Source organism: Opitutaceae bacterium TAV5 (genome assembly GCA_000242935.3).
Classification (GTDB): Bacteria; Verrucomicrobiota; Verrucomicrobiia; order Opitutales; family Opitutaceae; genus Geminisphaera.
In genome coordinates this window covers 1,946,863-2,062,205 of sequence record CP007053.1, presented here as the reverse complement: position 1 = coordinate 2,062,205, position 115,343 = coordinate 1,946,863, and the positions used below count along the sequence as shown (strand labels likewise).

The 115,343-nt window shown below is 65.1% G+C and carries 74 protein-coding genes and 1 tRNA gene (2 of these 75 only partly in view); 42 read left to right on the top strand and 33 right to left on the bottom strand.

The window, feature by feature from the left end; translation table 11 throughout:
• The 4 genes from OPIT5_09165 to OPIT5_09150 all read left to right on the top strand — a co-directional run.
• Positions 1-749: the 3' portion of a hypothetical protein gene (locus OPIT5_09165; GenBank protein ID AHF94243.1), read on the top strand. The gene continues 361 nt to the left of window position 1, outside the view; the window shows 749 of its 1,110 coding nt (coding positions 362-1,110); its start codon lies off the left edge, out of view; its stop codon occupies positions 747-749.
• Positions 750-835: 86 nt separating this feature from the next.
• Positions 836-2,296 (top strand): hypothetical protein, encoded by a 1,461-nt coding sequence (locus OPIT5_09160; GenBank protein AHF94242.1) that lies wholly within the window; start codon positions 836-838, stop codon positions 2,294-2,296.
• A gap of 100 nt (positions 2,297-2,396) precedes the next feature.
• Positions 2,397-3,152 (top strand): sugar ABC transporter permease, encoded by a 756-nt coding sequence (locus tag OPIT5_09155; GenBank protein ID AHF90348.1) that lies wholly within the window; start codon positions 2,397-2,399, stop codon positions 3,150-3,152.
• A gap of 9 nt (positions 3,153-3,161) precedes the next feature.
• Entirely contained in the window at positions 3,162-4,649 is a 1,488-nt protein-coding gene (locus OPIT5_09150; GenBank protein ID AHF94241.1) for a hypothetical protein, read from the top strand.
• A gap of 39 nt (positions 4,650-4,688) precedes the next feature.
• On the opposite strand, the gene OPIT5_09145 is transcribed toward OPIT5_09150, so the two are convergent.
• Positions 4,689-5,669, bottom strand: a complete 981-nt coding sequence (locus OPIT5_09145; GenBank protein ID AHF90347.1) for a nitrate transporter — start codon at positions 5,667-5,669, stop codon at positions 4,689-4,691.
• A 120-nt stretch (positions 5,670-5,789) separates the two neighbouring features.
• On the opposite strand from OPIT5_09145, the gene OPIT5_09140 reads away from it, so the two are divergent.
• Positions 5,790-6,731 (top strand): LysR family transcriptional regulator, encoded by a 942-nt coding sequence (locus OPIT5_09140; GenBank protein ID AHF90346.1) that lies wholly within the window; start codon positions 5,790-5,792, stop codon positions 6,729-6,731.
• Positions 6,732-6,835: 104 nt separating this feature from the next.
• On the opposite strand, the gene OPIT5_09135 is transcribed toward OPIT5_09140, so the two are convergent.
• The 3 genes from OPIT5_09135 to OPIT5_09125 form a co-directional block, all read right to left on the bottom strand.
• Entirely contained in the window at positions 6,836-7,363 is a 528-nt protein-coding gene (locus OPIT5_09135; protein AHF90345.1) for a hypothetical protein, read from the bottom strand.
• A 146-nt stretch (positions 7,364-7,509) separates the two neighbouring features.
• Entirely contained in the window at positions 7,510-8,166 is a 657-nt protein-coding gene (locus OPIT5_09130; GenBank protein ID AHF90344.1) for a LuxR family transcriptional regulator, read from the bottom strand.
• A 3-nt stretch (positions 8,167-8,169) separates the two neighbouring features.
• Positions 8,170-9,507: a histidine kinase gene (locus tag OPIT5_09125; protein ID AHF90343.1), complete on the bottom strand. Its 1,338-nt coding sequence runs from the start codon at positions 9,505-9,507 to the stop codon at positions 8,170-8,172.
• Positions 9,508-9,617: 110 nt separating this feature from the next.
• Between OPIT5_09125 and OPIT5_09120 the strand changes: the two genes are divergently transcribed.
• The 10 genes from OPIT5_09120 to OPIT5_09075 all read left to right on the top strand — a co-directional run bounded on the left by OPIT5_09120 (position 9,618) and on the right by OPIT5_09075 (position 19,414).
• A complete protein-coding gene (locus OPIT5_09120; protein AHF90342.1) occupies positions 9,618-10,796 on the top strand; it encodes an acetamidase in 1,179 nt (392 codons plus the stop codon).
• Between the two features lie 30 nt (positions 10,797-10,826).
• Entirely contained in the window at positions 10,827-11,984 is a 1,158-nt protein-coding gene (locus OPIT5_09115; GenBank protein AHF90341.1) for an acetamidase, read from the top strand.
• Positions 11,985-12,019: 35 nt separating this feature from the next.
• Positions 12,020-13,159 carry an acetamidase gene (locus tag OPIT5_09110; GenBank protein AHF90340.1) on the top strand — a complete coding sequence of 380 codons (1,140 nt, stop codon included), beginning with the start codon at positions 12,020-12,022 and terminating at the stop codon, positions 13,157-13,159.
• A gap of 32 nt (positions 13,160-13,191) precedes the next feature.
• Positions 13,192-14,346 (top strand): acetamidase, encoded by a 1,155-nt coding sequence (locus tag OPIT5_09105; GenBank protein ID AHF90339.1) that lies wholly within the window; start codon positions 13,192-13,194, stop codon positions 14,344-14,346.
• A 10-nt stretch (positions 14,347-14,356) separates the two neighbouring features.
• Positions 14,357-15,058: an ABC transporter ATP-binding protein gene (locus OPIT5_09100; protein AHF90338.1), complete on the top strand. Its 702-nt coding sequence runs from the start codon at positions 14,357-14,359 to the stop codon at positions 15,056-15,058.
• Positions 15,055-16,266, top strand: coding sequence for a hypothetical protein (locus OPIT5_09095; protein ID AHF90337.1), 1,212 nt, complete (start codon positions 15,055-15,057; stop codon positions 16,264-16,266). The genes OPIT5_09100 and OPIT5_09095 overlap by 4 nt, the downstream gene beginning before the upstream one ends.
• A gap of 194 nt (positions 16,267-16,460) precedes the next feature.
• Positions 16,461-17,012, top strand: a complete 552-nt coding sequence (locus tag OPIT5_09090; protein AHF90336.1) for a hypothetical protein — start codon at positions 16,461-16,463, stop codon at positions 17,010-17,012.
• A 457-nt stretch (positions 17,013-17,469) separates the two neighbouring features.
• Positions 17,470-17,682, top strand: a complete 213-nt coding sequence (locus OPIT5_09085; protein AHF94240.1) for a hypothetical protein — start codon at positions 17,470-17,472, stop codon at positions 17,680-17,682.
• Positions 17,683-17,975: 293 nt separating this feature from the next.
• A complete protein-coding gene (locus OPIT5_09080; protein ID AHF94239.1) occupies positions 17,976-18,404 on the top strand; it encodes a hypothetical protein in 429 nt (142 codons plus the stop codon).
• Positions 18,401-19,414 (top strand): hypothetical protein, encoded by a 1,014-nt coding sequence (locus OPIT5_09075; GenBank protein AHF94238.1) that lies wholly within the window; start codon positions 18,401-18,403, stop codon positions 19,412-19,414. Before OPIT5_09080 ends, OPIT5_09075 begins: the two co-directional genes overlap by 4 nt.
• Here OPIT5_09075 and OPIT5_09070 read toward each other — a convergent pair.
• The gene (locus OPIT5_09070; protein AHF90335.1) at positions 19,404-21,056 is read right to left on the bottom strand and encodes an amidase; all 1,653 of its coding nucleotides are present in this window, start codon (positions 21,054-21,056) and stop codon (positions 19,404-19,406) included. The genes OPIT5_09075 and OPIT5_09070 overlap by 11 nt on opposite strands.
• 197 nt (positions 21,057-21,253) lie before the next feature.
• On the opposite strand from OPIT5_09070, the gene OPIT5_09065 reads away from it, so the two are divergent.
• A complete protein-coding gene (locus OPIT5_09065) occupies positions 21,254-22,831 on the top strand; it encodes an amidase (protein ID AHF90334.1) in 1,578 nt (525 codons plus the stop codon).
• Positions 22,832-23,261: 430 nt separating this feature from the next.
• Here the strand turns inward: OPIT5_09065 and OPIT5_09060 are convergent, their stop codons facing one another.
• The 13 genes from OPIT5_09060 to OPIT5_09000 all read right to left on the bottom strand — a co-directional run bounded on the left by OPIT5_09060 (position 23,262) and on the right by OPIT5_09000 (position 39,923).
• Positions 23,262-25,262 (bottom strand): amidase, encoded by a 2,001-nt coding sequence (locus OPIT5_09060; GenBank protein ID AHF90333.1) that lies wholly within the window; start codon positions 25,260-25,262, stop codon positions 23,262-23,264.
• Positions 25,263-25,294: 32 nt separating this feature from the next.
• The gene (locus OPIT5_09055; GenBank protein AHF90332.1) at positions 25,295-27,277 is read right to left on the bottom strand and encodes an amidase; all 1,983 of its coding nucleotides are present in this window, start codon (positions 27,275-27,277) and stop codon (positions 25,295-25,297) included.
• A gap of 110 nt (positions 27,278-27,387) precedes the next feature.
• Positions 27,388-29,847 (bottom strand): TonB-denpendent receptor, encoded by a 2,460-nt coding sequence (locus OPIT5_09050; GenBank protein ID AHF90331.1) that lies wholly within the window; start codon positions 29,845-29,847, stop codon positions 27,388-27,390.
• A gap of 325 nt (positions 29,848-30,172) precedes the next feature.
• Complete coding sequence (locus OPIT5_09045; protein ID AHF90330.1) at positions 30,173-30,679, bottom strand: hypothetical protein; 507 nt, start codon at positions 30,677-30,679, stop codon at positions 30,173-30,175.
• Positions 30,680-30,752: 73 nt separating this feature from the next.
• Positions 30,753-31,268, bottom strand: a complete 516-nt coding sequence (locus OPIT5_09040; GenBank protein ID AHF90329.1) for a hypothetical protein — start codon at positions 31,266-31,268, stop codon at positions 30,753-30,755.
• Positions 31,269-31,332: 64 nt separating this feature from the next.
• The gene (locus OPIT5_09035; GenBank protein ID AHF90328.1) at positions 31,333-32,685 is read right to left on the bottom strand and encodes a hypothetical protein; all 1,353 of its coding nucleotides are present in this window, start codon (positions 32,683-32,685) and stop codon (positions 31,333-31,335) included.
• Positions 32,682-33,350: a biopolymer transporter TonB gene (locus tag OPIT5_09030; GenBank protein ID AHF90327.1), complete on the bottom strand. Its 669-nt coding sequence runs from the start codon at positions 33,348-33,350 to the stop codon at positions 32,682-32,684. Before OPIT5_09030 ends, OPIT5_09035 begins: the two co-directional genes overlap by 4 nt.
• Before the next feature lie 8 nt (positions 33,351-33,358).
• Positions 33,359-33,796, bottom strand: a complete 438-nt coding sequence (locus OPIT5_09025; GenBank protein AHF90326.1) for a biopolymer transportern ExbD — start codon at positions 33,794-33,796, stop codon at positions 33,359-33,361.
• Positions 33,797-33,863: 67 nt separating this feature from the next.
• Entirely contained in the window at positions 33,864-34,286 is a 423-nt protein-coding gene (locus OPIT5_09020; protein AHF90325.1) for a biopolymer transportern ExbD, read from the bottom strand.
• A gap of 40 nt (positions 34,287-34,326) precedes the next feature.
• A complete protein-coding gene (locus tag OPIT5_09015; GenBank protein ID AHF90324.1) occupies positions 34,327-35,022 on the bottom strand; it encodes a flagellar motor protein MotA in 696 nt (231 codons plus the stop codon).
• 539 nt (positions 35,023-35,561) lie between these two features.
• Positions 35,562-35,702, bottom strand: a complete 141-nt coding sequence (locus tag OPIT5_09010; protein ID AHF94237.1) for a hypothetical protein — start codon at positions 35,700-35,702, stop codon at positions 35,562-35,564.
• 112 nt (positions 35,703-35,814) lie between these two features.
• A complete protein-coding gene (locus OPIT5_09005) occupies positions 35,815-37,179 on the bottom strand; it encodes a histidine kinase (protein AHF90323.1) in 1,365 nt (454 codons plus the stop codon).
• The gene (locus tag OPIT5_09000; protein ID AHF90322.1) at positions 37,176-39,923 is read right to left on the bottom strand and encodes a chemotaxis protein B; all 2,748 of its coding nucleotides are present in this window, start codon (positions 39,921-39,923) and stop codon (positions 37,176-37,178) included. Before OPIT5_09000 ends, OPIT5_09005 begins: the two co-directional genes overlap by 4 nt.
• A gap of 364 nt (positions 39,924-40,287) precedes the next feature.
• Here OPIT5_09000 and OPIT5_08995 point away from each other — a divergent pair, with 364 nt between their 5' ends.
• Complete coding sequence (locus OPIT5_08995) at positions 40,288-40,722, top strand: hypothetical protein (protein AHF90321.1); 435 nt, start codon at positions 40,288-40,290, stop codon at positions 40,720-40,722.
• A 24-nt stretch (positions 40,723-40,746) separates the two neighbouring features.
• On the top strand, positions 40,747-41,763 hold the full coding sequence (locus tag OPIT5_08990) for a glycerophosphodiester phosphodiesterase (GenBank protein AHF90320.1): 1,017 nt from the start codon (positions 40,747-40,749) through the stop codon (positions 41,761-41,763).
• A gap of 33 nt (positions 41,764-41,796) precedes the next feature.
• Here OPIT5_08990 and OPIT5_08985 read toward each other — a convergent pair whose 3' ends face one another.
• The 3 genes from OPIT5_08985 to OPIT5_08975 form a co-directional block, all read right to left on the bottom strand.
• On the bottom strand, positions 41,797-42,999 hold the full coding sequence (locus tag OPIT5_08985) for an anti-FecI sigma factor FecR (protein AHF90319.1): 1,203 nt from the start codon (positions 42,997-42,999) through the stop codon (positions 41,797-41,799).
• Positions 43,000-43,090: 91 nt separating this feature from the next.
• Positions 43,091-43,681 carry an RNA polymerase subunit sigma-24 gene (locus OPIT5_08980; protein ID AHF90318.1) on the bottom strand — a complete coding sequence of 197 codons (591 nt, stop codon included), beginning with the start codon at positions 43,679-43,681 and terminating at the stop codon, positions 43,091-43,093.
• On the bottom strand, positions 43,678-44,136 hold the full coding sequence (locus OPIT5_08975) for a hypothetical protein (protein AHF90317.1): 459 nt from the start codon (positions 44,134-44,136) through the stop codon (positions 43,678-43,680). The genes OPIT5_08980 and OPIT5_08975 overlap by 4 nt, the downstream gene beginning before the upstream one ends.
• A 138-nt stretch (positions 44,137-44,274) precedes the next feature.
• Between OPIT5_08975 and OPIT5_08970 the strand changes: the two genes are divergently transcribed.
• Positions 44,275-44,391 (top strand): hypothetical protein, encoded by a 117-nt coding sequence (locus OPIT5_08970; GenBank protein AHF94236.1) that lies wholly within the window; start codon positions 44,275-44,277, stop codon positions 44,389-44,391.
• Positions 44,392-44,681: 290 nt separating this feature from the next.
• Positions 44,682-46,295, top strand: a complete 1,614-nt coding sequence (locus OPIT5_08965; GenBank protein ID AHF90316.1) for a hemin-binding protein — start codon at positions 44,682-44,684, stop codon at positions 46,293-46,295.
• Positions 46,296-46,342: 47 nt separating this feature from the next.
• Here OPIT5_08965 and OPIT5_08960 read toward each other — a convergent pair whose 3' ends face one another.
• Complete coding sequence (locus OPIT5_08960; protein AHF94235.1) at positions 46,343-46,510, bottom strand: hypothetical protein; 168 nt, start codon at positions 46,508-46,510, stop codon at positions 46,343-46,345.
• A gap of 12 nt (positions 46,511-46,522) precedes the next feature.
• Here OPIT5_08960 and OPIT5_08955 point away from each other — a divergent pair, with 12 nt between their 5' ends.
• From OPIT5_08955 to OPIT5_08915, 9 genes are all read left to right on the top strand, one after another.
• Positions 46,523-48,409: a biopolymer transporter ExbB gene (locus OPIT5_08955; GenBank protein AHF90315.1), complete on the top strand. Its 1,887-nt coding sequence runs from the start codon at positions 46,523-46,525 to the stop codon at positions 48,407-48,409.
• Between the two features lie 232 nt (positions 48,410-48,641).
• A complete protein-coding gene (locus tag OPIT5_08950; GenBank protein ID AHF90314.1) occupies positions 48,642-49,046 on the top strand; it encodes a transporter in 405 nt (134 codons plus the stop codon).
• Positions 49,047-49,070: 24 nt separating this feature from the next.
• Complete coding sequence (locus OPIT5_08945; protein ID AHF90313.1) at positions 49,071-49,817, top strand: hypothetical protein; 747 nt, start codon at positions 49,071-49,073, stop codon at positions 49,815-49,817.
• Positions 49,818-49,878: 61 nt separating this feature from the next.
• Positions 49,879-51,711 (top strand): hypothetical protein, encoded by a 1,833-nt coding sequence (locus OPIT5_08940; GenBank protein ID AHF90312.1) that lies wholly within the window; start codon positions 49,879-49,881, stop codon positions 51,709-51,711.
• 23 nt (positions 51,712-51,734) lie between these two features.
• Complete coding sequence (locus tag OPIT5_08935; protein ID AHF90311.1) at positions 51,735-52,409, top strand: hypothetical protein; 675 nt, start codon at positions 51,735-51,737, stop codon at positions 52,407-52,409.
• Between the two features lie 171 nt (positions 52,410-52,580).
• Complete coding sequence (locus tag OPIT5_08930) at positions 52,581-53,594, top strand: peptidyl-prolyl cis-trans isomerase (protein AHF90310.1); 1,014 nt, start codon at positions 52,581-52,583, stop codon at positions 53,592-53,594.
• Positions 53,595-53,758: 164 nt separating this feature from the next.
• Positions 53,759-67,336, top strand: a complete 13,578-nt coding sequence (locus tag OPIT5_08925) for a hemagglutinin (protein ID AHF90309.1) — start codon at positions 53,759-53,761, stop codon at positions 67,334-67,336.
• A gap of 78 nt (positions 67,337-67,414) precedes the next feature.
• The gene (locus OPIT5_08920) at positions 67,415-68,143 is read left to right on the top strand and encodes a hypothetical protein (protein AHF90308.1); all 729 of its coding nucleotides are present in this window, start codon (positions 67,415-67,417) and stop codon (positions 68,141-68,143) included.
• Positions 68,143-68,610, top strand: coding sequence for a response regulator receiver (locus OPIT5_08915; protein AHF90307.1), 468 nt, complete (start codon positions 68,143-68,145; stop codon positions 68,608-68,610). The genes OPIT5_08920 and OPIT5_08915 overlap by 1 nt, the downstream gene beginning before the upstream one ends.
• Positions 68,611-68,795: 185 nt before the next feature.
• Here the strand turns inward: OPIT5_08915 and OPIT5_08910 are convergent, their stop codons facing one another.
• From OPIT5_08910 to OPIT5_08900, 3 genes are all read right to left on the bottom strand, one after another.
• On the bottom strand, positions 68,796-69,974 hold the full coding sequence (locus tag OPIT5_08910; protein AHF90306.1) for an anti-FecI sigma factor FecR: 1,179 nt from the start codon (positions 69,972-69,974) through the stop codon (positions 68,796-68,798).
• An 82-nt stretch (positions 69,975-70,056) separates the two neighbouring features.
• A complete protein-coding gene (locus OPIT5_08905) occupies positions 70,057-70,653 on the bottom strand; it encodes an RNA polymerase subunit sigma-24 (GenBank protein AHF90305.1) in 597 nt (198 codons plus the stop codon).
• Positions 70,654-70,695: 42 nt separating this feature from the next.
• The gene (locus tag OPIT5_08900) at positions 70,696-71,136 is read right to left on the bottom strand and encodes a hypothetical protein (GenBank protein AHF90304.1); all 441 of its coding nucleotides are present in this window, start codon (positions 71,134-71,136) and stop codon (positions 70,696-70,698) included.
• Between the two features lie 431 nt (positions 71,137-71,567).
• Here OPIT5_08900 and OPIT5_08895 point away from each other — a divergent pair, with 431 nt between their 5' ends.
• The 12 genes from OPIT5_08895 to OPIT5_08840 all read left to right on the top strand — a co-directional run bounded on the left by OPIT5_08895 (position 71,568) and on the right by OPIT5_08840 (position 100,847).
• A complete protein-coding gene (locus OPIT5_08895; GenBank protein AHF90303.1) occupies positions 71,568-73,178 on the top strand; it encodes a hemin-binding protein in 1,611 nt (536 codons plus the stop codon).
• Between the two features lie 96 nt (positions 73,179-73,274).
• Entirely contained in the window at positions 73,275-75,179 is a 1,905-nt protein-coding gene (locus OPIT5_08890; protein ID AHF90302.1) for a biopolymer transporter ExbB, read from the top strand.
• Between the two features lie 57 nt (positions 75,180-75,236).
• Positions 75,237-75,638, top strand: a complete 402-nt coding sequence (locus OPIT5_08885; GenBank protein ID AHF90301.1) for a biopolymer transporter ExbD — start codon at positions 75,237-75,239, stop codon at positions 75,636-75,638.
• 19 nt (positions 75,639-75,657) lie between these two features.
• Positions 75,658-76,419 carry a hypothetical protein gene (locus OPIT5_08880; protein AHF90300.1) on the top strand — a complete coding sequence of 254 codons (762 nt, stop codon included), beginning with the start codon at positions 75,658-75,660 and terminating at the stop codon, positions 76,417-76,419.
• A 45-nt stretch (positions 76,420-76,464) separates the two neighbouring features.
• Positions 76,465-78,303: a hypothetical protein gene (locus tag OPIT5_08875; GenBank protein ID AHF90299.1), complete on the top strand. Its 1,839-nt coding sequence runs from the start codon at positions 76,465-76,467 to the stop codon at positions 78,301-78,303.
• A gap of 38 nt (positions 78,304-78,341) precedes the next feature.
• Complete coding sequence (locus OPIT5_08870; protein AHF90298.1) at positions 78,342-79,010, top strand: hypothetical protein; 669 nt, start codon at positions 78,342-78,344, stop codon at positions 79,008-79,010.
• Between the two features lie 207 nt (positions 79,011-79,217).
• Positions 79,218-80,054 carry a peptidyl-prolyl cis-trans isomerase gene (locus tag OPIT5_08865; protein AHF90297.1) on the top strand — a complete coding sequence of 279 codons (837 nt, stop codon included), beginning with the start codon at positions 79,218-79,220 and terminating at the stop codon, positions 80,052-80,054.
• Between the two features lie 285 nt (positions 80,055-80,339).
• Entirely contained in the window at positions 80,340-91,256 is a 10,917-nt protein-coding gene (locus OPIT5_08860) for a filamentous hemagglutinin (GenBank protein ID AHF90296.1), read from the top strand.
• Between the two features lie 242 nt (positions 91,257-91,498).
• On the top strand, positions 91,499-97,606 hold the full coding sequence (locus OPIT5_08855; protein AHF94234.1) for a hypothetical protein: 6,108 nt from the start codon (positions 91,499-91,501) through the stop codon (positions 97,604-97,606).
• Between the two features lie 174 nt (positions 97,607-97,780).
• The gene (locus OPIT5_08850) at positions 97,781-99,604 is read left to right on the top strand and encodes a peptidase S24 (GenBank protein ID AHF90295.1); all 1,824 of its coding nucleotides are present in this window, start codon (positions 97,781-97,783) and stop codon (positions 99,602-99,604) included.
• 98 nt (positions 99,605-99,702) lie between these two features.
• Positions 99,703-100,422, top strand: coding sequence for a hypothetical protein (locus OPIT5_08845; GenBank protein ID AHF90294.1), 720 nt, complete (start codon positions 99,703-99,705; stop codon positions 100,420-100,422).
• Entirely contained in the window at positions 100,422-100,847 is a 426-nt protein-coding gene (locus OPIT5_08840; protein AHF90293.1) for a response regulator receiver, read from the top strand. Before OPIT5_08845 ends, OPIT5_08840 begins: the two co-directional genes overlap by 1 nt.
• 548 nt (positions 100,848-101,395) lie before the next feature.
• Here the strand turns inward: OPIT5_08840 and OPIT5_08835 are convergent.
• The 8 genes from OPIT5_08835 to OPIT5_08800 form a co-directional block, all read right to left on the bottom strand.
• Positions 101,396-101,539, bottom strand: coding sequence for a hypothetical protein (locus tag OPIT5_08835; protein ID AHF94233.1), 144 nt, complete (start codon positions 101,537-101,539; stop codon positions 101,396-101,398).
• Positions 101,540-101,761: 222 nt separating this feature from the next.
• The gene (locus OPIT5_08830; GenBank protein AHF94232.1) at positions 101,762-110,236 is read right to left on the bottom strand and encodes a hypothetical protein; all 8,475 of its coding nucleotides are present in this window, start codon (positions 110,234-110,236) and stop codon (positions 101,762-101,764) included.
• A gap of 531 nt (positions 110,237-110,767) precedes the next feature.
• The gene (locus OPIT5_08825; GenBank protein AHF94231.1) at positions 110,768-110,917 is read right to left on the bottom strand and encodes a hypothetical protein; all 150 of its coding nucleotides are present in this window, start codon (positions 110,915-110,917) and stop codon (positions 110,768-110,770) included.
• A 244-nt stretch (positions 110,918-111,161) separates the two neighbouring features.
• Positions 111,162-111,437 (bottom strand): hypothetical protein, encoded by a 276-nt coding sequence (locus OPIT5_08820; protein AHF94230.1) that lies wholly within the window; start codon positions 111,435-111,437, stop codon positions 111,162-111,164.
• A gap of 69 nt (positions 111,438-111,506) precedes the next feature.
• A tRNA-Ser gene (locus tag OPIT5_08815) sits at positions 111,507-111,596 on the bottom strand.
• Between the two features lie 136 nt (positions 111,597-111,732).
• Positions 111,733-113,262 carry a nicotinamide mononucleotide adenylyltransferase gene (locus OPIT5_08810; protein AHF90292.1) on the bottom strand — a complete coding sequence of 510 codons (1,530 nt, stop codon included), beginning with the start codon at positions 113,260-113,262 and terminating at the stop codon, positions 111,733-111,735.
• Complete coding sequence (locus OPIT5_08805) at positions 113,259-113,474, bottom strand: hypothetical protein (protein AHF94229.1); 216 nt, start codon at positions 113,472-113,474, stop codon at positions 113,259-113,261. The genes OPIT5_08810 and OPIT5_08805 overlap by 4 nt, the downstream gene beginning before the upstream one ends.
• Complete coding sequence (locus OPIT5_08800) at positions 113,441-114,466, bottom strand: LacI family transcriptional regulator (protein ID AHF90291.1); 1,026 nt, start codon at positions 114,464-114,466, stop codon at positions 113,441-113,443. Before OPIT5_08800 ends, OPIT5_08805 begins: the two co-directional genes overlap by 34 nt.
• A gap of 158 nt (positions 114,467-114,624) precedes the next feature.
• Between OPIT5_08800 and OPIT5_08795 the strand changes: the two genes are divergently transcribed.
• On the top strand, positions 114,625-115,343 hold the 5' portion of the coding sequence (locus OPIT5_08795) for an anchor protein (GenBank protein AHF90290.1). 202 nt of this gene lie beyond the right edge of the window; 719 of the gene's 921 nt are visible here — the first part of the coding sequence; the start codon lies at positions 114,625-114,627; the stop codon falls past the right edge of the window.

The window sequence follows — 115,343 nt, the reverse complement described above, 5'->3', positions numbered from 1 at the left end:
GGGAGCATTTGCCGTGGGAGTTTCTGAAAAACCATGCGCAGACCATGCGCCTGAAGGTGGAGGTTTTCCCGGTCGAGAACAGCAAGGCATCCGTCGCGCAGGTGTTCCGCATCCTCCGGGCGCGGGGTATCCGGGCGGTTCTGGTGCTGCCCGGCCACGAGCCCCACGCCATGGAATCGTTCTGTTTCGATCCCTTCGTCGCCGTATCGCTCGGTTTCGGGAACATCGGCGAGGACCTGAATCGCGTGGGGACGGACATCATGACCGGATTTCGCCATCTGACCGCCTGCTACCTGGCGCGTGGCTGCCGCAGGATCGGCCTTGCGATCACCCACAAGGAAGACGTGAAGGTGAACCACGGCTTCAGCAGCGGACTGCTCCGCTTTCACAAGGAAATACCTGCCGGCGACCGTGTGCCCGCGCTCTGGCTCAAGGATGATCCCGGGCGCGCCGCTGACGTCGCCCGCTTCACGGAGTGGTTCAGGAGCACCCGTCCCGACCTGGTCATCGGAGACGAGAACCGCTTGCGTGCCTGGATGGATGCCGCCGCCATTCCGGAAAAGCAGCGCCCCTTGCTCGTTTCTCCGGACTGGGCGCCCGGACAGACCGTCGCCGGCCTCAACCATCGCCGCGATCTCGCTTGCCGTTTTGCGGTGGACATGCTGACCACCGGTCTCATTTCGAACCAGACCGGAGTGCCGGCCAACGCCATCAGCATGCTCGTCTCCGCCGAACTTGCCGGGATCTGACATCGTCCGCTTTCCGCCACGCTCCCTTTTTCCCTCATCCCCATTTCTCTCTGTTCATGAGAAAACCAACCCCCAGGAACTGGCACATGCTGAAGATCGGCATGGGGTTCCTCGCGCCCAACATCCTCGGCTTTCTGGCGTTCACGCTCTTCCCGCTGGTCTTCAGCCTCGTGATGGCGTTCAGCAACTGGGATCTGCGCTACCACAACATGTTCAAGGAAGGCCCGCTGCACTTTGGCATCGGGAATTTCCTGCAGCTCCTGCAAAATCCCGACTTCTGGAGATTTCTGGGCAACACGCTCTTTTTCATGCTCGGCATTCCTTTCTCCGTCGCCGGCAGCCTGGTGCTGGCGATTCTTCTCAGTCGCGATTTCGGCACGTCCGGTTATCGGACGAAACTCCGCCTGGCGGCCGGGGCGCTTCTCGTGACCTGCGCCGTCATTCTCGCTCTGGCCGGCGCGGGCGCCGCCGGCATGACACTGGTGCTCGTCGGCCTGGCAGGGCTGATCTTTGCGGGGGGCGCCCTCGGCGGCTCCACGATCTACCGGACGCTCTGCTACCTGCCGCACTTCACGGCCGGCATCGCCACCTTTATCCTCTGGAAAAAAATCTACAGCCCGCACACCGGTCCGCTCAATGCCCTGCTCTCGCCCGTGCTCTCGGCGGTCGCGCAATGCGTCGACGCGCTGCCCGCCTGGCTCGTGCAGTCCGGTTTCTGGGTCAGCCTGGCGATGATCGTGCTCGTTTTCGGATTCGGCCTGCGACGCTTTCGCGATCTCTGGCGGGATGGCGACATCGGCGCCGGCGGTCTGGCTTTCGGATGCGTGCTCATGGCATTGCCGCTCCTGTTTTTATTCCGGAGCGATGTGCCCCGCTCCGCGGTGCTCCTGTTGCCCGCACTGTTTGCCGGAGTAACCATTTTTTCACTACGAAGGATTCCGGACGGTCAGGATTTCCCCTGCGGTTTCGGCAAGGGCATCGGCACCGTCCTGGTATTCTCGTTCGGCCTTGTCGTCCTGCAATGCGCTCTCTTCGGCCTCGGTCTCGTTTTCCGGGGATTGCCTGAATGGTCGTCCGCCGCCGCGGGCGGCCTGACGCCGCCCAACTGGCTCACCGATTACCACTGGGCCAAGCCCGCCCTGATGCTCATGGCATTCTGGGGCGCCGTCGGCTCCAACAGCATGCTGCTCTACCTCGCCGGGCTTTCCAACATCCCGCAGGAGCTCTACGAGGCGGCGGATATCGACGGCGCAAGCCGTTTCCAGCGTTTCTGGCATGTCACCTGGCCACAGCTTGCTCCGGTCACGTTCTTTATCGCCGTCATGGCCGTCATCTCCGGTTTGCAGGGCGGATTCGAGATGGCCTACGCGATGACCCAGGGCGGCCCTGCGGGGGCGACGACCACATTGTCCTATTTCATCTATTCGGAGGGTTTCGAAACCGGGCGGCTCGGTTACGCCTCGGGCGTTGCCTGGACTCTCTTTGCCCTCGTTTTCCTCGTCACGATGTTCAACTGGAAATTCGGGAACCGCTATGTCAACGACTGACAAACCGTCGCCGGCCTCTCCGGACACCGCTCCCGCTCTCCGTCGGAAAACCGTCGGCAGGCTCGCGCTTCACGCCGTGATGACACTGCTGTGTTTCACGATGGTCCTTCCGTTTCTGTGGATGGTGCTGACCAGCCTGAAACCGCTCTCCGAGGTCGGTCTGGAAAACTGGTGGCCTTCCCGATTCCGGTGGGAAAATTACCGGGAAGTTTTCAGCGTGATCCCTTTCGGCCGGTTTTACTGGAACAGCCTTTTTGTCACGACCTCGGTCACGTTCCTGCAGGTGTTCACCAGTTCGCTGGCCGCGTTCAGTTTTTCGCGCGTGCAGTGGCCGGGGCGTGAAAAAGTATTTTTCCTGTATCTCGGCACCATGATGCTGCCGGGCCTGGTGATGATGGTGCCCAACTACCAGGTGATGATCTCGCTCGGCCTCGTGGACACGTTCGCGGGCCTGATCCTGCCGGCGTCGTTCAGCACATTCGGCACCTTTTTGCTTCGCCAGTTCATGCTCACCATCCCGTCCAGCCTGGATGAAGCGGCGGAGATCGACGGAGCCAGCAAATGGCGTGTATTCTGGGATGTGATACTTCCGCTCTCGCGTCCCGGCCTGATCACGCTCACGATCTTCACCTTCATCGGAAACTACAACAGCATGTTCTGGCCGTTGGTCATGATCCGGACGGTCGAGAAATACACGCTGCCGGTCGGTCTGCTGTTCTTCGACTCCGCCAACCGCCAGGCCACTCACCTGCTCATGGCCGGCGTCACGATGTCGGTTATCCCGATGATCGTGCTGTTCGTGTTCCTGCAAAAACACCTCGTCAAAGGCATCCAGATGGGGGGCGTGAAAGGCTGACGACGCATCATGAAGACGCTCTTCTTTTCCCTCCTTGCGCTGCTGGTCGCGGCCTCTGTCATCACCTGGAAGCTGCAACCCGGCCAGAGCAGCCCGCATCCCGTGCTCCACTGGATGACCGCGTCCAACCCCGAGCGCGTCAAACAGGTCGCGCTGTTCCACGCCTGGCTCGAGCGCAACGGATACCCGAAATTCGAACTGAAGATCGACACCTCCAACAACCGGCTGGAGAAGATCGTCATCCAGGGCGTTTCCGGGGTCGCCGGGGACATCATCGAAGTCCAGTCCGGAGGTCCGATGCGTTATCTGCAAAGCATCGGTTTGCTGGAGGACATTACCGGACCTGCGCGCGAAATGGGCTTCGCCCCGTCCGCGACCTACGACTCCATCCGCTCCGAAATCACGCTCGACGGGCGGCAATACATGTTTCCGTGCAGCATCTCCACGGAGCTCGTTCTGGTGAATCTCGACACCTTCGCCAGAGCTGGCATCGAGCCGCCGCCTCGTTCCTGGGACTGGGCCACGTTTGAGGAAACCGGCAGGCGTTTCGTCAAGGCGGCCAACCCTCCCGGACGCCGGCCGACACGGTTTTTTATCAACGCCGTCAACACCGCCCAGATGCAGCGCAGCCTCGGACTCGATGTTTTTAACGAAACCCTTTCCGCGTGCATCCTCGATGACGCGCGCAATGTCCGCGTGCTCGAAAAAATCCGCCAGTGGCGCGACGTGGACCATATCCTGCCGACGGCCGAAGACATCGCCTCGTTCTCAACCGAGTCCGGCTACGGCGGTGCCGCGTTCCAGCTCTTCAACTCCGGTAACTATGCAATGGTGACCACCGGCCGCTGGGCGCTGATCCAGATGCGCGAGTTCGGGAAACTCAACCTCGCCGTCAGCAACCCGCCTCACGCCGGCTACCCCAACACGCTTGTCACCACGCGCGCCGCCGCGATCTATGCGGGATCGAAGCACGCGGACCTGGCGCGGTATTTTCTGAAATTCCTGGCGAGCGAGGACTATGGCATGCACATCGTGGAGAGTGCCGATGCCCTGCCATCCGAGCCTTTGCTCAGCCGCACCGATGCCTACCTGAAGCCGCCGGCGCATCCGAACGAGTGGAGGGTGCATGAGGCCTTTGCCGATGCCGCTGTCTCGACCGCGATCGGCTACAGTTACAGTCCGTTTGTCGTTCCCTCCATCGTCACGCGACTCCTCACCAATATCGAATCCGGTTTTGCCGCCGGCATCTGGTCCGCCGAAGAAGCGGCCCGCCTGGCCGTCCGCCAGATCAACGGCGAGATCCGGCGTACCCTCCAGGAACAGCCCGAACTGCGCGAGGACCATGATCGCCGGGCGGAATTGCAAAAGAAAATCGACGACCTCCGTGCAGCCGGAAAACCCGTGCCGCTGTCCTGGATCGATAATCCTTTTTACCGAAAATATTATCAGGACAACCGGCTGGCTGATGACTCCACGGCCGGCACGGCAACGCGTTGAAGGTTTTGCGGCCCCGTTGCCCAGGTGCCGGCGCGGGGCTCAGGCTTCCGCGACCTGGCGGAGAGCGGGAAGATCGCCCGGCCACTGACGGCCGAACACCCGGGCGATTTCGGCTTTGATATCCATGCTGCGCGCGCTGGGCCCGATCGCGCTCCGGCAGGCCGCCTCGAGAAAGGTTTCGGCGGCTGCCGGGAGGCCGCCACCCCTGTCGGCAGGACTTTCGAAACGCATGCTGGTCCGGCCGGACGGGTCATCGTCCGGCGGGTCGGCCAACGCGGCCTTCAGTGCGGGCGAGAGATCGGTGTAAGGGCATTGCGCGAGCAGCAATTGCCAGAGTTCGTGCCGGTTTGCCGGATCGGCGCAGTCGGCACAGGCGCGAGTCAGGGCCCGGTCCAGGGCGGCGGCGGCTTGCGGCTGGCTTTCCGCCACGTCGGCACGCAGGGCGACGACGCTTCCGGGGTGCAGGGGGAAGAGCCCGGCGCTGTCGGCCACGATTTCCCCGCTGCCTTGAAGGCACGCCAGAGCCGGCAGCGGGTCCATGCCGCAAAAACCGTCGAGCATGCCCTCGAGCAGAAAATCGACGAGCTGTCCGGCGGCCATCGGCACGAGAACGGCTTCGGCGAGGGATCCATTGGCGGCCAGTTGCTGATGACGATGCCACAGGAGGCGGGCCGCGCTGCCCGGCGTGGTCACTCCGATGCGGAGAGGGGCAGTGCGGGCGGCCGGGCGGGAGCTTGCCATCACGATGCCCATGCCCTGGCAGGCACAGACCGACACCACCTGCATGCTGACGCGGGGCACGCCTTTCCCGAGTGAAAGAAGCAGGGGCAGCGGCGCGGGCAAGCAGGCGCCGTGGAGACGGTAATCGGCCAGCTTGCCGCAGAGGGTGGCCAGGCCGAGCTGGCAGGACAGGGTGACCTGCAGGCCTTCGCCGACGAAATAACCTCTCTCCTGCGCGACCAGCAGGGGAGCGGCATCGAGCAAGCCGATATGACCGATGTGTAGGTGAAATTGCGACATCCTTGGTGACCGGGGAATTTTATCAGGAGAACGGAGATGTATTTGTGATAGTGATACTGGGAAAAACCCAAGGAATGGTACTCAATATGCTAGCAATTCGCATACCAGACCGGCTTCTCCATGAACGATCCAATCGACAGTCGCAAATTGCAGATATTCCTTTGTCTGGCCCGAAAGGGCAGCCTGAAGGCGGCCGCGCCCGAGTTGTGCCTGACGATTTCCGCGGTGAGCCACGCCATTTCCAGCCTGGAGGCGAACCTGGGCGTCCAGCTGTTTCATCGCTCCGGCAAGGGCCTGGTGCTGACCGAAAAGGGCGAATACCTTTATCGCACCGCCATCCCGGTGGTGGCCCGGATGAACAACATCCGCTCCGCCCTCGCGGGCGAACAACATGCCGACCGCGCCTTCCTGCGCGTCGCCGCGGGGTTCAATTTCCTGAGCTACATCGTGCCCGACATCGTGCGGGAGTTCAACGAGTGCTTCCCGCGCGGCAACATCAGCATCCGCGCATCCGAACGCGATGTCAGCCTCCAGTTGCTGCGCGACCGCGAGGTGGATGCCGCCATCATGGTGGAGCCTCCCGAGGACGGCCCCGATTTTACCTATCACAAACTGTTCGACGACGAGTTGAAGCTGCTGATGCATGCCCGCAATGCACAGGCCGGTCTCGAGGTCGTGCCCTTGCGCAGCCTGGCGTCGAAGACGTTGATCGTCGCACGGGCTCACAGCCACACCAACAAGGCGTTGCAACTTCAGTTGAATCGCAAGGGCATCGAATTCCGGGAGTGTATCGAAGTCGGAAGTACTGCGGCCATCCTGGAAATGGTGAAGCTGGGCCAGGGCGTGGCCATGTTGCCGGACTGGGTGGTGCGCAACGTCCCGTCTTCCTCCGGCGTGGTGACACGTCCGGTCGAGGGTTTGCGTCTGAACCGCACCTGGGCCTTCGTCTGCGCAAAGTGGACGTTGCCCAATCTGGCGCTCCGGACCTTCCGGCGGCTCTGCCAGCAGGCGGTGACCGGACTGACGGAGGAGGCGCCTCCGTCGTTGGTCAACATGGGCTGAAGGCTGAATACCCGGGCCGGGCATTTTTATACCGCCTTCGCGGACCCCTGTGTCCGGCCGCATCCGGTTGCGAGCGCCCGGGCAAAAGGCCGCCCGTATCCGTATCAGTTCCCGGCCTGGCCCGGCTCCATGGTCCGGAAGTCGTTGCCGGCGAAGATGCGACCGAGCAACTCGGCCTCGGCGGAATCCGCCTTGTAACGCGTGACCTGCGCGAGCGCCTCGCGAAGTTCGCGCGAGACGGTCCACTCCTGGATTTCCCACATCTGGTGCAGGAACCTGTTTTCGAGTTTCAGCCGGTGGAAGGGGTGGGACGACAACCGGCGGACTTCGCAGGAGAGCGCGGGGGCGGGGTGCCAGCGGTCGCAGGCCTGGGAGGCGCGGGCGGCGAGATGATCGATGAAGAGGCGATGGGTGTCGCGGATGCCGCGAGCGGTGATCGTCGCCACGTCCTCATGGGAAAACGTGGGCCAGGTGATCTGGTGGAGGTACTTTTCTTCCCCGGGGAGGAAAACATGGTTCTCCTGGGTGACCTGCGCCCGGAGATCGTCGATCGCCAGGACGGTGATGAAGAAAGGGGAGGCGTGGCCGGGGAGCGCTTCGGCCTGTTCGTAGATGACCTCTTCGATGCGCATGGGATTAACGGTCCGCGGTGGTGAACGCTCGCGCGGCGGGCGCGAAGGAATGAGCAGGATGCCGACGATCTGGCATGCCCTCACTGTGCTCGCAAATGATGCCCCTGTCTGTCAGCGGGCGGCGGAATCGCGTGTAGGGCGTTGCCCTACACGGAGCGATTCTGGCGGTCCACCCACCGCACCGCATCGCGAACGAGTTCAAGGCCGTTTTCATAGCCGAGCTTGTCCTTGATGCGCGCGCAGTAGGCCTGGACGGTCTTGATGCTGACGTTCAGTTCGTCGGCGATGCGGCGGGTGCTGTGCCCGTTGCCCAGGCGGCTGAAGACATCGAGTTCGCGGTCGCTGAGGACCTCGACGGAGGCCGTGGGCGTGCGGCCCATCATGCGCTCGGCGAGGCGTCCGAGGATGGGGCGGCTCGCGTAGATGCGGCCCACGGCCACCTCCCGCACGGCTTCGACGATCTGTTCGGTGGACTCGCGTTTGGTGACGTAGCCCTTGGCGCCGGCGCGAAAGGCGCGTTCGACGTAAAACATTTCCTCGTGCATGGAGAGCACGATCACGCGGACCGCGGGAAGCTGTTCGCCGAGGTCCTTGATGAGATCGAGGCCGGAGGAGTTTTGCAGCGAGAGATCGACGATGGCGACGTCGGGGGGAGATTCCTTCATGGCCGCGAGGCCGCCGCGGCCGGTTTCGGCGTAGCCCGAGACAAGGAGGTTGTCGGACTGGTGCAGGAGATTGGACAGCCACTCGCGTACCAGCGGGTGGTCGTCGACGATGAAGATGCGGGTGGGCGGGCAGGCCATGGTTCAGGCGGTGGCGGGCAGGGGAACGTGACAATCCACCCGGGTGCCGACGCCCGGCGCGGTGTCGATGCGCAGTTTGCCGCCAATCAGCTCGGCACGTTCGGACATGATGCGCAGCCCCATGCCGCCATCGGCAGGAGCGGAGGGGGCCAGGCCGCGACCGTTGTCGGTCACGCTGAGGGCGACGAGGGCGCGGCCGACGCTGAAATGGATCGCGATCCGGGAAGCGCCGCCGTGGCGCAGGGCATTGCCGACGGCCTCGCGGGCGATGTAGAACAGGTGGGAGGCGATGTTGGCGTCGAGGTGATCGGTCGCGCCCTCGGCGGTGAACATGCAGGGGGTGCGGTGCTGGTGGGTGGCGTCGGCGGCGAGTTCCTCCAGTTCGGAGACGAGTTCGTCGGGTTTCACGTTTTCAAGCAGGAGGCCCCGGGCGATCTGGCGGGTCTGCTCGATCGCTGTCTTGATGAGCGCCTCGGCCTTGCGGGCATCATCGGCGAGCGGATCCCCCCGGGCGGCAAGCCGCTGGGTGAGAATGCTGGTCGCCATGGCCGTGGCGGTGAGGTGCTGGCCGAGTCCGTCGTGCAGGTCGCGGCCGATGGCCCCGCGCTCGCGAAGGCCGACCTCGAACAGGTTTTTTTGCAGACGCTCGCGGGCGACGACCGCCTGGCGGAGGGCGGTGGTGCGCGTCTGCACGCGTTGTTCCAGTTGGCGATTGAGCTTGAAAAGCTCATGAATGACGAGGGCCACGACCAGGTAGACGGACAGGCTGCTGACGCGCTGCGACGTCATCCGGAGGGTGTTGGTGGCGGTGAAGAAATCCGGGCCGACATGGAGAAGGTCGCCAAAGAGGCGAAGAAACGCGCTGAGAACGACAACCGCGATGCCCCAGCCCAGGCCAAGCCAGCTCAGGGCAAGGATCATGGGAACGAGGTAAAAAACCTGGAGCGAGACCGTGCCTTCGGCGAAATAATAGAGCCAGCCGATCAGAAGCGTGATGCCGACGGAGAGTGCCGCCGAAGCCGCGCGGCTGTGCTCGGGCGGCCAGACCAGAGCGGCGATGATGCGGGCGCGCCAGCTCGTGGCCGGGGGCGCCATACCGTCGTCGAAGAACTGGAACTGGTTCGTCACTGGAATGATGGTGGAAATCCGGAGATCGGGCCGCACCCCTGCGGCAGGGTGCGGAATCCACACCAGTGAGCAGCCACCATGCCGAAATGCGGCATAAATCAAGAGGCTCGCTGCATCAAAAAAAACGACCGCACGCCTGCCCTGTTGAATGCTTTTCAATCGCGAGAGGCGCCCGGCATGTTCGCGGCGGTTGATCCGGTGCCGGTGTCGCATAACTGAAACGAACCGGCGGGTGGTTGAATATAATTGGACCCCGCCATCTTCCGGCCCGCCGGGCGGGGGATGGCATATGAAAAGCTGGAGTGGCATTTCGAATACATGCTATGAAATTCTCATCGTCCTGCTGCCTGCATCCAACCAGCGTCCGGGGGGCCCTGGGGCCTGCTGCCCTGCTGCTCTGCACCCTCATCGCACAACCGACCGGTCATGCGAAAGAAATCCCCTATGACTACCACGTTCCCTGCACACCGGAGAACGCCATCTTCGGGTATTTCTCGGCCACCAAAAAACCGGTGCTGACGATCAAATCCGGCGCCGTGGTCAAAATCGACGGAGGCGGCGGAAACAAGTGGAGCGACGCCGAGGACCCCGATGTCTGGCTGAAGGAGAACGGCATCCCCATCACCGTCGCGACAAATCCCGTCCTCACCGAGATCGTCACCGCCATCAAGGAGTCGCCCAACCGCCTGCCGCCGCCCCCGGGCAGCCCTCCGGGCACGCGCACCGGCGGACATTTTCTCATCGGCCCCATCTATATCGAGGATGCCGAGCCGGGTGATTCGCTGGAGGTGCGCATTCTCGATGTGACTCCGCGCCTGCCTTATGGTGCGAACGGCGCCCGCCCCGGAGGAGGCGGCCTGCCGGACCTCGTCCCGCGCCCGTACGGGAAAGCCTACATGATCGATGTGAAGAGAAACGCGGCCGTCTTCAACGAGAACATCGAGATCCCGCTGGCACCTTTCAACGGTGTCAACGGGACGTGCCCGCCCGATTCGGAGGGGCCGGACCGGCGCTCCGGTCCTCCCGGACTTTTTGCCGGCAATCTCGACAGCAAGGACCTGGTCACCGGCAGCACGCTCTACATACCGATCTTCCAGAAAGGCGCTCTTTTTTATACGGGTGACTGCCATGCCGCCCAGGGCGACGGAGAGGTCGCCGGAGATGCGATCGGTACCGCCAATACGGTGACCTACCAGTTCATTCTGCACAAGGGGAAGACGCTGAAGGCGCCTCGCGCGGAGAACGCGACTCACTACATCACTTACGGTCTGGATCCCGATCTGGACAAGGCCATGCGCATGGCCCTGCTGGAAGCCCTCGATTTTCTCAAGGAAAAGGAAGATCTGGATTTCCTTCCGGCCTATTCACTGGCCAGCGTGGCGATCGATTTCCGCGTGACCCAGATCGTGGACAAGACGCTGGGCGTGCATGGCATGATTCCCAAGAAGATGTTCATAAAGGACAACGCTTCGAGCTACTGGTACCGCCCGCCGCATCTTTGATTTGCCCAACTCCTTCACTCGCCATCTGCCATGATTCCATTCTCATCTGTCGGGCCCCGCTTTTGCGGGGCGGCCTCTCCTCGCGTGCCGGTCATCCTCGCCCTTCTCTGGATCGGGCGGGTTGCCGCCGTCGAGGTTCCTTACGATTACTACGTGCCGTTTACGCCGGAAAACGCGATTCTCGGCCACTATTCCGTGACCAAGAAGCCCGTGGTCACGGTGGACTCGGGCGCGACCGTGCGCATCGATGTCGGCGGCGGCGCCCGCTGGGGTGATGGAGATCCGGATACCTGGCTCAAGGAGAACAACATCCCGCTGACGGTGGCAACCAGCCCCGCGCTGGCCGAATCGATTCGCGTGCTGGCCGAGACGCCCAACCGGCTGCCGCCGCCTCCCGGCAGCCCTCCGGGCGCGCGTGGCGGCGGGCACATGATCAACGGCCCCGTCTACATCAACGGCGCGGAGGAGGGCGACATGCTGGAAGTGCGCATCCTCAGTGTCACCCCGCGCATTCCCTACGGAACCGTGAGCGCCCGTCCGGGCAGCGGCGGTCTGCCCGATCTGGTGCCCCGGCCCTTCACCAAGGTCGTGCATCTGGACCTGAAGCGGAACGCCGGCATTTTTGATGACACGGTGGAGGTGCCGCTCGGGCCGTTCATGGGCGTCATGGGCACCTGCCCGCCGGATTCCGAAGGGCCCGACCGCCGCTCGGGTCCCCCGGGCCTGTTCGGCGGCAACCTCGACTGCAAGGAGCTGGTCGAGGGCAGCACGCTGTACCTGCCCGTTTTTCAGAAAGGCGCGCTCTTCTACACCGGCGATTCGCATGCTGCGCAGGGGGACGGTGAAATCACGGTCAACGCGATCGAGACCGCCAACACCTGCACGCTCCAGTTCATCCTGCACAAGGGCAAGAAGCTGAACGCCCCCCGCGCCGAGACGCCGACCCACTACATCACGTTCGGCCTCGATCCGGATCTGGGCAAGGCCATGCGCATGGCCATGATCGAGACTCTCGACTTCCTGAAAGAGAAGCAGGGTTACGACTTCTTTCACGCCTACACGCTGGCGAGCATCGCGGTCGATTTTCGCGTCACCCAGGTCGTCGACCAGACGCTCGGCATCCACGGCATGATCCCGAAGAAACTCTTCATCAAGGATCCCGACCCTTACTGGTATCGGGCCCGATGAGGTCAAACGGCCCGCCACCTCGCACTCCCGTCGTCATGAACCGGACACTACGCAGCATCGCCTTTCCTGATCGCTTCATCGTGAAGACCTGCATCCGGCTTGGCCTCGCCGTGCTCATGCCCCGCGTGACGGTGGCGGAGATTCCTTGTGACCATTACCTGCCGCTGACGCCGCAGAATGTACTGCTCTGGCATTACACCTCGACGAAAAAGCCGGTGCTGACCGTCAAGTCCGGCGAAACGGTGCGCATCGATGGCGGCGGCGGCGTGCGCTGGGACTGGACGCGGGGCGAGGATGGCAACGCCTGGCTTCGCCAGAACGGGATTCCCCTGACCATCGAGACCAGCCCCACCTTGCAGGAGACCTTGCGGGTATTGACCGAATCGGAGCGTCCGCCGGACCGTCCCAGCGGACGCCACATCCTCACGGGCCCCGTTTACGTCGAAGACGCCGAGCCCGGCGACTCGCTGGAGATTCGCATTCTCGACGTGACGCCGCGCATTCCATACGGCGCGACCAGCGGCCGGCCGGGAGGCGGCACCTTGCCGGACCTGGTGCCGCGGCCCTTCACCAAGGTCACGATGCTCGATCTGAAGCGCAACGTGGGCATTTTCGATGCGAAGGTGGAGGTTCCGCTCGGGCCGTTCATGGGCGTCATGGCGACCTGTCCGCCGGATTCCGAAGGGCCTTTTCGCAATTCGAGTCCTCCGGGCGTGTTTGGCGGCAATCTCGACTGCAAGGAGCTGGTCGCGGGCAGCACGCTTTATTTGCCCGTCTTTCACAAGGGAGCGCTGTTCTACACCGGCGATTCCCACGCGGGGCAGGGCGATGGCGAAGTGACCGGCAACGCGATCGAGACCGCCAACACCTGCACGCTGCAATTTATCCTGCACAAGGGGAAAAAGCTCACCGCCCCCCGCGCCGAGACGCCGACCCACTACATCACGTTCGGCCTCGATCCGGATCTGGACAAGGCGCTGCGCATGGCGCTCGTCGAGACGATCGGCTTTCTCGGGGAAAAGGAAGGTTACGACTTCATCCACGCGTATGCGCTGGCGAGCATCGCGGTCGATTTCCGCGTCACCCAGAGCGTGGACCGCACTCTCGGCGTCCACGGCATGATCCCCAGAAAACTCTTCGTCCAGGATACGAACACCTACTGGTATCGCCCGTGAAGAATCCGCCGCCTTTCCGCCTCCCTTTTTCCATGAGCATTTCTGCAAACCGGCTTTCCTCTCTCTGTTTTCGCCTGGCCTGGATCGCTCCGGGCCTGGCGGCTGCCCTTTCCGGGCGGGCGCTGGAGGTGCCCTCGGATCACTTCGTCCCGCTGACGCCCGAAAATGCCATCATCGGACATTTTTCGAAAACGAAGGCGCCGGTGCTGACGATCAGGTCGGGCGAGGTGGTGCGTTTCGACGGCGGCGGAGGCACGGGCTGGGGGCGCGAAGCCACCGAGGCCGACGCCGACGCGTGGCTCAAGGCGAACGGCATCGACGCGACCGTGGAGTCGTGCCCGCCGATTCGCGAAATGATGCGCGTGCTGAAAGAGACGCCGCGTGCGCCCGGCATCCCCGGCGGCCACTTCATCACCGGCCCGGTTTATATCGAGGACGCCGAGCCCGGCGACTCCCTGGAGGTTCGCGTGCTCAAGGTGACGCCGCGCATTCCGTGGGGGACGAACGGTGCCCGGCCGGGCGGCGGCGGCCTGCCGGACCTCGTGCCCCGGCCGTTCGAGAAGGTTTACAAGATCGATCTGAAGCGCAACGCGGCCATCTACGACGACAAGGTGGAGTTTCCCCTGCGCGCCTTCAACGGCGTGATGGCCACCTGCCCGCCCGATTCGGAACTGCCCGATCGCAAGTCCGGTCCGCCCGGCGTGTTTGGCGGCAATCTCGACTGGAAGGACATGGGCGAGGGAGCGACGCTTTACCTGCCGGTTTTCCAGAAAGGCGCGTTGTTCTACACCGGCGATTGCCACGCCTCCCAGGGCGACGGCGAAGTCGCGGGCAACGCCATCGGCACGGCGAACACGGCCATCTACCAGTTCATCCTGCACAAGGGGAAAATGCTGAAGGGTCCGCGCGCCGAGACGCCGACGCACTACATCCTGTTCGGTCTCGATCCGGACCTCGACCAGGCCATGCGCAACGCCCTGACCGAAGCGCTCGATTTCCTGAAGGAGACGCGCGGCTACGATTTTGTGCAGGCCTACACCATGGCCAGTGCCGGCGCGGTGGATCTGCATGTGACGCAGGTGGTCGACGGCATCCTCGGCGTGCATGCGCGGATACCGAAGCGCATTTTTGTCCAGGAGCCCGACTCCTACTGGTACCGTCCACGCCATGGTTCGTCCGCCTTCTGATCCGGTTCCGATGCAATCCCGAACCTCCACCAGCACGATTCTCGATGTGCGCGGCTTGCGCAAGGCCTGGCGCACGCCGGAAGGCGAACTCAAGTCGGTTGTTTCCGTCGAGGCGTTTTCGATCGTGACCGGCGCGCAGATCGGCCTGAAGGGCGAGAGCGGCAGCGGCAAGACGACCTTTCTCAACCTCATCGCCGGCATCGTCAAACCCGACGCCGGTTCGATCCGGCTCAACGACACGGAACTCACCACGCTCAGCGAAGCCCGGCGCGACAGCCTGCGCGCGACCACGCTGGGCTGCGTCTACCAGAGCTTCAACCTGCTCCAGGGCTACACCTGCCTGGAAAACGTGATGCTGGCCATGGCCTTCGGCGCGGGGCGGGATCGCGCGTTTGCGCTCTCCTTGCTCGACCGCGTGGGCCTTTCGCACCGGCTCGGTTATTACCCGCGGCAGCTTTCGGTGGGGCAGCAGCAGCGGGTGGCGGTGGCGCGCGCGCTGGCCAACCGGCCCCGGCTCGTGCTTGCGGACGAGCCCACCGGCAACCTCGACGCGGCGCACGCCGCCGAGACCCTCGCCTTGCTGCGCGAGACCTGTGCCGAACAGGGCGCTGCGCTTTTGCTGGTCAGCCATGATCGCGACATTCTCGCCCGCTTCGCCCACACCGAAGAATTCAAGTTTCTCAACCGGCCGTTCGGGCCCGCCGCACTGTGATCATCCCTCATATCGTCTACAAGAGCCTGCGTCAGCACCTCGTTTCCACCCTGGTCTCGGCCGTGGCCATCGCGCTCGCCGGCGGCCTCTTGATGGCCGTGTGGGTCATGCGGCAGGAGGCAAACCGCACGTTCACCAGCGTCAGCGGCGGATTCGATGCCGTGCTCGGCGCCCGCAGCTCGAAACTCCAGCTGGTGCTGAATGCGATTTTCCATCTCGAGGACAGCCCCGGCAACATCACCGCCGCCGACGTGGAGATGGTGAGGCGCGACCCCAACGTGGAACTCGCGCTGCCCATCGCCGTCGGTGACAACTACAAGGGCTACCGGCTGGTGGGCACCACGACGGACCTCTTCGAGCGGGTCGAATTCGCGCCCGGCCGGCATTACCGCATCGTCGCGCCCGGCCGGCCCTTCACGCTGGAGCAGAAGGAGGCGGTCGTCGGCAGCTTTGTGGCGCGGGAGCTCGGCCTGAAACCGGGCGACACCTTTCACCCGTTTCACGGACTCATCTATGACGAGTCCATGCAGCATGCGGAGACCTTTGTGGTGACGGGGATTTTCGAGCCGACGGGCACGCCGGCGGACCGCGTGATCTGGATTCCGCTCGAAGGCCTGCAGCGCATGAGCGGCCACGACGCGCGCGCGGCCACCGATGTGAGCGCGGTGCTGATCAAGCTGAGGCAGGCCAATCCGATGAGCGGCTTCCAGATGGACATGCTCTACAACAAACGCGGCAACAAATTCACCTTTGCCTGGCCCATCGGGGCGATCCTGGCCCGGCTTTTCGACAAGATCGCCTGGTTCGACCGCACCCTCGCCTTCATCTCCTACCTCGTGGTGGTCGTGGCGACGGCGTCGATTCTCGCGAGCATCTACAACTCCATGAACGAGCGCCGGCGCGAAATCGCCATCCTGCGCGCGCTCGGGGCCCGGCGCCTTACCGTTTTCGGCGCCATCGTGGCGGAGTCCGCGGCGATCGCGGCGATCGGCATGCTGTTCGCGTTTGTCTTTTACGGGGTCGTTGTCGTGGTCGCCTCGGGCATCATCCGGGCGCAGACGGGCGTCGTCATCAACCCCTTCGAGCTTCATCCCGTGATGCTGGCCGCGCCGGCCGGCATCATCGCGCTCGCGGCGCTGTGTGGAGTGTTTCCTGCTATCAGGGCTTATCGCACGGATGTCGCCAGCAGCATCTCGCCGACTTCCTGATTTATGGGAACCTCTAAAAATTGAACAGAAGGCAACAAGGAGAACGAAGAACAACCAAGGGCGTTTATCATTCTTTCCTGCACAAGTTATTTATAATAAACAAGTTTAAGGCCAAATCCTTCATTGTTTCATCTTTGTTCTCTTCGTTTCCTTCTGTTCAAAAAACGTATTTTCAGAACCGCCCTTATCTCTTTATGAACACACACCTCACCTTCCGGAAAATCGCACTCCTGCTGGCGCTTGGTTTTCAGGTCGCCGTGATGAACGGGCAAGCGCCGGCTCCCGTGGACCTGACGCCGAAAAAGATCGTCGTGGACGGCAAGGAAATGTTCCAGCTCGGCTTCGACAAGCTTTCGTCCTTCACCTACACGCTGGTCGATGCCGGCACTGGTGCCACGCCCGAGGAAATCGAGGCGCATCTGAAAAAGGACCCCGTGCCCGCCTGGGTGCATCTCTACGACAACCAGCGTGTCATGCTCACCGGATACATGATGCCGTTGCAGATCGAAAACGGGCGCTCGAAGAAGTTCGTGATGATGCGCGACGTGAACACCTGCTGCTACGGAGCCGTGCCCAACATGAACGATTATCTGGTAGTGACGATGGCGGGCGAGGGCATCGAAGTCGTGCAGGACGTGCCGGTGGACCTCGTGGGCGTCTTCCACATCGACCATCGTTATGAAGGCGGCTACGTCGTTTCGCTGTTCGCCATGACGGGAGAAAAGTTTCTCGGACCACGGAAATAGCCACGCAAATCTCGCGCGTTTTTCATCCGCAAACGGAACCGTATGCGAGGAGCCCCGCTTGCGCCGCCCGCGCGTCGGAGCGGGAACGCCGTTCTCTCGAACGGCACTCCTTAATGCTGGTCAGGAGACCGGCGTTCCCGTGCGGGCGGGATGTCCTCCCTCTGTAGTTGCGAACGCAAGTTCGGTACCTGTTTAGTGCAGGCTGAATAAAACGATAGCCATAGCCACACGCGTTCCTGTGTGTGGAGGCGAGCGTGGGCGACAAAAAATCCCGCAGAGGTGACGCGCCCACGTCTGCTTCCCGTCGCCATCCCGAAAAAAGTTGAACCGACAGACAGAAATGATGTTATGCTCCTTCATGCGTCCCTGAAAGCGAAATGACAACCGAATCAACCCCCTCTACCCGTAACCCGAAAGCCAAACCGGTTTGGCCGAATACCACTGTAAGGCAAAATTTATGGAAAAGCCGCCTGTAAAATTATACGGTCCCCTGCAAATCACCATAATGGCAATGGCTGTCCTTGTTGGAGTGGGCATATTTATGTGGCGTCGCTATCAGTTGACGGGCGATATCGGGGTGCTCGACATAGTCGTATCACTTATCACTATTACGGTTGCCGGCACAATTATGTTGAGAACTGTGAGAAAAGGGAATCAAAAGGAGGAGTAGATGAGTATCTATGATTACCTGGATGGAATTATCCCCATTGCAGGCGGCATATATTGCGGCCTTCTTGCATATGGCATTTGGCCGCCCAAGGAAAAAGATTCGGAAAAGATGCGGCTATGGAGGAAAAGATTTGGAAAAGAGATGCGATACATGTCTCCGGCATTGATTGTTGTTGGAATCATACTCCTTTCCTTGAATTTATTAAAAATAAAATAGATGGCAGACAAGACGCTGGAGCCAGCGCCCGAACCATCCATGCCCGGACAGAAATCATTAAAACCCCGATCAAGAGCATGAGCATGAAATACTGGACACTGAAATTGCTGAAAGGCGTGGCCGCTCTGGCGGCTGGCTGGCTGGCGTTTTATCTGGCGCTGCTCCTGCTCCAGTTGTTTGACCCTGTCAGAGCTTTTCGCCTCGCGATCCGCGCCATCCGCGCAGCCTCCTGGTTTGCCGTTGCGGCCAACGCGGGGTTTTTATTGCTTTACCTGCCGGGCAGCCCGACCAGGTGCCTCTGGCGGCGTCCGTGGAATATCATTACACCAGTCGTGGCGGCATTTGTCCTGGCGAGTGGCTATATGATTTATTGGCACAGGCATTTTGCGGAGCCCTGGTGGCAAATACCGCCGGTCGCGTTTTTCATCGCTATCCCGGGCTTGGCTACATTTCTCGTTGCCTCCCGCTTTAATCGGGCATCCGCCGGAAAAAAGCACCTGATATGAAACTTGAGAGACCTGGCGAGACGCCGGAGCTGGCTCCGGCAGTGGTCGCGCCCCGTATTGGCGCTCTGGCGGCATATGGAGCGCGGTTGCGCTCGCGGGTGTGGATTGCGGCGGGCGTGTTCCTGGCGACGTTCGCCGCCGTCGGCGCGTGGGCCTTTTGCCAGCCGAAGGTTTACCGCGCTACGGCGACCATGCAGATGTTGACCGTCACGACCGGAGACGGCCTTCTTCCGAAATCGCCTTTCGAAGCGCGGGTAGGGACGTTTGACCGGAAATCAATGCTCAAGGTGGTGGAGGACCATGCGCCTGCCAAGTGGATGCTGACGCGTATGCTCACCGATCCCGGCCCCGCCTCCACGCAGCAACACCGGAGGGAACTTTTCCGGCGCTTCATGCAGCCGTATCAGACAAAGCAAGATGGCCCTGCGCCCTTGCCGCTCGAGATTCTGGAACGCAACCGGAAGTTCGTCGTTTATCCGAAGAGTCTGTTGATCGCGGTCGAGTACCGGCATCCGGACAGGCATGTTGCCGCCTGGGTCGCCGACCTCCTGGCGGATGAAATCATGACGGAGGCGGCGCGGCGAAAAATGGACGACAGAATTGCCTTTTTCAAACGGCTCGAGGAGCTGGCCGAGACGCAAACAGAGACGATCGAGACCATCGAACGCGAGTTGCAGGAGTTCCGTATGAAACAGGCGGCAGGGGCGACGATTCGTGAAGAAGAGAGGCAATGGCTGGAAAAAAGCCTCCGGGAAACCCGAAAGAATCATGGCGATGTTATTTTCTGGATACAGAGGGAGAAGGAGCGCGCGGTACTCCGGATAACATCCCCCGTGCGGCGGATTTCCTCTGCTGTGCCTGCGCGCGAGGGCGACTATATCGCGCCGGATGTCTCGCTGATCCTGTGCGCTGGGGCGGCGCTGGGTCTTTGCCTGGCTCTGGCATGCGGGCTGTCAAGGGGAGAGCGGACGGCGGCGAGCGTGCAGCGTCGCTCCGTATTCAGTACGTGATGACGTCACCCGGAAGCGCGGGCGTGTGTTTCGGCAAGACCCGCGCGCGGGTGGCCTGTTCGAAGTCGTAACCGTAGCCCAGAAGCCTGGCTTCGCTGAAAGCGCGGCCGAGAAACGAGATTGTCACGGGCAATCCGTTGCCGGTCAGGCCGGCGGGGATGACCAGATCGGGGAAGCCGCTCAGGTTGGCCAGGTTCAGGGCGGAGCCTGCGCCGGCGCTGCCGGCTTCGCGCGGTCCGCTCCGCTCCACGGGCACAATCAGGCTGGCGGGGCGGGGAGAGGTCGGATAAAGGATGGCGTCGAGCTGATGGCGATCGAAGACGGCTTCGACCGTGGCCTTGATGAGCGCCACTCCCTGGTTCCTGGCCGCGAGGTAGACCGGATCGTCCAGGTCGAGAGCCGTGGTCGCCGAGTAGTTCAGGGCGTAGGCTTTTTCGGGGCTGCGGTAACCGCTTCCCGGATCATTGGCCCTGGCCGCGAGGTCATCCAGTGTCTTCGGATATCCGGGCCCCAGGGTTTTGAGATAATCGGCGATTTGCGCCTTGAACTCGGCGGTGCGCACCACGTTGAAAATGCCCTGCCGGGATTGCAGCGCAAAATCGGGAAACCTGACCGGGTCGACAATAACCGCGCCCCGTTTCTCAAGCGTGACGATCGCCTCTTCGACGATGCGATCGACCTCGGGATCTTGCCCCGTGAAATCGCGGGCGATGCCGATGCGCGCGCCTTTGAGCGAACCGGTCCGGAGAAACTGCGTGTAGTCGGTTTCGGCCTGGCCGATGCCTTTCCGGGTGGAGTCGTCGGCGGGGTCCACGCCGGTCATGGCCCCGAGGGCGACGGCTACGTCGTAGACGCTGCGCGCCATCGGACCGACGGTGTCGAACGTGAGGGCCAGCGGCACGACGCCGTCGCGGCTGAGGAGGCCGTGGGTCGTTTTCAGTCCGACGATCCCGTTGGCCGAGGACGGTCCGCGCACCGATGCGGCCGTGTCCGTGCCCAGCCCGAACTGGGCGAAGGCGGCGGCGATGGAGACGCCCGTGCCGCCGCTGGAGCCGGCGGGGCCGCGGGCGAGATCGTGCGGATTGAGGGTCTGGAGTCCCATCGAACTGAAACCGTTGGGGACCGTGCCGGCCTTGATGACCGCGGGATCGGTCGCGCCGCTGACGCTGCCGCCGCCCGACGCGAACTCGCCGAGGTTGACCTTGGCGAGGATGACAACGCCGGCGTCGCGCAGCTTTTTCACCACAAAGGCGTCATCCGGCGGGATCGAGCCTTCGAGCAACTGGGAGCCGGCGGTGGTGGGCAGATCGAAGGTGTCGTAATTGTCTTTCAGGACGATCGGGATGCCGTGAAGCGGTCCACGCACCTTGCCCTCCCGCCGTTCGGCGTCACGCGCCCGGGCCTCCTCGAGCGCCCTCGGGTTGAGGGTGATGACGGCGTTGATGGCCGGTCCCTGCTTGTCGTAGGCCGCGATGCGGGCGAGATAGATTTCAGTGAGTTTTTCGGCGGTAAGCGTGCCTTGCGAAAAGGCGGCGTTGAGCTCCGCGATGGTGGCGTCGGCGAGGGCGATTTCCGCGGCGCGCGCGCCGGCCGGCGCTGCCAGAGCAAGGAGGGCGAGGAGAAACCGGAGTGTGGATTTCATGATGACGTGGCAGTACCAAAACACTGCGTGGCTCCCCTCCCAGCGGAGCCTGTGCCAGAAATGCCGCCGGAGCCACGGAGCGCATGACTGGAGTAATTTTCCATGCGGCCGGCCCGCCGCTACAGATTTTTTCACGCGATGCGATGCGGCGGGGCGCTGGCACCCCCCGTGCTGGCCCGGTCTCCCGCCCCCTCTTTATGAACCGGTTTCGCTTCCTGCCGCTCTGTGCCACGACGTTGTGGCTTCTGGTCATTGCCTCGCCTGTTCGCGCGCTTTCGCTCGAGGAGGCGACCGTCGCGGATATCCGCGCCGCCTACCTTTCGGGCGAACTCACCGCGCACCAGGTCGTCGCCGGCTACCTCGCGCGGATCGAGGCCTACGACAAGCGCGGTCCTTACCTGAACTCGATCATCAACGTGAACCCGCACGCGCTCGACGAGGCCGACCGGCTCGACGCCGCGTTTGCGGCCAGCGGCCAGCTTTCGGGCTCCCTCCACGGCATTCCGGTGATCGTGAAGGATTGCATCGACGTGGCCGGCATGCCGATGACGGCGGGCTTCCAGGGCTGGAAAAATTATTACCCGCCGGCCGACGCGCCGCTCATCGCGCGGATCAAGGCCGCCGGCGGCATCATCCTCGCGAAGTCCTCGCTCTCGGAATTCACCAAGGGCGGGGCCGACAACATCAACTCCGTGCTCGGCGGTTTCGCGCGCAACCCCTACAACACTGCTTACGCCACGGCCGGATCCTCCGGCGGCACCGGCGCCTCCATCGCCGCGAACTTCGGCGTGCTCGGCATCGGCACCGATACCGGCGGCTCGATCCGCAACCCGTCCTCGGCCAACGCGCTCGCCGGCATCCGCACGACCGTGGGCCTCGTGCCGCGCGCGGGCATGACCCCCAACAGCAGCCTTCGCGACACGGTCGGCCCGATGACACGCACCGTCACCGATCTGGCGCTTTTGCTCGATGTGATGGCCGGCCCCGATGCGGGCGACCCGGCCAGCCTGAACGCCGCGGGCCACATCCCGGAAACCTGGACGGCCTTTCTCCGGAAAGACGGCCTCAAGGGCGCGCGCATCGGGGTGCTGCGCGAGGCGTTCGCCGCCCGGCCCGCCCATCCCGGCATCCGGGACGCCTTCGAAAAGGCCATCGACGAGCTCAAGGCGGCCGGGGCCGAAGTCATCGATCCTTTCACCGTGCCGGATTTCGCGGCGCTGCCGCCCTCCCACCAGACGGCCGCGCAGTTTCTGGAGGACATGACGCGCTTCCTCGCGACCCGGCCGGATATCCCGTATCCATCTGTCAAGGACATCGCGGACAGCCGTCTGGTGCATCCGCTGCACCAGGCGTTCTGGGAAGAGGCGGCCGCCTCGCTGCCCGCCGACGAGGACCCGGCCACCCTCGAGTGCAGGAAGGTCGAGCAGCGTTACCGCGACGCGTTCATCCGCGCGATGGAGGCCGCCGGTCTCGACGCTTTTGTCATGCCGGTCACCACACAGCTCCCGGTCATCAACGGAGACCGCAACACGCAGAAGGTGGACAACCCGCGCCCCGGCGCGGGCGGGGCCGGCGGCAGCCTGACCAGCATCGCCAGCACGCTGCGGTGGCCGGCGATTTCCGTGCCGGCGGGCTTTGCCGAAGGGATTCCTTTCGGCCTGCAGATCGTCGGCCGCGAGTGGAGCGAGGCGAAACTCATCCAGTATGCCTATGCTTACGAGCAGGCGACCCGGCACCGCCGCCCCCCGCCGACCGTGCCCCCGCTCGGCCCCTGAGGATGGAGGCGGCGTTCTCCTGAACGCCCGACAAGCCTGTTTTCAGGAATCACGGATTGCCCGGATTGGCCCGCCCCAAAACCCGAAAGTGAATCGCAAAGGCGCGGCCGCACCGCGACGGACGGGTGCGAGGAATGGCGAATGACAAATTGCGAATGACGAATGGACCTGCACATGCGGGAGGGGTTGGCCAATTTCCCGTTGGTCAGCCCTTCCGACCATCGCCACCGGCGATGCCATCTCCGCCCTTGGAGCTCCGTCGTCATTTGCCATTCTCCACCGGGAGCGGCGGCGTCCTTGCCGCCGGACGCATGCCGAAATGCCCCGCCACGCAACAAACCATAAAACCCGCGGGACACCCGGCTCGTCCGGCGGCAGGGACGCCGCCGCTCCTCTCCGCCATCGGTTTCAACAGGAGGGATATGCCTCCTCAGGGAACCGGTCCGAAATCAGGCGGCGGGCGACGGTGTTTCGTCGCGCTTTCGTAGGCCGCGGCGATTTTCAGGAGGAGAGGTTCGCTGAACGGCCGGCCGAGAAAATCGACGCCGACCGGCAGCTCCGCCTTGACCGGGCCGATGATTTTTACCGGGGCGTCGCCGCCCCCGGCCGGAGCCGGCGCGTCGGGATCAGGCACGCGATCGTAAACCTCGGTGGTGAAACCCGCCGGCACGGTGATGGCCGGGAAGCCCTGCGCGGGAATAAAGTTCCACAGGCCGTAGTTGCCGATGCCGTACGCGTTGGGATCGCGGGGCATGCCGATGACGCGGGGAGAGAGGTTGCTCGTGGGATAGACGATGGCGTCGAGTTTTTGTTCGGCCATGCAGGCGAGCACGATTTGCTGGACGGCGAACCGGCGCTGGAGTCGGTACGCGGTCTCGTACACGCGGGGCTTGTTGGTATTCCCCAGCGTGATACGCTTGTCGGCCTCGGCGGTGTCGGTGAAGAAGTTGGCCTTGCCGATCAGGTCTTCCATCGTGCGGATGTTGGCGTCGCCGCGTTCCTGCAGGTACCAGGTGAAGCCGTAGCGGCTTTCACCCGTGGCATCGGCGGTGGCGTCGACAAAGTCCCGCATGGTGAGGGAGCCGGGGACTTTGGACGGGTCGAGGGAAAGGGCCACCAGCGTGGAGAGATGATCCCCGACCGGCTTGCCGTCGGCATCGACGGGGAACAGTTCGGGGTGGAGCTTCGTCCAGGTGGCGTTGTTCACCTTGGGACCGTAGCGCCGGATGGTGTCGGTGAACAGCCCGTCGGGGCCGCCTTCGACAAGGGTGGCGCCGAGCTTGCGCAGGTCCTCGATGGCCTCGTTCACGCGGTCGATGCTCGGGTGGTAGATCGGCTCGGCGAAAACCTTTTTGTCCATGTATTCGCGCACGACGCCGATGCGCAGGCCCTGCAGGCTTTTTTCGTGCGTGAAGGTTTCGTAGGGCGCGTCGGGCGTGCGGCCGACGGCGAAGGCGGTCATTTCGTCCTTGGGATCGTAGCCGGCGATGACGCTGAGGACGCGGGCGGCGTCCTCGACGGTGCGGGCGATGGGGCCGGTGCGGGTGTTGAGGCCATTGTTGATCAAGCCGTCGCGGCTGACGAGTTCCTGGGTGGGGGAAATGCCGACGGCGTTGGAGTAGGTGGACGGGGCGCGGATCGAGGGGCCCGATTCCTCGCCGATGGAAACGGTGACGAAGCTCATCGCGGTGGCCACGCCAGCGCCGCCGCTCGAGCCGCCGGGCACGCGGGAGGTGTCGTAGGCATTCACGGTGGTGCCGCCGAAGGCGCTGCGGATGCCGGCGGCGTATTCGCCCATGTTGGTCTTCGCGAGGATGATCGCGCCGGCGGCCCGCAGGCGGGCGACGAAGGTGGCGTCGTCGGGCGGACGGTCGTTGGCGTAAAAGGCGTCGGCGCCGGAGGTGGTGCGCAGGTCGAAGGTGTCGTACTGGTCCTTCACGGCGATGACGACGCCGTGCAGCGGGCCGGCGAGCTGGCCGGTCTTCGCGAAGGCGGCGTCGAGGGCGGCGGCGGTTTCGAGGGCGTCGGGCATGCGCGGATCGTCATCGGCGGTGTCGGTGAGGCTGCGTGCCTTGTGATCGTCGAAACCGAGGGCCTGGCGGGTGGCGGGGCGCAGGTTCAGCGTGATCAGGGCATTCACGCCCTTGGCGTGCTGCACGGGTTTGACAGGCGCGAGCGGTCCATCGGGCATTTCCACGCCGGGGCCGTTGTACGCCTTGATGCGGGCGAGGTAGAGGTGCACGAGTTCGGTAGTCGTGAGTTTTTTGGCGAGGATGGCTTGCTGGATGTCGGCGATGGTCGCCTCCTCGACATGAAAGGCGGGCGGGGTCTCCGCGGCCGCGGCGAAACCGGCGCCGGGCGCGAGAGCGACGGCGAGCATGGCCAGGCTCAGGAGAGCGCGGCGTGGAGTGTAGTGGAAACGTGAACACATGGCGGAACGGTGATCGGGAAGTGGAAAGGGCGTCAGCGGGAGGAGGCGAGAGGGCCGAAGTCGGGCGGCGGCGAGCGGTGGCCGGTGGCCGCTTCGTAGGCGGCGGAGATCCGGAGGAGCACCGGTTCGCTGTAAGGGATGCCGAGAAAATCGACGCCGACGGGCAGCGTGGCGGGTACGGGGCCGACGAGGCGGGAGGCGACCGTGGCGAGGGGCGCGTCGGGCGGAGCGGCGGGGTCGCGTTCGCGATCGTAGACATGCGTGGTGAAACCGGCGGGGATGCAGATCGCGGGGAAGCCTTGTGTCCCGAGAAAGGTCCACAGTGCGGTGCGGCCGTTGACCGGGGGCTCGGGCGGAGAGCCGAGTTTCGTGGGCGGCAGCGTGCCGGTGGGGTAGACGACCGCATCGAGATCGAGGTCGGCAAAGGCATGGAGAATGATTTGCTGGACGGCGAAGCGGCGTTGCAGGCGCGTGGTGGTGTCGAGGATTTTTTCCGCGTCTGTCGCCAGCAGGGGCGGCTTGCGCTCGGGGAAGGCGGGATCGTGATAAAAATTGGCCTTCGCGGCGCGGTCGGCGATCGATCCGATGTTGGCGTCGCCGCGCAGCCGCCAGTAGAGGTTTTTTTCGAATTTGGCCTCGCCGGGAGTGCGGCCCACGCCGGTTCCGAGGTCCCGGAGCGTGAAGTTGCCGGGAGCCAGAGAGGGATCGACGGTCATGTCGAGCAGGGTGGCGATCTGGTCGGTGGCGGGATTGCCGTCGGCATCGAGCGGGAACTGTTCGGGATGCTGCCGGGCGAGGGTGATGTTGAACAGGGCCGGGGCCAGCGCGCGAATGTAGGGGGTGAAGAGTTCTCCGTGCTCGCCCGGGTCCACGATGGTGGCGCCGAGCTTGCGCAGGTCCTCGATGGCGCGGTTGACGATATCGATGCTCTCCTCGTCGGCCTTGGCGAAGGCGGCCTTGTCCATGTATTCGCGGACGACACCGATGCGCAGGCCCTTGAGGCTGCGTTCCCCGGTGAAGCTTTCGTAGGGTTTTTCCGGCATGCGGCCGCGGGTGAACGCGGTCATCGGGTCCTTGCGATCGTAGCCGGCGATGACGGTGAGGATGCGGGCCGTGTCGTCGACGGTGCGGGTGATCGTGCCGACGCGGGTGTTGAGTCCCATGCCCATCATGCCGTGGCGGCTGACGAGTTCCTGGGTCGGCGCGAGGCCGACGGCGCAATTCCAGTGCGCCGGGCTGCGAACGGAAGTCGTCGTTTCCTCGCCGATGGCGGCGGTGACGAGGTTGGCCGCCACCGACGAACCGGAGCCGGAACTCGATCCGCCCGGGCTGCGTTCGGTGTCGTAGGGGTTGAGAAAGGCGCCGCCGAACGCGCTGCGGGGGGCGCCGGAGGCATCCTCGGCGACGTTGGCCTTGGCGAGGATGATCGCCCCGGCGGCGCGGAGGCGGGCGACGAAGGTGGCGTCCTGCGGCGGGCGGTCGTTGGCGTAGAAGGCGTCGGTGCCGGAGGTGGTCCGCATGTCGAAGGTGTCGTACTGGTCCTTGATCGCCATGACGACGCCGTGGAGCGGCCCGGCCAGCTTGCCGGTGCGGGCGAATTCGGCGTCGAGGCGCGCCGCGACTTCGAGCGCATCCGGCATGGAGGGATCGGCGTCGGTCTTGTCTGTCATGCTGCGGGCATGATGGTCGTCGAAGCCCCATGCCTTGAGCGTGGCCGGGCGCAGGTTGAGGGTCGCGAGGGCGTTGATGCCCTTGGCGTGCGCGATGAATTTCGACGGACCGTACCACCCTTCGGGCGATTCCACGCCCTGGCCGTTGTAGGCCTTGATCCGGGCCAGGTAGAGCTTGACGAGTTCGGTGGCCGTGAGTTTCCGGGCGAGGATCGCTTCATGGATTCTGGCGATGGTCGTCTCCTCGACGACGAATCCGGATTCCGGTTCGGCGGTGGCGAGGTGCGTGAACGGAAGCGCGAGGCTCAGCACGAGGGCGCGGCGCAGGGTGGCAATGTGGAGCATGGTTTTGCAGGCAAGGGTGATTGAAAAAAAACGAGGGCACGCCCGGTGCTTCCCGTCGGCCCGGCCCGCGCTTCCTTGCGCGGACCGGGGATGTGAGCGAACAGGTCAGGTCAGAACTTGTAGGTGATCTTGGCGGTGAAGGTGCGGCCGGGCTGCGGAATCAGCGCCGCGCTGCCGCTGGTCGAGGTGAAGAAGAGCTCATTGGTCAGATTCTTGCCGGAAAGGCGGAATTCCCAGCTCTTGGTCTGGTAACCGACATCGAGGGAGAAGGTCAGCGCGGACGGCAACTTGATGTCGCCGATGTTGGACGCATTATAGCCCCCCGTATAATTGACCCCGGCCGATACGTCGAAGCCGCTGTCGCCAAAGATATAGTTTCCGAAGAGGCTGTAGATCGCTTTCGGACGGGGAACACGCGTGTCATTGGGATCGTACGCGAGTTGATAACGGCCGCCGCCAAACTCGACCGGATCCAGACCAACGGTATCGGCCGGCACCGGTGTGAAGCCGGGCGCCAGCGGATCGTTGTCGCGGCGCATCCAGTCCGCGGCAATCGCCATGTTGAAGTTACGGGTCGGAGCCCAGCGAACCTCGACTTCCTGCCCCTTGCTGCGGGTCTGCTGGAAGTCGCCGTTGCCGCCATTCAGGGACTGGACAAACGCCGTGCGGTACTGCTCGTAGATGGCATAGGAGACGAACAGCTTGCCGTTGAAAAATTCTCCCTTGATGCCCGCCTCCTTGAGTTGCGTGTCGGTGAGAATCTCGTCGTTGACCTGGGCTGAGCTCAAACCGCCCGTGCTGCCGGGAACGATGGTCTTGGGTTCCGCGTAAGTGACGTACGGGACGATATTGGGCAGCACCCGGTAGGAAAGACTGGCTGACGTGAGCGAGGTCGCATGCTCTTTTCCCGATGCAGACGAGGCGGGGGTGGGTGTCAGGACATTCCCCGAATTTCTCAAGCCCGGATAGTTTTTCACATCGGCATCGACCCAGTCGAAACGGACACCGACGTTCAGGTTGAGCCGGTCGAACATGGTTACGTCCAGAACATTGCCGAGACCGATTTCGGTATGCTCGCTTCGCGCATCCGAATCGACACCGGCCTCGTCGGGATTATCCCAACCGTTCTGGAAGTAATAACGGCCGTTGGTGTAGCGCTTGAGGTCCCAGTAGTTGAAGAGCTGGTACACGTTGGTCGTGGAGTTGCGCGCATCGAGATACCGGATGTTGAAGGCGCTCATGTTGTTTATCTTGAGCCAGTCCGGCAAACCCTGCACATGCCAGTCGACGCTGACTCTCTCCTCGAAAAGCTTGGTGTCGCCTGCGCGGAAATAGGCGATGTCCGAAAGCTTGTGGTACTTCTGGTGCTCGAAGAAGAGGACGTTTTTGAACACCAGGTCCGGGTTCGAGTCGTTGATCAGCTTGATGTATCCGATATAGTCGACACCGTAATTGACGCGTTCGAGCAGCACGTTGCGGGGGCTGAGTTTGGCCGTGCCGACATCGGTCACGAATGCCAGCGGCCCGCCGGGCGCGGTATAGGCGTCGGTGCCGGGTTTCACCTGGTTCGGCACGGGGACGCCGGGGGCGCTGAAGTTGTAGTTGTTGGTCAATCCGGCATTGTACAACTCCTCGCGGCTGGCGACGCCATCGCCGTTGGTATCGATCAGGCTGAAATCGGGCGATCCGGTCTGATAGGTGCGGTGATTCACAAGATCCTGGGTGACACGGTTCCAGCCGGCGATGCCCGTTCCCTCATGGTGCTGATAGTTGCCGCCAATTTCCATGCGCAGCGCATCGGTCAGGTCGATCGTCAGGGTCGCTTGAATGATTTCGTCATCGATTTCCTGGCCTTTGTAATACGTGTCGGAACGTTCGCCCTGGGTGTAGATATAGAAGCCCGCCTTTTTGCCCAAAATCGTCGCAGGGCCGCCGACTTCTGCGGTGGCCACCCGTTTCCCCCAGTCGTCGAAGGTCATGCTGACCTTGCCGGTCAGGCGCTCCAGGTATTTGCCGGTGCTGGCACGGGCGGATTTGGGGAGGTAGTTCATGAATCCGCCGACCGAACCGATGCCGAGAACAGCGGAAGACGGACCGCGCACGATCGTGATACCATCGCTCGCGCCGATAATCGTCGGGACGTTGGCCGCGTTGTTGATCTTTCTGATATCGCCAAAGTAGGTGTCTGCCGTGTCTCCGCGGATCTGAAGGCCGCCCTGGACGCCAAATGAGAACGCGGTATAGGTGCTGGGCGAAAAACGGGAAAGATCGGCCAGCTCGGTGATGTTGAACTTTTCGATCGTCTCTCCGGATACGGTGCTGATCGAGCGGGGTGTATCGACGATCTTCTTGGACAAACCGAGAGTGTCGATCGGCCGGTTGGGGACGATATTGTTCGGGTCTCCCGTACCGCCGACGACGAATTCCTCGAGCTCGCCGGTGACTTCGGGCTCGGTTGCGGTCTGGGCATACCCGCAACTGGCCGCCATCAGGCCGAGCAAGAGAGAAGCGAGGTGGGGCGGCACATGACGCCCGGAACTTTTGAAGCGATGATTTGTCTTGTTTTTCATGTCAGGTTGAGCCGGTTTGGTTTCCTGTTAAGGTCGCATGCCAATCAGCATCGCCGATGCCATGCAGCCCGCATGACGGGCGTCTACGATAGTATTCAAAGTTTTGTGACCAAAGTGGACTTTCATTCAATCTGACGCCCGGTTCCGGATGGTGAGGAGAGGTTGTCCCTGGATTTTTATTACACGGGTGCCGGCGTTTTTCTTCTTTTTATGCCGCCAGGCCTTTCGGTGAAAAATGTCCGGACAAAAAAGCCGCCGCGGATAACCGCGGCGGCGAGGGGATGGAATCGTCCGGAACCGGTGTCCGGAAATGCAGGTTGGATCGTTACGGAGCGTTGACGAGGGAGGAGCCGGCCTTGCGGGCGACCATCTCGGTGAGGCGCTGGACTTCGAGCTCGGCGTTGCGCCGCTCGATCCGCGCCAGCTCCACGCGGCGGTTCAGTTCGAAGGTGTCCTTGTGCAGCGTCTCCAGCGCGGCCCGCAGGTCGGTGAGCTGTTTTTCGAGTTGCGCGATCTCTTCGGCGCGGGCGGCGGCCGTCTCGCGAGCGCTCTTCGTGTCGGCCGCGATTTTCGCGCTCTCGGCCTCCTGGCGCGCCTGTTTTTCCTCTTCTTTTTTCTTCTCCTCCGCGAGCCGCTCGGCGGCGCGGCGGGCGGCGTCCTCGCGCGCTTTCGCTTCGGCCTCCGCTTTCTTGGCCTCCTCGGCCTGCTCCAGCCGGAGCGTCTCCGCTTCCTTCTGCAGCGCCAGTTCGGCCGCGTGTCGGGTGTGATTCCAGTAGACGCCGCCGAAAAGTGCGACGAGGACGAGGGGAACGATCAGGTAGAAACGGTTCATGCGAAGTGGCAGTTTGAAGTTGGTGGTTGGGAATTGGTGGCAGAGAACGGGACGGTTGCCGATAGTGCGACGGCTAGCTGCCGGCGGGAGCCAGGGCGGTGAGGCCTCCGGGCAGGATCTTGCTGATGACACCCTCGAGCGCCCGCTGGTTGGTCCGGACTTTTTCGACGTAGGTTTTCAGAAAATCCTCCTCGGCCGTGGCGGTTTCGTGGACGGTCTTGACGGCGGCGATGTCGGCCTGGACCGTCGCGAGCTCTTTCTTCAGCTGTTCGAGCCGGCGTTCGGATTGTTGCATGGCGGAATATGCCTTGTCGCGCTCGTCGAGCGCGAGCTGGCGGGCTTCTTTCGCGGCCTGCTCTGCGGCCTCTTTTTCGGCGCGTTCTTTTTTTCGCTGCTCCTGAAGCGCCACCGCTTCCTCGATCGCCTTGCGGCGCGCCTCGGCCTCGACCTTCAGGCTCTCCTCCTTTTCGGCGCGGATTGCGGCCTGTTTGGCCACCTCCCGCTCCTCATAGCCGCTGCGGAAGTTCCAGTAAAAACCTCCGAAGGCGAGAATGGCGAGGATCGGTGCGAGAAAGTAGGCTTTGTTCATGACGGGTGGAAGTTGGAAGTTTGTCGTTGGAAATTTGTAGTTGGTTGACGGTGACGCGGTGAGGTCAGCTTTTGCCGGAGCGGGCGGCGAGGGCATCGCGGACGGCGCGGGTGAGGCGCCTGACGTCCTCGGGTTTGGCGTCGGGATGGGCGGCGGCCTCTCCGGCCCATTTTTCCGCCTCCTCGAAGCGTTGCAGTTCGTAATCGATGTAGGCGAGGAACAGGCGGGCCTGGCCCGGTTTTTCCAGGCCCTCCTTGCCGAGCGCGGTTTCCAGCCGCGTGCGCGCCTCTCCGATCTCCCCGAGCGAGTAGTGCAACTGGGCCAGCGAAAACTCCAGTTGCGCATCTTGCGGGAAGTGCTCGACGGCGCGGCGGAGGGCATCGACGGCGCGGGTTTCCTGATGCGCCTGCTGGTAGGAGTTGGAGAGCAATTCCCAGTTGGGGCGGGTGTTTTCGATCGAGCCGCCTTCCAGGCCTTTTTCCAGGAGCGCGACGGCCCTGTTGTATTGCTCCAGGGTGAGAAGCAGGGCGACCACACTGAAGTTTTCGCGCGGGGAGTTGAGCAGGCCGAGTTCCTGGGCGCGTTCGAAGGTCAGGAGCGAACGCAGGTGGTAGCGGGCGACCTCCTGCGGGTCCTTCATCTCGGCGGCGAGCGCGAAATAGGTGGAGGCCAGTTGCTGCCAGTACTGCGCGGAATCGGGATGGCGCAGGACCATCAGCTCCAGGAGATCGGCGACGGCTTCCAGCTGGCCGAGTTGCTGGCGGGCGGCCAGCATGAGCACATAGAGCTGGTCGGAGGGTTTGGCCTGCAGGTAGAGATTTTTTTCGGCCTCGGCCAGCGACTGGCGGATTTTGGCAAGGTCGATCTTGCCGGGATCGAGGGTGGCCTGCGCGTAGAGGATGGAGGCTGCGTAGAGCTGGACTTCCGGCGAGGGTGTTGGCGAAAGCTCCATCCAGCGGCGGATGTGGAGATGGGCCTTTTCAAGGAGGGCCGCGCGTTCGGCCGGAACCCTGGATTCGGAGGATTTCTGATAGTAGAGCTGGCTGAGGAGGTAGCGCTGGTCCAGCAGGGCCTTGGGCTCGAAAAATCCGTAGCGGGTGCCCAGATCCAGGGCGCGTTCGAGAGGATCGATGGCCGCATCGTACCGGGAATCCGTCAGGAGGATCTGGACCTTGATTTGCGCGAGCAGGGCCAGATCATAGCTCTCGGGCTGCACGGCCGGGAGCAGGCCGTCGATCAATTGCAGGGAGCCGGCATAATCCTTGGCTTCGGTCAGCGCGCGCAGTTTGCCGAGTTCGGTGGAAACCTTTTCGGAGATTTCCTTTTTGGGCGCCTCCTGCGCGGACACGGTGATGGCGCAGAGGGAGAGCAGGCCGAGCAGGACGCCGCGGCGGGCGATGGAAAGGAGCATGATCATTGGACCGGGTTAAACTGGATGGGAACCTGCATGCGTGCGTTGACGTTGGCGCCGCCTTTTTTGCCGGGCCGGAACTTCCACTTCATGACGGCGTTGACGGCTTCCTGCTCGAACTCGCGGTGGCTCGAGCTGATGGCGTAGGCGTCGCGCACGTTGCCGGCGGTGTCGACGATGAAGCCGACCATGACCTGGCCGCGGATGCCGGCACGGCGCATCTCGAAGGGATACAGCGGCGCGGCCTGGAAGCGCGGTGTGGGCATTTCGTCGAGGTTGGCCAGGTCGAAGAGATTGGCCATGCCGGAGCCGGCGATGCCCGTTCCCGGCCGCCCGGTGGGGATCGAGATGACTCCGGTCGGCCGCGACAGGCCCGGGGGGGGCGGGGGCTGGATTTTTTGTTCGAAGGGCGAGGACACCGCCGAGGGCGTGTCGGCCTGCATCGGCGGAGCGAGGTCGGAAAGATCGGCCGCCGCTTCCTCGGGAGCGGACTCGACGACTTCGGGTTCGTCGGGCTCGACCTGCGGCATCGGCATCAGCTCGATGGTCGGCACGTCCTCTTCGGCCGCGGCTGCGACCTCCGGCTTCTCTCTGAAAAACTGGCCGCCCAGCGCAAAGCCGCCGTGTAGCAACAGGGAGGCCAGAAGGGCGATGATGATGTCGCGTTTCATGGATCGGGTCAGCGTCCGGTGGGACGATAGGCGGTCTCGATGGAAACCTGGGTGATGCCGGCCTTGCGGACCTCGTCGAGCGCGTTGATGGCGGCGCCATAACGGGCCCGGTCGTCGCCGGTGATGAGCACCCGCGGATTCGGGTTCGATGCCTTGTAGTTGATCAGGCGCGGGGCGATTTCGGAGAGGTTGATCAGCTCGCGGTTCCAGTAGGCGGTGCCCGGTTCGGACAGTTGCAGGACAATCGTCTCGTCGTCGTTGTTCTGCTGCTGCGGCGCGGGCGTGGCCTGCGGCAGGTCCACCGGCACCGACTGGATCTTGTTCAGCGAGAGTGTGAACAGGACGAAGGTGGCGAGCAGGAAGAAGATCACATCGATGAGCGGGATGATCTCGATGCGCGCTTTCTTGACGCCGCCGCTGTGGAATCCGCCGGTTGAGCCTGACATGGTGTTCGGGTGAAGTTGGAAGTTTGAAATCTGAAGTTCGGTGAAGAGTGATCGTCGCCGGGAGAGGTCAGGCGCCGGGGCGCAGGCGCGTCTCGATCTTGATCCGGCTGATGCCGGCCTTGCGCACCTCGTCGATCACATAGCGCGCCTGGGTGAACAGCGCGCCTTCGTCGCCGTTGATGAGCACATTCGGGTTGGGCTCCACCTGTTTGTACGCCTGCAAGCGCGCGATGAATTCCTCGAGCGTGACCGGCTCCTTGTCCCAGGCCAGCGTGCCTTCCTGCGTGATCGAGATCGTTATCGCATTGTCGGCGCTGCGCATCTCGCCGGTCTCGGTCATCGGCAGGGCCACGTTAAGACCCCCCGACTTGTTCAGCGAGAGCGTGAACAGGACGAAGGTGGCGAGCAGAAAGAAAATCACGTCTATCAACGGGATGATCTCGATGCGCGCCTTCTTCACCGGGCCGGAGGAAAACTTGTCGGCTTGCATGGATAAGGTGGATACAGGTGTGGAGCGGAAGGCCGCGGTGTCAGCGGCCGGCTCCGACCGCAGCGGGTTCGCCGGCAACCGCTGCCTCGGCAGCCGCGGTCTTCTTGATGATGACCTCGAGTGCGTTGGACGCGTCGGAGACGTCGTGTTTGGCCGATTCGATGCGGGTGTTGAGGATGTTGAACGGCAGCAGGCCGATGATGGCGATGCCCAGGCCGCAGGCGGTGGCGATGAGCGCCTCGCCGACGCCGCCGGTGATCTTGCCGGCATTGGCCGCGATGTCGCCGCCGCCGAGCGCGCCGAAGGTGTTCATCATGCCGGTCACCGTGCCGAGCAGGCCGAGCAGCGGCGCCGCCGTGATGCAGGTGTCCAGCGTGGCCATGCCCTGCTGGAACCGGGCGAACTCCCGGTTGGCCGCCCGCATGAAAGCATCGCCGAGCGAGTGTTCCTTGTGGGCGAGGGCGTAAACGAGAATCCGCGCCACGTAGTCGCGGCTGTTCTTGCCCAGCCGTACCGCGGCATCCGTGTCGCTGGCCTCGACCTGTTCGAGCATCTTGTCGACAATGGCGGAATCGCGTGCGGACTTCTCGCGCAGCAGGAAGATCGTCCGCTCGACCACCACGGTGACGGCGAGAAACGAAACGATGAGGATCGGCCACATGATCGGGCCACCGTGGACAAAAAGTTCCATGGGCGACTGGCCCATCAGGAAGGCTATTGGCAGGTTCATTGGCATGGTAGTAGAGGGTGGGTCAGGCTCGGGATCGGGTGAGTCAGCGCAGGCGGCCGCGGGTCGCGGGGAGCATGGCGGTCAGGGTGAGTGTCATTCCCGCGCTCTCGCGCAGGAGAGCGCGGTCAGTATGGAAGGAAGGAAGTCCGGATGCCCGGCGCGAGTCGCGGGCGGAGGGACGAGCAGGACATGGAGTGTGGAGTGCACCCGTTGGACAAGGCCGGCAACGGGATCCCGGTGTGATTGAACGCATGATTGGAGGATGACAGATGAGGATGGATATGTGGCGGGCACGCGGTGGGCGGTCCGATGGGGTTGGCATCAGCACGGGTTGTGCCTGTGTCCGGCGGATTCGGTGCCAACGGCTTCAGCTTCGATATAATTCAATCCTCGCGCACCTGCCTTGCGTTTTTCTCAACGTTTGCCTGCGGATGGCGGTGACCGGGAGAGCCGCTTGCCCCGGTTTTTTGTGCCAGCAATGGCTGTCCGGGCCGCACGGAGCCCGGCGACATTGAAGCCGCCGGGCTCTGCGGGATGGGTGCTGCTCACTTGGCGGGGCCGCCTCCGGACATCGAGCGTATGCGGGCCATGAAAGCCTGTTCGGGAAGCGATTGACGCAATGCGGCCAGCATCACGCTATCGGCGCCGGCCGGGTAGCGATAACGACAAACCCCCTTGATCCCCATCCCGGGGAGGGAAGGAAGAGGAAAACCCGGCTCGACCGGAGGCTCCGGACAGGCCGGAGGCGGAGGCGCGGAAACCGCCGCTCCGATGCAGCCCGCACCCGCTCCGGACGGACTAAACCGGCACCTCGGCCCGGACGGTCGTGCCCGTGCCGGGCGCAGATTCGATGCTGAAACGGCCGCCGACCATCTCCACGCGCTCGCGCATGCCGATCAGCCCGAGGCGCTGGTTCCACCCGGCAGTCATGAGGCGGTCCACGTCGAACGCCTTGCCGTCGTCGCTGATCTCCAGTCGCACGCCGCCCCGGACCTTGAGCAGACACACCGTCACCACGCGCGCGTGCGCATGCCGGGCCACGTTGAGGAGGGACTCCTGGGCGACCCGGTAGAGCACCGTGCGCCTGTCGTTGTCCAGGACATCGGCGGCGGGCGAAGCGGTGAACCGGATGCTGCGGCCCTTCTTCCGGGGAAAACCGTTGATGTAGGCGCGCAGCGCCGGGACCAGGCCGAGGTCGTCCAGCATCGCGGGCCGGAGCTCGCGGGCGAAGCGGTGCACGGTCCGCACCGACTTCTCGACCAGCCGGCGCAGGGGCGTAATTGTTTCACGGATACGCTTCGGGTTGATCTCCGCCTCCCTGGTGAAATTGTCCAGGTGGACGATGATGCCCACGAGGATCTGTCCGATCTCGTCGTGCAACTCGCGGCTGATCTTCTTCCGCTGGTCCTCCTGCACCGTCAGGGCCTGGTGGGAGATGAGGCGCAGTTTTTTCTGGAGTTGCTGCGACTGATCCAGCAGCCGGCGGGTGTGCAGCTCGCTCTTCCTGAGGGCTGTCTCTGTCGCCTGGCGCCGGACGATCTCCTCCTCCAGCTTCCGGTTCGAGGCGGCGAGGAGTTCGACGCGGTGTTGCGCCTCCTCCGCCTGCTTGCGCGCCTCGATGTTGGTGACCGCCACCCGGCAACAGGTGTCTGCGCCAGCCCGGGGCGTGGCGGACGTGGCTTGCAGGTCCGCACAAAAAACGGTCCGTCCGCCGCCCACCAGCGATGTTTCGCAGGACTGCCTTCCTTGCCCGGCGAAGATTTTCCCGAGAAAGTCGTTGAAGGCCGGCCGGCTCCGCAGCGCTACGAACGCCTGGAAGCGGCGCCGGGTGAGTTGGCATCGTTCGACCCCCAGCAAGGCGGCCCCGGTCAGGTTCACCTCAAGGATCAGGCCTTTTTCATCGAGGGAAAAATAGCCGACCGGGGCGAAGTCGTAGAGATCGGTGTATTTTTCCAGGCCTTCCTCCACCCGGGCCTTGGCCTGCTTCAACTCCTCGTTCTGCAGCTCCAGTTCGATCTGGTGGATCTGCAGTTCCTGGACAAGCCGCTGCGAGTCGGCGTGGAGCGCGGTGGGCGATTTCCGGGCCGGCCGCCGGCCGAGCCGGTCCTCGGCGCGGCGGCGTAGCGCGCGGGCAGTCTCCGTAGAGGCCGGATGCTTTTTCATGGTCCGGGTTTCCTCGCGGCGGGCGCGGGTTTGCGGGGCTTTTTCTTCGGATGGCATGGCAGACGTGCGGAGGTCCGGTCCGGGGCGCTGCGCCGCCCGGCCAGTTCCCCGGCCAGGCGGTCATGCTGCTCGCGCAGTTCGGCCTCCACTTTCTTGGATGCGGTTATATCGGTGAAGGTGATGACCACGCCGTCGATCCGGTTGTCCATGGTGCGATAGGGCATGATGCGCACCATGTACCAGCGCCCGTCCCGGGTGGTGATCGAGGTTTCCGAAAACACCAGGGTCCGGAGCACTTCCTGCGCGTCCTCGACCAGGGCCGGGTAGAGCAGGTCGGAGGCGAGGTCGGTGACCGGCCGGCCCACGTCGCCCGGGATGAACTTGATGATCGTCCCGGCCTGCTCGGTGAAGCGCCGCACGCGCAGGGCGTTGTCCAGAAACACCGTGGCGATGTCGGTGCTGTTGAGCAGGTTTTTCATGTCGTTGTTCGCCGCGGAGAGTTCGTCGAGCTTGGATTGCAGCTCGGCGTTCACGGTCTGCAATTCCTCGTTGAGCGACTGCATCTCCTCTTTCGAGGTGGTGAGTTCCTCGTTGGTGGACTGCAACTCCTCGTTGGTGGATTGCAGCTCCTCGTTCATGGACTTGAGCTCTTCCTGCGAGGTCTGCATTTCCTCGCGGCAGGCATGCACCTCCTGCCGGGCGCGTTGCAGTTCGCGCTCCAGTTCCCGCTGGGCGAGGTTGCGGGACGAGGCCCTGCCGGCCTTTCCCGGCGGGGGGGAGGCGATCGGGTTGACGGTGTCGGAGAAAACGATCAGCACCATGCCGCGCAGTTCCCGGGGCTCGTCGAGCACCTGCACCATGATGTCCACGGAGCGCGCGTCGGGATCGATCCCGACCTTGATGTCCCGGACCGTGATGGCCGTCTTTTTCCGGCGCATTTTTTGCAGGGCGTCGGCCAGTTCGTAACGCAGCCCCTCGCGAGCCATGGCGACCACGTTCCAGTTGGCCTTGCCGGCGGCGGGTTCGAGATAGTTGCCGGTGCGGCCGCTGATGTAGAGAATGTCGCCCCGTTCGTTGACGAGCACTGCCGGCGGGGCGAAACGCGCCTGGAGCAACTGATCGGCCAGCGACTGGAGGCTGGGGCCGGGACGCTGCATCACCTGCGGCGTATCCGTCCGTTCCGTTGCGGCGGGCGCGAACACGGCGGGAAAATCGAGCTGGATGCCGGGCGGCGCCGACTCGGTTCGCCGGAAAATCCGCTCCTTGAACGCCAGGGGCGTGAACAGGCCGCCGAAGCCCCCGATGCTCTCCGCGCTGCCAAGAAACAGCACGCCACGGGGATTCAGGCAGTAGTGGAAAAGCGGGAACAGTTTCCGCTGCAACTCCGGGGTCAGGTAGATCAGCAGGTTCCGGCAGCACAGGATGTCCAGCCTGGTGAATGGCGGGTCCATGATGAGGTTTTGCGGCGCGAAGGTCACCGCGGTGCGGATCTCCTTGTTCACCCGGTAGCCGCCGGCCTCCTTGACGAAAAACCGGCCGAGCCGCGCCGGCGACACGTCGGCGGAGATGCTTTCGGGGAAAAGCCCCTGGCGGGCCTTGGAGATCGCGTCCTTGTCCAGGTCGGTGGCGTAGATTTGCAGGGCGGCATGGTTCGCGGGCCTGGCGCGCTGGAGCGACTCGGTGAGAACGATGGCGAGTGAATAGGCCTCCTCGCCCGTCGAGCAGCCGGCCACCCAGGTCCGCAACGTCCCGCCAGGACCGCGGTCCGCGAGCAGGGCCGGGAGCGTTTTGGCCAGTTGCTGCCAGGCTGCGGGATCGCGAAAGAAGCGCGTCACCCCGATCAGCAGTTCCTTGAAGAGAATGTCCAGCTCCTGGGGATTCTCCTGCAGATACCGGACGTAGGCGTCGATCTTGCCGATCCGGTGGATGCCCATGCGGTGTTCGACCCGCCGGTCGAGCGTGCTGCGCCGGTACAGGGTGAAATCGTTGCCGCTGTGGGAGCGCAGCAGGATCACGATTTTTTCCAGGGCACTCCGGATATTTCCCTCCAGGGACGAGCTGGTCTTGCCGATGCGCGGCCGGTGCTGGCGGTAGGCGACCAGCTTGCCGGCCAGTTGCGCGGCGGGGGCCACGATATCCGCCAGCCCCGCGTCGATCGCGCTGCGCGGCATGGCGTCGAACTTCGCCGTGGCCGGGTCCTGCACCAGGGTGACCCCGGCTTTTTCCTTGATGGCACGCAGGCCCAGCGTGCCGTCGCTGCCCATGCCCGACAGGATGATGCCGACGCTGCGCTGCTGCTGGTCCTCGGCGAGCGAGCGGAAGAAGAAATCGATCGGCAGGCGCAGGCCGCGAGGCGCGGCCGGGGCGAGCAGGTGCAGCGTCCCGTGAAGGAGCGACATGTCGCGGTTGGGCGGGATCACGTAAACCCGGTTCGGCCGGACCCGGGTGCGATCCGTCACCTGCAGTACCTTCATGGGGGTGGCGCGCTGGAGCAGTTCCGGCATCATGCCCTTCTGCGTGGGGTCCAGATGCTGGACGACCGCGAAGGCCATGCCGCAGTCCGGCGGCACCTGTTCGAAGAACTGCACGAGGGCCTCCAGGCCGCCGGCCGAGGCGCCGATGCCCACGATGGGGAAGAAACGATCCGTCGGTCGTTTGACTGGCATGGAGGGCGCGGGTGTGACGCGCGCCGCCGCACGGGCGGGCCGGCGTTTCTGCGATTGGGGGGGAGTTGGATTTTTCAAAATATGATCGAGCCTTCCCGTGTCCGGGCTGCACCACCTTTGGCTCTGCCCTCAGCAAATTCCATAAGCGGCAACGTGTCCAGCCTGCGTCCGGCAAGTCTCCCCCCTGCGAATCAGCGGTGCGGGCGGCCTCAACGGCAGCAGCCGGCATCAGCTCGTGGATGTCGTGCCCACCCCTGGAAACGCGGGCGGCGACTCGCGCCGCAGGGGCGAAAAAACGCCGCTGACCCCTCGGGAATCCCGGGCCGCCACGACCAGCGCCCGGATTGATCTCCCCGATTTTGACAATCCGGTGACATTGCAACCGGACGGGTGCTATTTCCGGCAACCGGGTGCAGGATGTAGAAAAGACACTCGCCCGATCATGAAAACAGCACTGCCGGTCCTCGCCCTGACCGATGAAATGTTAACCGGAATCTCCGCCCGGAAGATTCTCCTGCGCGATGAAGACGCATCCCGGTTCACCTCCTCGCCGGCCGGAGACGCACATCCGGACGGACCGGAGGGGAATGACCGTCTCGGCCGGTTGCATCAGGTGCTGGCGGGGACAGGAGATTTTGCCGTGCGCACGACAGACGGACAGATGGAGGTCCGGTTTTCCGCAGTCGGCGATCCGCACAATCTCCTCGTTGAATTTCTCCCCTGCAACCGGTCGGAAAACGACATGGGCAGATCGTCGGGCGGTATGTGCGCCCTTGCCGATGCCGGACGGTTGCTCGACAGCATTTGCCGGGGAGCGGACAGTGCCAGTCTTCTGTTATCGACGCCGGCCATGCTTCGGGTTCCCGATGCAGCCTGAGTGTCCTGTGGTATTTTCCCGACCATGCACGTCCTGCTCCGCCATCTTGTCCGTTTCCTGATCCTTACGGGCAGTGTTTTCCCTGCGCTGGCACAGACGGGAAAGCCTGTCGTGATCGCGCACCGCGGTGCGTCCGGTTATCTGCCGGAGCATACCCTGGAGGCAGCGGCGTTCGCCCATGCGCTCGGAGCGGATTTTATCGAACAGGACGTAGTTATGTCGCGGGACGATGTGCCGGTTGTCTCCCACGATATCCATATCGACACCACAACGGATGTGGCTGCCGTGTTTCCCGACCGCAGGCGGGCAGACGGGCGTTATTATGCGGTCGATTTCACCTGGGCCGAACTGCGCAGCCTGCGGGTACGGGAGCGGTTCGATCCGAAGACCGGCTTGCCGGTCTTCCCCGGACGCTTTCCCCGCAATGAGGCGACATTCCGGCTCTGCACGATGGAGGAGGCGATCCTGCTGGTGCAGGGTCTCAACCGGGCGACGGGACGCAACGCCGGGCTGTATCCGGAAATCAAGGATCCGGCCTGGCACCGGAGCGAGGGCAAGGATCCGGGCGGCGCGCTCCTTGCCCTGCTGGCGCGTCACGGCTATTCGGAGGCGACGGACAACGTTTATGTGCAATGCTTCGATCCGGCGGAACTGAAACGCCTGCGTTTCGGACTCGGAACCCGGCTGAGGCTCGTGCAACTCGTGGAGGCAGAAGGAGAGGCCGGGATCGATTACGAGCCGATGCTGACTCCCGGCGGGCTTGCGGAAATTGCGAGGTACGCGCAGGGAATCGGGCCGCACCTGGGCCGGGTGGTCCGCCAGGTGAGCCCCGACGGCAAGCCTCGGGTCACCGCGCTGGTCCGCGACGCCCATGCGCGGGGCCTGGTCGTCCACCCCTGGACGTTTCGCCGCGATGCGCTGCCACCCGGCTTCGCCACCTTCGACCGCCTGCTCGCGGCATTCGTTCGCGATGCACACATAGACGGGCTGTTCACCGATCATCCGGATGACGTGATCGCGTTCCTGCGACTGCGGGAGTAACCCTGCTGGCTGGCGGTTTGTCTGTCCCCCGGATCAGCGCACCCCGGCCGTGTTGCGACCGGGAGAGAGGACGACGCTCTTGATGTGGCCGTTGTTCCGTACCAGCCGGTAGTCGATCTCTCCGGTGCGCTGCAGCAGCACGAGGATCTCTTCGAGGGATTCTTTCTCGAAGCGGCCGGTGAGCGTCTCGTCGCCCAGTTTCGGATCGCTCAGTTCGACGGTCACGCCGAAGCGGGTTTCCAGCTTGCGAATGGCGGAGGCGACGGGCTCACGGTCGAAAAAAAGCACCTCGTCATGCATCCAGCCGGTGATTTTTTCGGGGGTGATTTCCTGTACTTCGCCGGCTCCGCTTTCCGGAACGAAGGAGTACTGTTGGCCCGGGGTGAGGACGACCGGAGCCGTTTCGCCGGCTGGCGTTACGCCGGTGACCTGCACTTTTCCCCGGACGAGGGAGACCTCCGGCTTGCTGCCGTCGGCGAAGGCACGGACGTTGAATTGCGTTCCGAGCACCGTGATGCGCAGGGCCGACGTTTCGACAATGAAGGGTTTGGCGGCGTCGTGGGCCACATCGAAATACCCCTCGCCGGTCAGACGCACGATGCGGGCGTAGGGACCGAACAGCGGCGGATAGTCGAGCGAGCTGCCCGAATTGAGCGTGACTTTTGTCCCATCCGGCAGCGTCAGCAGCGACCGTTCCCGGTCATTGGTCGTGCGGCGCTCCCAGGCGGCTTCTCCGGTACCGTCCGCGTGCAAGGGCCGCGCGGGCGTCGTTGTCGCAACCGTTGCGGATTTGCCCGGAAAAAGACCGGATCGGGAAAGAATCAGAAAACACCCGGCGGCGAGGGCCAGCGAAGCAGCCAGCAGGACCGGAACCCCCGGTCGCAAACGCCACCAGACCCGGTTGCGTCTGACCTGCTCTTCGGGTGCGTCCATCCATCCGGTATCGGCGACCGTATCCGGTGTGGTATCCATCTCTCCGGCTTTTCCCTCCTCTTCTCCCGCTGCGATCCTCGTGGCCAGACGCCTCGACGCCGCTGCTGCATCGAAGTCCGGCGTCCCGTCGGCACGGGTGAGATCCCATGCGAGTTGCATGTCCTCGAAGAGGTCTTTCCATCTGGGGTCGGCAAGCAGGGCGACGAAGTGTTCGCGTTCGGCGCTGGTGGACTCGCCGCTGAGGTAGCGGGTGGCAAGGCACTCGAATGCCAGCTTTTCGTCACCGTCGTTTTCGGGATTCATGTGATGGGCCTTTAATAATAGAGACAGGAAATTTCCGGGAAATCTGCCAGTGGATGAACGGAAAAATTCAAAAAATTTGCGTCACAGGGTTTCAGTTCCCGCGGGAATCACCTTCAAGCAGAGTCCGGATTTTGGGGAGATCCTCCGCAATCTGGCGCATGGCGAGCACCATGTGCTTTTGCACCGTGTTGACCGTAAGGCCCAGTTCCTCCGCGATCTGTTTGTAGCGTTTTCCTTCCAGGCGATTCATCCGGAAGACGGCCTGTCTCTGTGCGGGCATGCGGGCGATCATTGCCTCGATTGCGATCTGCAGTTCGGAATAAAGCAGCCGGTCGCCGGTTTCCCCGGCATCTGCCAGCAGATCGGGAGCCACGTCGTCGATCGGTACCAGGTCGGCGGAGCTTGCGTCCTTTTCCCGCAGGTTGCGGGACCGGTTGCCGACAGAACGGTGCAAGTAATGAAAAACACATGACGTGATCGATATCCTGGCGCGTATATTCCACAGGTTGAGGAACACATCGGATACCGCCTCTTCCGCGAGCGCCCGGTTGTGCAGCAACGTGTGCGCATACCGGCACAGGACCGCGTAATATTTCCCGAGCAGCGTGTGCAGCGCCGTCTCGTCGTCCTCGCGGATGCGCCTCATGAGGAGTTCATCGTCTTCGTTGCGGGTCGGAGTCATGCGGGAAAGGGTGACGGGTTGTCCGGTGCGCGGCCGGGTAAACGGTCTGCGTGGGGCATGGGGCGGGTGACGAGGTTGTCGTCTTTCCGGCGAGTGCGAACCACGATCTTGGTTTCGTGCCGGAAAAAAACCACATCGGTCAGCGCCGAGATAATCGTAAAGAGCCGGGCCAGCGTGATCTTGTCCCCGGATTCGAAACTCATGGTGGTATCCAGCGGCAGCTGGCTGGCCACATAGACAAATTGCAGACCGGTCTGTTTTTCTACCAGAGGGAAGATTTCGCCCAGCGCAGCCTGCCGGTCCCGGAAAACCTCGATGCTGACGACGGTCCGGGCCAGCACCGTGTCATTCGTGTAGTCGATCTCTTCGGCGCACAGCGTTGCGCATCCGCACACAAATCCTGTCAGCAGGAGGAGAGCGCTCAGCGAAACCGGTCCGGACGAGAGTCGGTGCATGATGTGGCAGAAAGTCGAAAGAGAGAGCACCGGAGAAAAACTCCGGCGGCAGAACGGTGTGCAACAAATGAAAAGGGAAGATTTGTTCTCATTCCTCCCGGCCGGTTTCCAGAAAAAACCGACCGTTTTCTGTGACGTTTGGGAAACAACCTGCGGCCGGCTTCGCAATCACGCCTCCTCAATCCGATCTTTTCCGGAGGATGCGCCACCCCTTCCGCCATGTCCGGCGAGACGGATCCGGATCATTCTTCGTAACTGGAAGATGGATACTATTCGGGCTCCCCGGAACCCACGGTAAAATTCCGGCTCCTGCCGGTCCTTTTGAAAAATCTGCCAGTCCATTTTGTCTTTTTTCGGGGGGAATATCCGAAGTTCACGCAATTGTAACATGGAGGATTACCAGATTTGGGCCGGGAAACCTGTCTTACTAGGTAGAGGCACATTCTTTTTTCCAGCACACCTTACCGAAAACACCGCCACCGTCCGCTTCCGCAGAACCCGACCCGAACCGCCACAACCGGCTCCCTCATCTCCGTCGCTCACTTGTGAATCCCGTTTCCTTTTCCTGCTCGATCATCCTGCTCCTGTCCGCCTGTGTTTATCCGCTTGCAGCAGCCGAACCGCCGGACCCGCCGTCCGCCGCGCCGGCTCCTGCCGCGCTGGCCGAGCCGCCGCAGTACATCGACATTTTCGAGTACCGGGTGGAGGGCGTCCACAAGCTGACGCCGCGGGAGGTGGAAAAGACGGTTTACCCGTGGCTGGGCGAGGCGCGCACGCCCGACGATGTCGAGGGAGCCCGGCTGGCGCTCGAAAAACTGTACCAGGACAGGGGATACCAGACGGTTGCCGTGCAGGTGCCGCAGCAGGAGGTGCGGAACAATACGGTGATCATCCGGGTGACGGAAGGGAAGGTGGGGAGGCTGCGCATCCGCGGCTCCCGCTATTTTGATCACAACCGGATCAGGGAAAAGGCGCCGTCGATCGCCGAGGGCGAGGTGCCGGACTTCAACGCAGTCACGCGCGACATCATCGCGCTCAACCAGCTTCCGGACCGGAAGGTCACGCCGTCGCTGCGCTCCGGTGTCGTCCAGGGGACGGTGGATATCGACCTCGCGGTCGAGGACACGCTTCCGTTCCACGGCAGCCTCGAACTGAACAACCGCCACAGTGCGAACACCAAACCGCTGCGCCTGAACGGTTCGGCCAGCTACGGCAACCTCTGGCAGCTCGAGCATACGCTGGGCCTGAGTTTCCAGATCGCGCCGGAGCGCATCGACGACGCGAAGGTGTTTTCAGCCTACTACCTCGCTCCGGTCCCGAATTCTCCCGTCAAGCTGCTCCTGCAGGGAGTGAAGCAGGACAGCGACGTGTCCACCCTGGGCACCTTCGACGTGGCCGGCCGCGGCGAGATCGTCGGCCTGCAGGCGATCGTGGCGCTGCGCGGTTCGGAGACGTACACGCACAGCCTGACCGGGGGTTTCGACTACAAGCATTTTGACGAGTTGCTGACGCTGACCGGCGTGCCGGACGCTACCCAGACGCCGATCACCTACTACCCGTTTTCCGTCACCTACACGGGCACATCGGTCGGGAAGAAGGCGATCACGCAGTTCAACGCCGGGCTCAATTTCCACTTCCGGGGCCTGGGCAGTTCGCCGGAGGAATTTTCCAACAAGCGCTACGGCTCCGACGGCAGCTACATCTACTTTCGCGGAGACGTTTCGCAGACGCGCGACATCGCCGCTGACTGGCAGCTTTTCGGAAAACTGCAGGGCCAGCTTTCCAGCCAGCCGCTCATTTCGCCCGAACAGTTCGGAGCCGGCGGTCTGGGCACGGTGCGCGGCTATCTCGAATCCGAGACGATGGGAGACAACGGCATTGCCGGCACCCTCGAGCTGCGCACGCCGCCGCTCACCCTCGGCGGCTTCCTCGACGAGTGGCGGCTGTATGTCTTCACCGACTGGGCCGGCCTGACGCTCACCGATACGCTGCCCGAACAGGATTCCCGCTTCCTGCTCGGCAGTATCGGCGCGGGCATGACCCTGAAATTCAGAAAACACGTCAACGGCACGCTCGATTTCGGCCTGCCCCTGCGCAGCGAGGGCAGGACCGAACACTTCGAGCCCCGGCTCACCTTCCGCGTCTGGGCCGACTTCTGAGAAACACCGAAATGAACCACCGGGACATTCATTCTTTTCAAACCGATTTAGCCGCGAAAGAGCGCAAAGGGTCTTTTCGCAAGGAAATCCTCCATGGCGCTTATAAGCGCCACGCGACGCTTCATGCGCATGGAGATATTTGCGCCCTTTCGCGGCCAAAAAAATCCGTCCTTGGCAGCCTCCCCATCCTTCGCGGCCACCCCGCTCCATATCAACGAATGTCATCTATGAAACGACCAACTCGATTCTGGTTCAAAAACGCATTGCTCGGCCTGGTGGCCTTGCTCGGCCTTCCCGGCGTGGCCCACGCCTGGTGGAATGACGAGTGGGCGCTGCGCAAGAAACTGACCGTCGATACCACGCCCGCCGGGGCGGGCATCGCCGATCCGGTGGGCGGCGCGCCCGTCCTTGTGCGCCTGCACATCGGCAACTTCCAATTCGACCGCGCCCGCGGCGACGGCGGCGACATCCGCTTTGTCGCCGAGGACGACAAGACTGTACTTCCCTACCACATCGCGCAGTTCGACTCTCTCCTCGGCGAGGCGTTTGTGTGGGTGCGCGTCCCCGACGTGAAATCCGGAGCACAGACGGCAATCTGGCTGTACTACGGCAACCCGGCCGCTCCCTCTGCGGAAAATCCCAAAGCCACCTATGATGCCGACACCGTGCTCGCCTGGCATTTTGGCGAACGCGGCCAGCCGGCCCGCGATTTTTCGGGCAACGACAACAACGCGGCCAACCCCGGCATTCCGGCCGAGGGCACGCTGATCGGCACGGGCCTGCGTTTCGACGGTAACTCCGCGATCACCGTTCCCGCGACGCCTTCGCTCGCCTGGACGGCCAACGCCCCGCTGACCTGGTCGGCCTGGGTGAAACCCGCGACGCTCACTGGCCGTGCGGTCATCTACAGCCGCCGTTCTGCTTCCGGCCCGCAAGCTGCCTTCCTCGTCGGCGCCGACCAGGGTGCTCCCTTTGTGGAAGTCACCGCAGGCGGCAGCGCTGTCCGCTCGCCCGCCGGAGCACCGTTGACGGTCAACACCTGGCACCACCTCGCCGCGGTGGCCGACGGCACCCGCATCACGCTTTATGTCGACGGCAATTCCTACGCCACGCTTGATTCCGGTATTCCTGCGCTCGATACGCCGGCCGTGCTCGGCGGCGACCGTGCGACCGCTGATGCGGCGGTCACGTCGGGCTTTGCCGGTGAGCTGGTCGAGTTCCAGCTTGCCCGCGCCGCCCGTCCGGCCGGTTTTGTCAGATTCCTCGCGGCCTCGCAGGGCGGGGAGTCCGGAGCGCGCGCGGTTCTGTTCGGCGAGGAAGAGCAGTCCGGCGGAGGCGGTGGCGGGCACTCCGGCTATTTTACGGTCATCATCCAGAACCTGACCTTCGACGGCTGGATCGTCATCGTCATCCTCGCGGTGATGAGCGCGATCAGCCTTGCGGTCATGGTGGCCAAGAACGGTTACATCGATGCCGTCCGCAAGGGAAACGAGCGCTTCCTGAAACTCTTCAACGAACGCGTGGCGGGCGACCTCACCGTCCTCGACAATGCCAACCACCAGGTCTCCTCGCTCGGCGGCCAGCTCACCGAGGCCGAGCGCAAGCTGATCGCCCGCGCGCCGCTCTACCGGCTTTACCACATCGGTGCCGAGGAAATCCGCAAACGGCTTTCCGAAACAAAAAAGGGCGACGAAAAATCCCTCTCCGCGCATGCGATCAGGGCGATCACCGCGAGCATGGACGGCGGTCGCGTCCGCGAACAGCAACGCCTCAACAAGCAGATGGTGCTCCTGACGATCGCGATCTCCGGCGGGCCGTTCCTCGGGCTGCTCGGCACGGTGGTCGGCGTCATGATCACCTTTGCGGCGGTGGCGATGGCGGGCGACGTCAACGTCAACGCCATCGCGCCTGGCATCGCCGCCGCGCTGCTCGCCACCGTGGCCGGCCTGGCCGTGGCGATTCCCGCGCTGTTCGGCTACAACTACCTGCTCACGCGGGTCAAGGACGTGACCGCCGACATGCAGGTCTTCGTGGACGAGTTCGTCACCAAGGTGGCCGAGTTTTACCCGAAACGCTCCTCCGAAAAAGCGAAACTTGCCGGCGCCGAAAACTGAAGCCGCCAAAGAACAATCCGGATGAACCATTTTCCCAAAACCGTTTTGGCCGCGAAAGAGCGCAAAGGGCCTGTTTGCGGGGAGACCCTCCATGGCGCCTACAGGCGCCACGCCACGCTTCATCTGCATGGGGATATTTGTGCCCTTTCGCGGCCAATAAATTCCGCTCCTTGCGGTCAACTCTGAACACCAAACCCGAAACTCTGAACACCAAACCGGAGCGAAGCTCACCATGACCGTCCAGGACGAAAGCAAACCTTACGACGACATCAACATCACACCCATGCTCGACCTGGCGTACGTGCTGCTCGTCATTTTTATCCTCATGTGCACGGCCTCCGTCGCGGGAACGAAGGTGAACCTGCCGAAGTCGAGCAACACGCCGGCCAGCCTGGCCAAGCCGAAGACGAAGGCGATCACGGTGAACAACGAAGGTCGTGTCTTTCTGGATACGGTCCCGGTGACACTCACCGAACTCGAACAACGCCTCAACTCGCAGAAATCGCTGACGCCGGATTTCCCGGTCGTGGTGCGCGGCGACAGCCTCACGCACTACCAGGGCGTCATGGACGTGCTCGATGTGCTCGGCCGCGTCGGCATCTCGCAGGTCGGCCTCGCCACCAAGGCAGGCAAATAACCCGTCACATCCGAATCGCAACCGATGTCCTCGCAAAACGACAACGACGACGCCTTCGATGAACGGGAGCCCGGTTTTTTCCGCCGCTACGGTCCCGTGCTCGCCATCTGCCTGGTCGCGGCCGGCGGCATCGCCTGGTGGCTCGTCTCGACCGCCTCCGGCCCGAAGCCGCCTCCGCCGAGACCGCAGGAGTTTTCCATGGTCCGGGTGGCACTTCCTCCACCGCCGCCCCCTCCTCCGCCACCGAAACAGGAGGATGTTCCGAAACCGGAACCGGCCGACCAGCAGATGATCGAACAGGAACCGGTGCCGGCCGACGAGCCGCAGGAAAAGCCGGCCGAATCTCCCGAACCTCCCGGAGAAGATGCTGCGCCGATGGGCACCGGCATCCAGGGCGACGGTCCTCCCGACGGTTTCGGTCTCACCGGTCGCGGCAACGGCGGCATCATCGGCGGCACCGGAACCGGCGCCGGAACCGGCGGTCGCGGCTCCTCCCGCTGGGGCTGGTACGCTGCCCAGGTCCAGACGACGGTCTCCTCCGCTCTGGGCAAGAACCCGAAGACCCGCACCAGCACCATGGATATTTCCGTGCGCATCTGGCCCGACGCCGCCGGCCGCATCGAACGCGCCCAGCTCGTTTCCTCCACCGGTAATGATGAGATCGACGCCGCCATCCGCGATGAGGTTCTCACCGGCCTCACTCTCCGCGAACCCCCGCCTGCCGACATGCCCAGCCCGATCGTCCTGCGGCTCAGCGCAAGGCGTCCCTGACCCTGCAAATCACCGTCCTGCATCCATCTCCAGCCTTTCATCCCGTTTCCGAAAATTCCACATGACAACTGCACTGCCACGCCTGCGCCGGTCAAGAAACCGGCTTCTTGCCGCGCTTACCGCCGCCGGTCTTTCCGCATTCCTGTCCGTCGCCCATGCCGCCGACGCAGCCGCCGGTGCTGCCGCACCGGCCGCCGCGGCGCCCTCGACCAATGCGATGACCAATCTGGTCAACCTGCTCGTGCAGCAGGGGGTCATCACGCAGCCGCAGGGCACCGCGCTGATCGCCCAGGCCGAGGCCGATGCGGCTGCCGCCACCGAAGCCGCCGCGCAGGCCGCCCGCCAGGCCGCGCTCGCCCATGCTCCCGGAGGGGCGGTTGCATCGTCCGCGCCGGATACGCCCGCCGGCGCCTTCCCGGTGTCCTCGACCACGCCCGACGGCGCCATCCGGGTCACCTACGTGCCGGAGTCGGTCCGTGAACAGCTCCGCGAGGACATCCGGCAGGATGTCATGAAACAGGCCCGCGAGGAAAACTGGGCCGATCCCCGCGAGGTCCCCGCATGGACCAAAAAACTCCGGCTCACCGGTGATCTCCGCTTCCGCTACGAAGGCGCCTGGTTCCCGTCCGGCAACGACACCACCGGGTATCCGGATTTCAATGCCGTCAACCGGGGGTCGCCGTACAACCAGTCGACTGCGAATACCGTCCTGCCTCCGATGACCAACGTGGACCAGGACCGCGACCGCCTTCGCCTCCGCGCCCGCCTCGCGCTCGACGCCGACCTCGGCGAAGGTTTTTCCGCCGGCGTGCGCCTGGCCACCGGCAGCGACGATTCCCCCGTCTCCACCAACCAGAGCATGGGCTCCGACGGACTCGGCTCCAAATACGCCCTCTGGCTCGACCGCGGTTTTCTCAAATACGACGTCCCCGGTCTCACCGACAGCAAGCTCGCCTTTACTGTCGGACGTTTCGAAAACCCGTTTTTCGCGACCGACCTCATCTGGGATGACGATCTCGGTTTCGACGGCGTCATGGCCCAGGGCAGCCGCCGCATGGGCCGTTTAAAACCCTTCGCCACCCTCGGCCTGTTTCCCGTCTACAACACCAGCTTCAACTTTTCCAGCAACCAGCCGGAGAAGTTCAAAAGCGACGACCGGTGGCTCTACGGCGTCCAGCTCGGCACCGACATCGAACTCGCCAAGGACCTCAGCCTGAAAGTCGCCGTCGCGTATTACGACTACGCAAAAATCGCCGGCAAGCTCTCCAGCCCGATCGACAGTCCGGACGTGGCGGGCGACACCGATTCCCGCCGCCCCGCCTTTGCCCAGAAGGGCAACACCTACATGGCGCTCCGCGACAACACCTATTACACGGATCCGACCTCTCCGTGGTATCAGCAAAACCTCCAGTATTACGGGCTCGCCACGCCGTTCAGCGAACTGGCCCTCACCGCCCGGCTCGACTTCCGCCGCTTCGATCCCGTCCATCTTTCGCTCGACTTCGAGTTCGTCAAAAACCTCTCCTACGACGAAGGCCGCATCAATTCCGCCGGTGCGCAGAACAACCTCCGGCCCGGTCCCTCCGGCCTCGTCGATGGCGGCGACACCGGTTACCTCGCCCGGCTCACCGTCGGCGATCCCGTCCTCGAAAAACGCTGGGACTGGCAGGCGAGCATCGCCTACAAATACCTCGAGACCGACGCCGTGGTGGACGGCTTTACCGATTCCGACTTCGGTCTCGGCGGCACCAACCTCAAGGGCTTCATCCTCGGCGCCAGCGTGGGGCTTTCCCGAAACGTCAGCGGCCGCGTCCGCTGGCTGAGCGCCGACAACGTCTCCGGCGCCTCCTACTCCTCCGACGTCTTCCAGTTCGACATCAACGCAAAATTCTAGCCGGACCCGTCACCGCCACTGTCATGAAAACATCACTACTCAAAAACCTGTTCGCCCTCGTGCTGGCCGCGCTTGCGCCGGTCTGCGCCTTCGCCCAGGCCCAGCCCGACAACACGATGGAGCTCCGCCTTCGCGAAGCCCTCCGCAACACGACCCTCCAGCTTCGCGCCGCGCAGAGCGAGAGCGCCGCGCTCCAGGTCACGCAGGCCGAACTCGAAAAGGAGCGCGACGCCTTGAAAAAACAGGTCGCCGCGCTCATCCGGCAAGGTGAGAAAGACCGCGCCGCGGCCGAAAAGGAAATCGCCGACCTCAAGGCCATCGTGGTGACGCAGGAGGAAAAGGTCGGCCAGCTTTCCGCCGACCTTGCGAAGTGGAAGGAATCTTCCGAAAAGGCGTCTCTGCTGGCCCGGGAAAAGGAGCAGGCCCGCGCCGCCCTCGAAATCCGCGTGGCCCAGCTCGAGCGCACCGTGGCCGACCGCGAGGCCCGCAACGTCGCGCTGGTCAAGGTCGGCAACGAAATCCTCGACCGCCTCGAAAAGTTCGGGCTCGGGGATGCGATCAAGGCCCGCGAGCCGTTCATCGGAGCCAAACGCGTGGAGATACAAAACCTGGTCCAGGACTACTCCGACAGGGTCATGGACCAGAAATACCAGTCCGCCGAACCCGACACCGGATCCGCCACCGCCGCCGCCCGCTGAGTTTCTCCTGAACCGGAGTTTTTAACCACTAATACACACTAATGGACACTGATAATCAGATCTACAGATGTATCTGTTAAAAACTACAGCACTCTTTCCATTAGTGATCATTAGTGTGCATTAGCGATTAAAAAAACTCCCTCTCCCGTCCTCTTTCCCATCATCATTATCATGAAGTCATCACACAAACGGCTGGCTTGCTTTTTGTTCCCTCGGCTGCCCAAGGGGCGCCCACTTCGGTCGGCCCTTCGGGCCGGCGCGTCCCGCGCCGCCATCTCCGCGCTTTGCGCTGCGTCAGCTTTCAGTTTTTCCCCGTCTGTCCTCGCCGCCGATGGCGGCTCCGGCATCATCGCCCGCGTCAGCGACACCGATGTCAGGATCGACGACATCCGGTCCTCGCTCGAAAGCCTCGATCCGCGCGAGCAGGCCGCGCTCGCCGCCAACCCCGCGCTGCTCAGCCAGGCGGTGCGTTCGCTGCTGGCCCGCCGGGTCGTCCTCGCCGAGGCCGTCGCCCAAAAATGGGACAAGAATCCCGCCTTCACCGCGCAGCTCGAAAAGCTGCGGGAAAACGCGCTGATCGAAAGCTACCTGCAATCCGTCTCGCAGCCTCCGGCGGACTTCCCGTCCGAGGCCGACCTGCACACCGTTTACGAGGCCAACCGCGCCGCGCTCGTCGCTCCCCGCCAGTTCCGGATTGCCCAGATCTTTGTCGCCGCTCCCGCTCCGTCCGCCGCCGACACCGCCGCCCTCGAAAAGGCAAAGGCCAGGCTCGATTCCGTGAAGCAACAGCTAGTCCGGTCCGGCTCCGACTTCGCAACCATCGCCCGGAGCGAAAGCGACGAAAAACAAAGCGCGGCCAACGGCGGCGAACTCGGCTGGCTCACCGACGCCCAGCTTCGTCCGGAGATTCGTGATACCGTGACCGCGCTCGCGTCCGGCGCAGTCAGCCAGCCCGTCCGCCTCGCCGATGGCTGGCATATCCTGAAGGCGCTCGAGATCCGCGACGCCCGCCCGCTCACCCTCGACGAGGTCCGTGTGCAGCTCTCGCAGCGTCTCCGCGCCGAACGCCTCCAGGCCAACCGTCAGGCTTACCTGGCGAAGCTGCTCGAGGAAAATCCGATGACCATTAACGAACTCGCCCTCTCCCGGGTGCTCGCAGGGGAAAAGCTGAAAGCTGAAAACTGAAAGCTGAAAAACCACTGGCACCTGATCCCTGGCAACCAGCTCCTGGCACCCTGATTTCAGCGTTTTGCCACCATGCCCACGCCCATCTCCTCCGCCGCCTGATTCATTCCCGCCCTGCGCAATCCTCTTCCTGCCCGACACCTTTTCCCACCGATTTTCCCGCCATGAACCGTTTCGTCCCGACATCCCGAATTTCCGCGGCCCTCCCGAAGGCATGGCTCGCCGCCGGCAATTTCCTGCGCACGGCCTTCTGCCTGTCCGTATCCGGTTCAGGATTACTCGCCCTGTTGGTCGTCGCCCTGGTTCCCGCTCCGCTCAGTGCGGCCAGCTTGGTCGGCAACATCCGCGCCCGCGCCGGAGCGCCCGCCGCGGAAAATCCTTCCGGCGGCACCGGCGGCCAGGCGGTGGACAGCGCCACGGCCACCGCGCTGGCGCAGGCGCAGCGCCAGTCGCTGGTGCGCACCACCCAGGCGATCCTCGCCGTGCGCCAGGCGCAGGCCGCCGCCCGCGCCGCCGCGCTGGCCGGGCTCAGCGACGTGCCCAATGGGCTCGCTCCCGGCGGCCTCGTCGTCGCCGACGGCGCCACGCCCGGTTCGGACCTGTGGCAGGGCGCCGATGGGCCGACCCAGACCCACGCCAACGGTGCTACCGTCGTGGACATCAAACAGCAGGCGCAGAAGGCGATCCTCACCTGGGAGCAGTTCAACGTGGGGCGCGAAACCACGGTCAACTTCGACCAGCAGGGCAACCGCGACTGGGTCGCCCTCAACCGCGTCAACGATCCCTCCGCCCGCCCCTCGCAAATCCAGGGCCAGATCAAGGCCGACGGCTCCGTCTACATCCTCAACCGCAACGGCATCATCTTCGGCGGCGCCTCCCAGGTCAACGTCGGCAACCTCGTCGCCGCTGCCGCCAATATGAGCAATGACCAATTCCTTAACCGAGGGATCTATGGTTTCAGCATCACCGCGCCCACCTTCACCGACGCCGGCGGCGTCGTCACCGTCGAGGCCGGCGCGCAGATCACCACCCGCGAACCCGCCTCTGCCACCGAAGGCGGCGGCTCCGTGCTGCTCCTCGGCACGGAAGTGACCAATGCCGGCGAAATCACCACCCGCAAAGGCCAGACCCTGCTCGCCGCCGGCGACAGCTTCGTCCTCCGCCGCGGCGTCAGCACCGAGGAAAACAAACACTCCACCACTCGCGGCGCCGAAGTCGCCCCGCAGTTCACGGACGGCAGCACGGCGGGCGCGGTCAGCAACACCGGCCTCATCGTCGCCCGCGAAGGCGATATCACGTTCAGCGGGCGTGACGTGCGGCAGGACGGCGTCGCCGTCGCCACCACCTCGGTCAACACCCGCGGCACCGTCCACCTCCTCACCTCCGCCAACGACAAGGACGCCGCCGTCAGCCTCGGCGCGGATTCCGTCACCGCCATCATCGCCGGCGACCTCCTCATCGAGGACGACCGCGTCGAGCTTCGCGACGACGGCCAGACCGCGCTCGACAGCCAGCGCGACGCCCTCATCGCGGAGTCCGCCGCGCTCGACCAGGCGCGCGTCACCGAGGCCCTCGCCAACACCACGAAATTCGACAACTACTCCACGCTTTCCGACCGCCGCGACCAGTCGCGCATTGAGATTGTCGGTGGGGGACTGGTGACTTTCGAGGGCGATTCCCTCGCGCTCGCCACCGGCGGCCAAATCGCCGTCAGCGCTGGCAACAGCGCCGCCGGCACCAAGGACGTCGCCGTCAGCCAGGTCAATCCGCTTACCTGGGGCGAAATCCGCGTCGCCGACGGCGCGCAACTCGACGTCTCCGGCGCGCTCGGCGTGCGGGTGGCGATGGAGGACAACAACATCAAGGTCAACGTGCAGGGCTTCGAACTGCGCGACTCCCCCCTCAACCGCGACAACCCCGACCGCCCCCTCTTCAATCAGGACGTCTGGATTGACCGCCGCGACCTCACCTACGTGCCCGCCGGCACCGACGGCTACGAGAGCGACCGCTACTACACCGGCGGCGGCCTGATCGAGGCCGGCGGTTATCTCGCCAACCAAGCCCACGGCATCGGCGAATGGACGGCCCAGGGCGGCACGGTCAACTTCGTCGCCGACAGCGTCGTCACCGAGGCCGGTTCGCTCATCGACCTTTCGGGCGGCACGCTCGACGTTCAGTCCGGCTACCTCAATGTCACCCGCGTCCTCGGCAGCGACGGCAAGCTCTACGACCTCGGCCGCGCCCCCGCCGACCTGGTGTATTACGCCCTCGGCAATGCCCATGTGGAAAAATCCGAGAAATGGGGCGTGACCAAGGTGTATTCAAATCCCCTTACCAGCCAGGCCCAGGTCAAGCGCCATGAGGAAGGCTACACCGTGGGCCGCGACGCCGGCCAGTTTACCATTCGCGCCATCGACGCGCGCCTCGACGGCAGTATCGACGCTTCGGTTACCAACGGCACGCGCCAGCGCGACGCCCGCCCCGGCTCCGGCGTCACCGATGGCTACAAGCTCAGCCAGACCCAGGCCGCCCTCGCCGGCCGCCTCCTCATCCAGAACTACGACTCCTCCGCCGGCTCCTTCAACCCCCGCCGCGAATGGTATTCCGACGTGCTCCTCGCCGCTGGCGACGCCGCTCCTCCCGCCGCCGCCGGCGCCGACGCCGACCCGGCGGACCGGCTCATCTGGCTCAACCTCGACCGCCTCAACGACGCCGGCCTCGGCGGCCTCTCCATCCAGAGCCGGCTCAACACCTTTGTCCTCGGCGGCGACCTCGCCCTCGCCCCCGGCGGCGCGCTCGACCTCGCGGGCGGCGACCTCACGCTCGACGGCAGCCTCACCGCCCGCGGCGGCTCGGTGCATATCATGACCGGCGGCCAATACGTGAACGGCGTCAGCGTCGCCGCCGGCCTGACGCTCAAGGACGGCGTCACCATCGACACCCGCGGCCTCTGGACAAACGTCGCCCTCGACCCCGACAGCGCTTGGGGACTCGCCTTCCGCGACGGCGGCTCCGTCACCATCGACACCGGCTACGGCGACCTTGTCATGGAGGCCGGCTCGCGCATCGACGCCTCCGCCGGCGGCGCGGTGCTGGCCGACGCCTCCACCGTGGGCGGCGCGGGCGGCGACATCACCCTCTCCGGCCGCGGCATGCGCCTCGAAGGCGAACTCGTCTCCCGCGGCTTCACCAAGGGCGGCAAACTCGCCCTCAACGCCTGGACAAACATCTCCGTCGGCGGCCGGTTGCTGGAGACCGACGGCCTGCTCGCCGTCGGCGAAGTCGCCCCCATGGACCTCACGCTCGCCGAGGACACCGTTTTCCCCGCCGGCAGCCAGCCGCCGTTTTCCTTTGAAGTGGTGATGTCCGAAATCAAGCCGGGCGACCCTCTGCCCGGGACTTACCTGCAGTGGGGTAGTTATTCCAACCATCCCAATCCCATGACGACGGGTGTCGATTTCATCGTGCCGTCAGGCATGTCATTGAGGACATCCGGCGGGACACCCTCCGAGACAGAATACAACACGGGATCGCTCATCCCCGCCGGCACGAAAATCGGCTACATCTACGCATGGAGCTGGTCCGCCGGATACGCTTTTCCCGTCGAGCTTTTCTCGGAGCCGATCCCCTTGCCCAGCCCCATCAAAACCACCTACCCGGCGGACACCATTTTGACGAAAGACCTCACCGTCGCCGCCGGCACGATCATCCCCAAAGGCGCGTCGCTGACCCACGCCGTCAAAGTCCGCGCCCCCCTGAACATGGACGCGGAGTTTTTCCGGCAGGGCTTCTCGGATTATTCGCTCGCCAGCACGCTGGGCGTGACGGTCCACCCCGGCGCGCAAATCGACGTGGTCATGCCCGTTTACCGGTTCAATGCCGCGAGCCTGGGCGCACCCACCGGTTCGGACATCGCGGACGTGGCCGACTTCGTCCTGCCGCCGCTCTTCACCGAAAACCCCGCCAAAGGCACGCTCACCCAACGCGCCGGCGCCAGCCTCGCGCTCGAGGGGCTGACGGGCTCCTTCCCGACCGTCGGCACGCCCATCATTTCCCACGGCGCGGTGGACGTCGGCCAGGACGCCGCCATCACGGTCGATCCGGGGCAGCGGGTCAGACTCAGCGCCGCCGGGCAACTTACCGTCGATGGCGCGATCACGGCCCGCGGCGGCGAAATCATCATCGCCAATTCGCGCACGATTTTCGAGTCGCCCAGGGCATCGAACAGTCCGAATCTACCCGTTTACCCAGGGCCGGGCGAGACCTCCGTCTGGATCGGTGAAAACGCGCGGCTCGACGCCTCGGGCCTCGCCGTCGCCGCGCGAGATTTTTCGGGCCGCGACTACGGCCTCGTCACGGACGGCGGCTCCATCGTCCTCGGCAGCGAAGGCGTCCTGCGCCGGGATCCGGACGGCCTGATACAGACGCAGGATTCGACCGAGGCCTGGGTCATCGTCCGCCCCGGCGCGGTGCTCGATGTCTCCGGCGCCGCCGCCATGCTCGATGTTTACGACGGCGCGCGCTTCCGGGAGCGCGAGGTGGCGAGCCACGGCGGCTCCATCTCGCTCACCTCCTACAGCGGCATCTTTCTGGACGGCGATCTGCGCGCCCGTGCCGGTGGCGAAGGCGCCAGCGCCGGCGCGCTGAACGTCGTCATCGAGGCGCCCCGTTACACCAACGTCCAGCCTTCCCAGATGCCGGCGGCGCTTATGCAAGGGCGGGTGCTCGCCGTCGGGCAGGAGCACGTCTCCAGCCTGTCCGCCGATTTGCGGGCGGGGGAGGCGGATGAGGCGTTCGTGATCGGCTCGCTCGGCGCGGCCCGCGTCAGCGTCGAACAAATCACCGCGGGCGGCTTCGACAGCGTTTCGCTCTGGGGGCGGCACGGCATCGTCTTCGACGGCGACGTGAGCCTGAGCCTGGCGCGCAGCCTCACGCTTTCCAAGGGCTACCTGGGCAACAGCGCCGAGGGCGCGCGCGTCTCCCTCGCCGCCCCGTATGTTTACGTGGACGGCTGGTCGGTGCTGACTGGCGGCGGCTCGGACGTGTATCCCGACCGGGCGCCCGTCCTCCCCGCCGGCGGCTCCTTCGACATCGCGGGCGGCCTGGTGGATTTCCGCCACCTCGCGAAGATCGACTACGCCCAAGTCCGCGTCGAAAGCGCCGGCGACCTGCGTTTCCTGCCCTCCGTCGCCTCCACTTCATCGAGCAGCCTCGACCGGCGCACCCTCGTTCAGGCGCCGGGCGAGCTCACCCTCGCCGCCGCGCAACTCTACCCGACGAGCAACACGCTGGCCCGCGTCACCGCCGGCGACCTGCTCGCCATCGAGCGCGTCGGCGCGGAGACGCCCGCCGTGCCGCTCTCGGTCTTCGGCCAGTTGGAATTGGGCGCGCAAACCGTCCGGCAGGGCGGCATCGTCCGCGCGCCCCTCGGCTCCATCACCCTGACCGGCGGCCTCACGAACGGCGGCTTGGTGGAACTGCTCGACGGCAGCATCACCTCCGTCAGCGCGCGCGGCCTGCTCATGCCCTACGGCGGCACCGCCGACGGCGTCGATTACCTCGTCAACGGCGAAAAAGCAGCGACCTCCGCCATCCTCGGCGCCTACGTGGGAGCCCAGGGCGTGGTGACCGTCAACGCGGATTCCTTCCACAGCGGCGCCGGCTCGCTGCTCGACCTCTCCGGCGGCGGCCACCTCCTCGGCGGCGCGTTTGTCACCGGTCGCGGCGGCTCGGTTGACACGCTGCTCTATCCGCGCAACCCCGGCGGGCGCGTCTTTGCCATCGTCCCCGGCGTCGCCACCGCCCCCGTCGCCGGCGGCTACGCCTCGCAATGGACCGGCGCCGTGCCCGAAATCGGCCAACAAATCACCATTCCCGCCGGCGTCCCCGGCCTGCCCGCCGGCACTTACACGCTCCTGCCGGCCAACTACGCGCTGCTCCCCGGCGCTTACCGCGTCGAGCTGGGCGTGGCGGGCGGCCGGCCCTTCGAGGGCGTCACCGCGCAGCGCGACGGCTCCTTTGCCATGATGGGCGAGCAGGGCGTCGCCGGCGCCGGCATCCGCGATGCGCTGCCCCGCCTCGTCACCGTCACGCCCGGCGCGGTCTTCCGCACCTGGGCGCACTACAACGAGCAAAGTTTCGCCGCCCACCAGGTGGAGCAGGCCGGCATCTTTGGCAACCTCCGCCCCCGGCTGGAGGCCGACGGCAAATACCTCACCTTCTCGCCCGGCGACTATCCCGAGGGCGACGCCAACAGCGCCCTCGTTTTTGACGGCCTGGCCGACTTCTCCGCCGCGCCCGGCGGCTACGACGGCGGCTTTGCGCTCTCCAGCAGCCGCTATGTCAACCTCGTCATCACCGCCCCCGGCAGCGCCACGGAAAACCGCGACACCGCCGACCGGGGCGCCTACATCACCGTCTCCTCCGACGCCCTCGACCGCGTCAACGCCCCCAATCTCTACATCGGCGGCGTCCCCTCGCAGGGCGCCACCGCCCTCTCCGTCTCCACCGGCGGCATGGGGCAGCTCGGCTACGATTTGCTCATCGAGGGCGGCGTCACCCTGCGCGGCTCGCAAGTCATCCTCGCCTCCCGCGACACCATCACGCTGGAAAGCGGCGCGGCCATCGACACCCTCGGGCGCGGCATCGCCTCGCCCGATTCCTCCGCCGGCCTCCTCTTTGGCGACGCGCCGAGCGCCTATGGCGAACTCGCTCTGCTCGCCGTCTCCAACGGCCTGCTCGTCCTCAACTCCCCCGCCGGCCTCAACACCTCCTCCATCACGCTCGGCGAAGGCGTCTCCCTCCGCTCCGAAGGCTCCATCGGCTTCTACGCCGACCGCGGCCTGAACATGGAGGGCCTCGCCCGCTTCGGCACGCGCAACCTCTTCCTCACCGTCCCCTCCTTCAACATCGGCTCCTCCGACGCCCTCGCCGCCGCCGGCCCCCTGCCCGACGGCATGATCCTCAACCAGTCCATCCTCGACAGCCTCCTCGCCGGCGACCTCGCCTCCGGCGCCCCCGCCGTCGAGACGCTCATCCTCGGCGCCTCGCAATCCATCAACTTCTTCGGCGACATCGCCCTCAACACCATCGACCCCGCCACCGGCCGCTCCAGCCTCGCCCAACTCGTTTTCAACAGCCCCGCCCTCTACGGCTACGGCTCCGCCGCCGACACCGTCCGCCTAACCACCGACACCTTCGTCTGGAACGGCGCCGAAGTCTTCGAGGCCGAAAGCTCCTACGGCCTCGTCTCCTCCAGCGCCCGGCCCGGCGCGCTGCGCGACGGCGGCGCGGGCTCCGGCCGCTTCGTCATCGACGCCGGCTCCATCGTCTTCGGCTACCCCTCCCCCTCCCGGCCCGACACCTCCATCACCTTCGACCGCCTCATGCTCGGCTTCTCCGATGTGGCCTTCAACGCCTCCTCCGCCATCACCGCCAACGCCCGCAGCACCCTCTCCGTTTACCAAACCGGCGACAACCCCGCCGCCCTCGACGCCTTCGACCCCGCCGCCTACGCCGGCGCCGGCGGCGCCCTCCACCTCAACACCCCGCTCCTCACCGGCGACTCCGCCGCCTTCCTCCACTTCCACGCCGGCGGCCCGATTGACGTCACCGCTCCCTCCGCCGCCGCCTCTGTGCCCGCCGCCTCCGGCCTCGGCGCGGAAATCGGCCTGCACACCGCCTCCTCCATCGACATCGCCTCCTCCATCATCCTCCACAGCGGCAGGCTCACCCTCTCCGCCGCGGGCGACATCACCCTCGCCGATGCCGCCCGTCTCGACCTCTCCGGCCTCCCCGTCGCCTTCCACGACGTCACCCGCCACACCTGGGGCGGCGACGCCTCCCTCGAAAGCGCCTCCGGCAACATCACCCACCGCGCCGGCGCGCAAATCGACCTCTCCGCCCCCGGCGAGGACGCCGGCTCGCTCACCCTCTCCGCCCTCTCGGGCCGCGTCCGCCTCGACGGCGAACTCCTCGCCACCGGCGGGGAGGGGCACGATGGCGGCTCCTTCGACCTCCGCGCACGCCTCATCGCCGACGACACCGCCGCCCTCTCCTCCGCCTTCGCCGCCCTCAACACCCGCCTCACCCAGGACGGCTTCTCCGCCGCCCGCTCCTTCCGCTTCACCCAGGGCGACCTCCTCATCGGCGACGACCTCAAGGCCCGCGACATCTCCGTCTCCGTCGATAACGGCAGCCTCACCGTCAACGGCCTCATCGACGCCTCCGGCCCGCGCCCCGGCTCCATCCGCCTTGCCTCCCGCGACGACCTTCGCCTCGCCTCCACCGCCGTCCTCGACGCGCGCGGCACGGAGATGCAGCTCGACGGCTACGGCCAGCCCGTCGAAGCCCTCAACCGCGCCCACATCGAACTCTCCTCCGCCGAGGGCTGGCTGCGCCTCGACGCCGGCGCCACCCTCGACCTCTCCTCGCCCGACGGCGTGGACCGCGGCCGCCTTACCCTCAACGCCCGCCGCGCCGACGAAACCGGCGGCGACATCAACATCGACGCCTCCGGCCCCCTCGACATCCGCGGCGCAGACTCCATCGCCCTCAACGCCTGGTGGACCTACTCCCCCGCCGACGAAAACGGCTCCATCGTGCAGGACAACGGCACCGACTCGCCGGTCAGCACCAACGAACTCCAAACCACCACCCGCACGCTTCTGGAAACGATGACCCGCACCGTTACCGTCACTGTCACCACGTTTCCGGGCGAGAGCTTTCCCTTTGGCGAGAACCTGACCGTTGGCTACCCCGACTATGTCGAGCCGAACTATGCCCTCGGCTTGACCCTCCAGGCAGACTACTCCACTTATCCTTATATATTTAGCCTCTATTTCCCCGGCGCCACCGGCCTGAAAAGCGGCAAGGCCACGCTCGTCTCCGGGAAAATCACCGGCGGCGACGGCACCGTTTACAATCCCGGCGACCAGATCGGCTACATCGTCATGAACGACGCGACGCTCACCGCCGACGTGATGATCGACATCGACGGCGTGCCCTCCGGCACGCAGCTCTTCGGCTGCTACGACTCCACCGGTTCCTACTACTACACGCTCAAAGCCACCAACGCCAACCGCGAGGTCAGCCAGACCTCCACCCTCGTCACCCTCGACACCCCGCCCAGCATCGACACCGTCATCGATGACTCCACCCCCGGAAGGCTCATCACCACCGTCACGAGCGTGGAACTCCTCCAGACCCTCGAAACCACGGTGACAATGGCCCCCCCCGACACTGCCATCGGCACCGTCACCACCACCGAAACCTCGCCCGACAACCTGACCAAAACCACCACCGACGCCGAAACCTACGCCGACCCGCAAAAAGGCTTCGCCGGCCTCGACCAGATCGACGAACAAAACCAGGTCTTTTACGCCAACGCCCTCGCCGACACCGCCCTCCAAAACCGCCTCGCCGGGCTCAAGGCTCACGACGACGCCTTCCACCTGCGCCCCGGCGTGGAAATCACCGGCGGCGACGCCTCGGGCGGCAACCTCACCGTCCCCGGCGACCTCGACCTCTCCCGCTACCGCTACGGCCCCGCCGCCGACCGCGACCCCGCCTCCGCCAGCTACGGCGCGGGCGAGCCCCTCGCCCTTCAATTGCGCGCCCCCGCCGACCTCGTCATCAAGGGCAGCATCACCGACGGCTTTGCCCAGGCCAAACCCACGCCCGACGACCGCGCCCTCCTCCTCGCCGCCGGCAGGGTCGCCGCCGACACCGTGCTCACCTTCGACCTGAACCTGCCCGCCGGCACGAAGTTCGACAGCGGCTCCCGCCTGCCCTTCCCCGTCACCTTCTCCGGCCCCGACGAACTCCCCGGCGGCGAAACCGCGACCACGACCATGATCCTGTGGCACGTTCCCTATAACCAAACCACTTTCGGTTATTACTTTGCCTTCCCGGACCCCAATGACCTGCCCGTTGTCGAAACCGGCAGGGTGGATGTCGTGGCGAGCCAGGGCGGAACGCCCAAAACCTATTTGCCCGGCGACAAACTGCCGCGCAATCTCGCGGAGGGCACCACCTTCTACGCGGGCACCAAACTGAGCGCCAACAACCCCGCCAACGCCACCGTCAAATTCAGCGGCTTCACGATTGGCGCCTATAACAGGGCGCCTGTCGATGTGACGCTGGCCAAGGACTTCACGACGGGCGCCAGCACTGAGCGTGTCGGCGGCGACCAATACATCCGCCTCCCCGACGGCACCGAGTATAACGCGCGCGACAACCCCGCCATCCCCCCCGGCACCCTGCTGCCCAAAGGCACGATCATCAGCGCCCAAGTCGGCTTCTACTCCGGCAACGAGTACGAGGTTGAAGCCTTCGTCATCCCGCCCGGCACCTCATTGCCCAAAAACTACATCCTCACCGACCCGCTACCGCTCCTCGCCGGCGACATCCTCCCCGCCGGCACCAACATCGCCGAGGCCATCTACGACGCGGAAGCCCGCCTCCTCCACGCTGTCGCCCCCATGCTCGCCCCCGGCAGCCTCTCGGCCGACATCCGCCTCGCCGCCGGCGCCGACCTCTCCGCCGCCGACGCCCGCGCCCTGCTCTCCGCGCCCGCGCTTGCCGCCGCCGGCCACGCCGGCAACCTCACGCTCGACAACCTCCGCCGCAGCAACATCGGCCAGCCCGGCCTCAACGTCATCCGCACCGGCGTCGGCAGCCTCGACCTCCTCGCCGGCGGCGATTTCACCCAGACCGCCCCCTACGGCATCTACACCGCCGGCACCGACACCGAGCTGCCCGGCGGCGGCGACGAAGCCTTCCGCCTCCCCCTTCCCCCCGGCATCGTGCTCGGCGCGACCCTCGCCGACTGGGCCTCCGCCCTCGGCGAACGCTCCGTCTGGTATCCCGACCACGGCGGCGACCTCACCATCGCCGTCCAGGGCGACCTCTCCGCCTACACCTACAAACAGGGCACGCTGGACAACCAGTCCGTCTCCAACTGGCTCTGGAAACAAGGCGGCGACGACGCCCTCGGCATCAAAACCGCCTGGGGACTCAACTTCGGCACCTTCATCCCGATCACCTATAACCAGAAACCTGCCGCCGCCCTCTACGGCTTCTCCGGCTTCGGCGCCCTCGGCGGCGGCAACGTCCGCATCCGCGTCGGCGGCGACGCCGGCGTGCTCGCCTCGCCCGTCAAGCGCAGCCAGTATGGCAACGACGACGTTTACAGCACCTCCCTGCTCGTCGCCGTCGGCTCGACTGGCCGCGTCACCTCCGTGACGACCCGGGACGGCGTCGTCACCGGCGGCGAAATCACGCAAACCGGCGGCGGCGACATCGACGTGCGCATCGGCGGCCGCCTCAACCCCTTCGCCTCGTTCGATTACCTCGACATGGACGGCGGCTCCTTCACCAACCTGCGCGGCGACATCCGCCTGGAGGCCGCCGCCATCGGCTTCCTCAAGCCCGCCTACGGCGCCCTCTCCGCCGGCGACCCCCGCGCGCCCGACATCTACGCCGCCGGGGGCATATCCAGCGGCTACGCCTACACGCCGCAAGGCGCCCCGCAAATCACGCCCGGCGACGGCGCGGTGGCCTTCCGCACCCGCGGCAACCTCTCCGTCAACATCCCCCGCGACGCCACCATGGGCGACATCTACAGCGCCAACACCCGCCTCTTCGACTACCAACCCGACCCCGCCAGCCAGAACACCGCCTTGACCTGGTTTTCCCTCTGGCGGGACGACACCGCCGTCTCGCTCTTCTCCGCCGGCGGCGACATCGCGCCCTTCGGCCTGGGGACTTCGGGCCTGCTGTTGACCACGCCCAGGTTTTACGCCACCGCCGCCGCCGGCAGCATCTACTACGGCAGCCGCAACACCAACTCGCCGATGACCATCGAACTGGTCCCCTCCGCCACCGGCCAGCTCGAACTGCTGGCGATGGATTCCATCTACGCCGGCGTCATCGGAGGCCCCGCGCGCCTCGCCATGTCCGGCGCGAGCGCCGGCTTGGAACTCATCCCCAACCCCTTCAAACCCGCCTACATCCTGGCCGGGCCAGGCACGACCTATTTCACTGACGCCTACGCCCTCACCAACACGCTCATCGCCTACGGCCTGCCGCGCTACGAAGGCGACCAGGGCACGCGCACGCCCACGCAAGGCTACTTCGCCTTCCAGCCGGACATGCCGCTCACCAACCTGCACGCCGCCGACGCCGACCCGATGCGCATCTACGCCGCCGAGGGCGACATCGTGAGCTTCCGCATGGGCGACCTCGCCAGCAGCTACGGCGTCACCACCCGCCTCCCGGTGGCCAAAGCCGCGCACATCCTCGCCGGGCGCGACATCGTGGCCTTCGGCGGCCCCGCCGGCTCCTACTACGATATGCCCAACCTCATCCTCAACGCCCGCGACACCGACGTCTCGCTCCTCTCGGCGGGCCGCGACATCATCCACGCCAACGCGGAAATCTACGGCCCCGGCGCGCTGGAAGTCACCGCCGGCCGCCACATCTACCAGGGCGACAACGGCACGCTGACCAGCCGGGGCGCGGTCCTCCCCGGCGACAACCGCCCCGGCGCCGACATCGCCCTGATGGCCGGCATGGCCAACGGCGTGGCTTGGGACGCCGTGCGCGACCTCTACCTCGACCCGGCCAACCTCGCCAACCCGGAGCTGCCCCTGTCGCATCCCGATTATCCCGAAAACGCGGGCAAAGTCGCCAAGGTTTACGACGAGGAATTGATTGCGTGGTTGAAGGAAAACTACAACTACGAGGCCGCCGACAGTGAGGCCGCGCTGGCCTGGTTTTCGACGGAACTGACGCCCGGGCAGCAACGCGTCTTCCTGCGCTCGGTCTATTACAACGAACTGCGCGAAGGCGGCCGCGAATACAACAACCCGGAAAGCCGCCGCTTCGCCAGCTACCTGCGGGGCCGCCAGATGATCGCCACGCTGTTCCCCGAGACCGATGCGGCCGGCAACGAGATCACGCGTCCGGGCGACATCACGATGTTTGGCGGCTCGGGCATCCGCACGCTCTTCGGCGGCGACATCCAGATGCTGGCTCCGGGCGGGCAGGTGATGGTCGGCATGGAAGGGCAGGTGCCTCCCGCGACCGCGGGCGTGGTCACGCAAGGCGCGGGTGACATCCAGACCTACAGCCAAGGCAGCCTCCTGCTCGGCCTCTCGCGCATCATGACGACCTTCGGCGGCGACATCTTCGGCTGGTCGGCGGAAGGCGACATTAACGCCGGACGCGGCAGCAAGACGACGATTGTCTATACGCCGCCCAAGCGGGTTTACGACAACTACGGCAACGTGACGCTGTCGCCGACCGTGCCGAGCAGCGGCGCGGGCATCGCCACGCTCAATCCGATCCCGGAAGTTCCCCCCGGCGACGTGGACCTGATCGCGCCGCTGGGCACGATCGACGTCGGCGAGGCGGGCATCCGCGTGTCGGGTAATATCAATCTGGCCGCGCTCCAGATCATCAATGCCGCCAACATCCAGGTGCAGGGCAACGCCACCGGCATTCCGGTGGCCGCCATGCCGAACCTCGGAGCGATCACGGCGGCCAGCAATACCGCCAATGCCGCCACGGCGGGCGCGATGGAAGCCGCCGCCGAAGCCCGCCGCAGCCCGGCTCCGCCGGTCATGCCCTCGATCATCGAGGTGGAGGTGCTCGGTTACGGAGGCACCAAGGAAGAAGCGAAGAAAACGGCGGCGGCTCCGGAACCGGCAGAAAGCCCGCTGGCAATGGTAAACAGATAAACCGGACGACACGTGCAGGGGTCGGTCGGGCGGCCGAAACAACGGGCCGGCTATCGCCCTGTGTATCCACACCTGACCTTGAAATCATCTGCAACCATCTCTGCCATCGCTGCCGGTCCCGTTCCGTCCGGCAACCTGCGGCGTGTGCTCGACGTGGTGCTGCGCAAGCCGGTGTACCTGGCGCAGTTTCGCCGGCTGGGCGAGGCTCCGGAGCGGCGCAGGCCGGGGAAGGTGGCCGGCCCGCTTCTCGACGTGCTGATGGCCGAGGGGGTCGTCAAGAGGAAGGCCGGGGCCGGCGGAAAGCGCCGGCATGGCCTGAGCCTCCGGGGTCAGGAGCTGCTGGGGCTGCTGGATGACCTGGACTGGCTGGACCGGCTGGCGGAGACGCTGGATACGCATCCGGTGCAGGTGTTGCGGACAAGAACGAAAGCCGGTGCGTCGGCGGTGACCGTGCGGCGGGTGCTGCGCGAGCGGGGAATGGCCGCGTGGCTGGAGCGTCTGCCGCCGGCCGGAGGATTTGCGGCGAACGATCTGCTGGACGGGATGCCGGAAGCGGCGGCCGCCGCCGCCCGGCAGGAGGCCGGGCTGATGCTGCGGTTTCTGAAAACACGCGGTCTCCTCGTGCGCAGTCGCTTTGTCCGCGACCGGCCGGGCGAATACCGGATGACGGATTTCGGAAGAGGTATCCGGAATTTCCTGATCCGGCTGCGGAAGCTGGGCGGCGGGCGGGCCGACGGCCTCGCGGAGGCGGTCGTAGAGGCGACTATCCCCGGCAGTGATTTTGCCGAATCCCGAAAGACTGCCTGATGAAGAAACAGACCGAAAGAAAGATCGTTGTCACCGGACGGGGAACACCGCCGTTACGCCTGTTGTATGTGGAGTCACACTGGCTCGCGCGCAAGACGGTGGGGTACCTGATGCAGGAGGTGGAGTGCGAGTGGAGTTATGCCGACGACGCGGCGCAGGCTGTCGCATTTGTGACACGGGCGCGAATGCAGCCACAACCGCAGCCTGGCGCGGCGACGGATATCGGTCCCTTCGACGTGATCATCGTCGATCACCATCAGACGGCGGAAGGCTCCGGCCTGCGCGTGGTGCGCGCTCTGCGCGAGGCCGGCTGCACCGGCCCGATCCTCGCCATCGGACTCGAGGAAATCACTCCCGTTGAAAAACAGCGTTACGAAAAATTTGATGTGCCCTTTCTCGTGCTGACTCCGGAAAACCATGCTGACCTGAAGGCAGCGGTGAGAGAGGCGCATAACCAGGCGAAATGATCGGCGCGTTAATCCCGTTCGGCTTCCGCTGGCGAAATTCACGCAGGAGAAAAACGAGGCGGTCCACGAACAGTCGATCAAGGCCAGGGCGGCGACTCGCGCCGCGCGGTCTGCACGCGCAAGAAGGCGCCGTTAAAAAATTTCGGGGGGGAGGGGGGGGACCTGGACTCCCGGGGGGCGTGCTGTTATTGCCCGTTTCCTGCGCTGACGTACTGCAGGATCACGCGCTCGACTTTCCCGTTGTTGTCCACGATCCGGTAGTCGATGCCTCCGGTTGCAGCCAGCAGTTTGAAGATATTCTGGATGGATTCGGACTGGAAGCGTCCGGTAACCGTCTCGTTTGCGAGCCGGGCGTCGCTCATTTCGACGATGATACCATATCGTCGCTCCAGTTCGCGCATGGCGTCGGGCAGGGGTTCACGGTTCCAGACGATCCTGTCCGATATCCAGCCGGTAGCGTCCTCATCGGCGGCTGTGGTCACTCGACCGGTATGCGTGGCGGGAGCGAGCGTGTATTGCATGCCGGCGGTCAGTGTGACCGGATTTGCTGTCGCCGCGGAAACGGCAGGTCCGCCAACGGGGGTGACCTCCACCTTGCCTTGCACAAGCGTTACCTGCGCCTTGGTTCCGTCGGAGAAGGCTTTGACGTTGAACCGTGTGCCCAGAACGGTGATCCGCATCGTCGAGGTTTCGACGATGAAGGGTCGTGTCTGGTCGTGAGCGACATCGAAGAAGGCTTCGCCCGAAAGGCGCACAACCCGGTTCCGGGAGCCAAAAGATTTTGGATACAGCAGGGAGCTCCCGGCATTGAGAGTGATTTTTGTCCCGTCGCCCAGGGTCAGCATGAGGCGCTCTCCGGCACCGTTGGTTTGTTCGATCCAGGTATTGCCGGACTCATTACCCGGCACGGCCTCCGGGGAGCGGTTCGGCTGGAGGACAATTCCGAATGTCAGGGCGATCGCGGCAACCGCGCCCGCGATGCCAGCCCACACGGCAGGAGCCGGACAACGCTTCCGGATGCCTGCCAGCCAGAATCGACGGCGGCCTGGCCGGGGCGCAGGAGTGGGGCTGGTCGCATCGCCTTTATCTGCCGGAGCGGCGGCGACCGGGGATAGTGGAGCTGCGGCGCGTTCCCGGCCGATGGCATCCATCACTTTCCGGCTGGCGCCGTCCAGATCGAATCCTTCCTCCCAGTTTTTCGGGTCTTCGCACCAGGCTGCGTCCATGTCATCGAACATCTTCTGAAGGTCGGGTTGCTGCAGCAATGCAACCAGCCGTTCACGCTCCTCGCTGGTGGCTTCACCGACCAGGTATCGCAAGGCGAGGGAATAAAAGGCCGCTCTTTCGTCGTCAACAGGGCGCATTTTCAATGGTGTCTGATATAGGTAGGGAAAAACGGGGAAAAACTACTACGCGGGAATACTGTATTCGCCAAAAAATTTCAAATCAGGGTTGGTCTTCGGAGCCGGAACTGTCCCGAAGCAGATTGCGGAAGCGAGGCAAGGCAACTTCGATCTGCTCGTTTGCTTTCATCATCTGGTTCCGGACGGTGTGCTCGGAAAGTCCGAGCCGTAATGCGACTTCCCGGTAGCGCAGATTTTCCAGACGGCACAGCTTGAATATCTCCCGGCGTTTCGGGGGCATGGTTTCAAGGAGGGTTTCGACTTCGGTCAAAAATTCCCGATAGAGCAGTCCCTTGTCTGCTTCTGCGGGATCGACGAGCGTGGCTTCGGGTACTTCGGCGAGAGGCACCGAAGTCGTTCCGCGGGCATGACGGGAGAGCAGGTACAGCGATTGCCTGGCGACGGCGCTGAACAGATAGGCGCGCACTTCCGAGGTGATCACGACTTGCTTCCGGCGTTGCCAGAAACTGGTGAACACACTCGATACGGCGTCTTCACTCAGGTCATTGCGACGAAGCAGCGACTGCGAGAGTTTGCAGAGATGCACGTAGTATCTGCGCATGAGGGCGAGCAACGCGGTTTCATCGTCGTTGCGGATACGCTCTACCAGATCTTCGTCCGGGATGGTTTCCTGGTCCATGATGTGCTCCGGTCTGGAGAATGAGAAGGGAGGTTGCGCAGCTTACCGGTCGGTCAGCAGTTCTTTCGGTTTCCGGATTTCGTCTTCCGTCCTCATCGGGAGGCGGACGATCATTTTCTGTTCATGTCGGGCAAATACGGCTCCGGTCAGCGTCGTGAGGGAAGAGAGGAGGTGAGCAAGGCTGATATTGGAGGCGGATTCCACGAGTATCCGGTCGTCCAGAGGAATGCGCTTGTCCAGGTAGATGAGTTCGAGGCCTGTTTGTTTCTCGATGAGAGCAAGAATATCTCCCAGGCTCGTCGGACGCGCCTGCGTGGAAGCGATGTTGACCCGGGTTCTCGCCAGAACCGGATCGGAGGAATAATCCGGCTCCTGGCTTGCGAAGGTGCTGGCCCCGGCGCATGCGAAAAGGCAGACCAGCAGGAGCGACTTGCTCCTCTGGAGAGAAATGTGGCCGGCGAAACTGACGGGACAGGAAAACATATGTATCAGAATGCTGATACGAAGGTCAGGAAAAGGAGAAGGGTGATGTGTTTCGTACCTTTTGGTGGGTGACAAATTGATTTCGGGAATCCGGATGAATTTGTGGGAAACGCGTCCTCTGGTCACTGGAAACCGAAAAATCCATGCCGCCAGAAACACGATTGGCGGAAAAAAATCAGCGAAAATCGGAGCGCGGAGCGTGTTCGTAACAAGAACGTAACTTTGGCGAGTAGTAGATTTGGGGGTGAAGCCGCAACCTATGTGTGAGCACCCGTTCCGCTCTCACTTCAAATCAACCGACCAGAGCTCCGAGATCCATCTGCTACCATCACAGACCGACCGTATTCCGGAAAGAATGGCGACGACTGCCGCCTGCCGATTCCGCACCAACATCAATCCGGCTTCCCTCCGATCCAGCACTGCCAACCTTTGTGAATTTTCCGACCTGTTCCAGATCCGCGCTGAAAAATTTTCTGTTTCCAGCCTTGTTCCTGTCGCTGATGGTGGTGATGCAGGTAGTGCGTGGCGAGCCTGCGGGAGAGATGCCGGCGGCGGCGCAGTACCTGGACATTTTCGAGTACTACGTGGAAGGAGCGGAGAAGCTGACGCCGGTGGAGATCGAGAAGGCGGTGTATCCGTTTCTTGGAGAGGCGCGGACGCCGGAGGACGTGGAGGGGGCGCGCCTGGCTCTGGAAAGACTCTACCAGGAAAAAGGCCTGCAGACGGTGGCGGTGCAGGTGCCCGAGCAGCAGGTGCAGGACAGCACGGTGACGATCCGGGTGATCGAGGGAAAGGTCGGGCGGCTGCGCATCCGCGGCTCCCGTTACTTCGACCACAACCGGATCAGGGAGAAGGCGCCGTCCATCGCGGAGGGAGAGGTGCCCGATTTCAACGCGGTCACGCGTGACATCATCGCGCTCAACCAGTTGCCCGACCGGCGGGTCACGCCATCGCTGAAGGCGGGCGTGGTTCCCGGGACGGTGGATATCGACCTGACCGTGGAGGACACCTTTCCGCTGCACGGCAGCCTCGAACTGAACAACCGCTACAGTTCCGACACGAAGCCGTTGCGGCTCAACGGCTCGATCAGCTACGGCAATCTCTGGCAACTCGAACACACCGTTGGCCTGAGCTTCCAGGTGGCGCCGCAGCGCCTCGACGACGCGAAGGTGTTTTCGGCCTACTACCTTGCGCCGGTCCCGAACACACCGGTGAAGCTGGTGGTGCAGGGCGTGAAGCAGGACAGCGACGTGTCCACGCTCGGCACGTTCGATGTGGCCGGCCGCGGCGAGATTGTCGGTGCGCAGGCAATCGTGGCGCTGACCGGTTCGGAAACTTTTACACACAGCCTGACGTTCGGGATCGACTACAAGCACTTTGACGAACTGCTCACGATCACCGACGTGCCGGGCGGCACGCAGACGCCGATCACATACTACCCGATGGCGGTGAACTATTCCCTGACACTGCTGCAGCCGAAGTCGGTCACGCAGATCAACGCGGGGCTCAATTTCCACGTGCGCGGCATGGGCAGTTCCTCGGAAGAGTTTGACCAGAAGCGCGCGTATTCGGACGGCAGCTACATCTATTTCCGCGGCGACGCCTCGTGGACCGGCGACGTTTACGAGTCATGGCAACTCTTCGCCAAGGTGCAGGGGCAGCTTTCGAGCCAGCCGCTCATTTCGTCGGAACAGTTCGGTGCCGGCGGCCTGGGCACGGTGCGCGGTTATCTGGAAAGCGAGGTGATGGGCGACAACGGCATCGGCCTGTCGGTCGAGTTCCGGGCGCCGTCGTTCACCCTCGGGGGATTTTTTGAGGAATGCCGCCTGTACATCTTCGGCGAGACCGCCGGCCTGACGCTCAACGATGCGCTGGCCGACCAGGACTCGCGCTTCCTGCTCGCCAGCATCGGCGCGGGCCTGCGGCTGAAGTTCCGCGACCATTTTAACGGTTCCCTCGACCTCGGCGTGCCGCTGCGCAGCGAGGGCACGACCGAACATTTCGAACCGCGCCTCACCTTCCGCGTCTGGGCCGAATTTTAGGGAAAAACTGAAAAGCTGAAAACTGAAAAACTGAAATCAGGCCACGCGAACCACCGTTCTCCCCTCCACTTCAACTCCCGACTTCAACTCCCGATCATGACCGTCACAGCCACGAAAAAAAGCCGCCTCCCGGGGCACCTGTTCCACTGCGCGCTGCTGGGTATCCTGGCGCTGCTCGCATTTCCGTCCACCGCCCGCGCGTGGTGGAACAACGAGTGGGCGCTGCGAAAAAAGCTGACCATCGACACGACGCCGGCCGGAGCGGACATCGCCGGTCCGGTGGGAGGGGCTCCCGTCCTCGTGCGCCTGCACACGGGCAATTTCCAGTTCGACCTGGCGCGACCCGACGGCGCGGACATCCGCTTCGTGGCCGGGGACGACAAGACGGTTCTCCCGCATCACGTCGCGCAGTTCGACGGCCTGCTCGGCGAGGCGTTTGTCTGGGTGCGGGTGCCGGAAATACAATCCGGAGCGCAGACGGAGATCTGGCTGTACTACGGCAACCAGGCCGCGCCTTCCGTCGAAAACCTCAAGGACACCTTCGATGCCGACACCGTGCTCGCCTGGCATTTTGGCGAACGCGGCCAGCCGGCCCGCGATTTTTCCGGCAACGAGAACAACGCGGCCAGCCCCGGAATCCCGGCCGAAGGCACGCTGATCGGCACCGGCCTGCGCTTCGACGGCAACTCGGCCGTCACCGTGCCCGCCACGCCCTCGCTCGCCTGGACCGCCAACGCGCCGCTGACCTGGTCGGCCTGGGTCAAACCTGCGACGCTTACCGGCCGTGCGGTCATCTACAGCCGCCGTTCGGCGTCCGGCCCGCAGGCCGCTTTCCTCGTCGGCGCCGATCAGGGCGCCCCCTTCGTGGAAGTCACCGCAGGCGGCAGCACCGTCCGCTCGCCCGCCGGAGCACCGTTGACGGTCAACACCTGGCACCACCTCGCCGCGGTGGTCGAAGCCTCCCGCATCACCCTCTACGTGGACGGCAACACCTACGCCACGCTTGACACCGGTATGCCTGCGCTCGATACGCCGGCCGCGCTCGGCGGCGACCGTGCGACCGCCGAAGCGGCGGTCACGTCGGGCTTTGCCGGCGAACTGGTCGAGTTCCAGCTTGCCCGCACCGCCCGCCCGTCCGGCTACATAAAATTCCTCGCTGCCACGCAGGGTGGTGAAACCGGCGCCCGCGTGGTACTGGTCGGCGAGGAGGAACAGTCCGGCGGAGGCGGCGGCGGGCACTCCGGCTATTTTACCGTCATTATCCAGAACCTGACTTTCGATGGCTGGGTGGTCATCGTCATCCTCGCGGTGATGAGCGCGATCAGCATCGCGGTCATGGTGGCCAAGAACGGCTACATCGACACGGTCCGCAAGGGGAACGAACGCTTTTCAAAACTCTTCAACGAACGCGTGGCCGGCGACCTCACCGTCCTCGACAATGCCAATCACCAGGTTTCCTCGCTCGGCGGCCAGCTTACCGAGGCCGAGCGCAAGCTGATCGCCCGCGCGCCGCTCTACCGGCTTTACCACATCGGCGCCGAGGAAATCCGCAAGCGGCTCTCCGAAACGAAAAAGGGCGACGAGAGATCGCTGTCCGCGCATGCGATCAGGGCGATCACCGCGAGCATGGACGGCGGCCGCGTCCGCGAACAGCAACGCCTCAACAAGCAGATGGTGCTCCTGACGATCGCGATCTCCGGCGGTCCGTTCCTCGGGCTGCTCGGCACGGTGGTCGGCGTCATGATCACCTTTGCGGCGGTGGCGATGGCCGGCGACGTCAACGTCAACGCCATCGCGCCCGGCATCGCCGCCGCGTTGCTGGCGACCGTGGCCGGCCTGGCCGTGGCGATTCCCGCGCTGTTCGGCTACAACTACCTGCTCACGCGGGTGAAGGACGTGACCGCCGACATGCAGGTCTTCGTGGACGAGTTCGTCACGAAAGTCGCCGAGTTTTACCCGAAGCGCGCCTCCGAAAAAGCGAAACTCGCCGGCACCGAATAACCGGCGTCGCAACTCTGAACCCGAAACCCTGAACCCGAAACCGGAGCGAAGCTCACCATGACCGTCCAGGACGAAAGCAAACCTTACGACGACATCAACATCACGCCCATGCTCGACCTGGCGTATGTGCTGCTCGTGATTTTCATCCTCATGTGCACGGCCTCCGTCGCGGGCACGAAGGTGAACCTGCCGAAGTCGAGCAACACGCCGGCCAGCCTGGCCAAGCCGAAGACGAAGGCGATCACGGTGAACAACGAGGGACGTGTCTTTCTGGATACGGTGCCGGTGACCCTCTCCGAACTCGAACAACGGCTCAACTCGCAGAAGGCGCTGACGCCGGATTTTCCGGTGGTGGTGCGCGGCGACAGCCTCACGCAGTACCAGGGAGTCATGGACGTGCTCGACGTGCTCGGCCGCGTCGGCATCTCGCAGGTCGGCCTGGCGACGAAGGCCAAATAACCCCGCTCCTCCGCATCCGATGACTGCACCCGACCACAATCGCGACGACAACGACGACCCGCTCGACGAGAAGGAGCCCGGCTTTTTCCGGCGCTACGGGATCGTGCTGGCCGTGTGCGCGGTCATCGCCGGCGGCATCGCCTGGTGGCTGGTCTCGACGGCCTCCGGCCCGAAACCCTCCGCGCCGAAGCCGCAGGAGTTTTCCATGATCCGCGTGGCGCTTCCGCCGCCACCGCCCCCTCCGCCGCCTCCGCAACCGAAACCGGAGGACACGCCGAAGCCGGAGGAGCAGCCGCAGATGATCGAGCAGGAGCCGGTGCCGGCCGACGAGCCGCAGGAAAAGCCGGCCGAATCGCCCGAACCGCCCGGGGAAGACGCGGCGCCGATGGGCACCAACATCCAGGGCGACGGGCCGGCCGACGGTTTTGGTCTGGTCGGCCGCGGAGGCGGTTCCGTGATTGGCGGCACCGGCACGGGAACCGGTTCCGGCGGACGCGGCTCCAGCCGCTGGGGCTGGTACGCCGCGCAGGTCCAGACGACCGTGGCCGAGGCGCTGCGAAGAAACGAAAGGACCCGCGTGGCCGACCTGCGCATCACGGTGCGCATCTGGCCCGACGAGGGAGGCCGCATCCGCGCCGCCCGGCTGGTCGGCAGCACCGGCAACCGGGATCTGGATACCGCCATCGAAAAGGACGTGCTCACCGGCCTCACGCTCCGCGAACCGCCGCCCGCCGACATGCCCGCGCCCATCGTCCTGCGCCTCACCGCCCGCCGTCCCTGATCCCTCTCCGTTCCGAAACCATTTTTATTGCGTAACCGATTTCCAATGACAACCGAACAGCCACACCCGCGCCGGTCCGGACTCCGGCTTCTTGCCGGCCTCGCCGCGCTGGGTTTTTCAGCCCTCCTTGCCACCGGAGCCGAAAACCCGCCCTCCGCCCCGTCGGAGAGCGTGACGGTGAACATCCTGCGCCTGCTCGTGCAGCAGGGCATTTTCACGCAGGAGCAGGCCGAGGGTCTGGTCCGGCAGGCGGAAGCCGAGGCCGCGGCGGCCAGGGAAACCGCCCGGCTCGCCGCGCTGGCCCACGCGCCCGGCGGCGCCGCGACCGTCACCGCCTCGTCCCCGGCCGGTGTGCCCTCCGGGCTCTCGCCCGTGACCACCACGACGCCGTCCGGCGGAGTCCGCGTCACCTACGTGCCCGAGTCGGTCCGGCAGCAACTGCGCGAGGACATCAGGCAGGACGTGATGCGCCAGGCCCGCGAGGAAAACTGGGCCGATCCCCGCGAGGTGCCCGCCTGGACCAAAAAACTCCGGCTCACCGGTGACGTCCGTTTCCGTTACGAAGGCACGTCCTTCCCCGACGACAATGCCGTCGGTCCCGGCTTCAATCCGTTCTACAATTTCAACAGCATCAACCGCGGCTCGCCCTTCGACATCTCGTCGCTCAATACCACCACCGAGCCGCCTACTTACAACGCCGACCAGGACCGCGACCGGCTTCGCCTCCGCGCCCGCCTCGCGCTCGATGCCGACCTCGGCGAGAATTTTTCTGCCGGACTGCGCATCGCCACCGGCAACGACGACTCGCCGGTCTCCACCAACCAGACGATGGGGTCCGACGGACTCGGCGCCAAATACGCCCTCTGGCTCGACCGCGCGTTTCTCAAATACGACGTTCCCGGACTCACCTCCGACAAAAAGATCACCCTCACCGTCGGCCGTTTCGAGAACCCGTTCTTTGCCACCGACCTGGTCTGGGACGACGACCTCGGTTTCGACGGCATCATGGTCCAGGCCCGCTACGGTATCGGCCAGCGCATCACGCCCTTTTTCACGCTCGGCGCCTTTCCCGTCTACAACACCGACTTCAACTTTTCCAGCAACCAGCCGCAGAAGTTCAAGAGCGAGGACAAGTGGCTCTACGGCGGCCAGCTCGGCTTCGACTGGAAGCTTTCCGACAACCTCTCGGTCAAGGTCGGCGCGGCCTATTACGATTTTGTGAACATCGAGGGAAAGGTCTCCAGCTCCTACATCCCGCTCAACTCCTCCGATCCCGGCAACACCGACGGCTCCCGTCCGGCCTTTGCCCAGCGGGGGAACAGCTACATTGCCCTGCGCGAAATCCCCGAATATTATCCCGGCACGAGCGATCTGAATAACGAGTGGCAATACTTCGGCCTGGCCACGCCCTTCCGCGAACTGGCGCTGACCGCGAAGGTGGATTACAAGAAATTCGATCCGGTGCACCTGTCGCTGGAGGCCGAGTTTGTGCAAAACCTCGCGTTCGACGAGGCGGCGATCAACGCCAACGGCCCCAGCCGCCACAAGGGGCCGACCAACAACCTCGACGACGACGACAACTTTGAAGGCGGCGACATCGGCTACCTGGTCCGGCTCAATGTCGGCAGCCTGGTGCTGGAAAAACGCTGGGACTGGCAGGCGAGCATTGCCTACAAGTACGTCGAGTCCGACGCCGTGGTGGACGGGTTCACCGATTCCGACTTCGGCCTGGGGGGCACCAACCTGAAAGGCTACATCCTCGGCCTGACGATGGGCCTGTCGAAAAACGTGAACGGGCGCATCCGCTGGCTGAGCGCCGACTCCATCGCCGGTCCCCCGTACTCCGCCGATGTGTTCCAGTTCGATATCAACGCCCGCTTCTAGCGGGGAAACGCTGAAAAACTGAAAACTGAAAATCTGAAATGAAAAAACAACTACCCGGAAAACCGGCCTTTTGGGCGCTGCTCCTTCTGGCGCCGGTGTGCGCCTTCGCGCAGGCCCAGCCAGACAACACGATGGAGGTGCGACTGCGCGAGGCGCTGCGCAACACGACCCTGCAACTGCGCACCGCGCAGAGCGAAAGCGCGGCGCTTCAGGTGCAGCAGGCCGAGCTGGAAAAGGAACGCGATGCCCTGAAAAAGCAGGTCGTCGCCCTCACGAAACAGGGCGCCGAGGACCGCGCGGCTGCCGAAAAGGAGATCACCGACCTGAAAAGCATCGTGGTGACGCAGGAGGAGAAGGCCGCGCAGCTTTCCGCCGATCTGGCGAAATGGAAGGAAGCCGCGCAGAAATCGGCCGAACTGGCGCGGGTGCGCGAACTGGCCCGGTCCAATCTGGAAATCCGCGTGGCGCAGCTCGAGCGCACGGTGACCGACCGGGAGACGCGCAACGTCGAGCTGGTCAGGCTCGCCAACGAAATCCTCGACCGCCTGGAAAAGTTCGGGCTGGGGGACGCCATCGGGGCGCGCGAGCCGTTCATCGGGAAAAAACGCGTGGAGATACAGAACCTGGTCCAGGACTACGCCGACCGCGTGGCCGACCGGAAATACACCGCGGACAGCGGAGGACGTGCGGACGGCAATCCCCGGTGAAGCCATCCGGGAAAACGTATCCGTCAAACCACTTCTCTCCGGAATCCGGAGAGGGACTACAGACATCAGACAAAACCGGAAATGTTAATCATGACAAAGACACTGCTTGAACGCTGCCGCGAGGCAGCCGCACCGCGCGCGATGCGCGCCCTGTTTGCCACCGGCCTTCTGGCCGGGGCCGCCACCGCCATGGCCTCCGACGCCGGGGTGCTGGCGCGGATCAGCGATACCGACGTGAAGACCGAAGACATCCGCGCGGCGCTCGAGACGCTCGATCCGCGCGAGCAGGCCGCGCTGGCGCGCGATCCCAACCTGCTCAGCCAGGCCGTGCGCTCGCTGCTCGCCCGCCAGATCGTCCTGAAGGAGGCGCTCTCGAAAAAGTGGGACCAGCAGCCCGCCGCCGCGGCCGCCTTGCAGCGGTCCCGCGACAATGCGCTGGTCGAAAGCTACCTGCAATCGGTCTCCCAGCCGCCCGAGGGTTTTCCGTCCGAGGCCGAGCTTTCGGCCTTCTACGAGGCGAACAAGGCGCAGCTTCTTGTGCCCAGCCAGTACCGGATCGCACAGATCTTTATTGCGGCTCCGAAGGACGCCGGCGCCGACAAGGCCGAAAAGGCAAAAATCCGCAGCGAGGCCGTCAGGAAGCAGCTCGCGCAGGCCGGCGCGGATTTTGGCGCGGTGGCCCGCGAGCAGAGCGACGAAAAGGTCAGCGCCGAACGCGGTGGCGAGGCCGGCTGGGTGCTGGAAACCCAGCTCCGGCCCGAACTGCGCGACGCGATAAAAACATTGCCGGTCAACACGGTTTCCGACGCGATCCGTCTCGATGACGGCTGGCACATCGTGAAGGTGCTGGAGACGAAGGAGCCGCATACGCTGAAACTCGACGAGGTGCGCGGCCAGCTTGCCCAGCAATTGCGCAACGAGCGCGCCCGCGCCAACCGGCAGGCCTACCTGACCAAACTGCTGGAGCAAAATCCCATGGTCATCAACGAGCTCGCCCTCTCGCAGGTCCTGCCTCCGGCGACTGCTGCCGCCTCCGTCAGATGATCCTTTCCGGTTCCAGGGTGACACGGGCCTTCGGCCTCCGGGCCGGCGCGGGAGACGATCCCGCGGCGTCCGTGTCGCCGTGGACCGGAGGCGGCGGGCACGAAGAGCGCAGGGGGACGCTGACAGTCGTCTGTAAAGGTATCGAGAAAGTTCCGGTCCGTCTTCCTGCGCTCCTCGTGCCCGCCGCCTCGCCCCGGACCGTTTCCGCTCCCGGGAGTATCTGCTTCTTAACTACCAGTGATCCTGTTCGCGCCAGCCATTTTTAATCACCGCCGATTTTTCGTCATGAGTCCCGCCAGCCGTCACCGGTCCGTCACTACTGTTTCTCCTGTCCGCTCCGCCATCAGCGCGGTGACTGCGTTTGGCATCCTGCTCTCGCAGATGGCGCCGCTGCCGGCGTTTGCCGCCGATGTCCTCCGCCGCAGCTCCGCTCCGGCGGGCGGAGTGCCCGACGCCGCCATCGTCCGTCCGCCGGTCGTCCCGCCCTCCTCGACCAGTGGCGGAGCCCTGCGCGGCGATGTGCTCGCCCGCACGACGGCGGCGGTCCAGGCTGTCCGCGTGGCCCAGGCGCAGGCCCGCGCCGCCGCCCAGGCGGCCGTCAGCAACGTGCCCAACGGCCTGAAACCCGGCGGTCTGCAGGTTGCCGATGGCGCCTCGCCCGGTTCGGACCTGTGGCAGGGCGCCGACGGACCGACCGAGTCCGTTTCCGGCGGCCACACCACCGTGGACATCCGGCAGCAGGCCGCGAAAGCCATCCTCACCTGGAAGGAGTTCAACGTCGGCAAGGACACCACGCTCAACTTCGACCAGCACGGCAACAAGGACTGGATCGCCCTCAACCGCGTCAACGACCCTTCCGCCTCCCCCAGCCGGATCCTCGGCAACATCAAGGCCGACGGCCAGGTCTACATCCTCAACCGGAACGGCATCATCTTCGGCGGCGCTTCCCAGGTGAACACCGCCACCCTCGTCGCCTCCTCGCTGAATATCTCGGACGAGAACTTCCGGAAGGAGTTCGTCACCTCCAACTGGCAGCAGACACCGACTTTCCAAGCCGATCCGGGCATTACCGCCGGCGACGTGAAGGTCGAGGCCGGCGCCCGCATCGAGACGGATGCCTCCGGCCGCGTATTCCTCCTCGGCGGCAACGTCGAAAATCACGGCACGATTCTCACCCCCGACGGCCAGACCCTCCTTGCTGCCGGCCAGCGCGCCTACGTCAAGGCCAGCACCGAGTCCGCCCTGCGCGGCTGGGAGATCGAGGTCGCCGGCAACACCGCCGAGACCGGCCTTGCCGCCAGCACCGGCGAGATCATCGCCGAGCGCGGCAACATCACTCTCATTGGCAAGGACGTCTCCGTCTCCGGCCGCCTTGCCGCCACCACCTCCGTTGCCGCCAACGGCTCCATCTTCCTCCACGCCCGCGACGAGGCCATCGGGACATTCGGCGGTGCGACCAACCAGGTCTTCGAAGGCATCAAGTTTCTCCGGGCGGGTGATCTGTCCGTCGCGGAGGGGACGGTCCTCGACATCCTTCCCGAGTATTCCTCTACGGATACCGTCGCCTCGGCCGCGCTGCTCGACCCCTCGCAGATCGATCTTCACGGGAAGACCCTCCACATCGGCAAAGACGCCACCCTGCTGGCTCCCGGCGGTGACGTCAGCCTCAAGTCCGAGTATCTGGGCCTCGATCTCGATTACTCGCTGCTGACCCCGGAGCAGCGGGCTCAGGCCTCCGTCTACATCGGCCAAAACGTCCTGATCGACGTGTCCGGATCGACCGGCGTGATCGTGGACGGCGCGCGCAACTTCGTCGAGGTCGAGCTGCGTGGCAACGAACTGCGCGACAACCCGCTCCTCTACGATTTGCTCTATCGCAAAAAGGTCTGGGTCGATCTGCGCGACACCGGCACCTTCGACGACCCCTTCATGGCCGACGTGGAGTGGATCGAGGGCCGGCCAGGCATCTGGCAGGGCTCGCCGCTCTTCGACGCCACCGGCTACATCAACCAGCTCCGCCGCGGCGTGGGCGAACTCACCGCCACCGGTGGCAACATCACGGTCAGTGCTTTTGGCGACATCGTGGTGCGTGAGGGCGCGGTGCTCGACGTTTCCGGCGGCACGGTCGGCTACACCGTCGCGGTCGGTCAGGTCACCCGTCTGCGCTCCGCCAGCGGCGAGGTCGTCGACGTGAGTCAGGGTGTATGGGGGGAAGACTACACCGGAATCGTCGGTGTCTGGACAAAGGATCACGGCCGCTGGGGTTTTTCGGAGAGCTGGTCGCTCCCGCTCGGCAAGACCACTCGTGTCACCGGAGCCTGGACCGAAGGCAAGGCCGCCGGCACCGTGACCCTCGACGCCCAGCGCGTCGCGCTCGACGGCCAGATCAACGCCCATGTCACCCTCGGCGAACGGCAGCTGGGCAATTCCGCCGCGCCTGCCGGCGGCACGCTCATCCTCGGCCACAAGGATTTTTCCCGCGGCAACCCCACCTACAATTACGACTACCGGCTCACCGGCGTGCACCTCGACACCGACGTGCCGACGCTCGACGCAGAGTTTGCCGCGGGCGACCGGCTCGCCGCCGACTTCCGCACCGCGCTGTCCACCGGGATGCTGGAGCGGGGCGGCCTCGGTTCGCTCGAAGTTTACGCCACCGAGGAAATCAAGCTCGCCGAAGGCGCCTCGCTCGACCTCGGCGCCCGCGGTTCCGCCGTGCTGGCCGCGCGCGAGATTACCATCGACGGCGCCCTGCGCGCCGCCGGCGGCTCCATCACCCTGCGCGCCGACCTGGCGGGCGCGCCGCGCCGCAGCGATGCCGGCGCCAGCCAGCCCGAGGCGCCCTCGCCCCGGCCCCCGCTGTTTGTCACGCTGGGCGAAAACGCCCTGCTCGACGTCAGCGGCCAGTGGGTCAACGCCTTCGCCAACGGCGCTCCCGACGCCCCCTTTTCCGTCCACGGCGGCTCCGTCATCCTCGTCACCAACGAAATCACCACCCACAACGACCTCCCCTCGCTCGGCGGGGCGGGCGTGGGCAGCGGCGTCATCACCCTGGCCGAAGGCAGCGTCATCGACGTGTCCGGCGGCGGCTATGTCAACCACCGCGGCAGCCTCTCCCGCCTCGGCCACGCCGGGTCCATCTCCATCGGCGCCACCGACCTCGTCTTCGGCGACGGCCTCGCCACCTGGGACGGCCTGCGCGGCCACGCTCTCGCCACCACCACCTCCGCCGGACGCGGCGGCAGCCTCTCGCTCACTCACCGCGCCATCCGGATCGGCGGCGAACCCTCCGGCGAGGAAGGCGACGCCACGCTCTGGCTCGACGACGCCTTTTTCCAGCGCGGCGGCTTTGCCAGTTACTCCCTCCACGGCCTCGTCTCGCTCGCGGTCGAAGGCGACGCCCGCGTGCAACCCCTCCCGCAGAACCGCCTCGTCCTCGACCCCGCCGCGCTGCCCGGCGGCACGTCGTTGTCCGCTCTCGGCTCGCTGGCCCTCCTGCCCGAAGGCCACCGGGACGCTTCCGCCCTCTCGCTCTCGTCCGGCCACTCCGAATGGTTCTACAACCGGACCTCGAACTATCCCGCTTACGGAGTCCTCCGCCGCGGCGGCTCCCTCACGCTGGCCGAAGGCGGCGTCCTCGATGCCGGCATCGGCGGCTCGGTTCATCTGGATGCCTTCAACCAAGTGACCGTCGCCGGCACGATCAAGGCCCCGGGAGGAAACATCGTGATCGGTTCGGACACGGCCGGCTCCACGGGTCAGACCCAGAACCTCAGGATATGGCTCACCTCCACCGCCCGGCTGCTGGCCCCCGGCGCCTGGCTGCCCGAGCCCGGTCTGCATGGCCTGCGCACCGGCGAAGTCCTGGCCGGCGGCACGGTCACCCTGCAGACCCTCGGGAACGGCTATGTGGTCACCGAGGCCGGCTCGCTCATCGACGTCTCGGGCGGGCTGGCCACCCTCGACCTGCCCCTCGCGACGGGCAACGGCCTCGGCGGATCTTCCGGCGGCCTTCCGCCGACGACGCCGCGCAAAGTCTGGAGCGACGCCGGCTCCGTCGTCATCCGCATGAGCACCGGCGGCGGTTATCTCGACGGCAGCTACCTGGCCTCCGGCGCCGTGCCGGAAGCCGCCGACGGCACGTTCTCGATGCGACTGGGAGCGGGAAGCACCGGTTTCGGCACGGTCGCCTCCCTGCAGATCCGTCAGGACAGCGCGCCGGCCCTCCCCGCCGGGGCGCAGCCCGGCGACGCGCTCCCCGGCGCGGTCAACCAGGCGCAGGTCTCCGCCGACACGCTGGCCGAGGCCGGCTTCGGCACGCTGGCGTTTGCCACGCCGGGCAACATCACCTTCTCCGGCGACGTGCGCCTCTCGGCCGGCCGCGCGATCACCCTCGATGCGCCCGTCCTCCGCGCGGCCTCCACCGCGGAAAACCCCGCCCCCCCGGTCCTGATCGAGGCCCCCTGGGTGTCCCTGGGCAGTTCGGTGCCGCGCACGAGCTCGACACAGCTGCCCGCCGCCAGCACCGGCCCCGGTTCGCTGCTCGTCGAGGCGGACCTGATCGACTTCGCCGGCTACACCGCGCTCGCCAACATCGGCGATGCCCGCTTCCACAGCACCGGCGACATCCGTATGACCGGCGCCCCGTTGATCGGCTCCCGGATTGTGGAAGGGCAGGCGATGAGCCTGACCACCCTCGTGAGCAGCCTGGAAGCGCTCGGCACGCTCACCTTCTCCGCCGCCCAGTTGTATCCGGCCTCGGGAGTGGCCGCCTCGATCCGGTCCGGCGGCGCCGCCGGACGCATCGTCATCGAGTCCTCCACCGGCGTCGTGCCCGCCGCGCCGCTATCCGTGGGCGGCAGCCTCGCCGTCACCGCCGCGACCATCGGGCACGACGGCGTCCTGCGCGCCCCGCTGGGCGGCATCTCGCTCGACGCCGGCCGCACCGGCACGGTCACGCTCGGCGAAGGCAGCCTCACCTCCGTCTCGCTCGACGGACTGTCGATCCCCTACGGCGACGTCATCAACGGCAACTGGTTCGGCACCGGCGGCGGCGAGGCCATCTGGCCGCTCGAAGCCGCGCCGGAGAAACTCGTGACGATCAACGGACGCAACATCGACGTGCAGGCCGGCGCGGTCATCGACCTGTCCGGCGGCGGCGACATGGTCGCGGCCGAGTTCATCCCCGGCACCGGCGGCTCCCGCGACATCCTCTCCGCCCCCGGCGTCTACGCGGTCGTCCCCTCGCTCCAGACCGCGCTCACCCCCTCCGCCGATTCGCCGACCGGCGCGGGCGACCGCGTCTGGCTCTCCGGCGTCCCCGGCCTCGCCGCCGGCTGGTATACCCTGCTGCCCGCCCGCTACGCGCTCCTGCCCGGGGCCTTCCGCGTGACCGTGCAGTCGGCCGCCAGCGACCTGCCCGCGGGCACGGCCAACGCCCGACCCGACGGCTCGTGGCTGGTATCCGGTTACCTCGGCTCGGCGCTCACCGGCTCGCGCGACAGCCGCGCCTCGACCTTCAGCGTCATGTCCGCCGACGTCGTCCGCACCTTCGCCGAATATGCCGAATACAGCGGCAACACCTTCTTCGCCGAGCTCGCCCGGGCGAACGACCGGCTGGTGCAGGCCCTGCCGGTGGACGCCGGCCAGCTCGTGCTCAGCGCCCTGCGCACCCTCAACCTGGAAGGCTCCGCCGTCACCCGGGCGGGCGAGGGAGGGCGCGGCGCGCTGATCGACATCACCGCCGACTCCATCGCTGTCATCGCCACCGGCGCGGAAGCCAACCCCGACTACAGCGTCAACATCGACGGCGCGGCCCTCTCGCGCTTCGGCGCGGGCAGCCTCCTGCTCGGCGGCACCCGCTCCTACACCGACGAAGGCATCGTCATCGAAGGCGTGGCCGAGCGCGTGCTCGTCGCCAACGACGAAGACTCCGCGCTCGTCGCCCCCGAAGTGCTGCTCGTCGCCAGGACCGTCATCGCCGGCGAGGCGCTCGACGGCACCGGCGTCATCGAGCTGGCCGAAGGCAGCGTCATCCGCGCCGAAGGCGCGGTCACCGGCGAAGTGCTGCCGCTGCGCATCGGCGTGCGGCCGGGCGAGGATCAGGACCCGCAAGGCAGCGGCATGGGCGCCTTTGTCGGCGTGTCCAACGCCGCGCTCGACCTCACCCGCGTCGACATCGCCGCCGCCGAAGGGCTGACCCTCGGCCTGCTCACCGTGCACGGCGGCGCCTCGCTCCAGTCCGCCGGCGCGATCCTGCTCGACGCCACCTCCGACACCGTGATCTCGGGCGACGCCGTGCTGCGCGCCCCCTCGCTGGAAGTCGCCTCCAGCCTCATCAGCCTCGGCAGCGCGCCCGAAGGCACCGGCGGCTTCATCGTCGGCGCCGACACCCTCGCCGGCTTCGCCGACACCACCCGCCTCGTCCTGCGCAGCTACAGCCTCATCGATTTCCACGACGTGCCCGAACTCGGCCTGCTCGACGCCGACGGCAACCCCCTCTTCCGGGAACTGGTGCTCGACGGCGCGGCGCTCGTGCAGCGCGGCGCGGGAGACGTCACCCTGCGCGGCCAGTCCGTGACGCTGCGCAACACCGGCGCCGGCGGCGCCGGCCCTGAGCCTGCCGAAGGGGCCGGCACCCTGGCGATTCACGCCGACACCCTGACGCTCGCCGCCGGCGACAGCCGCCTGTTCGGCTTCGGCGAAGTCACCATCACTGCGGGCGACCTGCGCTTTGAGAACGTCGGCAGCCTTGCCGCGGGCACGGAGACCGCGGCCGTCGACGTCACCGTGACCACCCCCCGGGTCTCCGCCGGCGGCGGAGCCACCCACGGCATCACCACCCACGGCGCGCTCGTCCTCTCCGGCGGCTCCGCGCCCGCCACCGAGGCCGATTTCGGCGGCAGCGTCTCCCTCTTCGGGCAGACCGTCGAAGTCGCCGCCGGCCACATCGACCTGCGCTCCGGCACGATCCGGCTCGAAGCGGTCGAAGACGTCCTCGTCGGCGCGGGTAGCGTGCTCGATGCCAGCGGCCGCGTGGAAACCTTCTTCGACGTCGAACGCACCGTGCCCGCCGGCACGATCGAGCTTGTGTCGCAGACCGGCGACGTGCTTGTCGCCGCCGGCGCCCTGCTCGACATCTCCGCCGGCTCGGTCGACGGCGACGCCGGCACCCTGTCCGTGACCACGCCGGAAGGCACCCTCAGCCTGCAAGGCGAGGCCCTCGGCGGCAGCTTCTCGCTCGACGCCGGCGCCGTGGCCGACTTCGCCGGCCTCAACGCCTCGCTCAACGACGGCGGCTTCGCGCAAAAACGCGCCTTCAACCTCCGCTCCGGCGACCTCGTGATCGACGGCACCACCCGCACCCGCGAGCTGGAGATCGTGGCCGCCGCCGGCAGCCTCACCGTGGCCTCCGATGCCGCGCTCATCACCGACGGCGCCAAGCCCGGCTCGATCCGTCTCGTCGCCGCTGGCGACCTCACGATTGCCTCCGGCGCGCGACTCTCCGCCACCGCCACCGACGGCCAGGGTGGCCGCGTCGAACTCGTCAGCGCGGGCGGCGACCTCGCCCTCCGGTCCGGCGCCACCATCGACGTGACCGGCTCCCGCGCCGGCGGCCTCGTCACCCTCCGCGCCGGCCTCGACGAGACCACCGGCGACTACCGCCTCGCCGACGCCTCCGGCGCCATCACCGGCGCCCGCCGCATCGACGCCGAGGCCGTGCGCCGCTACGACCTCGAGACCGCGCCCACCGAAGTCATCACCGGCCTCGCCAACGGCCAATGGGTCACCGAGATCCGCGACGTCGCCTCCATCGACACCGCCTTCGTCAACACCGTGCGGGCCGACACCTCGGCCTGGCTCGCCGCGCACAAGGACGAGACGCTCGCCCGCCTCGGCAAGACCGGCGACGACGCCTTCCACCTCGTCACCGGCGTGGAGGTCCGCTCCACCGGCGACCTCTCCCTCGACACCGGCTGGACGCTGGCCACCACCGCCGCCGGCGACTACGGCACGCTCACCCTCCGCGCCGCCGGCAACCTGGAGCTGCGCAACTACCTCACCGCCCTCGATGCGTCCCATCTCTCCTGGTCGCTCCGCCTGGTGGGCGGCGCCGACCTCGCCTCCGCCGACCCGCTCGCCGTCCGGCCCCTCTTCAACCTCGCCGCCGACGCCGGCAACGTGCGCATCCACCAGACCGTCGCCACCGGCACCGGCGACATCGAGGCCGTCGCCGGCCGCGACTTCAAACTCGTCCGCACCCCCGTCCACTACCAGCAGCCCGTCGGCCAGCGGGAGATCGCCACCCTCGAAGACCTGCGCCTGCGCGGGGTCAGCTTCTCCACCTGGACCCAGCTCAACGCCTTCTCCGAAGGCTACCTCTACACCGCCGGCCTCCTCGCCGCCCCCGCCGATGGCGGCCGCAGCGGCGGCGGCTCCATCCGCCTCTCCGCCCAGCGCGACATCCTCGGCACCAGCCGCGATGTCGGCCTGAAAAGCACCGCCAATTTCGATTACGTCAAAAACCAGATCGTGCGCGACTGGATCGTGCGCGGCAGCAGCGCCGACGGCGCCTGGTGGACCGTCACGCTGCCCACCGGCGGCTTCAGCGCCACAGCCTTCAGCCAGGGCGTGGGCACGCTCGGCGGCGGCGACATCGCCCTCGACGCCGGCCGCGACCTCGGCTCGCTCACGGTCGTCGCTCCCACCAGCGGGCGCGCCTCCGCCGGCCGCCGGCTCGACACCTGGGGCGGCGGCGACATCACCGTCAACACCGGCCGCGACGCGCTCGGCAACGTCTTCTACGTGGCCCAGGGCGACGGCACGCTGCGCGTCGGCCGCCATCTCGCCGGCGCAACGATCAACCGCAGGCTCTTCGCGCTGGTCGGCAACAGTGGCTCCGGAGAGGGCCTTTTCGAGAACCTCTTCGCCCTCGGCGACGGCACCTGGGACATCGTCACCCAGGGCGATGCCCATGTCGGCTGGGTGTTCGATCCCATGATGCTGACCAACGGCACCTACTTCTCCACCTACAACGAACGCAGCGCCTTCTCCGTCGCCTCGGTCGCCGGCGATGTGTCGCTGTCCCGGCCCATTTCCCACGTCCTCACGAATTACCTGGATTACAACAACTACGCCGGGGGGCTCAACCTGCCGCCGAGCGGCGTCCACGGCACGGCTGCGAAGTATCTCTATCCCGGCACGCTCGATGTGGTCGCGTGGAACGGCAGCATCCTGCTGGGGCCTGACGGCAACATCCTGAACGATTCCTCCTACAATACCTCCTCGCAGATCGTCCTCTTCCCGGCGGCCAACGGCGACCTCAGCCTGCTGGCGGCCGACACCATCCGGCTTCCGCATGTTCCGGGCTCGGGGCAGGCCAACGGCATCATCATGTCGGATGCCGATCCGGCCTCCATGCCCGGCGTCTTCACGCCCACGACCAACTGGAACGACATCGGCTACCGCATCCGCGAACCGGGACTCGGCTACACCGGCACGGTCGATCGCAGTCTGTCCCACTCGGCCAGCCTCTACCGGGCCGCCGACGCCAACCCCGTGCGCATCTACGCCCGCGACGGCGACATCGACGGCCACTGGTTCCCGGCCAACAATCAATACGCCTTCTCCATCGTCTCGCCCAAACCCGCGATCATCCGCGCCGGGCGCGACATCACCGACCTGAATTTCTACGGGCAGCACTTCACCGACGACCAGGTGACGATCATCCAGGCCGGGCGCGACATCCGCCAGCAAGGCGTGCTGCGCCTCGGCGGCCAGCCCGACGGCAACGCCCTCGTCATCGGCGGCCCCGGCCGCCTCGAAGTCACCGCCGGCCGCCACCTCGACCTCAACAAGAGCGCCGGCATCCAGGCCGTGGGCAACCAGATGAACCCCTATCTCTCCCGCACCCGGAGCGCCGACCTCTACCTCACCGTCGGCGCGGGCGCGGCCGGCCCCGGTTACGACGCCTTTGCCGCGCTCTACCTCGATCCGGCCTCCGCCATCGCGGGCGTGCGCCATTACGCTTCCGACCTGACCGCCTTCATGCGTGAGCGCACCGGTGACGATACCCTCGACGCCACCGCCGCCTGGCTCGCCTTCCAGGACGTGCCCGAAGGCGTGCGCACCGCCTTTGTCCGCCAAGTCTTCTACAAGGAACTCGCCGCGGTGGGCACCTTTGCCGCCGAGAGCGACGAACCCACCAAATACAACCCCGGCTTCGACGCTCTCTCCGCGCTCTTCCATGCCGACGACCTGCTCGCCTGGATGCGCGAGCAGACCGGCGACGCCACCCTCGACCTGCGTTCCGCCTGGGCCCGCTTCCAGGACCCCGCGATCACCGCGCAGCAGCGCAACGCCTGGCACAACGGCTTCTACGCCCGGCTCGACGAAGGCGACGTCACCCCCTACGCCGGCGACCTCTCGCTGCGCTACAGCCAGATCAAGTCCATCTACGACGGCTCCATCGACCTTATGGTGCCCGGCGGCTCCATCGACGGCGGCCTCGCCCGCGTGGGTCCCGACATCTCGCCGACTGCGCTCAAGAGCGCCGACCAGCTCGGCATCCTCGCTCTGCGCGGCGGCGACATCTCGATCTTCCTCGACGGGGACATGGTCGTGAACCAGTCGCGCGTCTTCGCCATCGGCGGGGGCGACATCGTCATCTGGTCGTCCAACGGCGACATCAACGCCGGCAAAGGCGCCAAGACCGCCGCCGTGGCCCCGCCGCCCCGCATCATCTACGACGCGGCCAGCGGCAGCTTCACCATCGAGTTCACCGGCGAGACCGCGGGCAGCGGCATCGGCACGCTCATCAGCAGCACCGGCGGCGATCCCGGCGACGTTTACCTCATGGCCCCGCGCGGCACGGTCGATGCGGGCGACGCCGGCATCCGCGTGAGTGGCAACCTCGTCCTCGCCGCGCAGGCGGTGCGCGGAGTCGACAACATCCAGGTGGCCGGCGTTTCTCTCGGCGTGCCCAACACCACGGTCAACGTGGCCGCCGTCACCGCCGCTTCCAACACCGTCGCCGCCTCTGCCCAGGAAGCCGTCGTCGCCCGCCCCCGCGCCGAGCCGCCCGTCGTCCCCTCGATCATCACCGTCGAAACCGTCGGCTACGGTCCCGTCGAGGAACCTCCGCCCGAAACCGCCGCCCTCCCGCCCGGCAGCGTCCCCGTCGCCCAAACCTCTCTCCGCTAAACCGCCCATGAACGCGAATCCGTCATTGCCGATTAACTACAGAGACCCCGGTCTTCTCCAAACCGTTTTGGCCGCAAAAGAGCGCAAGGATCCCCCTGCGGATGAAGCGTTGCGTGGCGCCTATAGGCCCCATGGAGGGCTTCTGCGCGGCAAGACCCTTTGCGCTCTTTCGCGGCCAATAAATTCCGCTCCTTGCGGTCACTCGAACCCTGAACGCTGAACAACCGAATTTCCTTCCAACCATGAACACCATCCGAAAGCACAAGAAGCTCACGGGCCTGACGACCACCGTCGCCTACGCGGCGCTGGCGTTGAGCACGTTCCCCGGAGGGCTCACCGCCGCTCCGGCGCTGCCCGCCGGCGGCCACGTTGTCTCCGGCAACGCCGCCATTCACCAGACCGGCCCCAACGGCCTGCAAATCGACCAGTCCTCACGAGCCGCCATCATCAACTGGGGCGGCTTCTCCATCGGTGAAGGCGGGGCGGTTCACTTCGCCAACGGCTCCGGCGCCACGCTCAATCGCGTGACCGGCGGCCTGCCCTCGCGTATCGACGGTTCCCTGACCGCCACCGGCGGCGTCTATCTCGTCAACCAGGCCGGCGTCGTCGTCGGCAGCGAAGGCCGCGTCAACACCGGCGGCAGCTTCGTCGCCTCCACCCACGACGTCTCCGACGCCGCCTTCCTCGCGGGCGGCGACCTCGTCTTCTCCGGCAATAGTGACGCCCTTGTCATCAACGCCGGCCAGATCGGCTCGCTCGGCGGCGACGTGGCGCTCATCGCCCGCCGCATGGAAAACACCGGCAGCCTCACCGCCCCGCAAGGCACCGTGGCGCTCGTCGCCGGCTACGAAGTGCTCGCCCGTGACGCCGCGCTCTCCGACGGAAAATTCCTTGTCCGTATCGGAGGTTCCGATACCGCTGCGCTCAACGCCGGGACCATCGAGGCCGCCGCCGCCGAGCTGCGCGCCAACGGCGGCAACGTCTATGCCCTCGCCGGCAACACCCAGGGCATCGTCAAGGCCACCAACCTCGATCTCTCTGGCGGCCGCATCGTCTTCGACGCCGGCGATACCGGCACCGTCGAACTCGCCGGCCACATCGACGCCTCCTCCGCCACCGCCACCGGCGGCCTCATCACCGCCACCGGCGAGACCATCACCCTCAAATCCGGCGCCACCCTCGACGCCTCCGGCGTCACCGGCGGCACCATCCTTCTCGGCGGCGATTACCAGGGCGGCAAGAACGCCGCCAACAACTTCGCCGACCACGCCCTCGCCAACGCCGCCGTCACCACCGTCGAGGCCGGCTCGCTCCTCCGCGCCGACGGCCTCGCCGGCGACGGCGGCGACATCGTCGTCTGGGCCGACCACCTGACCACCTTCGAAGGCGTCATCAGCGCCCGCGGCGGCGACACCGCCGGCAACGGCGGCTTCGCCGAAGTCTCCGGCAAGGCCTTCCTCGACTACCGCGGCCTCGCCGACCTCCGCGCCCCCGCCGGCCAGGCCGGCACCCTCCTGCTCGACCCCTACAACATCACCATCCAGACCAGCGGCACGACCACCGGCACCTGGGTCGAGGGCGTCTTCAATCCCACCGGCTCCGTCCTCCGCGCCGACGCCCTCATTGCTCAGCTCGGCCTCGGTAACGTCCTCGTCACCACCGGCGGCGAAGGCAGCCCCGGCGACCAGGCCGGCAACATCGTCGTCAATGCCGACCTCGAATGGCTCAGCGGCCACAGCCTCGAACTGAGCGCCTACAACAACATCACCGTCAGCCGCGACATCAACGCCGGCTCCGGCTCCGTCATCCTCCGCGCCGACAACAGCGGCAAAGGCACCGGCACCGTGATCTTCGGCGACGCCATCATCACCGCCACCGGCGGCGTGAAGATCTTTTTCAACCCCTCGGTCAACCCCGTCGGCAGCGGTTTCAACACCACCAGCTACGCGGCCCCCACCGAGACCCATTTCTGGGACCACATCAACAGCGAGCTCGGCACCACCCTGGAAGCCTACATGCTGGTCAACACCCTCTACGACCTCCAGAACATCAACAACAACCTCACCGGCCGCGGGGCGGGGACAAGCCCCTTTCGCTATTTCAGCTACGCCCTCGGCCGGGACATCGACGCCTCCGAGACTGCAACCTTGAATGACGGCCTCGGCTTCCTGCCCATCGGGGGAGAGAGCGAGAGCTTCACCACCCAGTTCGACGGCCAGGGCCATGTCATCTCCAACCTGATCATCAAGGGGAGGAACCAGGAACGGATGGGCCTGTTTACGCGGATTAACTCCAACATCACCGTGGGGAATCCGTCGGGCGCGGCGGCCCGCAATCTCGGCCTGGTCGATTTCCATATCGAAAACAGCCTGGCAGGGGGGAACCGCTGGGCCGGCGCCCTGGCCGGAGACGTCCTCAATGCGGTAATTGAGAACGTGTTTGCCAGTAACGTCTTAATTATAAACAATGGGAGCCCCGGCACCAACATCTCCGGCAATTACCATTTCGGTTACGGCGGCCTCATCGGAGCCCTGACCGCCAACGGGACCGACACCGCCGTCCTCCGCAATTCCTGGGCCTCGGGGGCGATTCTTTCCCTGCCGACCAATCAAAACGCGCCGGCCGCCGGCGCTCCGGTCATCTCCCTTGGCGGCCTCGTGGGCGTCCTCGGCGCGCACAGCAGCAACGGTAACTGGACGGACAGCCGGATCGAGAACAGCTACGCCAACGTGGAGGTGCTCTTCACCGGCCCCGCACGGGAAGGCGTGGTCCCGGCCTACGGCGGTCTGGCCGGCCTGAACCGGGGCAGCATCACCAACAGCTACTGGAATCGCGACCTCCCCAACGGCACCTCCAACGCCTACGGCAAGAACATCGACGTCGGCGGCAACGTCGTCGGCACGATCGACGAAAACTCCGCCGGCCTCACCGCCGCGCAACTCGCGCTGCCGGGCAGCTTCGCCGGTTTCGATTTCGGCGCCGTCTGGGCTGCCCCGACCACCGAAACCCCTTACCCGGCACTCCGCGGCTTTGGTGAGCGCACCTACCGGATCGACCCCGCGCCCATTATCCTCACCTACGATTTCGGCGCGCTCAGCGCCCCCGATGCCGCCCTGCTGCAGTGGATTTACGGCGAGGCCGACCTGAGCATTCTGGAACAGTTCGTCCTCCACGGCGTCAGGGAGGAGGATGTGGGCAAAGTGCTGCCCGGCGAATTCCTTGCCTACTATTCGACCAGTCTGTCGACAGGGGCCACACCGCTGGCCCAAGTCCCCGCTGCCGGCCTCGCTTCCCGGCGCTGGAACCCCCGTCCCGGCAGCCTGCTCATCGACAGCACCGTGACCAACCGCTACTACCTCACGCATTACGCGAGCCAGGCACCGCTGATCCAGGTCCTCCCGGCCCCGCTCACCATCAACCTCGCCAACCTGCTCAAACTCCATGGGGAGACGATCACCGGAGGGAACATCAGCCAGCCCGCCCTGGCCGGCTTCATCGACTCCGTCACCGGCCTGAAGTTCGATCACGTCATCAACCGGCTGAATATCAGCAGCACCGGGTTTGCCGCCGATGCGGCCCTCGGCACCTACACCCTCAACGCAGCCTCGCCCCAGATATGGACCGCGGCCGGGGTGAACGTGGCTGTCGCCAACTACACCATCACCATCGTTCCCGGTCAGCTGACGGTTTGGGACGGCACGACTCCGGCCCTCAAGGACGTCACCTACGACTTCGGCAGCACCGGCTTCAGCTGGGTTTACGGCTCCGATGACCGCGGTCTCATCACCTGGACGCTCAACGGTGTGGACACCGGCGACAGCGTCACCGGCGTGCTCGCCATCCGGCAAGGCGGCACCGACGTGACCGCGCAATCCCTGCTCAACGCCGGCACCTACGAGCTGCACATCGGCAGCCTCACCGGCGACGACGCCTCCGGCTACCAGATCGCCGCCGAGGGCAACATCCCCGGTTCGCTGACGGTCAGCAAGGCCCCGCTCGCCATCACCGTGGGGACCGACCTGACCAAAGTTTACGGTGAAGACTTCACCTTCGGCAGCACCCACTATACCGTCGGCCAGCTCTACGGCTCCGACAGCGTGACGGACGTAACGCTCGCCAGCGACGGCGCGGCGGCTACGGCCGGCGTCAACGGCGGCGTGGCCTATACCGTCGCCGCCTCGGACGCCACCGGCAGCGGCCTGTCCAACTACGAGATCACCTACACGCCTGGCCAGTTGACCGTCACCCCGGCGGCTCTGACCATCAAGGCGGACGACCTGACGAAGGACTTCGGCCAGACGTTCACCTTTGCCGGTACGGAATTCACTGTCACCGGCCTGAAGAACGCCGACGCCGTCACCTCGGCCACGCTCGTCAGCGACGGTGCGGTTTCAACCGCCGCCATCGGTCCCTATGCGATCAATGTGAGTGCTGCCACCGGCACGGGCCTGTCCAACTACACGATCAGCTACGAGCCCGGCACGCTGACCGTGCAGGCCGTCCTGACCGATGTGACCTACGCCTTCGGCCCCGGCTACACCTGGAGCTACGGCGACGCGCCCGGCACGATCATCTGGACGCTCGACGGCCTGATCGGCGCCGACGCCGACACCGTCACCGGTGTGCTCGCCGTGAAGAACAGCGCCAACGAGACCGTGACGCTCGACGCGCTGCTCAACGCGGGCAGCTACACGCTGAGCATCGGCAGCCTCACCGGCGACAATTCGGAAAACTACCGCCTCGCGGCCACCGGCCACACGCCCGGCTCGCTGGTCATCACGCCGCGCGTGCTGACGATCGCCACGCAGGGCACGGTCCTCGGGACGAAGGTTTATGACGGCACGACCGCCCTCGAAATCCTCACCCACGGTCTGCTCGCCAACGTGGTCAACGGCGACAGCGTGGCCCTCGCGCTCACCGCCGCCTACGGCGACAAGAATGCCGGCGAAGGCAAGAGCGTCACCGGCACCTACGCCCTGACGAACAACGACGCGGGCAACTACACGCTGACCGGCAGCACGGCCTTCACCGGCACGGCTGGCATCACGGCGAAGTCGATCAGCATCGGCACGCAGGGCACCATCAACGGCAAGGCCTACGATGGCACCACCGCCGCCACGGTCGCCACCCATGGCAGCCTCGCCGGCCTGATCACCGGCGACACGGTCAACCTGACGCTCGGCGGGGCCGCCTTCGGCAGCAAGAATGCGGGCAGCCAGAGCGTCAGCGGCGCCTACACGATCGACGGCGCGGACGCGGGCAACTACACGCTCGCGGGCAATGCCTTTACGGGCACGGCCACGATCACGCCGAAGCAACTGACCATCGGCACGGCCGGCACGGTCGCGACGAGCAAGGTGTACGACGGCCTGCTCACGATCGAAGTGACCGGCAACGGTGAACTCTCGGGAGTCATCACCGGCGACACCGTCAGTATCGTCCTCGGCAATACGCAGTTCGCGGACAAGAACGTGGGCAACGGCAAGGCTGTGACCGGCACCTACACCCTGGGCGGTGCGGATGTCGGCAACTACACGCTGGCGAGCACGGCCTTCAGCGGCACGTCCTCGATCACACCGAAGGAGATCACCCTCAGCACGGCCGGTACCGTGGCTGCGAGCAAAGTCTACGACGGCACGACTGCCATCGAAATCCTCACGCACGGCGCGGTCGCCGGCCTGATCGGCAACGACAGCGTGAGCCTTGCGCTCGCCGCCGCCTATGCCGACCAGAACGCGGGCGACGCGAAGGAAGTCACCGGCAGTTACGCCCTCGATGGCGCGGACGCCGGCAACTACACCCTTGCCGACGCGACCTTCGCGGCCACCGCGGCCATCGAGAAGGCCGTCCTCACCTACATCGCCGACGCGGCCAGCCGCGAGCAAGGAGCCGCCAACCCGGCCTTCACCGGCAGTGTGACCGGCTTCGTGGCCGAGGAAACCCTCGCCACCGCCACCACCGGTTCGCTGGTCTGGACGAGCCCGGCGGATACACAGTCGGCTCCCGGCCCCTACGCCATCGAAGGCGGCGGACTGGAGGCGCAGAACTACGTCTTCGTCCAGGCCGAAGGCAATGCGACGGCGCTGACAATCACAGCGAAGACGACGCAGCCGGAAACGCCCGCCGACGAAGTGCTGTCGGAGTTCCTCAGCAACAATCCGGTGCGCTACGAAACACCGGCCGGCACCGACACCGGGTCCTCCCTGGAAAAGCTGCTCGAGCAGTTCTCCGGCGAACAGAAGCAGGAGTCCTCGTCCGGCAGTCTGACCACCGACGGAGAGGACGCCGAAGGCGTGCATCCCGACAACCGCGACCTCGGTCCCTGGCTCAGGATCGCCTCGCTCAAATAACATCAAGTGGCGCGGGCGTCCCGCCCGCAACGTGGCATGGGCATCCTGCCCATGATTCCGGCGTGGCACGGGCTTCCAGCCCGTGTTCCCCGGTCCCCCCCGCCCGGCAGGGTCGGGAACAGACAAAACACCCTGCCACCTTTTTTCCGACAACCGCAAACCGCCCATCCCACCATGACAACCGAAACACGTATTTCCACAAAAACGCTCGCGCTCTTCGCCGCCGCCCTGGCCGCGCTCGGTGCCGGCGCCGCGCCGGTCCACGCCCAGCTCGCGCCGACGCGCACGCCCATCGAGCGCAACGAGCCGCCGGTCCCGCCGCGCAGCACCGAACCGGCGATCCGGCTCGACCAGCAGGACCAGCTTGCCGGCTCGAATGACACCACGCCGCTCGGCGCCAGCGTCACCGGCATCCGGCTGCTCGGCCCGGACGAGAGCCCCGATCCGCAACCGCCCTCCGGCATCACCGTCGGGACCATCGCCGGCATATCCGAAGCCGACCTGCACATCGCGCTCGCGCCTTTTCTGGGAAAGCCGCTTTCGCGCAAACTCATCAGCGACGCGCAGGCCGCCGTCGCGAAGGTGTACCGCGACTCCGGATACCCGTTCGTGTCGATCACGCTCCCGCCGCACGACGCCACCGGCGGCACGTTCCAGCTTCGCGTCGTCGAGTTCCGCCTCGGCAAGGTCGATGTCAGGGAAGCCGGAGGTGCTGCCGACGCGACCAATGAAAAACTCACCCGCGACCTGCGCGTGACCGGCGGCGACCGGATCAACGCCCGCCGCCTGGAAGAGGACCTCGACTGGCTCAACCGCAACCCGTACCGGCAGGTGCAGGGCATCTTCGCCGCCGGTGACGAACTCGGCACGAGCAATCTCCAGCTCACCGTCAGCGAACAAAAACCCTGGCAGATTTTCGGGGGTTATTCGAACACCGGCACCTCCTCGACCGGCAAGGATCGCTACTACGTCGGCGCGGCCGGCGTGCTCCGCCCGCTCAACAACACGCTGGTCTCGTACCAGTTCACCGGCAGCAACGACTTCTGGAAGCATCCGTCGGGCATCTCGCTCGGCGACGACCGCCCGCGCTACCTGAGCCATTCGGGACGGATCACGATCCCGACGCTCCCGCGCCAGGCGATCGAGATCGCCCCCAACTTCGTCGCCCAGACCACCGACAGTTCGCAGCTTGGCGGCCTCTTCCAGACGCACACCGAGAGCGACACCTGGGAAATCCCCGTGCTCTACCGCACGGCCCTCTCCAATCTGTTTCCCGGCCACTACCTCGGCGACCTGACGTTTGGCGCTGAATACAAGCACAGCACGCGCGACTCGCACATCGAGTTCGCCGGGCTGCCCATCGACGGAAAATCCGACGTGGATGTATTCCAGATCGTGCTCGGCTGGGCGCACGAACTGCGCGACCGGCACGGGGCCACGACGTTTGACCTGCGGCTGAAAGGCAGCCCCGGCGGCGTGCTTGGCAACAACGACGACGAGGATTTTGCCACCTACACCGGCGGCCGGGTGGACAACGCGACCTACCTGTATGCGGCGCTCGACGCCTCCCGGGTGACGACCCTGCCCGGCGGGGTCAACTGGGTGATCCAGTTCAGCGGCGTGCTCGCGGGTGATCCGTTGCCGGATACCGAGCAGATCGCGCTCGGCGGTTATTACGCCGTGCGCGGCTACACGCTCGACGACGGCGCGGTGGACACCGGCTTCTCGCTGCGCAACGAACTGCGCCTGCCCTCCGTCAGCCTGATCTCCGCGTGGAAGGACAGTGTTTCACCGTATCTGTTCGTCGACTACGGCTGGGGCGAACAGAAGGACACCGGGCAGGACGACATCAAGCTGTTCAGTGTCGGCGGCGGCGTCGATTACCGGGCCGGAAAACACTTCTCTCTCGGAGCGGCGGTCGGCTTTGCGATGAAGGACGCCGCCGTCACCGAAAAAGGCGACGCCACCTTCCACTTCCGCGCCTCGCTCAGCTTCTGAAAAAATGGATGTTACGCGCCCCTACGCTGATGCGTAACATCAGTGAAAATAAGTGACGCCGCCATCCCGCTCGCAGGCCCTCCCCCCCCCCGACGCTCTTGAAACCGTCTGCAACCATTTCCGCCATCGCTGCCGGTCCCGTTCCGTCGGGCAGCCTGCGGCGCGCGCTCGACGTGGTGCTGCGCAAGCCGGTGTACCTGGCGCAGTTTCGCCGGCTGGGCGAGGCTCCGGAGCGGCGCAGGCCGGGGAAGGTGGCCGGCCCGCTTCTCGACGTGCTGCTGGCCGAGGGCGTCGTCAAGAGGACGGCCGCGGCCCGCGGGAAAATCCGGCATGGCCTGAGCCTCCGGGGTCAGGAGCTGCTGGGGCTGGTGGACGACCTGGACTGGCTGGACCGGCTGGCGGAGACGCTCGAAACGCATCCGGTGCAGGTGCTGCGGACACGAACGAAAGCCGGTGTGTCGGCGGTGACCGTGCGGCGGGTGCTGCGCGAGCGGGGAATGGCCGCCTGGCTGGAACGTTTGCCGCCGGCCGGAGGGTTTGCGGCGAACGATCTGCTGGACGGGATGCCGGCAGCGGCGGCCCGGCAGGAGGCCGGGCTGATGCTGCGGTTTCTGAAAACACGCGGCCTGCTCGTGCGCAGCCGTTTTGTCCGCGACCGGCCGAGCGAGTACCGGATGACGGACTTCGGAAGAGGTATCCGGAATTTTCTCATCCGGCTGCGGGAGCTGGACGGCGGACGGGCCGACGGCTTCGGGGAAGCGGGGGCGGAGGCGACTGTCCCCGGTGGTGATTTTACCGAATCCCGAAAGACTGCCTGATGAAGAAACCGATCGAAAGAAATGTCGTCGCTGCCGGACGGGGAACCCCGCCGCTGCGCCTGTTGTATGTGGAGTCGCACTGGCTCGCGCGCAAGACGGTGGGGTACCTGATGCAGGACGTGGAGTGCGAGTGGAGTTATGCCGATGATGCGGCGCAGGCGGTGGCCCTTGTCGGGAAGACCGGAGAGCCGCCGTTCGGAGTGATCATCGTGGATCATCACCAGACAGCGGAAGGCTCCGGCCTGCGGGTGGTCCGCGCGCTGAGGGAAGCCGGTTACGCCGGCACGATTCTGGCCGTCGGTGTCGAGGAGATCAGTGGTATCGAGCGGCAGCGTTACGAAAAGTTCGACGTGCCTTTCCTCGTGCTCACTCCCGAAAACCACATCGACCTGAAAACTGCCGTCCGGGAGGCGGTTCGCCGGTGAGTGACAACCGGACGCGGGAATAAACGGTCACGTCGAAAATCCTCGGGTTGCCCGGCGGGATGAGCCATCAGGCGATGCGGGACTGCATGCGCCTGATTTATGAGGTCGGACACCGGCTGGGGCGGCCAGACGAAGCCTCGGTCATCTCGCTCGACCACAGGCCCGGCGACCGACGGGGTTGGCCCGGTTTGAGAGACCGGCTGCGGAACCACTGTCCGCAACCGTCGTGCCATTCGCACAGCGATGCGGTTGTCGGTAAACGCCCAGAGCATTTTGCGCAAGCGATAGTCCAGTTCGCGCCGCCACTTGCGGGCAAGGAACCCGACGCGGTTGCACCACTCGGAATCGAGCGTGCAGACTCGGGTGACACGCAGGGGATCGCAGGAGTTCCTTTTGGCTGGTTACTGTGTTGGTCGCATGTGAAGCGACGGGAGCCCTCACGCGACGGTCCGGTAATTCAACATCATCCGGCCGGGAAGGCGGGAGTCGGACTTGGGTGCGCCGTCGAGTGAGACAGGGAGAGAGAGGATGCCGGATGCGTTCAGGTGTTAAGGAGGCTTCCGAGGCTGCACGCGTCGCCAGAATTTGTCGAAGGCGATGGAGTCAAGGAAAGCGGTGATCTCGACGATGCGACCGTCGCGCAGCCTGATGAACCAGGCGTAGGTGTTCCGGTTTGATTCGCCGTCGAACACGGTGGCTTCGAGGAGTTCTTACAGGCCCCCGTTCTCCTCGTCGCTAAACAAGACGCTTGGGATGCCAGCATCAGTCGGTCAATGCTACGAACTGCATGGGCGGGCTGCGCAAGTGAAGCTCCTGCGGCTACAGAGCTACATAAAATGATCTAAAGAAGGGGAGGTCCTGGAGAGTTTTATAATCGACTTATTCAATCGTCCGGGTCCAAGGAAACGTTGGTATCAACGGCGACGGCGCCAGAGGGCGAAGGCGAGGGAGGCGGCAGAGAGAAGGGCGGCGACGGTCGCTGGTTCCGGGACGATTCCGGAGGTGTAGATAAGGTATTTGTCGGTCGTGAACTCGAAATGGCCGGTGTAGTCGCGGTAAGCGGCGTTGTGGGCGAAGTTCAGTCCGAAGTAGTCGTTGGCGTCGGCAAGTGTTGAGGCACCGAGGAGGTCGCCGAAGTGGGCGATGCGGACGGTCGTGCCGGTGACGTAGCCATCGAGGTTTACGAGTATTCCCATGGCGGATACGTCAAAGAGGTGGTTGATCTCGATCAGGTCACCTTGCTGCCAGTCGATGATGGAGCCACTGGCGAGGGCGAGGTTGCCAACAGTGAGCATGCCGGGGACGGCGGTGACGGAGTTGCCGGGGGCGATGATGCCGCCGGTCTTTACGGTGACGCTGCCGAGGGCGGCGCCGGCGCCGCTAAAGGTGGCGGCGGAGTTGACGGTGATGGTGCTGCTTGCGCCGCCGAGGATGGCGGTGGAGGCGAGGGCGAGTTCGCCGGCGGCGATGGTGGTGCCGCCGAGGAGGTCGGCGCTGGCGCCGGTGAGGGTGAGTTTGCCGGAGCCGGTTTTGGTGAAGTGGCTGGTGGTGCCGCCGATGAGGGCGCCGGAATAGGTGGCGGCTTCGGTGTAGGCGGCGGTCAGGGAGGCGGTGCCGAGTTTCACGGTGCCGGAGCCAGCGAGGTTGTTGACGTTTTGGTTATGATTTTGGAGGTCGAAGGTGGTACCGGTGGCGAGGGTGATGCGGCTGCTTTGGGCAATGATGTCGGTGGTGCCGGCGGCGAGGATGCCGGTGCTGAGGGTGGTGGCGCCGGTGTGGGTGTTCTGGCGGGTGAGGGCGACGGTGTTGTGTGCAGCGATGTCGAGGTTGCCGGCGCCGGTGATGAGGGCGCTCATGGCAGCGGCGGTGCCGGTGGCTCCGGTGCGTTCGGTGAGAGCGAGGGTTTTGCCGGTGAGGATGTCGGCTTGAGCGAGGCCGTAGTTGAGGTAGAGGCCGGTGCCGGCGCCGCTGGAGGTGGCGAGGGAGTAGTCGTAGGTGCCGGTGGCGACGCGGTCGCCTGCCTGATGGATGCCTTGGATACGGGGTGAAGTGATGGCGTTGCCATCGAGGTCGGCGAGGGTGAGGGCGCTGGCGGAGCCGTTGACGATGGTGGCGGTGACGAGGGCGAGGCTGACGATGTCGTCCTGCTCAAGGAGGGTGGCGTCGGTGGGGATGGCGGGGGTGGTGGCGGTTGTATCGGGGGCGTTGATCTGGACGGTGCCGGAGGCGAGGGTGAGGGTGCCGGTGGAGATGATGCCGGCGGAGGCGGTTTGCGAGGGGACGGTGGTGTGCGGGTAAATGAGGGAGCCGCCGTCGAAGGTGAGGTTGCCGGTGGTTTGGATGCCGGCGGCAACGGTGGTGGTGTTGCCAGTGGCAAGGGCGAGGGTGGCGGCGGCGAGGCGGGTGGAGGCTCCGGCGTCGAGGGTGAAGGCTGACCGGGCGAGGCGGAGAGTGCCGGTGAAGTTGGAGGCGGGGAGCGGATTGGCGAGGGTGAAGGTGTCGGTGGTGGCGGCGAGGTTGATGGCGAGGATGCCGTTGCCGTCGAGTTCGTTGACGAGGGTGTAGGCGCCGGTGGTGGCGGGGGCGATGGTGAGGGTGGCGGTGGGGGCGGCGAGGTTGATGCGCGAGCCGGCACCGAGGTTGTTGGTGGTCGTCGCGGTGGCGGAGGCTCCGGCGGCGATGTCCCAGGTGCCGGTAAAGGTGGTGGAGTCGGTGGCGAGGGTGATGTTCTGGCCGAGGACGTTGGTGTGTCCGCTGCCGGTGAGGGTGTTGGTGATGGAGTTGTTGTTGAAATCGAGGGCGAGGGTGGCGGCGGTGGCGATGTCGATGGCGCCGGGGCCGGCGGCCTGGGCGTGGGAGAGCTTGAGGGTGCCTTGCTGGATGGTGGTGCCGCCGGCGTAGTTGCTGGAGGAATTGGCGAGGGTGAGGGTGCCGGCGCCGGTCTTGGTGAGGTTACCTTCGCCTGTAATGGCTTGGGCGATACGGGTGGCGTGGCCGTTGGTGTCGATGACGCCGCCTTTGGCATGGAGGGTGATGGCGCGGGTGGGGGCGAGGTCGAAGGTGGCGGCGAGTTTGAGGGTGCCTCCGTCGAAGGTGAGGGGGGCACTGGTGGCTCCGAGAGTGTTGTCGGCATTGATGAGGAGGGTGCCGCCGAGGATGTGGGTGCCGCCGGTGTAGGTATTGACTCCGATGAGGGAGAGGGTGCCGGTGCCGTCGAGGGTGAGGGAATGGTCGCCGGAGAGGATGCCGGAGAGGGTGAGAGTGCCGGTGCCGCGTTGGGAGACGAGGAGGTCGTTTTGGAGGTTGATGTTGCTGGCGATGGTGGGGTTGCTGTTGCCAGTCATGGTGATGATGGCATTGGCGTCGGTGGCGTTTTGTTCGAGGGTGATGGGGGCGCCGGAGATGGTGAAGGCGGCGTTTTTGGTGTTTTTGAAGACGAGGCTGCCGAGTTTGATGTCGGCGTCCACGTTGATGGTTTTGCCGTTAAGAGCCGTATCGAGGTCGCCAAAGGTGGCGGAGGCACCGATGCCGTTGGGCTGCATGGAGCCGGTCCAGTTTTGCGCGGTGCCCCAGTTGTAGCCGCTGCCGAGGTGGTTCCACTCGGAACTGGCTCCGAGGGGGATGAGTTCGTAGTAGCCGGTGGCGTTTTTGACGATTCTGGCTCCAGGGGCGTAGCTGATGTCGGTGCCGCCGAAGATGATGCTGCTGAGCATGGCGTTGGTGAACAGGCCGGTGACGTCGGTGGTGAAGCGTAGTTGGCTGGAGCCGCCGCCGTAGAGGAGTGTGCCAGCCCAGTTGTCGATGGACAGGGAGCCGTCGGTGGCCCAGGTGCCGACGGTGTTGAAGGTGAGGAGGCTGCTGCCGCCCATGTCGATGGTGCCGTCGCCAGCGAGGTTGAAGGTGCCTGCGGTGGCAAAGGTCTGGTTGGTGCCGTTGGTCTGGAGGGTGCCGTTGCCGAGTGTGAATTTTTGGATGCCAGAGGCGAGGTTGGCTCCGCCGAGGGAGAGGGTGCCGCTTTGAATGATGAGTTCGGGGGTGACGATGTTGACGTCGCTGATGGTGGTGGTGGTGCCAACGCCGGTCTTGATGAGCTGGCCGGGAGTGCGGAGGTAACCGAAACTGTTGCCGCTGATGGTCTGGTTGGCATCAAGACAGGTTTTGATGTTGGAGCCGGAGACTGCACCAGGCGCGTTGGTAATGTTGAGCGAGGAGAGCGCACTGGCATTGTAACCGATGATGGAGAGGTTGCCGCCGATGCGGACGTTGGCTCCGTTGCTTGTGACGATTTCAAGGGTGGAGGGGGTGAGGTTGGTGGTGTTCCTGACTGAGACGGCACCGGTGCCGAGGTGGTTTTGTCCGGCGGCGGCGCGGCCAAGGGTAACGTCGCCAGTGGCAGCAATGCGGAGGAGTCCGTCGGCTATGGTGGTGCCTCCGGTGTAGGTGGCGTTGGCGTTGTTGAGGGTGAGGGTGCCGAGGCCGGATTTGGTGAGACCGCCAGTGCCGGTGAGTTTCAGGTTTTGGCCGAAGGCAACGTCTCCCGCGACGTTGAAGGTGTGTTGTCGGGTGAGCGCAGTGTCACCGTTGGCGACGCCGGGGTTGAGGGTGAGGAGTCCGGCGGTGCCATCAAGGCCGATGGTGGCGTTGAGGAAGTTGATTTTGTTGGCCAGGGTGCGCGCGCCGCCAAAGGAGGCGAGGGTGCCGGAGCCGGTGAAGGAGAGGGGGCCGGTGGAGAGGGCGTTGTTGTGGCCGACTTGGAGGGTGCCGGCGAGCAGTTCGGTGGTGCCTTGGTATTCGTGGGCGCCGAGGAGGCGGAGGGTGCCGTCGCCGTTTTTGATGAAGCCGCCGATGCCTTCGAAGGTGTGGCCGGCGGTGATGGTGACGAGGTCGGTGGTGCCGACGACGTTGATGCCGGGGGTGACGAGGAACTGGCTGCGGCCGGCGTGATTGAGGGTGAGGTTGCCGGTGAAGCGGACGGTGGAGTTGATGGAGGAGTCTCCAGTCGGGGACACGGTGGTGGAGTTGAATATGAACTGGTTGGAGAGGATGCGAGGGCCGTCGAGGGCGGAGAGCCTGGGGGCGTTGCCGAGGTTGATGGCGTCGAAGGTGATGGTGCCAGTACCGAGGGCGTTGTCGGCGCCGATGCCGAGGGTGGGGCTGTAGGATTGTTTGAAGTAGATGCCGCCGGTGAAGGTGTTGGTGTTGTAAAAGTTGACGGTTTGGTTGGTGCCTCCGAGCTGGAAGCCGCCGGGGCCGGCAATGGGGGTGCGGAGGTGGAGGATGGAGCCGTTGCCATCGAGTTTTTTCAGACCGGCGGTGATATAGCTGGACTCAGTGCTCTGGAAGGTGAGGGCGTTGCCGGGTGTGATGAAGAGGTTGCCGTCGAAACGGACGGAGGCGTTGACGGTGCGGGGGGCACCTTCGGCTTCGATGTGGTACCAGCCGGAGCCTCCGCCGGTGCTGTTGCCGATGTGGAGGGCCTGGGTGCTGGTGGCGGGGTCGCCGGTGTGGGCGCCTTGGCCAAAGATGCTGCCGTCGGTGGCGATGATGATTTTGCGGGCTTTGCGAGCCAGGGAGGTGTCTTCTCCGACGGCGCCAGTGAACCAGAAGCCGCCAGTGTAGGTGCTGGCGCCGGTGTTACCGGCGAAGCGGATGATGCCGGTTTCGAGTTGTGTGTCGGAGGCGGGGCCAGCGTAGTCGCTGACGATGCCGCCGTCGCCGGTGATTTTACCGGAAAGGGTGAGGATTTTTTTGCCGATGTGATGGAGGGCGAGGGTGTCGTCGGCCTGAAGGATGAGGTTGGCAGCGAGGGTGCTGCTGTTGTCGCCGGTAACGGTGAGCTGGGCACCGTCGCCGTGATTATCAAAGGTGATGGTAGCGTTGTTGTTCGAGGTGATGGAGAAAGCTTGGGCTCCGTTGCTTTCGATGCGGAGTTTTCCGATGGTGACGTCTTGATCGACAATGATTTGGTTGTTGTTGAGGAGGCCGTCGAGGTCGCGGATGGCGGCGACGATGCCAGCGCGGTTGGGGGCGATGTCGCCCACCCAGTTGCTTGCGGTGCTCCAGAGGCGGTCAACGGGGATGCCGGTGTCGGCGGAGCCGCGCCATTCGGTGAGGGCGCTGCCGGTGGGGGCGAGGAACCAGTAGCCGGTGCCGGCTTGTTTGACGAGTTCGGCTCCGGCTTCGTAGCCGGTGAAGGAGATTTCGGCGAGTTTGGCGGCGTTAAAATAGGTTATGTCGCCGAAGCGTACATAAGTGTCGCTGAGTTCGGGGTGGGCGGCAGTGGACCACTGGCCGGTGTTGTTTTGCAAGGTGAGGGAGTAGCCTTTGCCTGTGGACCAGGAGCCGTTGGTGACGTTGGTAAAGCTGATGGAGGAGTGGTTTTCGAGGTAAATGGAGGCGTTGCCGGTGAGGGTGAGGAGGCCGAAGCGGTTGTCGATGGGGGCGTCTTCGCTGCCGCCCACAGAGTAGAGAGTGCCGGCAGCGAGAGTGGCGCCGGGGGCGCCGAGTATGGAGGTGTGCCGGTTGAGGACGAATGCGCCTCCGTTGAGAGTAAGGGAGGTGGCGGAGATGGGGGTATCGAGGATGGTGCTGCCGGCGTTGTTTTTGATGATGGCACCGACTCCGGTGATGCCGACGGTGGAGGTGATGGTGGAGGTGGCGTTGGTGCCGGGGTTGAAAGTGAGGCCGGGGGTGCCGACGAGGGTGGCACCGTTGATGGCGAGGTCGCCGTCGGTGATGAGGGCAGAGGTGCTGTTGCCGACCCGGGTGAGGGTGGCGGTGGAATCAAGGGTGACTTTGCCGCCGCCAGTGAAGGTCATCTTTGCACCGCCGGCAGCGCTGGTAACGGCGTTGTCGAGGATGACTGCGCCGCGCAGGGTAGTAGCGTGGTTGTTGGTGGCGATGTTGAGGGCGGCGTAGGCGTGAATGGAGCCGGAGCCGAGGTAGTTTTGATCCTGGACGTCGGCGCCGAGGGTCATGTCGCCGCGCAGGGAGACGTAGGCGCTGCCGGTGGCGTAGTTTTTGCGGGGGAGGAGGGTGAGGCCGCCGGTGAAATCATTGTTATTGTTGTTAAAGTGGAAGTCGCCGTTGTTGCTGCCGCCGGAAACGACGAGAGCGCCGTCGCCGGTGAGGCGCAGGGGTTCGTCAAAGACGACAGTGCCTTCGCCGGTGATGGTGCGGGTGCCGGTCCAGGAGACGTCACCAGCGTAGGCGAATTTGATGTAGCTGGCGGTGAAGTCGCCAGCGAAGTCGACCTGGTTGGAGAGGGTGCGGACGTTGGAGGCATTGGTGCCGCCATAAACCTCTCCACCATTGATAACGAGGAGGTTGTCGAAGGAGCCAAGGACTTGCGTGGTGTTGCCGATGGTGAGGCGTCCGCTGTTGAGGGTGGTGGTGCCGCGATAGCCAGTGGTGTTGATATTGGCAGTGCCGAGGTGGAGACCGCCAGAATCGATGGTAATGTCCCCGTTGCCTTTGAGGACGCCGGTGACTACGGCGGCGAGGCCCGAATTGATTGTGAGGTTATTCTTCAGATCAGCCGTGTGGATGTTAACGCCACCGGTGCCGCTGATGGTCGAGGCAGTGTTGGCGACGCCGGAATCGAAGGCGAGGGTACCGGTGCTGATGCTGAAGGTGGACGTCGTATTGGTGATGATGTGTCCAATGGTGGCAGTCTGGTTTTCAAGGGTGGTGGTGGTCGCGGCAGCCCCACTCAAGGTCACGGTCGCGCCAGCGTGGTTGGGGGCGTCAACAGACCAGTTGGCGAAGTCGAACCATTTTTTATACGGGGTGGTGGTTCCAGTGCCGCCAATCCAGGTGGTGTGGAGAAAATCGACGGGACGGAGGGTGCCATCGGCGTCGCGCACGGCACCGGGATCGAAACCGCGAAACCAAATCTTGCCGAGGTCAGAGGAAAGGTCGGAGAGGGTAACGTTGTCAGTAACCGTGGCGTTGCCGGTGAGACGGTAGGAGGCGGGGTTGCCGCGCCAGTCGTAGATGGAGAGCCGTTCGTTGCCGGAAGTGCTGGTGCTTACACTGCCAAGGGTGAGGTTGATGGGGGTGGCCGCAGGGGTGGCGGGTTGCAGGTAGAGACCGAGGTTGGAATTAGCTCCCAGAGTGATGGTACCAAAAGTTTGGTTGAAACCACCGAGTTTGAGCGAACCTGTGGCTCCATCGAGCGCGTTGAGCTTGTTGCCAGTGGACCGCATTTGGTTGGCTTTGCCGAAGGTGGCCAGACCGGTCGGCTGGAGTACGTTGGTCGTGGGGGTGAGGTTGGAAAAGGTGAGTCCGTTGGTGATGTCGAGGGTGACGAGGCCAAAATTGATGACGCCGGCTTCGTGGAAAAAGTCGCGCGAACCAAAGGTGGCGCTGTTCAGGGTGTCGGTGAAGTTGAGGACGTTGACGCCGGTTTTGGTCACCATGCCAAAGCCGTCGAGGGTGCTGCCGTTGAGGAGAACACTCATGGCAGTCGTGTTGACCGAGGTGTCGAACTCGAGGTTGGGCGTGTTGACGATGGTGGTGCCGCCTTGCCCGCTGGCGTTGTAAACGAGGTCGGTGCCCGCAAGGTAGAGGGTGCCGTGCGTGGCGTTGGTGCCGCCATCAAGGGTGCCGCTGTTGAGGTTGAGCGTGAATTTATTGCGGGTGTCTGTCTCGGAGAGGCGTAGCTGGCCTCCGGTTTCCAAAGTCACCGTGCTGCCGTTGAGCGCTACGCTTTGGTTGGCGTAGTTGCCGATGGCGGACTTGATTTCAAGCTGGGTGCCAGTGTTGCCGACTTTGATGTCGCCTGTGCCGAGGTAGTTTCTGGCTGCATCAAGCGCACCGATCACGAGCTGCGCGTTGGTTGCACTTGCAAGTGTGGTTTCGAGTTTGCCTGCGAAGAGGTCGAGGCCGCCGGAAAAGGTTTTGTTGGCTCCGGTGAAGATGGTGGTGCCGGAACCGGCTTTGGTGATCTTGTAACCGTTGCCAGTGATCGCGCTCGCAAGGGTGAGGGTGGTGGTAGGGGTGCTGGTATTGAGACTGAGATGACTGCGGAGCTCAATGGCGCTGTTGAACGTTACGCGGTTGGAGCCGGATAGGAGGAGTTCGGCGGTCGTGTCGACATTGTCGAAAATGAATTTTCCTCCTGAAAAATTGAACGCCGTCTCTGTCGTGGTGCCGTCGAGTTGGAGTTTGCCTAAAGTGATATCGGATTCGAGGGTAATGGTCTTGCCGCCAAGCGCGGCCTGACTGGTGTTGAAGATGGCAATGGCTCCGGCAAGGTTGGGGGGAAGCGTTTCGTCGCCAGTGGCGGTCCAGTTGGCGACGGTGTCCCAGTTGCTGTTGGCGGAACCGTTCCAAGTGGAGCCGCAGAGTTGTCCGGACACAAAAAGCGCAAGCGTGAATACCAGCACAGACGCGATCGCAGACCAATCAGATGTGGTTACCGAAGTGATGAGAAGGACGGTGAAGTGCTTGCGCGTGTGAGTAGCTTTCATTAGGTTGATCGGACATTCTGGCGGACAGCCAAATGATTAATGATACTAAATACCCCGGGGTAGATGGTAGTCGGGTAAACGCTGTATAATGGGCCATTCCCTTTTCCCACTTTGGACGGCTGGTGTCAGCCGCAACTCGGCATCATGTTACAGGTTCTGCACGACAAGCGAAGACATCGAGTGGACAGGACGAGTAAACGGAATGGAATTCATCAAAGCGGAAAGCCCACACGGCAGGGTAGCCGTTAAGTCCCGGGAAGAGGTGGCGAGGGATGCGCCGGAGTTTCGTCCAGTTGCTCAGGGTGCCGATGGAGGGCTCTTTGTTGATGGGAAAAATCCCGCTGTTGCGCAGGCCGACGATGTCTGTGAGCGAGTCTTGCGTGGGGGCGGTTTCGTTTCCATGCCCGAGCCCACGCGGTCAAGGGCCGCGTTGGCGGCAGGCCGGAATCAGGCTGCGATAGGCATTGCCGGAGAGGGGCCGGCGTCCGCTTTTTTGGGAAGGGTACCGAAGAACTGCTCCGCTTCATCGGGGGTTTTCAGTTCGAGGTAATGTTTGCGGATGATGCTCTCCGGATTGCCCGCTTGCAGCGCAGCCATCGTCGATGGAGCGGAATTTCGCCACGAACATCGAAATGAACGTGTGCCGCATGACATCGTGCGAAAGCGGGAATTTCTGCGTCACCTTTTCCCGGATGTGCTGGAGGTTGGTCGGGATGATCGGGAACTTCTATCAACGGATAGGCCCGCAACCACGCGACCAGGTTGGGTTGAATCGTGATGTTGCGCGGCTCGCGCACCTTGGAGACTTCGCCATCGATGCGAATCACGTTGGTTTCCGTTTTCACATCCGAGGGTTGGAGCCGGAGGATTTCACCGGTGCGCAGGCAGGGCCGGATGTCGGCGAACAGACAGAGCGCGAAGAACGGAACGGGGGGCAGGGGCCGGCTTCGCCTTGCAGGCTTTGAACGATGAGAACCTGGCGTTCGGCTTCCGCCTCGGCGCGAGTGGGGAAGTTTCTGCGGATGCGCTTGCCGTCGGGCCAGCCGGTGACGCGAAAAACGATCTCCCCGGAGGGATTCGTGAAGGGAGTGATGACGAACGGACTGCCTTGCTCCATGGCCGATTTGCCACGTCAACTGGCAAATCGATTATCGGGCGTATTAACTCGTTGTTTTGTAATGAGTAATGGCGGAGAGGGAGGGATTCGAACCCCCGGTAACCTTTCGGCTACACGCGCTTTCCAAGCGCGCGCATTCGACCACTCTGCCACCTCTCCGGAAGCTTCCGTCGGAAACACCGGCAAAGGCGCCTCCGACGAGGGAAGGGGAGCGACAAAGAAGACGGCGGAGCGGTCCGTCAATGGCTAAAATCCGGCCGGCCGGCGTCCGCTGCCTTGCAGGGACAGCCGGGGCTTAGGTCACGGTTTCGTACCCGAAGAGCCCGCGGCGCTTGATGGCGTCGGCAACGGGGGCGGGAACCATCGTTTCCCAGGTTGCATCACCGGCCTTGATGCGCTGGAGGACGTCGCGCGAGAAGATGGCGAGGATCTCCGTGTTGAAGCCGACAATGGGCTCCAGGTAGTGGTTTTCCAGCAGGTGGGCGTAGAGGTTTTGCAGGTGGTCCTCGACCTGCAGGTTTTTCGCGGTGATAAAAACGTGCGAGGCTGCCCAGGTGCCCGGATGGTGGCTGGCGGCAGGCGTTATCGCGACGGCGGCAGGGAAGGGGGGCATGGTGCCGTCGGGCGTGGCGGGATGACCGCTGGCGATGTAACGGTCGAAGGCGCTCTGCTGCATGGGATAGATGTAGAGCTTGACGGCATATCGGAAGAGGCGGCCGAAATTTTCCAGAATGCCGCCCTGGAGGTGCTCGTAGTACTTTTCGTTAAAAATCTCGACGAGGTTGTTGATGCCCATGGCCACGCCGATCATTTCGTTGGTGTAGCGGCGGAAGTAGGTGGTGAGGCGATAATATTCGCTGTAGTTGGAAATCATTACCGTGAAGCCGATGTCGCCGAGCAGGTCCACGCGGGAAAGGAAGTCCTGCGCGTTGAGGTGCCCGTCGGCGAGGAGGTTGTTCATGGTGATTTCCATGAGCACGACGATGTCCTTGCCCTTCACGCCGGACTCCTGGAGGAACTGGGCGCAGGCGCAGTTGAGCATGTCGACATTGACGTGGGTGACGGGGCGGAAACTGCCGCGCTCGACGAGCACGGGTTTTTTGTGGAGCACTTCGGAAGGCTGCAGGACTTCGCCGCCGGGGCCGAACATGACGGCATGGGTGACGCCGTGCTTGACGAGGAAGAGCGACATGAGGCGGTTGTCGACGTGGGCGAAGGCGGGGCCGCTCATAGTGAGCATGTCGATCTCGATGCGTTCGGCGCCGACATTGTCGATGAGCGACTGGATGAAGCGTTCGGGGTCGTCGCGGTAATAGAAGGCGGCGTAGATGAGGTTGGTGCCGGCGATGCCGAGGGCCTGTTGCTGGAGGAGGTTGTCCTTGTCCCACATGCGGACGTGGATGGTGACGTCGCTGACGGGGCCGCGGGGTTCGGTCTGGAAGCGGATGCCGAGCCAGCCGTGACACTCGTTGTTGCCCTTGAAACTGCGGGCGGCGACGGTGTCGGCGTAAACGAAGAAGGTGGTGGTCTCCCCGCGTTTTTCATGAAGGCGCTCGCGGAGGAGTTCGTATTCGTGATCGAGCATGAGCGCGAGGCGCTCGCGCGAGACGTAGCGGGGCGCCTTGCCGTAGATGGCGTCGCTGAAGGTCATGTCGTAGGCGGACATGGATTTGGCAACGGTGCCGGCCGCGCCGCCCGCCTGGAAAAACACGCGGGCGACTTCCTGCCCGGCGCCGATTTCGGCAAAGGTGCCGTATTTCGCCTCGTCGAGGTTGATCGTGAGTGCCTTGCGGTTGGTCGTGAGAAGCGGGCCTTGTTCGCTCATGGTGGAATGGTGGTGGTGATCGTGAGTCTGGCTGGTCGGAACGGTTGCGCAAACCGTGGCATGCCTGCGCCCGGGGCGGCAAACACGGAAAGCGCAGCCGGCAGCAGGGAATGTGCCGGAACGGCTGTTTCTGCCATCGGTTGATCGCCGGCATCGGGCTCGCCGGTCGCGCGGCCGTCTATTTCGGAGGGGCTGTCGCGCCGTTTTTCCATTGGCCGGATATCTGGAGCATCATTTGCCGGTCTACCGGGCCGGTGTCATTGTGATACAGGCGGCTGGCCAGCAGGCTGACGGCTTCGGCCCCCACGGTTTGGTGGGACTGCCGGATGCCGGCGGTCGCGGTGTCGTCCGGAGGCAAATCCAGTTCCGCATAGGCGACATCTCCGGGGACGCGGAAACCCAGCTCCCCGAGCCAGCGCCACACAAAGGCACGATCCAGCGTCAGGATCACCTCGGGGCGCTCCTGCCGGAGCCACCGGGCGAATCCCGCCCGGTTCCAGGTTGTTGTCGGGTAAAATGGCCTGACGGTTTCGTTTTTCGGCAGACCCCAGGCCGCGCCCAGATATCCGGACAGCCAGTGGCCATAGCGATCCCAGAAGGCGGGAATCGCCAGCCCCGCGCGGCGGTAGCCGAGTTCGCGCGTCCGGGCGAAGGCCTCCTGCACGATCCGCGCGCGGTCATTGTGCACACCGGGCAGCATGGGCAGGTGCGTATGCGGCTCGATCTGCACCGCCGTGATCCGGGACCACGACAGGGCGACGGGACCGGGAACATTGTCCGGGTGTATCATGCCGATCACTACGCCGCGAATGCCGCGCGCCTTGAGGATGGCGTCGAGCCGGGGGCCGATGATCGTTTTTTCCTCGAACACATCCAGCGTCATGCCCAAGGCCTCCGCCCGTGCGCACACGCCTTGGTAGATCTCGCGAAACGCGTGGTTCTTTCGCCAGTCGCCCTGCGGCGCACCCGGCGCCGTCACGTAGGCGATGGTCTCGCTGTGCCAGGCCAGCCGGCCGGCGCGGACATTGGCCATGAGGGAGGCATACACGGGGTTGACGCGATAGCCCAGGCGGCGCGCCTCCTCCGCAATGCGCTCGCGCGTGGCCGCCGGGATGCGCGGGTCGTTGCGCAAGGCGCGCGACACCGTCGCATTGTGCACGCCTGCCGCTGCGGCGATGTCGCGGATGGTCGGGGCACGGTCCATGATGCGTGTTGTTACGCCAATATCCCCGACAATGGCAAGGTTGGCGCAACGTGCTGCATGACTCTGCCGTTGTCCGCATCGAGCTCTGGCGGAATCGTTCGTCATATCCACCAGGCGATTCTCCACGCCTGCACGCCAACACCCGACCCACGCCCATCATGACAAACATCACTCAAACCCCGTCGTTCCCCGCACTGCATTTCCCGGTAAAAACCGCCGCCATCGTTTGTGCCATGTGCCTCGCGCTGGCACCGGCATTTTCCTCATCGTTGCGAGCCGCCCTTGTTCCGTTCACCGAAGAGTTCACCGGCGCCGCCGTGGACTCCTCCCGGTGGACCGAATACAAGTCCGGCTCCAACGCCTCGCTTGCCGTCGCGGATGGCAAATTGACCGCGGCCACAACATCGACCGGGAGCACCAACCGCGCCGTGATTATCAGCAAGAGTTCCGCGATCAACCCCTTCGAGCAGGCATTGCGTTTCAGCTTTTCCGGCCTGTCCATCAGCGGCAATCCAGGCACTGGGGCCAATGCGTTTTATGCGCTGCTCGGCAACGTGGATTCTGACGCGGCAGGCGCGAATTTTTATCCGACGAAAGGCCCTTCCACGGGCAACGGCTGGACGTCACTCCTGATCGAAAAAAAGAGCGTCGATAGCACCGACGTGCTGCAACTCACCGTGCGCGAGCGCACGGCAGGCGTGTCCATCATTGATACCACCTATTCGTTGAGCGCCATGCCGACCATCATCGACTGGACGATCGATGGCACAGGAACCGGTGCAACGTGGTCGCTGACCCTGACCGGCGCCACGCTCACAGGCGGCTCCCTCGGGACGACAACGTCGTCTTCCGTTTCGGGCACGTTTACCAACTTCGC

Coding starts and splice junctions, on each gene's coding strand:
- OPIT5_09155 (AHF90348.1), top strand. CDS start 2,397: ATGGTCCTTCCGTTTCTGTGGATGGTGCTGACCAGCCTGAAACCGCTC.
- OPIT5_09120 (AHF90342.1), top strand. CDS start 9,618: ATGAAATTCTCATCGTCCTGCTGCCTGCATCCAACCAGCGTCCGGGGG.
- OPIT5_09140 (AHF90346.1), top strand. CDS start 5,790: ATGAACGATCCAATCGACAGTCGCAAATTGCAGATATTCCTTTGTCTG.
- OPIT5_08930 (AHF90310.1), top strand. CDS start 52,581: ATGAAGTCATCACACAAACGGCTGGCTTGCTTTTTGTTCCCTCGGCTG.
- OPIT5_08890 (AHF90302.1), top strand. CDS start 73,275: ATGACCGTCACAGCCACGAAAAAAAGCCGCCTCCCGGGGCACCTGTTC.
- OPIT5_08945 (AHF90313.1), top strand. CDS start 49,071: ATGTCCTCGCAAAACGACAACGACGACGCCTTCGATGAACGGGAGCCC.
- OPIT5_09010 (AHF94237.1), bottom strand. CDS start 35,702: ATGGGGATCAAGGGGGTTTGTCGTTATCGCTACCCGGCCGGCGCCGAT.
- OPIT5_09005 (AHF90323.1), bottom strand. CDS start 37,179: ATGAAAAAGCATCCGGCCTCTACGGAGACTGCCCGCGCGCTACGCCGC.
- OPIT5_09040 (AHF90329.1), bottom strand. CDS start 31,268: ATGAACAAAGCCTACTTTCTCGCACCGATCCTCGCCATTCTCGCCTTC.
- OPIT5_09045 (AHF90330.1), bottom strand. CDS start 30,679: ATGAACCGTTTCTACCTGATCGTTCCCCTCGTCCTCGTCGCACTTTTC.
- OPIT5_08800 (AHF90291.1), bottom strand. CDS start 114,466: ATGGACCGTGCCCCGACCATCCGCGACATCGCCGCAGCGGCAGGCGTG.
- OPIT5_08805 (AHF94229.1), bottom strand. CDS start 113,474: ATGGAAAAACGGCGCGACAGCCCCTCCGAAATAGACGGCCGCGCGACC.
- OPIT5_08955 (AHF90315.1), top strand. CDS start 46,523: ATGAAACGACCAACTCGATTCTGGTTCAAAAACGCATTGCTCGGCCTG.
- OPIT5_09050 (AHF90331.1), bottom strand. CDS start 29,847: ATGAAAAACAAGACAAATCATCGCTTCAAAAGTTCCGGGCGTCATGTG.
- OPIT5_09110 (AHF90340.1), top strand. CDS start 12,020: ATGAACCGGACACTACGCAGCATCGCCTTTCCTGATCGCTTCATCGTG.
- OPIT5_09030 (AHF90327.1), bottom strand. CDS start 33,350: ATGAAACGCGACATCATCATCGCCCTTCTGGCCTCCCTGTTGCTACAC.
- OPIT5_09060 (AHF90333.1), bottom strand. CDS start 25,262: ATGTGTTCACGTTTCCACTACACTCCACGCCGCGCTCTCCTGAGCCTG.
- OPIT5_09115 (AHF90341.1), top strand. CDS start 10,827: ATGATTCCATTCTCATCTGTCGGGCCCCGCTTTTGCGGGGCGGCCTCT.
- OPIT5_08880 (AHF90300.1), top strand. CDS start 75,658: ATGACTGCACCCGACCACAATCGCGACGACAACGACGACCCGCTCGAC.
- OPIT5_09090 (AHF90336.1), top strand. CDS start 16,461: ATGAACACACACCTCACCTTCCGGAAAATCGCACTCCTGCTGGCGCTT.
- OPIT5_09055 (AHF90332.1), bottom strand. CDS start 27,277: ATGCTCCACATTGCCACCCTGCGCCGCGCCCTCGTGCTGAGCCTCGCG.
- OPIT5_08860 (AHF90296.1), top strand. CDS start 80,340: ATGAGTCCCGCCAGCCGTCACCGGTCCGTCACTACTGTTTCTCCTGTC.
- OPIT5_08840 (AHF90293.1), top strand. CDS start 100,422: ATGAAGAAACCGATCGAAAGAAATGTCGTCGCTGCCGGACGGGGAACC.
- OPIT5_08870 (AHF90298.1), top strand. CDS start 78,342: ATGAAAAAACAACTACCCGGAAAACCGGCCTTTTGGGCGCTGCTCCTT.
- OPIT5_08985 (AHF90319.1), bottom strand. CDS start 42,999: ATGAATCCCGAAAACGACGGTGACGAAAAGCTGGCATTCGAGTGCCTT.
- OPIT5_08810 (AHF90292.1), bottom strand. CDS start 113,262: ATGAGCGAACAAGGCCCGCTTCTCACGACCAACCGCAAGGCACTCACG.
- OPIT5_09025 (AHF90326.1), bottom strand. CDS start 33,796: ATGTCAGGCTCAACCGGCGGATTCCACAGCGGCGGCGTCAAGAAAGCG.
- OPIT5_08950 (AHF90314.1), top strand. CDS start 48,642: ATGACCGTCCAGGACGAAAGCAAACCTTACGACGACATCAACATCACA.
- OPIT5_09150 (AHF94241.1), top strand. CDS start 3,162: ATGAAGACGCTCTTCTTTTCCCTCCTTGCGCTGCTGGTCGCGGCCTCT.
- OPIT5_09135 (AHF90345.1), bottom strand. CDS start 7,363: ATGCGCATCGAAGAGGTCATCTACGAACAGGCCGAAGCGCTCCCCGGC.
- OPIT5_09065 (AHF90334.1), top strand. CDS start 21,254: ATGAACCGGTTTCGCTTCCTGCCGCTCTGTGCCACGACGTTGTGGCTT.
- OPIT5_08910 (AHF90306.1), bottom strand. CDS start 69,974: ATGCGCCCTGTTGACGACGAAAGAGCGGCCTTTTATTCCCTCGCCTTG.
- OPIT5_09145 (AHF90347.1), bottom strand. CDS start 5,669: ATGTCGCAATTTCACCTACACATCGGTCATATCGGCTTGCTCGATGCC.
- OPIT5_08885 (AHF90301.1), top strand. CDS start 75,237: ATGACCGTCCAGGACGAAAGCAAACCTTACGACGACATCAACATCACG.
- OPIT5_08915 (AHF90307.1), top strand. CDS start 68,143: ATGAAGAAACAGACCGAAAGAAAGATCGTTGTCACCGGACGGGGAACA.
- OPIT5_09085 (AHF94240.1), top strand. CDS start 17,470: ATGGAAAAGCCGCCTGTAAAATTATACGGTCCCCTGCAAATCACCATA.
- OPIT5_08935 (AHF90311.1), top strand. CDS start 51,735: ATGAAAACATCACTACTCAAAAACCTGTTCGCCCTCGTGCTGGCCGCG.
- OPIT5_08875 (AHF90299.1), top strand. CDS start 76,465: ATGACAACCGAACAGCCACACCCGCGCCGGTCCGGACTCCGGCTTCTT.
- OPIT5_08980 (AHF90318.1), bottom strand. CDS start 43,681: ATGACTCCGACCCGCAACGAAGACGATGAACTCCTCATGAGGCGCATC.
- OPIT5_08990 (AHF90320.1), top strand. CDS start 40,747: ATGCACGTCCTGCTCCGCCATCTTGTCCGTTTCCTGATCCTTACGGGC.
- OPIT5_09125 (AHF90343.1), bottom strand. CDS start 9,507: ATGCGACACCGGCACCGGATCAACCGCCGCGAACATGCCGGGCGCCTC.
- OPIT5_09075 (AHF94238.1), top strand. CDS start 18,401: ATGAAACTTGAGAGACCTGGCGAGACGCCGGAGCTGGCTCCGGCAGTG.
- OPIT5_08995 (AHF90321.1), top strand. CDS start 40,288: ATGAAAACAGCACTGCCGGTCCTCGCCCTGACCGATGAAATGTTAACC.
- OPIT5_08975 (AHF90317.1), bottom strand. CDS start 44,136: ATGCACCGACTCTCGTCCGGACCGGTTTCGCTGAGCGCTCTCCTCCTG.
- OPIT5_09015 (AHF90324.1), bottom strand. CDS start 35,022: ATGCCAATGAACCTGCCAATAGCCTTCCTGATGGGCCAGTCGCCCATG.
- OPIT5_09035 (AHF90328.1), bottom strand. CDS start 32,685: ATGATCATGCTCCTTTCCATCGCCCGCCGCGGCGTCCTGCTCGGCCTG.
- OPIT5_08825 (AHF94231.1), bottom strand. CDS start 110,917: ATGGCTGCGCTGCAAGCGGGCAATCCGGAGAGCATCATCCGCAAACAT.
- OPIT5_09100 (AHF90338.1), top strand. CDS start 14,357: ATGCAATCCCGAACCTCCACCAGCACGATTCTCGATGTGCGCGGCTTG.
- OPIT5_09105 (AHF90339.1), top strand. CDS start 13,192: ATGAGCATTTCTGCAAACCGGCTTTCCTCTCTCTGTTTTCGCCTGGCC.
- OPIT5_09130 (AHF90344.1), bottom strand. CDS start 8,166: ATGGCCTGCCCGCCCACCCGCATCTTCATCGTCGACGACCACCCGCTG.
- OPIT5_09020 (AHF90325.1), bottom strand. CDS start 34,286: ATGCAAGCCGACAAGTTTTCCTCCGGCCCGGTGAAGAAGGCGCGCATC.
- OPIT5_08925 (AHF90309.1), top strand. CDS start 53,759: ATGAACCGTTTCGTCCCGACATCCCGAATTTCCGCGGCCCTCCCGAAG.
- OPIT5_09070 (AHF90335.1), bottom strand. CDS start 21,056: ATGAAATCCACACTCCGGTTTCTCCTCGCCCTCCTTGCTCTGGCAGCG.
- OPIT5_08905 (AHF90305.1), bottom strand. CDS start 70,653: ATGGACCAGGAAACCATCCCGGACGAAGATCTGGTAGAGCGTATCCGC.
- OPIT5_08820 (AHF94230.1), bottom strand. CDS start 111,437: ATGGAGCAAGGCAGTCCGTTCGTCATCACTCCCTTCACGAATCCCTCC.
- OPIT5_08900 (AHF90304.1), bottom strand. CDS start 71,136: ATGTTTTCCTGTCCCGTCAGTTTCGCCGGCCACATTTCTCTCCAGAGG.
- OPIT5_09080 (AHF94239.1), top strand. CDS start 17,976: ATGAGCATGAAATACTGGACACTGAAATTGCTGAAAGGCGTGGCCGCT.
- OPIT5_08940 (AHF90312.1), top strand. CDS start 49,879: ATGACAACTGCACTGCCACGCCTGCGCCGGTCAAGAAACCGGCTTCTT.
- OPIT5_08855 (AHF94234.1), top strand. CDS start 91,499: ATGAACACCATCCGAAAGCACAAGAAGCTCACGGGCCTGACGACCACC.
- OPIT5_09160 (AHF94242.1), top strand. CDS start 836: ATGCTGAAGATCGGCATGGGGTTCCTCGCGCCCAACATCCTCGGCTTT.
- OPIT5_08850 (AHF90295.1), top strand. CDS start 97,781: ATGACAACCGAAACACGTATTTCCACAAAAACGCTCGCGCTCTTCGCC.